The following is a 99,183-nucleotide window of genomic DNA, read 5'->3' as shown; positions in this document are numbered from 1 at the left end:
GGCATAACGCCAACTATAACCTATATCTAATGCTATTAATGCAATTAAACACTAGGTGACGCTGCCGTTAAGTGAAACCGAAAATAATTACATGGTTGGGTGCGAATTTATTCGCGCACCAAGTAAGTATAAAAACGCGAATAAATTCGCACCTACAATGGATTAAGTCCTTGGCTTAACCGCATGGAAAAATCGTTTCGAAAACGTGGGCCGAGAATAATATAGGTCTTATGGGCAAGTGTACTGATCGTTACGGTTTGTTAAAAACCAGCTCGATTCGGGTGCCGCCTGCCGTACCGGCGCGGCTTAATTTAAGCTGCGCCTTATGCAGGTCGGCAATTTCCTTGACGATTGCCAGCCCTAGACCGCAACCGTCGCCAGGGCTTCCGGGGATACGGTAAAAGCGCTCGAAAACCCGGTCTATTTCAACCTCGGGTATGCCTGAACCGTCATCTTCGACGCTCAGTCGAGGCGATGGATAACGCTCGACTTTAACCATGATATTGCCCTGATCATGGCCATAACAAATGGCGTTATCCAGTAAATTAGCCAGTAATTCCTGCAACAAAATTTCATCGCCGCGCACGTACAGCGGCTTTTCCAAGCCTTCAAAACCAAGTTCCATATGCCGCTGCAACGCTTTAGGCACCCAGTCCATGCAGGTTTCTTTGGACAGCTTGCATAAATCCACTTGCCGTAATTCATAATCGCCATTGATCGGTTCCGATCTGGCTAAAACCAATAATTGAGTAGTCAGATGCGACATGCGATCGGCGCAGCCCTGGATATGCGTCAAGGCGGGCTTCATGGCCGACAGGTCTTGTTCACGCTGTGCGCGTTCGACTTGCAGTTTAAGACCCGCCAGCGGGGTGCGTAATTGATGTGCGGCATTGGCAATAAATCGTTGCTGGGTTGCGATGGCTAAGCCCAAGCGTTCCAATAAATCATTGATGGTATCGGTCAGCGCCCGCACTTCCAGAAAAACATGCTGCTCCGGAATGGGCCGTAAATCGCGCGATGAACGCTGTGCAATTTCATCAGCCAATGTATGCAACGGTTGCAATCCGCGTTTTACGCCCACGACCAGATAAATGCCTGCGAGCAGGACCAATGCCATCTGCGGCACAAGGTCGGCCAGCAAAATATCCATCATCATATTCCGCCGTTTATTTAAAGTCTCCGCAACATGGACAAATACCTTTTCCGAGGTGTTCTCAGGCGCAATCAGCATCGACACCACCCTGACCGGTTCGCCATACATCTCGTCGTCAAAATAAACGGGACGCGTCCAATCGGTTTTCGAATCCAACGGCTCGGGAACGAATTTATCGCCCGCTATCACGCCTTTTTCTTCCGAGATGATTTTGAAATAGGTTTTGTCCGATTCATCCCATTTAAAAATCTCTAACGCGGCGGGGGGCAATTCCACGAATATCTTGCCTTTGCGTACTTTGATTTCCTGGGTTAACGAGCGCGCGGAATCGAGCAGCCAACGGTCATAAGCCACATCGACATGATGCAGGGTGACAAAATAAGACAGGACGGATTCGATGCTGATAAAAAAAATCAACGGAACGGCCAGGCGTAAAAGAATTTCCGTTTTTAGGCTGCGCTGCTTACTCATCCGCTGAACGCTCCAGTAAATAGCCGAGTCCGCGCACTGTCCTGATCACCGCACCATACGGCTCAATACGTTTGCGCAGCCGATGCACATAAATTTCAACGGCATTATCGGTCAGCGCATCGCCATCCACGGCCAGGCGCTGCGCAATGCGGTCTTTGCAAACGACTTTTCCGGCCTGCATCAGCATGATTTCCAAAAGGCCGTACTCCCGCACCGACAAGCTAATCGCCTGTCCGTCTACCAGGACTTGATGATTATGTGTGTCCAACGCCAGGCGGCCGATCACAATATCGTTACTAAAGCCGCCGTAACAACGCCGGATCAATGCATGAACCCTAGCTTCCAATTCCCTCAATTCGAAAGGTTTGGTCATATAGTCGTCAGCGCCCTGCTCAATACCGTTGATCCTGTCGTTAACACCGTCACGTGCGGTCAAAATCAAAATCGGCAACGGAATTTTACGGCTGCGAAGCTTGCGCAACAGTTCCAGGCCGTCCATATCCGGCAAGCCCAAATCCAGCACGATTAAATCGAAACTTTGCGCCTGGAGCAGCTGGTCTGCGTAAGCGCCGGTCGTGGCGGAAGTCACCGAATAACCGCTACCGCTCAAGGTGTGAGTCAAGCCGTCGGCCAGAACGGCATCGTCTTCTATTAATAAAATGTTCATAGACTCAGGAAGTTGTGAAAGGTTCTTGAAAGGTTAAAGGACTAGGATAACTGTCATCGAAATAACCGGCACACGCTGCTTAAATTTAAAACTATCGTAAAGATTGGGGAAACAAATGAAAACTTTAACTAAAGAAATACAAGCGTCTATAACGCCGACAATGGCATTGGACTTACTTAAAGAAGGCAATAAAAGATTCATAAACAACCTTAAAGTAAACCGTAACCTGTTGCAACAGGCAAATGAAACATCCGACGGCCAGCATCCGTTTGCGGTTATTTTGAGCTGCATCGATTCCCGTACCTCGGTTGAGCTGGTTTTTGACCAAGGCTTAGGGGATGTGTTCAGCATTCGCATTGCCGGCAATATTATTAATGAAGATATTCTAGGCAGCATGGAGTTCGGCTGCAAAATAGCCGGCGCTAAAATCATCGTAGTTTTGGGCCATACCAAATGCGGCGCGATAAAAGGCGCTTGCGACTATATGGAAATGGGCAACCTGACAGCGCTATTAAACAAAATACAGCCTGCGGTTTATGCTGAAAAATCCGTACTGGAGAATCGCAACTCAAGCAACGATGAGTTTGTTGAAAAAGTAACCGCCATTAATATAAAAAGAACAGTGGATGCCATTATGGAACGCAGCCCTATTTTAAAGGAGATGATTAAAACCGGTGCGATTGGAATTGTCGGCGCCAATCATGACATTACAACAGGCAGAGTCAGCTTTTATGATGAGACTTTAATATTGACGAGTGAAACCTTTGCAGACGAATATCAAAATCCGCCGTTACAACTTAAGGCAGTGGATCGACATAGCCCGATTGCGTTGCGGATATGAAAGCAAAACGCTGCGGCTGGACAATGTTCCTCATTCAAAATTAAAGGATTATTTATATGATTCACAAACATGCCCAATATTATTTCCGCCATCTAAAAGACGATTTTCCTGCCGGAATCGTAGTGTTCCTGGTCGCTCTGCCGTTATGCCTGGGCATTGCGCTGGCCTCCGGCGCACCGTTATTTTCCGGGTTGATTGCGGGTTTGGTCGGCGGACTGATAGTGTCCTGGCTAAGCGGCTCGCAACTTAGCGTTTCAGGACCTGCCGCTGGTCTTACCGTCATTGTGTTCAACGCGATTGAAACCCTCGGCAGTTTTCAGGGCTTACTGGTCGCCTGCGTTCTGGCGGGCATCATCCAACTCGCGCTGGGCTACCTGAGAGCGGGGATCATCGGCGCTTTTTTTCCCTCCGCCGTCATCAAAGGCATGTTGGCGGCGATCGGCTTGATTTTGATCATCAAGCAAATTCCTCACGCCACCGGCTACGACACCAGCTATGAAGGCGATGAAAGTTATATGAGGGAAACAGCCGAGTCGAGCTTTCTTGAGCTATTCGATGCATTTAGCGGCATTAGTCCGGGCGCTGTGATTATCAGCGCGGTTGCGTTGTTATTGTTGGTTATTTGGGAAATGCCCTGGTTTAAAAAACAGTCATTATTAAAACTGATTCCCGGCCCGTTGGTCGCGGTGGCCTGGGGAGTCGGCTACAACTTATTCACTACCCGGTTCGTACCCGCTTGGGCTGTCAGCGAAAAACATCTGGTCAAATTACCGATCTCGGAACAAGCCGCCGATTTTTTCAACAATTTTATATTCCCGGATTTTAGCTACCTGGCTAATCCGCAGATTTATATGATTGCCGTGACGCTGGCGATCATTGCCAGCCTGGAAACGCTGTTAAGCCTTGAAGCGACCGATAAACTCGACCCGTTGAAGCGACTCGCCCCAACCAACCGGGAACTAAAAGCGCAAGGCATAGGCAACATTATCAGCGGATTACTGGGCGGCTTGCCCATTACGGCCGTTATTGTCCGAAGCTCGGCCAACATCAACGCGGGCGGACAAACCAGCCTGTCGTGTTTTATTCACGGCTGGTGTTTACTGCTGAGCGTGATGTTTTTCGCCTATTACCTAAATTACATCCCGCTGGCCTGTTTATCGGCCATCCTGCTGCATACCGGTTATAAACTGGCCAAACCGGCGTTGTTTATAGAATTTTACCGAAAAGGCATGAGCCAACTGCTGCCTTTTGTGATCACTGTGCTTGCGATTCTGCTGACCGATTTATTAAAAGGCATGGCCATCGGCTTGGCTTTTGGTTTGTTTTTTGTGATCAAAGCCAATTATTCTGCGGCAATTACATTGATCCAGGACGGGGCGCATTATGTATTGTCATTGAATAAAGACGTTTCTTTCCTGAACAAGGCTCTGCTCAGAAAGTTCATCCTGCGTATTGATGCTGACAGCACGGTAACTATTGATGCGAGCAAAGCCAGATTTATCGATCATGACATCCTTGAAACCATCGAGGATTTTCTGGCTACGGCACCGGATGACAACATTAGCGTTGAGCTCATCGACTTATACGGCAAGGAAAAAATCAAAAAACACGAGGCTGTCGTGGTACTGAATGACCGGGCTAAAATTTAATGATCTACAGGCCTCAACGATCAGGCAGGCTTGAGTTCTCAACGCAGAGTATTACAGCTAACCGGCCTCCATAAATTACTTGGTACAAGAACTGCTTGTAATTTTTAGAAAATTAGAAGATCCACTAGCTTTCCGGTTTCTCAGCCCGACTGATTTTGACTCAATAACCCGGCATTACCCAATCCGTCGGGTAAATAAAATCGTTGCCCCGGTAAAGCCTGCGGATTTTTTTCTTTTTGATTCAATTGATAGAGGATCACTCTCAATAACTTAACTTGGACCACAAAACTATGCGAAGGCCCGGAAAATTATTTTATCTTCCTGTTCTACCAACTCCGCCGCACCTTGCTCTCATCCTTATACTAAGCGTTTTTTGGCACAATAGCCTGTCTGCACAAACGCTGACCTTGGCCCAAGTACTTAGCCTGCTTGAAACATATAACCCGTCATTAGCCAATGCCAAAGCGCGCCAGGACTCGGCACAGGCGGCATTGGTCACATCCCGCGCCTATCCCAATCCGGAGCTGGAAGTCGGCGGAGGTTCTTCAACCGGCATCGGCCAGGGCGCACTTAACGGCCCTAATGAACAGATTTTCATCTCTCAAGCGTTAGACCTGCCGTTCGTAAGAGAGGCGCGACGCAAGGTCGCCGAAGCCGGCATTACCTCGGCAGACGAAGCCAACCGCCATGTCTGGCTAACTGTGCGCAGCCAGGTCCGGCTGGCGTTTTATGAAATTTTACGCCGTCAGGCGGAACTGCAAATCAGCAAGGACAACGAACAATTACTTACCCAAATACGCGACCGAATCAAGCTCAAGGTTGAAGTCGGCGAAGCGCCCCGCTATGAACAGGTCAAATCGGAAGCGGAAGCACTCAATGCGCAGAAATTACGGGAAAGTGCGGAGACGAGGGTGGATGATGCAAAATCGGCTCTTCGCATGATGTTCGGCCCGGCTTTACCGCACCAGTATGAAACAGAAGGCGATTTACCCGCACCATTAACGTCATTGCCGCCGCTGGAAAATTTGCGCGACGAAGTGCTCAACAAGCAGCCGATCTTGCAGCAGTTTCGTGCGGAAATTGAAAAAGCCTCGGCCAGAGTCAAACTCGAGCAAAACCTGCGCTATCCGCAACCGACTTTGAAAGCGGGCGCGGAAAGAGATCCCGGACTTGAGCAATGGCGGATTAACATTATCGTGCCGTTGCCATTATGGAATCAGCGTCAAGGCCCGATCGGCGAGGCGGAAGCGGAACTGCGGCAAGCGGAGGCATTGGCCAGCCAGCAGGAGTTCTCGGTTATACGCGAGCTGGAAAATGCTTACAATCGCTACCGAATCGCCCAACGCCAGGTTGAAACTTTCGATGCCGGTTTACTGAAACAAGCCGAAACCGTGCTGAAAGTCGCCGAATCCGCCTATCGCCTGGGCGAGCGCGGCATTATCGATTATCTCGACGCCCAACGCACCTACCGCAGCGTTCGTAGCGATTACCTGAACGCCCGTTTCGACCGCCAGGCCGCACTGATTGATCTTGACCGTTTACGCGCCACCGACCTTGAGAACCTGTAACCATGACATTATTTTACCCTCTGCTGTTTCTCCTGTTGCTAAGCTGCCCGGCAAGCCATGCCGACAGTCCGTTACCGGTGGTAAAAGCCACCCCCGTCCTGATGAAACAGATCAAAGTCCTTGCCATCGGCGAAGGCCAAGTGCGCGATTCATTGCGCTTACCGGCACGGGTCGACCTGGATCAGCAGCATGTCGCCCAAATCGGCGCAACGGTAACAGGCCGGATTACCGAAACCGATGTCGTGCTCGGCCAGGAAGTCCGTAAAGGCGAACTACTCGCGATACTCAACAGCACCGAACTCGGCCTGGCGCAATCGGCTTATCTGAAAACCGGATCGCAGGTCAATTTGCGCCGGCTGGCGGTAAACAGGGCCAAACGCCTACTGGCCAGTGATGTGATCGCAGCCGCCGAGCTTCAGGAAAGAGAAAGCATGTTGAATGAGGCCGACGTGGATTTACGCACGGCAACCGACCAACTGCGTGTATTCGGCATGTCCGACAGCGATCTGGAGCGGCTTTCCAAGGAGAAAAAAATCCATTCGTTCTTACCGATTACAGCCAGCATCCAAGGCACGGTTGTTGAGCGCAACGTGATGGTCGGCCAAGTCGTGCAACCCGCCGATGCGCTGTTTACCGTCGCCGACCTGTCCCATGTCTGGGTGGTCGCCGAACTGCCCGAGCAACAGGCAAGCTGGGTGCGCAAAGGCGATGAAGCGATAGTCACCATTGCCGCCCTGCCGGAAGAAGAGCTGAGCGGCCGCCTGATTTATGTGGCCGACATGGTTGACCCGAATACGCGCACCGTGACTGTGCGTATGGCGCTGCCCAATCCGCAACGTATTTTCAAACCGCACATGCTGGCAACCTTACTGATTCGCAAACAGGACGTACAAGGGCTGGTTCTGCCGGATTCAGCCGTGATACGCGTCAATGACAGCGATCACGTTTTCGTCGAGACAGCACCGGAAGAGTTCCAGCTGAGGCCGGTGCAACTGGGCATTCGATACGGCAATGTACGGCGCATTCTCGGCGGCTTGAAACTGGGCGATAAGGTGGTCGTCGAAGGCGGGTTTCATCTCAACAGCGAACGCCAACGCAAGGAATTGGAGTAAGCGATGATTGAAGCCCTGATCCGCGGGAGTTTGAAAAACCGCATTTTGGTTATGGCACTGGCCGCAGGCATGATCCTGTTCGGCATCCGTGCGTTGCAATCGCTGTCCGTCGACGCGTTTCCCGATGTCACTAACGTGCAGGTGCAAATCGCTACCGAATCGTCGGGGCGCTCGCCGGAAGAAGTCGAGCGCTTTATTACCGTGCCGCTGGAAATCGCGATGACAGGCCTGCCCGGCCTTACCGAAATGCGCTCATTAAATAAAAACGGGCTATCCCTGATCACACTGGTGTTTACCGACAATACCGATGTCTATTTCGCCCGGCAACTGGTCATGGAGCGCTTGATAGAAGTCAGCCATAACATGCCTGAAGGGGTCAATCCGATCTTGGGCCCGGTTTCCACAGGGTTGGGCGAAGTCTATCAATACACGCTGGAGCGGGCCGATGACGGACAGCGCGCGCTGACGCCGGAAGAGCTGATGCGTCGCCGCGAAACCCAGGACTGGGTTGTGCGCCCTTTATTGCGCGGCATACCCGGCGTGGCGGAAATCAATTCGCAGGGCGGCTATAACAAGCAATACCAGGTATTGGTCAATCCCGACCGTATGCACCATTACCATATCACCCTTAATGAAGTGTTTAATTCGCTTGCGCGCAATAACGCCAACAGCGGCGGCGGTGTTTTGCCGCATTATGCCGAGCAATACCTGATCCGCGGTGTCGGCTTGATTCATGATGTCAACGACATCGGCAACATCGTGCTCAAAGAGGAAAACAGCGTCCCGATCCATATTCACGATGTCGCCGAGGTGAAAATCGGCCACGAAGTGCGGGTTGGCGCGGTGATAAAAAACGGTTACACCGAATCGGTCGGCGGCATTGTGATGATGCTGCGCGGCGGCAATGCCAAACAAGTGGTCAGCCGCATCAAGGAACAGGTGCAGGAAATCAACGACAAGAACATGCTGCCGGAGCATCTCAAAATCGTGCCTTACTACGACCGCAGCGAACTGGTCGATGCCGCGCTGCATACCGTCACCAAGGTACTGCTTGAAGGTATCGCGTTAGTCGTTGTCATCCTGCTGCTGTTTCTCGGCGATATCCGCTCCAGCCTGATCGTTGTCAGTACCATTATCGTCACGCCGCTGGTCACCTTTATCGTGATGAACCAGTTGGGTATTTCCGCCAACCTGATGTCGTTGGGCGGGCTGGCAATCGCGATCGGCTTGATTGTCGACGGCTCCGTCGTCGTGGTCGAAAACGCCTTCAGCCTGTTGACCCTGCGTAAAGGCGGCACCAGTAGCCGGGTTCAAGTGGTCATGGCGGCCGCTCAGGAAGTCGCCACGCCGGTTTTGTTCGGCGTCGGCATTATCATTCTGGTATTTTTGCCGCTGATGACCCTGCAAGGCATGGAAGGCAAGATGTTTGCGCCGCTGGCTTATACCATCGCGATTGCCTTGCTGATTTCACTGGTTCTGTCGCTGACCTTAACGCCGGTTTTATGTTCTTTTCTGCTGCAAGGGCAACATGAAAAAGAACACGACACGCGCATTATCGCGTTCCTGAAAAAGCCTTACCTCAAGCTGTTGGATTTATCTCTGCAACATAGCAAAGCCGTGGTTTTTCTGGCTGCGGCCCTGTTTGCAGGCACTTTGGCGCTGATGCCGTTTTTGGGCAGTTCTTTCATTCCAGAAATGAAGGAAGGCTCGATTGTTCCGGCAATCAACCGGGCACCGAATATATCGCTGCAAGAAGGCATCAAGATGGAAATGGAGGCGATGCGCATGGTCATGGAGATTCCCGGCGTGAGTCTTGCGGTGACCAATATCGGCCGCGGCGAAAGCCCGGCCGATCCGCAAAGTCAGAACGAATCAACCCCCATCGTCAGTTTAAAACCCCGCGACCAATGGCCTGAAGGTTGGGACCAGAATACCATTGCCGATGCGATACGCGACAAACTGAGCGCTAATCTGCCGGGCATACAGATTGTCATGGCGCAGCCGATTTCCGACCGAGTGGACGAAATGCTCACCGGCGTGCGTTCGGACCTGGCGGTGAAAGTCTTCGGCGACGACCTGGAACGCTTGAAAGCAACCGCGAATGACATTGCCCGCGTCGCAGGCACTATACAAGGCGCTCAGGACATCCGGGTGGAACGGCTGACCGGCCAGCAATATTTATCCATCATCGTCAACCGGGAAGCCACCGCACGGCATGGCATCAATGTTGCCGACATTCATGATGTGATTGAAACCGCTATCGGCGGCAAAACCGCAACCGAAATCTACGAAGGCGAACGGCGCTTCTCGGCCGCAGTGCGTTTGCCGGAAGGCTTCCGCAACAGCATCGAAGTTATCGACGCAATTCTGCTGACTTCGGCCAACGGTGCGCGCGTGCCGCTGGGCGATCTGGCTGACATCCGCCTGAATGACGGGCCGTCGCAAATCAGCAGGGAAATGGGCAAACGCCGGATCGTCGTAGCGATTAACGTCAGGGACAGGGACTTGGGCGGCTTCGTCGCGGAACTGCAAAAAGCCGTTTCCAGCCGGGTTAAACTGCCTGAAGCCTATTACCTGGAATGGGGCGGACAATTCCAGAATATGGAACGCGCACTGGGCCATCTTAAAATAATCATCCCGATTACTATCGGCGCGATTTTCTTTCTGTTGTTCATGCTGTTCAACTCGCTACGCTTCGCCGCATTAATCATCCTGGTACTGCCGTTTGCGTCGATCGGCGGCGTGGTGTCTTTATTCATCAGCGGCGAATACCTGTCGGTACCGGCCTCGGTAGGCTTTATCGCGTTGTGGGGAATCGCCGTTCTGAACGGCGTGGTGCTGGTTTCGTATATCCGCAATCTGCGCGACAACGGGCTCAGCCAAGTAGAAGCCATCCGCCAGGGCTGCGCGCAACGCTTTCGTCCGGTCATGATGACCGCCACCGTCGCGCTACTCGGGCTGGTGCCGTTTTTGTTCGCCACCGGCCCCGGTTCGGAAGTCCAGCGTCCGTTGGCTATCGTTGTGATCGGCGGACTGATTACCTCAACGTTATTAACGCTGATTATGCTGCCCACGCTTTATCGATGGTTCGATGGAAACCGGGAGTCTGTTTGATTTATGTTGACCGGCTGGCCGGTACCTTAAACAAGCCGGGAGCGGAACTGGCGATGGAACTATTATGGCTTTGTGTAGGTATTTTATTCTTAAAGGCCGGTAAACGTTCAAACACTCGTTAAGAAATGACTGGGCATAGGGAGATTACTTCAGATGTTCAAGGTTAGAAAATACTCAAAGCAGCTTAACCAGAGCGGCAACAACACTTATAGAAAGCGCCATCAGCCCACCCAGCTTGATAACCAGCCGCTGTTCGGTTTGAATAAAACGCGCGTCCATATCATGGCGCAAAATGTCAATGTCACGCCGTAAATCATCAATGTCATGTTTTGTTGCTAAATCAGCTTCGCCTTGCGCTTCTTTAAAGGCTTCCGAAAAAGCTTCGGCTTGGCTTTCCGGAACGCCTGCATCCTTGAGTGTCCGAACAAATTTATGGGTATCAAATGTAATGGCAGTCATAAAGTCGCCTCCTGTTTTTTGTTGATATACAGTTTATCACGCTTAATAATCAAGACAAGTCGGAGCGTGGGATCTAACGGAAAGCCTTAGGCAAGCACAGGAAGTGCAGTTATCGCTACCGTTAGACTTATTCCGGTCTACATGGCTATTCCGTTGATGCTGTGCTGTCGTCAATATCCGGCATCCCAGCCTCGGCCTGCTTCGCATTTTCCATCGCCATACCGGTCGAATGAGCCAGTGTTTGATAGGCAACGCCCAAGGCTTCCGCCGGCGACTCACCTAGGGTTTTAACGTTGGTTTGGGTGACCGCGTCGGTAATCTGTGGATTGACTTGGGTTTCCGCCATAACTTAGCCTCATTCGTTTAATTAAAATTTCGGGGTTTAAAAATACAAAAGAATTTTGATCTACATTCAATCACGCAGCCATTTTTGCATGACCGGAAAAGGTTCGACGCCTAGCTCCGCGGCTTTATTGTTGGTCTAAGCCAACCGGCATCGACAATATCTTTGATATCGATATAGACTCCCATCCGATAATTAAAAAGAAGCCCTTGAGCCCCTCCTCTATAGCCTTTATTGTGGAACAGTATTTCAGGACCGATTCCAAAGGCGACAACTGCGGCCCAAGACCAGGCAATTGCTTCGATGATGAAGTCCGCCATCTTTGCCGTTGTCGGATTATAAAATGCCATGGGTTCCTCTAAAAATGTTTAATAGCCGCATGTGACGGATCGTAGGATGAGGTGAACGCAGGTGAACCGCATCAATCGAGTAACGCGAATGTCGTCCCTCACTGCTCCCTATGATCCTATTGCGCTCTACAAATTGCACCTTACTTCGTTAGCACATTGATAGAGCAATTGGGTAAGCTGCGACATATCGTCAAACAGCACTCTGTCATCGCATGACGACATTTCACCATTTCGCACATACTGGAATGCTTTCATTCCTGCTGCTGCGGCTGCCTGAATTCCCACTTCACTATCTTCTACAACCACGCATTGGCTGGGCATATAGCCCATTGCATTGGCTGCGTATTGGAATAATCCTGGCTGCGGCTTCCAAGAGCCAACATCATATGAACTGAAAAGGCTATCGCCAAAGTAAGGTGCGAGGCCACTAACTTGCAGCGCTTGACGAATTTTCAAAGGCGGCCCGCTTGAAGCTATGCACTTGGGAAAGTGCGTTTCTTCGAGCATTTCAAGGACTCCGGGCATCGGCTTTAACTCACAAGAGAAGAGCTCCGTAACACGCTGGCGATAATGTTGTTCAAACGCATCTGGCAACTTTTGGCAAAGGCGGTTCTCAATATCGGCAAGAATTAGGGCCAACTTTTTGCCACGATACCGCTGGATCAATAAATCGACCGTCTCACTCAACTGAGGAAGCAAATCGAGAAACGCCTGATTGCAGAGCGCCTCGCTATCTACGAGCGTATCGTCCAGATCAAAGATTACACAGATACTGTTCATTTACCGAGATGCCCAACTGGAGCTAAGACTGGCGAGCCCGTAGGATGAGGTGAACGCAGTGAACCGCATCAATCGAGCAACACGAACGGTGTGGTTTGTTCCTCACCGCACCCTACGGCCCTTGACCATATTAAAAAAATAGTTTGTTAACCTCACTATTTGCTGATATTTCAGAGGCATATGCCTTGGCGTGTTCGCTCAAAGTACTTTTTATATTGAGAAAGTATATTTTTCTTCGATCCCAACCAAGCCAATCAAATAGGCTAGTTAATATTTTCTGAGCCGCTACATCTTCACCTTGAAGTGATAAATAGCAAGCAGTAGCAAAGGCGTTACGAAACAACATATCGGTTTTATAACGCTTTTCCTCTTCAAAAATTTTCACAAGCTTTTCAATCGACTGTTTTTCTTTGCTCATAAAATAATTTTACCTCTCATAAAAATACCTAACTAATATTAGACAACCTAATAGCCCGTACCTTGAAAATCAAATCTTTTGCCCGCATAAACTCCCCCGCGCACAATCAAAACTCAAACACTAACCACACCCTGTTGTTTTTGTAATTTCCTGTCAAAACTAAGCAATTTTAAATTTTGTTGTACGCTGTTTTGTAAAATCAGGGCATCGGCAAAATCAATATTTGAATTGCTGTACAACTGTAAAGCGGCTGCAAAAATCGTTTCGTTTTCCAATCTAAAAGCTGAGTTATTTAGCATGCTTTCCAGTACACGTCCTATGTCCGTTCTGGAAAAACCATAAGCCCGGCTTAATACCCAAACCGTTTCTACTTGCACGATTTGAGTCACATAAACCGTTTTATATTTGCTGACAATTTGCCGCGCTTTGCTATTTTGTTCGGGACACTGCGGGTCATCTACCAGGATGCGCACCATGACATTAGTGTCTAAACTAATCATCGCAAGCAGCTTCGGCTATCGCGTCCTCCATTTGCGCCAAAGAAACTGTTTTTGTCGCTTTCAGTAATCCAAATACCGCGCTGATATCATTTTCAACCGGTGTTATGGTAATAATATTGTTTTCGCAGCTCACTTTTACTTTTTGCCCCGGAGTAAGGTGTAAGGATCTGCGTATATTGGCAGGTATCGTGACCTGACCTTTTGAAGTAATACTTGATGTTTGCATAATTTACTCCTTGCAAATGCAGTTATTGAATAACAAGGTTAAGGCCAATCTAACGCTCAACATTTCTAGTGTCAACTGCGCCATTAATGCGTCGCATCCCAAACCGGTTGTAAGAAACTTTGGCATTGCCGCTCAAACGACTCGCCCAATACCAGCCCGATGTCCGCTACGTTACCGTAAAGCCGCCTGAGTTCCGGCTCGTACGGCTGCTGGACGGCTCTGGATAAATGTTCGATTGCGGCATCCAGCGCCGACTTTGACGCCCGGTTGCTGCCTGCCAGCTTATGGGCTTGTTTGATATAGGCCAATGCCGGATCGACAAAAAACGCATCGGGCTGTTTACGACCCAAGCGGTAGATTTCTATCAACGCAGCCAGATAATCCGATTGGCAATGTTCGGGCAACAGGCTTAAGTCTTCATCGGTGCTGAGCAGAAACGTCGGCTGCATGCCCGCGAATACGCCGGACATTGCCGCGGCATTGACTCTAGCCAGCGCAGCCTGATCGGGAGACAGTATCCCGGACGGCTGCCCGTGGTTAATAATCAGGTGATGCAACAGCGCGCAGATAAAATCCCTGCCTTTAAGATCGGCGTAGCGATAAAACAGGCTGCCGTTTTGATAACGGTTGCCAAGTTTACCCACCAGTCGGTAGCCTTTGACGATCAGGTCTATCGGCAGATCGTCCAAACGCTCACCCAGGTTTTTGGCTTTTATCCGCTCGACAAAGTCATTAATCACTCTTTGTTGCCGCTCAAACTCCAGCTCGCCCGGTGTACCGGCCAGCCAGCGGCCTTGCGCCTGGAGCTTTTTTACCGACATCGGTTTGCCGTTTAGCGCTTCCTGTATCCATTCGTGATAAATACTGTAAGCGTCCAGCGTTGCAATGCTAAACGGCTCACGCTCTTCGGCGGCAATCTCCATGCGACTAAAGCGCAAGTCCATTTGCCGCTGCATGAAATAACGTTGCGGATGCCGGAAAAAACTGAACAATTCACTGAGTTCAATCACTTCCATGTCTACAGTGTCTTCGGAGATTGTGCCTTGCCACCATATACTCGCAGGAGCTGCCGCCTCTCCGTTCCTGCCGGACAATGCCTTCGCGGTTTCGCAATCGCTTTCCGAAAAACTGAACAAACCCGCTGTCCCGTCAAAATAGCGCCGACTGAACGGTTGTAACGGATGCCGGGTAATTAGGTCGTTACCGCTCGGCAAGACTTCGAGCAATTCGCTGATAACCACCGACGGCGGAATCGGATCGTTGTGACTGATCGATTGACCGATATAAGTCACAATCAGCTGCTGTCTGGCCGATAACAGGATTTCCAAGAATTGGTAGCGGTCGTCGGCGCGATGCGAGCGGTCGCCTTTGCGGAAATTGTGTGCGAGCAAGTCAAAAGTCGGGTGACGGTCGACTTTGGGAAACTCGCCGTCATTCATGCCCAACAGCGCAATCACCTTGAATGGGATTGAGCGCATCGGCAACATCGAGCAAAAGGTCAGCTGGCCGCGTAAAAAACCGTTGGCCGATTTGCGCTCGGCCACCATGCCTTTCAGCCAGCTGACGATGACTTGCAGTTCCACATCGTCGTTATGCACGGTGGCGGGCTCGGCGGATAATTCGGCCAGCAGTTCGTTGAGCTGCTGGCGTTCGACCGGTTCCGCAGCAGCCAATAACTGGTCGGCGTAATAATAAAGCTGGGCGCTCCAGCTTTTTAATGGTTTCGCCTGCTTGAGTTCCTTATCCGCTTTAAACAGCAGTTGCATAAAATCGCACAATCCGCCCAATGCCAGCGCCGATGAACCTTCAATATCCTTGTAAGGCAGCACGTCGCCGGAAGCTAAGGTAACAAAATATTCGTCCTCGCCTACAGCATAGCCCATCAGCAACCTTTCCAGCGCCGCTTGCCAGGTATTTTCGCTCAGCTCGGGCAAGCCGAGTTCCTGCTTGTGTTGAGCCGACTTGCCCCAACAGACATGGGTATCCTGTAGCCAATGTTTGATCAGTTCCAGGTCTACTTCGGACAAACCGAAACCCGGATACACCACCGGCTGCTCCAGCAAATCGAGCACAGATTGCCGTCCGAAACGGCTTTGGCTTAAATCCAGAAAACGGATGAAGGCGTCCAGTGCGCTATTGCTCAGGCGTAAACTTCGGTCCGCAATCGCATGTTGAATATCGTCGAAAACTGCGGAAATAAACGGCTCATACAGCTGAATATCCGGCGCCATCACCACAATATCGCGCAGCTCCAGCGTCGGGTCGCTTTCCAGTGTTTGCAGCAGCTGGTTTTTTAACACCTCCACTTCGCGCATTTTGGAATGACAGGCATGAATGCTGATGGAATTATCTTGTTGCAAAGGCTCTGCCGCGCCATCCGGGCTGTTATTTAAAATAGCGTTTTGCAGGCGTTGCAGGTTGGTGTGCGCTTCGCTGAGTTCGAAGCTTTCCGGATCAAAATCGAACTGCGCCTGCTCCAGCAACATTTCCTGAAACTCACGGCCTTGCTGGCCTAATGTTGACAGCAACGGGTGGCCGGTAAAATTTTCTTCGTCGGTGGCTCGCTGGCGCTTGCTAGCCAGATCGGCCCAAAAATCCTGGGCTGGATTGAGCAGGAAAAGATGCAGCTGGCAATGTTTGGACAGGCCTTGTAGATAGCTTAAAAATAGCGGCGGCATGGTGTTAAGCCCGAACACCGAAATCCGCTCCGGTAACTGCTGACTGAATGCACCTTCCTCTGCGTTATTCAATTTGGCGATCGCATCCAGCCATAATGAGCCGCGGTGCTTGTTGCCGGTCTGGGCGGTTATTTGCAGCCACAGCGCCTGCTGCCAGCGTTCGGTTGTTGTTTGATATAACAGCTGGCCTTTTTGCCACATTTCCAGCATATCCGGACGCATCATCTGGTACTGGTCGAAAATCTGCGCCAGTTGCTGGGCCAGTTGGTAGCGTTTTAATGCGATATTTTCGCCGGACAGGTATTGCGTTAGCGGTAAAAACGCATCTCCCTCAAGTCTACGAAGCAGTGCCTCGATCCGCCAATGCATCAAATTACGCTCAAAAGCCGCGTCGCTTAAGCGGCTGTCGATGCTTTGCGCCAGGGAGCTGAAAAATTTGCCCGGAAATAAAAACTCGTAATTGCCCCAGACCTTAAATTGACTGGCTAACTGCTGTGATAACCAGCGCTCCATGCCCTGACTTTGAATCAAGAAAACTTCTTTTGCAAATGGCGAGCTCAGCGGCGAGTTTTCGATGACTGTGGTCAGGTGAACGACCAGGTTTTCTGTCTTATTGGAGCTGTGCAGGATGAACATGAGTAGCTTAATTTATTGTAGGCATTTTTAAAATCCAACTAGGAATCGTTGTGTAAATTTTGTCCTGAGAACGTAGGGCGTGCCGTGCGCGCCTTTGAAGCCAAGGCGCACACGGCACGCCCTACGAGATAGCCTTTATCGGGCACGGCTGATCAAGAACAAAACTTTTCCGTATAACGCTATCTGCTGTATTATCACACACCATTTACTTACTAATAACTAAAATCAGGATGGCCTTATGACGCAAGACGAATTAAAACAAAAAGTAGCTCAAGCCGCTTTGGAGTATGTTAAAGGTGTCGGCATAGTCGGCGTAGGCACCGGCTCCACGGTGAAACATTTCATCAATTATCTGGCCGATATTAAGGGCGATATTGAAGGCGCGGTCTCCAGTTCCGAGATGAGCACCGCCCAGTTAAAAGAGCTCGGCATTCCTGTGCTGGACCTGAACACAGTCGGCACGCTGGATGTTTATGTCGATGGCGCTGACGAAGTGACCCCGCATAAACATATGGTCAAGGGCGGCGGCGGCGCGTTGACCCGCGAAAAAATCATTGCCGCAGCTAGTAAGAAATTCATCTGCATCGTCGACGAAACCAAGTGCGTCGATGTATTGGGTAAATTTCCGTTGCCGGTCGAAGTTATCCCGATGGCCAGAAGTTATGTCGCACGGGAACTGGTTAAATTAGGCGGTCAGCCGGTGTGGCGGGAAAACTTTATTACCGACAACCACAATGTGATTCTCGATGTGCATAATCTGGACATTATCGATCCGATCAAACTGGAACAAATCATCAACAACATTACCGGCGTAGTAACAGTCGGCATTTTTGCGATGCGCCCTGCGGATGTGGTGCTGGTCGGCAAAGGCGACCAAGTCATCACGTTATAAAACATTTTGTAGGCCGGTTAAGCTACACAAAACCGGCCTACTGCTCCATTGCTTGATTTGCAGTACTCACCGTTTAACATATAAGTCCATTGTGCAGCGAGATTGAAATTCACAATGCAAGACTTGAGTGTTAATACCCTATGTTCGCTCGCAGCGCATATCCCGATAAAGTCGATACCTTTACAAATTTGTTTTTTATACTTAAACGGATATAATTTCGCATGAAACCCATCCGATTTCTCGGCGACTCGCTTAAACGCTTACGCGAATTTCCAAACAATGCCAAACAAGATGCCGGATACCAACTAGACAAAGTGCAAAATGGTCAGCAACCTGACGATTTTAAGCCGATGCCGGTCATTGGCAACGGAGTTGAAGAAATCAGGGTATGGGACGATACCGGGACTTTCAGGGTGGTCTATACCGCACGTTGGCTGGATGCGGTCTACGTCCTACACGCATTCCAGAAAAAAACACAAGTAACATCGAAACGTGATCTGGAAGTCGCAAAAGCCCGTTACGCACAATTATTGAGAGGTGAAATATGAGTTCAGCAACAATCGAAACTTACGCCAATGTCTGGGATGCCATTACCGACACACCTGAGGAAGCTGCGAACCTGCGTGTGCGCAGCGAACTGATGAACAAGATTGCCGCTATTGTGGCGGCAAAAGGCTGGACGCAAGTGGAAGCGGCGGCGCATTGCGGCGTGACTCAACCCCGTGTCAACGATTTGCTGCGGGGCCGAATCTCACGATTTTCCCTCGATGCCTTAGTGAACATAGCCGCGGCACTGGGCCTGCGCGTACATATCGAACTCGAAGCCGCCTGACTTTATCGCCGGGGGCAACTGGCTGTTTAGCGCTAACGATTAGCGAAAAACCTTACCGTACTTTTTCCTTGACGGCAGTATTTTTTGTATCCCTTCCGATACCTTCATATCCTTTCTTTTAGCATTAAGCCGCCACTGCTAGCGTGCATCAATCGCTGTGCAGACTTGTGCGGAACTGTCTATTAATTTGTGGTCGTCCGATTGATATAAACAGGGACTTCCTCATAAATTCCGGTTAATTTACGTTTGAATTCATCAGAAATCAGCCTGGAATCCTGCTTGCTTTTTACTACGCGCGGGGTAATCAAAACCACCAACTCAGTTTTATCCTTGTTGATGGTGGTATTGCCGAATAACGGCCCTATCCAGGGTATGTCATATAGCAACGGAATTCCGGATTTAGTGATACCGTTATTTTCTGTGATCAAACCGCCCAGTACTATCGTTTCCCCATCCAGTACCGCTACTGAACTTTCAATCTCTTTTTTGTTAATGGTAGCGGTCGATGTAACCCCGTTCGTTTGCGGTACGACACCACTGACAATTTGTTTGATTTCCATAATGACCATACCGTTCGCATTGACTCTGGGGGTAACGTCCAGCGTAACACCGGTATCTTTATATTGAATTGAACTGCCTACCGCTATGCTGGGAGTCGTCGTTCCTCCGGAGATAGGGACCGACGTGGTGCTGGTTTGTATAGGCACCTGATCGCCGACATTTATTTTCGCTTGCTGATTATTCAACACCATCAAGGACGGTGAAGAGATGACATTGATATTATTCTTGGCGGCCAATGCGCTTAATAACGCATTGACAACGCCCGAGTTATAGACTGCGCTCAGACCGCCTGTCGCAAAAGCGGCCCCGGTTGCTGTCGCTACTGCGCCAAGCGTCGTTGTACCCGTACCGCTGCCGATGCTGCTGCCGCCGTGATCTAAAAACCATTGTATGCCGTATTTTAAATCGTCTTTTAAATCGACCGAGACTATCGTCGCATCGATCAATACCTGCAACGGCAAGGTATCAAGTTGATTGATAATCGGCAGTATGATTTCGTATTCGCGAGGCGTAGCCACAACAACCAATGAATTATTGGCTTTATCGGCAATAATTTTGACATCTTCCACATTGGCTACTGACTCCGCACCTGTTCCGGCGCGGTTAGACGCACGGTTTTCGGTTTTAGATTTATTATCCGTCGGTTGCTTATTGGTCATTTCAGCGGCGTCTTTTCCGGGCGAAACCTTTGCTGTTTTATTTGCAGATTGCGCGCCCGTGAAAATCTCATTCAAGGTATTGGCCAGTTCTTCGGCATCGGAATGCTGGACTTTATAGACGTTGACCCCACCGCCAGACTCTGAATTTGCCTTATCCAGCCTGAATATCCAGCTTTCAATATCATGTAAATATCTGGCTTGATGAGTAATCGCCATCACCGCATTCAGGCGTTCGATTGGAATAAAACGAAAAAAGTCGGACTTTTCTGCGTTCTCTCCTTTGTTAAAAACTTCATCCAGCTCTTTAATAACGGTTTCCGGATCAACATGGGCTAACGGAAACAAGCCAAAAGACCGTCCTTTCAACACATCAATATCAAAAGTGCTGACCATATCCATGACGCGCGACAATTCCTCGGGCGTTCCGGACACCACCAAAATATTGCGCGTTCCATCGACCGTGAGTATGGTTTTTTCCTGCACCAAAGGTTTTATAACTTTAACAATATCCTCGACCGCCACATTTCTAACCGGAATAACTTTGGCCTGATAGCCGGCCCCTCCGGCACCGCCGGGAACCGAGAAGCTGGAGCTGAACAGTGCTTCCGTCGCAGGCTCTATGTGATAAATTTTACCGTCTTTAACCAAAACCGCATTATTCATCCTCAATACCATTTCCAGGGTAGGCAGCAACTCGTCTTTGGTTAAGGGCTCTGTTGTCTGCAAAGTGACCTTGCCCGCCACTTTCGGGCTGAGCACATAGTTTTGTCCGAGTATGTCGCTTAAAACAACTTTGGCCACTTCCCCAAGATCCGCGTCATCAAAATTCAAACTGTATGAACCCTCGCCGCTCTTGCTTTTTTTATGCGGTGTTGCCTCCGGTACAAACCGGTTTGTGCCGAAAAACAATTCAGGCTTGCTTTGCGTTGTTTCAGCAGCAGGCGCTTTGTTTTGCAGCTCTTTAAACGGCACACTGGTTTGCTCGTTTTTGACAGGCGACAACGGCAATTTGGTATTTAGCTTGGGACCGAGCAGCTCACAACTTGACAGCGCTAAACCAGCGGCCATTAAACAGGAAGTTGTTGTTATCTTTTTTATATTAATCATCGGTTACTCTCGGATGTATCTCCAGTAGTGTCTGCCGGAGGTTCAGGATTAGCTGCGGGAACAGGTGCTGGCGCTGGAGCAGGAGCTGGAACAGGTGGCTGTGAAAATGGAGAAGGAGCCGATGCAGGTGCCTGTGAAAATGGCGATGGTCTGTTTGCCCCCGGCGGTAATGCTTTTAATTTTGGTTTTCGAAGCAGTAATTCTTTTTCGTTAGTACCTTGTTTCAGCAGAGCCCTGTCCCTGCTTATTTCAATCAGTTTCCAACCATCAAGGTCATCGCCTACGGTTATTTTCCGATAATTATCTTTGGCAACCTTTGATCTAGACCGGCCGAATAACGCCAATGTGGTTTTCTTTGTACTGTAAACTCCGTTCAACTGCCAGTCAAAGCTCTCCAACTTGGTACCCCCTCCTTGCGCTGTTTCGGGACGCACCTCATCTACAGCTCTTCTGCCTTTAATAAATAACGGCCTGGTAACCAAATCAACATAACTGTCTTCCGGCTGTTTTGCCAACGCTATTGTGGGCAACTCATCCGCTTTATAGTTTTGCGGCTTTGCCGAGAGGATCGATGTCAGTAATCGATGCCTCATATAACTTGCATATAACCACTCTACGGCAATAATCAAACAAAGACTAATGCAGACAGATACCAGCAATTTGATAAGTTTACTATTCATTCCGGCTGCTTTCTCATAAAACTAACCGCTTGAAAATTAATATCCAATTCGTTACTCAGCTCGATCTGCTGTGTCATCCTGCTTCTTATACCGCGTATCGGCCTTATCTCTATCTGATTGATAATAATCAGCGGGGTTGATGTTTCTATCTTGTACAGCACAGCCCGTAGCACTTGGCTATTGCCGGTCATTCTTACACTGACGGTTATCCGGCTAAATTCATTTTTGATGGTGACAGGAAGCGCCTGAGTACTGCTCAACTGCCCGCCTGCCTCTACAATCGTTTTTTTAATAAACTCCTGAAGCTCTGCGGAGGCCAAAGCGCCGGTACTCTGCTTGTTCAAAAGCCCGCTTTTTTGATATTGCTCTTGTATCGCGCGCATGTTTTCAATGACTGCGTCTTTTCTTGCCAAAACCCGCTCATATTGCTCCAGCTTAAAAACAAGATTATTTTTGACCTCGTGCAGATCCAGGCCTTTGTTAACCACTGGTACGATAACGACCAGGCTGACAATCAGTATCGCCGCAACTAACAGCGCAATGGCCGACCATCGCTGTATTTGCTTATTGCCGACATCAATCACTTGCGTCTCCCCATCGCGCTGGTGACGGTGTGTTGTGTGCCGCTAGCCAGTCGGGAACCGCCGTGGCTAGCGCCAAATATGCCGGAAACCGGCGCAGCGTTCGGCTGCGCGGATGGAGACGGCGCAACTGCCGGGGTAACGTCAACCGTAATCTGGAAGCGCTCTTGCCCGCTGATTTTATCCTGGGTAACCGGCGAGACGAAACTGGCGTTGGCAAGCAATTTGGAGTCTTCCAAAGCGCCGAGCAACGCTGAAGCGGCGGGCGATTCGCCCTGTATTTGCAGGTGTCCGTCTGCGTACTGTAAATAGGACAGCCAGGTATTATCTTTTATTAATAAACTTAAGGTATTGAGCATATCAACTATCGTCGGCGCCGCATTTTTCTGCTCTATTAATAACTGTGTTTCATGTATCATCGCATCAATCTCCAGCTGCAAGGCTTTAACTTCCTTCGCATCCTTTTCTACGGCGTCGATTTTTTCCTGTAACACATTGACCGTATGAGATTCGAACCAGACCGGAAATATCAGCGCGGCACCCAGCAGTAGACATATCGCCGCAATCAAACCCGTATAAACCAGACGCGGTGTATTTGCAGGTTTGTCCCTTAGGTCTTCCGGTAATAAATTATAGCCTTCATAACGTTGCTCAAGATCATTTGGCGTCTCCTGATAATCGACGAATAGCGGCGACATGCCCATTGCTTTGACGTCTTCATACAATGCATCAAGTGTTTCTCTCGGCGTTAGCACCAGCATGACTCGCATTTGCCCGGGCTCATGCTCTCCTTTCAGAGGCTTAACCGCAAAATAAACCTGTTCCGCCTTAAACGGCGTATAGCGATCAAGTTCGTAGGCAATAACCTGGGACAGGTTTTCTTTTACCGCGGCCGGTAAGGCAAGCTCTTTTTGAATGGCTTCGTTTCCTGATAACCGGAGTATTAAATCCGCTTTAGCCAAGCGTTCATCTTTGGCTAACAAGGCTTTATATTGTGCGATGCCGGAAACGTTACGCTCCAGTATTGCCAAAGACTCGGCCTGGTCATTAAGCAGGTAGGTCAGCGCCAGCCGGTTACCTTCGGGACGGACGATAATAAACCCCTGCTTCTCATTAACCAGCTGCCTGATTTTTTCAGGCACCAAAAAGTCAAGCTCGCGCAACCACCAGCGGAAGAACTTTTTAATATCCAGATCAATTGTTGAATTCAGGTTCAGCATACTGTCTCACTAGCAACGCATCTTTTTCATCTATAAACAATGAACCACCCACCTCGACGTTGCGCTGCCATTTCAGAACCTGAAACGGCGACATTCCCGTCGGACTATTCGATTTTTTTATCAGCGCATCGATAGTAGCTGTGGAGCCATCATCCAACAACGCTTCGGTGATAACCGTCATCACAACTTCTTGTTTTGTTGCGTCATTGACTGCTGTTACCGGCATGCTCACTCCTGTTTGCCCAGACACTGTGCCCAAAGTAGAGAGCACTGGAACTGCCGGTGCGGGCAGGCCGTTTATCGCGCTTTCCTGTCTGGCAGCAATATATTCGTCTACCAATCCGGTATCCATTCCCGGCAATACATATAAAACCTCTTTGGCAGCCTGGGCCAAATCAACTTTGGGCTGTCCCGAATGGATCGTAACCAGGCTTTCAATCCACTTGAAGATCTGTTCATTCATACCCAATACCAGCTGCAATTCCTCAATAGATTGAAACGGCTTGTTGCGAGGCTGATAACTTAATCCAGCGTCTTTATATTCTTCTTTCTCCGCGCCATCTATCCGCACCAGGTCATCCCCATCACGCCAATCGAGAATAGCATTAACCAATTTGGTTTGCAGCTCGGCATCAACAGGCGCGTGAACCATCAGCCCTTGTAACAGGTCCTGATCCGCACTATTGAGATCCACCTTGCCTGTTTCAGATAGTAACCGGACACGGACTTTCGAATCCGCGTAATCTATTTGATAAATACTGCCATCGGTATGCCAGCGTTGCAGCTGATCGGGATTCATTACCATCAGCTCCGCGATCGCAAGCCCTGATTCTGCGACAGCCGCGGCCTGGGCAGTGCTACTGCTGCCAGCGGTAATGCCCGCTTCCCGCCGCATACTAAGAGCAAAACTGCCGGCCATAATAGTCAGCAGACTCAACACCCACAAAACCAGAACGAGCGCAAAACCCCCGGACCTGGTCAATTGCCGACCCCTATGCCTAACGGTGCCGCGTTTACTCCAGTCCCTGTCCCTGCATCTGCAACTTTAAGCTCTATAACCATTTCCGGCCAAAAAACGCCATCCGTCGTGTGGATGGTGATTTTGACCAGCTTGGGCTGAACATCCTTTTCCAACCAGTCGTCCTGCCAACTGTTTTTGCTCGCATCATCATCGGCAGCGCCAAAATAAGCCAGCTCAAAATCGCTGACATGCTTTAACAAAACCGCCTCTTCCCGGTGCCATTCTTTGCCTTCGGCCACCGGAAAAAACGGCGTTAGCGTCACGTTAATAACCTGCTCTTTACCTTGTCGCTGCGGCTGTATCGAAAAAAGCTGCATGCCTGCCCTGCCGACGCTTGCAGGAAATACCGAAACAAACTGCAAGGACTTTTTTTTGCCTTGAAAAGAAAAGGCGTTATTCTTGTCTTTCATCCCCGCGCCGGCTCCTGACTGGCCTGCGGTATTCCCATCATTGCCGGCGTTCCCGGTGTCGGTTCCCGACTGACCCGCGGCATCCCTATCATCCCCGGTCATAAAATCATTCGATACCGGTATCGCTGACGATAAATGCCGTTGAAAAAAGTTATAGACGACGGCGACCTCATTCACTTCGGTTATTTTGTTTTCCCCTTTTTCCCAGCTTTGGGCGCAAATTCTTAAGCTGCTGAACAATAACACGACCATGATGCTTAACAGGCTCATTGCTATCAGGACTTCAATCAATGTGAAGCCCGCGGCGTATCCTAAACCGGGAATGCGTGCCCCGCCGTCTTGAACCTGAGCTTTCCTCATACCATTTTATTCGCCAGTTTCAAGGTTATTAACTGAACCTGCCTGCCGCCAACACCGGCTTTATCACCCCAACTTACGATAACCTTAACCTTAAAAAGCACTGCCGCTATGGTCGTGAGATCTAAATCTTCAGCCGTGAATTGGAACAGGCTAACGGACACGTGCCAATGGTATTTTCCATTTTCAACGCCGGTAGATTCCGTCGGTTTCAAAGGTGTTTCCATACTTGTCTGAGCCATTATAGATTCAGCAATCTGGACGGCTGCGTTATATTCTTCGGCCACGCCCGCGGTATTAACACCGGCAGAAAATATCTTCAGCAAAATCCCTAAGGAAAGCGCCAGAATTGAAAACGCGATCAGTATTTCCAGTAACGAAAAGCCGTGCTGTTTATTCATTTTCAAGTTCAATCTGGCCGGTCAACCAATTTATATCGGTTTTCCAAACTGTCTGTCCCCGCTCCAGCGTGATCCTTCCTCCGGTGGACGAGCCATCGGCAAAAAAACGGATGCTCGCTGTGCCTTCTCCGCTTAATTCGGTTTGCGCAGTCACCACGGTGATGTCAATATCGCCGGGTATTTGATAACGCTTGTCCCTCCCGCTGACTGTATAACTGTTGTCGCCCAGATTAAGGGTAACCGTGGTTTCCTGATGGGTCATTAAAGCCTGCCCCCTGGCGAAACGTAACGCTGAAACTATATCTCTGGCTGCGGCCTTGATTTTTGTAGAGTCACTTCCAGAGGACAGGTTAAGACCGATCACCGAAAAACCCAAAACAACGACAAAAAGCACCACGACCAATTCCAGCAGGGTAAATCCTTTACAGCGTTGTGCCGTATCAGTTATTCCCAACTGACAATATCCTGGTCTTCTCCTGTACCGCCTTCCTTGGCATCCGCCCCAAAGGAAAACAAATCAAATTTCCCGTGCTCGCCGGGGAAAACATAATGATATTCCTGCTGCCACGGGTCTACCGGCATTTTGGCTTTACGTAAATAAGGGCCATTCCAGCGTTTGCCGCCGTCGGGTGATTCAATTAAAGACTTCAAGCCTTCTCCGGAACTCGGATAATTGCCCAAGTCGAGTTTGTACATATCCAGGGCGGCGGCCAGATCTTCAATCTGCACTTTTGCCGCTTTGGTTTTGGATTCGCCCATGTGTTTCATGACCTGAGGCCCGACTATTCCGGCCAGCATCGCAATAATACCCAGCACGACCAACAACTCAAGCAAGGTAAACCCGGCTTCGACAATCGGCCAACTGGCATACAAGCCATTGCCGGCAATAAGTTTTTTCATTTGTTTCATAATGTAGAATTTCTCCGTTTAAAAAGCTAAGTCGTTAACACTGAGGATAGCCAGCAAAATCGATACAATGATGCCTGCGATCATCAGTCCTAATGAAATTATCAAGGCCGGTTCCAGCAATGCCAGCAGCCGTTGTATCGATACTCTAAGCTGCTTATCGTAAATAGTCGCCACACGTAGCAGCATTTCTTCCAAGCGTCCTGTTTCTTCACCCATTTTGATCATTTGCATGGCCATTTTTGGGAATATTCCTTTCTCCAGCAACGCATCCGACATATTTCTACCCTGTTTCAACTGCTCTTCGGTATCTTGAATGGCCGCCGCCAAAACCAGGTTGTCGACTGTTTCCCGAACGATAACCAAAGCAGACAGGATCGAAACGCCGTTACCCAATAAGGTGCCCAGCGTGCGGCTGATGTTGGCGGTTTCCTTGTTCAGGATAATCGTCCCGGCCAACGGCAGCTTTAAAAAACGGCCGTCCCAAACTTTCTTTTTGACCGGATCGGCCATTTGCAGATTCATATAGCTGGTTATTAAAAGAACGCCCAAAATCAATACCCACCAATAGCTCTGCAACCATTCGGCCAGCCCCACCACGATCTGCGTCGATACCGGTAGCGCCTTGCCTGCGCTTTCGAACATTTCTGAAAATTGCGGTACCACAAAGGTCAACATCACAAACAAAGAAGCCAATGACATGATCAGCAAGATGGCCGGGTAAATCAATGCGGTACTGACCGTTTCTTTTAATTCACGGGAGCGCTCTAGGTATTCGGCCAAGCGCGTTAATACTTCGCCCAAACTGCCTCCAGCTTCACCGGCGCGTATCATGTTCAGATAGAACTTACTGAAAATGCCTGACTGTTTTTCCAACGCATCGGCCAGTGTAGAACCGCCTTTGACTTTTTCCAGAACCCTGCCGATCAGCTTGGTCACCCGTTCATTGTCTTCAGTCAAATCCATCAATACCAGCAAAGACTTGTCCAAAGGCAAGCCGGATTCCAGCAAAGTCGCCAACTCCCCGGTAAACAAGGCGATGTCTTTTGGCGATAATTTGGACTGTTTTATACCAAGTTTTAAGCCCAAAAACGATTTTGCACTGGCCGGTATAACACGAATAGGGATATAACCTTCTGTTTGCAATGTCGCAATCAAATGCTGTTCGTCAACCGCATCTCTGACGCCTTCTTCGGTCTCGCCAAGACTATTAACCGCTTTATAAGCAAATAACATTATGTTTCCGACGTTACCCGCAGCACTTCTTCCAAGGTTGTAATGCCTTGCAGGGCTTTGACCAGGCCGTTTTCATACATCGTGGTCATGCCTTCTTCAATAGCGAGCCGTTGAATAGCGCCGGCTTCTTCATGTGCCATAATTAATTTGCGCAAAGGATCGGTCATTTGCAGGAATTCAATAATCGCCAGCCGTCCGCGATAACCTAAGCCGCCGCAAGACGGGCAGCCGACCGGTTTGTATAAGACAATATCGCCCGCCGGAGCAAACCGCCGCAGCTTCATGCCTTCGACGATATCCGCCGGAGGCGTATAGCGCTGCTTGCATTCGGGGCACAATTTTCTGACCAGACGTTGCGCCAATATGCCGTTAACGGTGGAGGTGAGCAGGTATTCTTCAAGGCCCATATCGAGCAATCGGGTGACGCCGCCCGCCGCGTCGTTGGTATGCAGCGTCGAAAGCACTAAATGCCCGGTCAACGCCGATTGCACGGCGATTCTTGCAGTCTCCAGGTCGCGCATCTCGCCGATCATGATCACGTCGGGGTCTTGCCGCACTATAGAACGCAACGCCGACGCAAAGGTCAGGCCTATTTGCGGTTTTGCCTGAATCTGGTTGACCCCTTCCATCTGGTATTCCACGGGGTCTTCAACCGTGATGATTTTTCGCTCGGAAGTATTAAGCTGCTTTAACGCAGCGTACATGGTCGTCGATTTTCCGCTTCCGGTTGGGCCGGTAATCAGGATAATGCCGTGCGGCTGAGACAGTACATCGATAAACTGCTGTAAATGCTTGCCGGAAAAGCCCAGCATCGCGAAATCCAGCACGGTGGTTTCCTTGTCCAGCAAACGGATCACCACGCTTTCGCCGTACATCGTCGGTATCGTAGAAACCCGCAAGTCCAGTTCCTTACCCAGCATTTGCACCTTGATACGGCCATCCTGCGGTAGGCGGCGTTCGGCAATGTTTAGCTTGGCCATAATCTTGATACGCGAAATCACTGCGGCGGTAGATTTGACCGACGGCGCTTCAATATCCTTCAATACGCCATCGACACGCAACCTGACTTTCAAGGATTGTTCAAAAGGTTCAATGTGGATATCGGAGGCTCTGGTTTCAATAGCCCGTTGCATGATCAAATTGACCATCTTGATAACCGGCGCTTCACTGGCCAGGTCTTTTAAATGCTCAAGGTCTTCTTCGCGCAGATCATCGACGCTGAAATCGTCAGTAAGTTTATCCGTTTGCGAGAGGCTTTCGCCATACTGTACTTCCAGCGCTGCATCAATCTCCGAAAGCAGGCCGACTTTGGGGATTATATTTTTTCCGGTCGCCAGTTTTAACGCGTCAATGACAAACCGGTCTTCGGGGTCCATCAGGGCAACGGTAATATCTTTGCCCTGACTTAAACCGATAACATGATAGTTTTTTAAAAACCGCAACGGCACCGTTTCCGGCAGTTGCATTTCCAGCGGATATTGCTCCGGTGCAACCTTCTCAAACCGGCCTGACTCGACAAAAGCATCGGCGACATCCAGCTCCGAACACAAACCGAGCTTAACCAGCAACTGCGGTACAGTTTCCGAGACCGATGTTTTCTGCACCCGCTCAACTTTTTTCAATTCTGTGACGGAAAGTTTCTGTTTATCTTGCAAAACAGTTAGCAACGATTCATATGCCATTATCCTGGAAGTCGATAGGTATTTTATTAGTGATTTAAGAATAGAGGGTTAGACTTGCTCAAGCAATAAGTATTATCGCTTATTGCTTGAGCTTGCCATTTAGCGGATCATTTATAATAATAAAATCTCATGTATTTTAATTTGGCCTGTTTTATTATGGGTCAAACCCTGTTGTTTGTTCATAACGACAATAAATTTTTGCCTGTTTGTTGAATTTGCGCAGATTACAGAGTGACGATTAAGGCATACTTAAATACTGCCAGCCTCACTGACGCCTATTCCTTTTCAAATCAAGACCAGATTTTTCGGGCTTTATCCCCATTTCCCGGGGCGGCAGTTTAATATAACAAAAAGCGCCCATCGCCAAAAGTAGACGCTGTACAAAGCCAATGACAGCCTATCGTAGTTGTGGTGAGTGCCTAGCGCCGATACCTTATATCTTACAACTTTAAATCTGATCGGAGGTGTTTATGTTCTCGTTCTTTGCACATTTAATTTTGTCAGCAGGCTTGCTGCTGCTGATGGCCCACCTCGTCCGCGGCGTTCAAGTGGAAGGCTGGGGTTCCGCAATTATCGGCGCAATTGTTCTCGGTTTCGTGAATGCCGTCATCCGGCCGATCATGATTTTTCTTACCTTGCCTCTCACGGTTATCAGCTTTGGGCTCTTTCTGCTGGTGATCAACGCACTGATGCTTTTGTTGATGGCAGCACTGGTTCCCGGCATCCGCGTTCAAGGTTTTTGGCCCGCACTGGTCGGAAGCCTGGTGCTCACGCTGCTCAATGTTGTGGTTGAGTTCTTTATATAGCTTTATAGACCGGGCAACAGTAAATCGGCTCATGATTAAAATCTTCTTTCAACAACAAGCGGTTCGGCATATTCGACCTGTCCCGGTTTGCTAAATAAAGATACCAGTATGCATCTAACCGCTTAACGCACCAAAATATCAGCACCAAACCAATCAGCAAGCACATGCCTGTAATGTTCTGCTTTTTGGGTTTGCAGATGTTCAAGCGGATTAAGGTTATCGGTAAGAAGAACGCCCTGATTCTTGTTCACGGTATAAATCCTGTTTTGTAACCAAGCAACTTGGTCTGGCAGAAGCGATTTGGAAGTCAGATCGATGGGACGGTTAGCCATCAGAAAAATGAAATCGTTATAATCCTCGCCGGGCTCGGCAATAAATACGGATTGATGTGGAAACACCTGTTCAATGGTTCGCGAAACGGACGACAGGGCCGCATTTTTGTCACTAGAGAAAGCTACAAAATTGAGCGCGAGGATACCATCATTTGACAGTAATCCCCGTAGCTGAGCCAATGTCTCGACAGTTAACAAGTGCGCCGGCTCAGATCCACCAGTGAAACAATCATGGATAATTAAGTCGTAAGGCCCTTTTAAATGACCAATTTCATAACGTGCGTCACCGACTATAGCTTGGCCGGTGGGCTTAAAACCAAAATACTTAGACGCGGCATCTGCAACTGCCGGATCAATCTCCAAGGTATCCGTGACAATCCCGTAGCGATCATGCAGAGTCTTTGCCATATGACCCGCACCAAGGCCAATAATCAAGGCTCGAGACATTTTAGGCGCCAAAGCGGGCATCAAACTGACCATTTCTTGATAGCCGAGCCGATTTTTACCATTGGAGATATTGGCCGCACCAATCATAGACGCATCAGAAGTAAGGAACCGAAGGTCGCGCGACTGCTCTTCTATTACCCGAACCCATCCGTACAGGCTTTCACGTTCGGACAGGATTTGAAAGTTTTTTCCACCTGTATAAGCATGCCCTGCACTTACCACCTTAGGTAGCAAGCAAGCTGCCATTATCGCCAACAGAACACTTGGTAAAATGGCAATAGTTACACCTAATTGTTTTTGCTCATAGATAGCCACAACGATTGCCAGTATGAGAAGAGAAATGCCCAGGCCGATCAATATCTCTCGGGATCCTATTAAAGGGAATAGAAAAAAACCCAACAGCAAAGTACCAACCACACTCCCAACCGTACTGACCGCATAAATAGAACCCGCACTGGAGCCAACACCATCCAAGCGCAAGGTCGACATTTTAATAGCGAAGGGCCCTACCATACCAAGCATAGTTAGGCTGGGAGAGAACAACACGAGCGCGCTGACAAAAGCGCCTGCACGCAACCCCAGAGGATCGGTAGCCAATAATACCAATCGGGTTACCCATGGAATCAGCAGCGTAAATACGGCAGCTAGCGCAATAATAAGTGAAAGTCCGGTGCGTTTCGCCCTGTCAGCCCACAAACCGCCGATAAAATAGCCCATAGCAAGCGCAATCATTGTGACAGAAATTAATGACGACCAGACATAAAGGCTGGCGCCATAAAAAGGGGCAATCATTCGTGTACCCAGAAGCTCTATCACCATAACCGATGCACCGGTTAGAAAAACGGTCAGGTAAAGGCCTGCGCGTCCGAAGCTATTCAAAGAGTTGTTTGTCATATTTTTATCTATTTTGTTGTTGTAATCTTCAGAGTGCGATGGAAAAATCTCAATTACCTTTATTGATGAGTGCGACATTCACGCTCATTGAAACATTCAGTCGTCCATATTCTGCGCTCTATGTCGGACTTATTTTTGCGCGCCATTGGCACCAACGAGTGTTCCGCCAACTTCACCCTGCACATTCACCCATAAATGAGGTAGCCCCAAGCTTTCCAACCAAGCGGGGCCACTATCTTCCTTCAACATCGCGATAGTGGAAGCACTACCGGCGACTACACAAAAATCACCGACCACGCTAACCGCCGCCAGGTGTTTCACCGGCCAACCGGTTTTAGGATTGAGTACATGACCGTAACGCACACCATCCACCATAATGCAGCGTTCGTAATCGCCGCTGCTGGCCAAGGCTCCCTCCCGCAAAGAAATTGTCTGCATTACGGCTTCTTCCCGCCGGGGATGACGTATGCCGACTTGCCACGGACTGCCATCGGCACGAGGGCCGATGATTTTTATGTCACCGCCTAAATTAACTACGCCATGGCGAATGCCCGCCGCCTGACATAATGTTGCGGCGCGATCAACGGCGTATTCTTTAACCACGCCACCGAAATCAATTTCCATGCCCGGAGTTGAAAATTCAAGTACCGGCGGCGCCCAGTGCAATTTGTGCCAGCCGACTTTATCCAGCAGCTCCTGAATTTGCGCCTGCTCCGGCAACTTACTCAGATCAAAACGCCAGGCGCGACGCAAAATGCCCGAGGTAATGTCAAACAAACCATCGCTCTGGTCATAACAGATCGCCGCATAATTCAGCAACCCTGCCGTTTCATCATCTACCGTAATACAACCGCCGGCCGCCGCCGCGCGATTGATGCCGGAGAGCAAACTGTCGCTACGGTAGCGGGAATAAAGCGCTTCGAGCCGATAAACGTCGGCTATGGCGGAGTCCGCAACCCTTCTGGCCTCGGCATGATTTTCAGCAAATAGTTGTATCTCGCAAGGAGACCCCATGGCCTTGAAGGCATGGCGATAATAGTTCAAGCTCTTCGCTTTCATTCTAAAATTCCCGGCTCACCCACTGGGTGGGCGGTAAGCGAATTGCAACGATCCTGTTTTATAAGAACTTTGTCATGTTTAACCGCTTTTTTCAGCATTCAATAGACTCAAGGATACTAAATTGCATATTAAAATGCATAACTCCAAGTAGCCGAAAGCGCGCCACTACTGGGTAGCTGGTAACCATTGACATCGTTACTTACGGGCTGGAGCCATTCGAAACTCAGATTATTGCCCTGCAAATCGCCTGTCGGCACAAAAGCGTTGAGACCAAATCCGACATCCCAAAAACGCCCGCCGTAGTTGGATGCATAATCCAACGGTCCCAATCGATTGAATGTGCCGTTGTATGCGCCACTAACCGAACCTTGGACGGTGTAAACGCCTCGCACTGAAGCCGAGAGCCAATCCAGCAGACTGTAGCTACCCCACGCGGTAGACTGAAATATATTGCCAAAAGCAAAGCCCGATTCATTTTTATTTTCAAGACGCACAGTGGTGTTGAACTGTGCCCCCCAGGAATACTTATCCATCTTTCCCGTGTAAGTGATGCTCGGCTTGAAATCCCAGGTACCGCTGCCCAGTTGCATACCGTAATGCTGAAAGCCGACATCGATTCGATGAGTATCCCTGAACTTGACGCCTACATCGCCGGTCGGGGCGCTGAGCCCTAAGGTTGCATGCAAATGATGATCGGCTTCATCGAATAGCTTGACCATCGCATACATACCGGTATCGCCGATGCCGCCCGTCGTGTGCTCATGCAAGGTGTGATGATCGATCAATGCTTGCTGATCGAAAGTTGCCGTTGGCGCTCCGTTCAGTACTCTTGTGGTCATATTCATATCGACGAATTGAGGCATCAACATCAATGTTAACCAGTCGGTAGGAGCATACATCAGGTCGAGCATGATCATGTTCATGTTCATCCCGCTCGACGTATCAAAGCATGGATTGCCTTCACAGCCATTGTTTACGATGGCTTGATCGCTGACGTCATTCAAACCGTGAAGCATGCTGCCGCCCTGAGAAGCGCGCATGTAGCGGGCGCCGACCATGACATCGCCGGACTTATCCAGCATATGATCGAACATGACGCCGGCCGGCGCATGGCTGCCGTGGTGTCCATGATGGCTATGCTCGCCATGGCCACTACCGGCCATGGAAAGTGTCGATAAATCGACCTTCAAAACCCCATTGACCATATAAGAGTTGTAATCCGCATAAGAACCTTCGCCGCCGCCACCCAGTTTCAATGAGCCGGCATGAGTATAGTATTCGGCGCTAGCCTCCAAGGTAATACCTTTGGCGAATTGCTTGCTTAATGTGATGCCTCCGCTTAAAGCACCGAATCCTGAAAGACGTTGATCGCTGGAATAATTGGCTGGAAGCTTGCCGGCGTCAAACGGGGCAGTTTTATTAATCGGGTTGACTATCGTTTCATCGACAATATTACCTTTCGCATCAATTAAATTAAAATACTGATCGCGAAAATAAACTTGTCCATTATTGGGATGATCAGCTGAAACCAAAACAGGTCTCCCGCTCGCATCTACGACGTTGTGAATAAGGGCTTGAGTGGATACGATATACGGGGTATAAAAATCGGCAGCCGATTGGGAGTAATAGCGCACCTTCGGTGTAATAGTCCAGTTGTTGCCCAACGGCTGGACCCAATCCGCTTCGAAAGTATGGGCATTGATTCCCCAGTCATCGTGAAAAAACCGGTAATCAAAATGTAACGCCGCATCCAGACCGTCAATGTGTTGAACGTAACGCAAATTTTCAGTCCATTGATTACGCATATCAGGCCGTTTTTCAAGTAAGCCGATAGCAACCCCGCTTAATACGTCGCCGGTTTGCAAAGGATTAACGAATGCGGCCTCCACTGTTTTATAAGGATTTGCCATATAACCGGAGCTGCGGGTATATCCTACGCTCGCTTCAATTTGCGCGTGCTCATTCACTACTTGGGTTACGCCAAAAACTGTCCCCCAATCCTGTCGATTACCCTTCAGGATGGTATTTCCTCCCTGCTTTGTAATCTGGCTGCTGTTCGAGGTGATATTGTGAACGTTAAAACCTCCGCTTGTATCCCAAATATAAGGAGTGGCATCGTGATCAAGTATCGCGCGAGTATCGCTGTTGGTGTAACTCAAACCCAAATTCAAGCTGGTCAGCTTCCGGTTCAAGTCCCAGCGCCCGGCCAGGTTGCCAAATCGGGATTCATAATCGTTTTCTACGGAAATGCCGCCGCCAACATCCAGCACAGCTTCATTCCACTCGTAACTCAACTTGAAATCGCCTTGATTGCGTGTCTCCGGCGAGGCCGAGGAAATCGTATGCACTAATTGGGTGTCCTTAACGTATGTATTGGTTAAAGGATTCCGTATGAGCGGGTTAAGTTGTCTATCGAATACTACATTATTGTTTTGTAAAAAGGGCGTTGCTCCCGAAATCACCCCTCCCTCTTTATTACCGCCAAAAGATAACGGTGCAGTCGCAATCGGCGAAGCTCCGCTCCAGGTGTCTTTAGTGTAGTTGAATGCAAATTTCACTCGATCCGACAGCTTGATTTTCGAACTGCCCAGAAGGCTATTTACTTCAATGGGTTTAAATCGGCTCTTTACTCCGAAAAGATTACGGTTACTTTCCTGGTAATATCCATATGAAAACCCGGCCTCTTCTTCGGCAGCATGAACCGGTGAAGACATCAATCCAGGCAAAGATAAAGCGGCGGCGGTCAGCGCCTGCAATGACGCACTTGCTGATGTTGTCGGTTTCGGTTTGCTCCTGCCGATTAACAGACGGCCGATAAAGCGTCTATAAGCAGTCGTAAGTAACGAACTGCCCATGTTTTCTGCAAAAAATTTTCTTGATGTGGATTTAGTAACAGCCACAGCCACCCCCGCCAGCGGAGCTACTGCCTGAAGCAGCTTCGCGACTGTTGTATATATGGGCGTGAAATGTACTCTGTATTGGATAAGGATCGAGAGACATCTGTGGCTTGGCCAGCTTGCCCCGTTGCCACGGCGCTACTGGAGCACAACCCGAAGCACAGACGACCAAAGCGAATAGTAACGTCGCCAGCGCGTAAGTTGTCTTCATTTGTTGTTCCTCATCATCTGATGTTTACCACTTCTTTTTTGTCGCAAGGTCTTTAGCTTATAAGTCATATTGCATATGCCGGGTAGCTAAGAGGATAAAAGATGACCCGCAAAAATTGATCCTATTGCAATAAAGGCAAACGATCCGATTTTTAAAATTTTGTTAATTATCTTCATTATCAAGGTCGGTGTGCCTTTTTGCATATAGCTTCGCTTATTCCTGCCCGGACTTCTCCGCCAACAACTGTTCTGCAAGAACGCGAAGCGCCTTAGCCTCTCCGGGCCGGAAACCAAAATGTATATGACGAATAACGCCATGCCTATCGACCAAGTAGGCAGTTGGCATGGCCTTGACATCTAAGTCTCTGGCACACTTCTCGTTTATATCGCTCGCCACAGAAAAGTTTGCCGGATATTTGGCAAGAAATGCCTTGGCATCCTCGGGTTCCTGATCCAGGTTAATACCTATAACCTGCAGCCCGCTATCTTTGAGGTCGCGATTCAGATCGTTCAGGAATGGAAAGGATTTCGCGCAGGGAGGACACCAGGATGCCCAGAAATCCACATAAAGCACTTTATCGTGAAATTGTTTCAGGCTATACGATTGCTCGCCATTCATTGACGATAAAAGGCAATCAGGCGCATTGCCGCCAACCTCTGCCGCTATTATCGTACGAATTGGAGTAACCGTCAGTGCGGCGAAAAGTAAAACTAATATTCGCTGGTTCATATATGAATTTATTGATAAATGGTTAAATGGAACCGTGCAGATAAATTTTTTGCTGTTTGAACAGCCCTTGATTGATTGCAATCAAGGGCGACCATTATTGGACTTGAAAGACGGAAATATCCGTACCTGTATGATCACCGGCACTAGTCAGGCAATGGTAAATGATATCGAAGATTCGCACACCGGCATCGGTTTTTGAGACGGATATGTAGTAAGTTCCGGGACCACCATTTAAAGACACACCCGCACTATAGTTTGCGTCCCCTGAAACGGTATCGGTGGTAGTTGTCATTTGCGTCCCTTTATATATATGAAAGCTCGTCAATAATCCGGGTATCGGAGCGGACATATCTTTAATCTGGGCAAAAAGACGGGATGGCGTTCCGCTGCCATCGTCAAAACAACTCACTGCGGCAAGATCGGTTGCGCTTGCATTATTGCTGCCAGCGTCTATGGGTCCTCCCGCATTATGGGCCAGTGCAAAATTCGCGTATCCTACCGCTACCAAAAGCGATGCGCTTATAAAAGCGTTTTTAAAAAATGTATTTTTCATGAAAATATCCTCGTTTCGCTAGCGTACTAGCTAAAATTAACCTTAAATAATCTCTTGCCCTGTCCATATCGTCCGGAAAGGGAAATTTAGTTTTTATTATGCCGGTACGGACTCGTTTCTCATTGACAAGAGAAAGTGGAAACCGCTGTTGAAATTTGTCAGCTCAAAAACTGCCAAATCCGGCTCTTTTGATTCAAAAAACATTAACTCTCCAAATATAACTGCCCTGTTTCTTTATTGTTTGCTTTTGCATATTCCACTCATCAGCTCATCCAGCAAAAACAGGCAGATTATTGCTTAATTTACCGACAGTAATTACTCGGCGCTGCCTGTTTTTAATAAAGGCTCCAGCCTTATTCCTGCCAATTGTCGCACCGTCGCGTCGCTATCCTTGAGCGCCTGCTGAAGCAACGCTACATCTCCTCCCGCGTTATCAACCGCCGTTAGCCGTACCGAAACATCCTTGTCGCGCAACGCTTCTAGCAACACTGGTGCCATCACCATTGCGGCTTCGCGATGCGCTAAACTGGATATAGCCCGCACTCTTACTCTGGCATCAGGATCTGAAAGCGCCGTTTCCAATGTTTGTCTGACAGCAATATCACCTTCTCGTCCACCCACCATCAGGCGTCCGATAGCTTCAGCACGTTCGGCAGGAATTTTTGAGCTTGCCATTTTCACTAGCTCATCGGTTTCGTCCGGTTCCGCTTCGGGTTTTACGGCCATTGCCATAATCTGTAGTTGCTGCCCGGTTCCTTCCGACGGACAAACGATGGAATTCGCCTGCTCTGCTACAAACTTTGCTCCAAGCACCCAAACTTCTTCGGGCGTTCCATGAGGATCAGCCTTGGAAGGCTGCCTTGAGTATCGAAAAACAAGATCCGCTTTACGGTCCAGTAAGCACTCCACGATCCGTTTTACTGTTGACCCCACACAAATTGCGGTCACTAAACCATCAGGTAAAACTGAATAGTTTATCCTGACGCCGGTTTTTCTCACAATGCTGTCGAGTACTTGCGGCAATGATGCCTGCCTTACCTCCAGTTGCAATTCGGCTCCTGCATCTTTAGTCATAACCAACCGGATATACGAACTCTCGGAATTACTGCCGTTTACCGCTGACAACGCGGCTCCGGATATCACTAAAAATGTACTGATTATCCAGGGTCTGATTGCAATCACGCTCATTCCTCCCGAAACTCATAACCTATCCGCGATTGTGTAGTTTCGTGAATAAGAAAATGCCCCTTATCAAAATACCCAAAAGAGCATGAAGCACAAATGCGGTATTATCATTTTCCACATATGCTTCATGCTCTTTTGGGTATAAACAACCCGGATGTTGATTTGCAAAACAACCATCCATGCAAGGTTAAATTATCTTGAAAACTTATCTGTCCGGTCTCAAAACAGGACGTCATAACCTTACTTTCTATTTGTTTGAAAAATACAAAATAGCTAATTGTATTACATTGCTTAATAAAAAGTTTACGGCGATGTTCATCGCCGTAAACAAGTAATAATTACGGCACCTTAACTTACAACAGCGCCGTAATCATATAGCCCGCTACAAACCCAACCTGCATGGACAAGAGTAGCAAAAATTTATCAAGAATTATTTCCAGATATTAGTACCATCTTGTTTTGCGCCTGACCAAACAGGTAGCTCAGCATTAATTTGTGCGGCAGACGGATAAACATACACATCATCGCCTAAGCCTCCGTTACCCGTACAGCCTGCCGGCAGTGCACTCGTTCTAGTTACTTTCAGCGTAGCCGGAGAACCCCATCCGTCGCCTGCAATGGTGTGAGCAGCGTCGGCATAGCCATCATAATTGGAATAGCTTGGCCCGACAGGGATGCCTCCGGGGAGATTGGTGCTGGTAAGATTAGCGGTAGGCGCGCCAAAAGGTTGTCCGGGTACGCCGGTAAAATTAGGGATAGGAGACCAATAGAGGACTTCCTCATCCTTAGCTGTAGTGCTTGGTACCGCAACAGAGCAAAAATCGGCAATAGCCAGCTCGAACGTTACGGTACGTGCACATGATGTCGGTGCAATAGTGACGGCAGCAGAGTAGAAAGGAACGGTGATATTAGTTGAGATAGTTTGATCGTAAGCTTTACCGCCCGCCCAGAATCCATCTTTATTGCCTAAAGTATCAGCTTTAATATTGCTATTTTCCCAGGGATTGCCGCCATTGATTGCCCCACCGATGCCGGACAATGGTGAATAATAAGTGGAAGCTGGGTTGGTGGTATAGACTTTGGCTGTGCCTTTTCCGCCACTGGTCGAATCCACCCCTATCACAGGGGTATAACTGACCGCATTCGGAAACACCACGCTGGTACCGATCGTAGCTTTTCTGGCTGTGCTGGGAGGACAGCCGTGCCCAATGACTACATTGTTACGAACCTTCGTAGCCTCCAGGACACTTGACGTTTCCAGCCGAGTGTGGGCAAAAGCGCCCTGACTGACAGTGACTATCGCTGCAGTCGCCAATGAATACGTGAGCAATTTCTTAAAGGTAATTGATTTTGACATAAGCCCTCCTTAGGACATTTTATTATTGTAAACAGTGCACTTTTAATGATGAGCATTTCATCACGAATTACCCATAACCAAAGTTAAAAGCACATTCTATGCCAACAATAAAAGCCTTATTAACCTTGGCCTCCTAAAGAATTCGAGATGTTTTCCTAAAAAAATGCGGGATATGCCGCATTAAACTATGTTAAATAACATAGTTTAATTATTTAATTCTCCTTAACCCCATTTTTAAAATTTCCACTTTAAAGTTACGAGTATGCAAATCCTGCTCTTTAAATCACACACAGTGCTAATAAAAATTTCGCCTGCTCAATAATCTCCCGCTCATCAATATCTTTAATCGAATAATCCTGTTTGTTAAGCTTATACGGATTAACAATTGAAGCGGACTTAACCACTTTGTTGATGGCGGTCTGGTAAACGCGGCTGACCGGGGTTGGGCCGAAAATGGTGATTGACGGGCGGTTTAGCCCCCAGGCCATGTGGGTCGGGCCGGTGTCGTTACCGATCAGTAAATCGGCTTTGGCTATCAGTGCTTTCAGGCTGTTCAAATCCAGCTTAGGCGTGACTTTGATCAGGTCTGATTGCGTCGCCATCCATTCTGCTGTGACTTTCTCCTTATCGCTACCCCAGATAACCAGGCAGTTTTGCTGCAACGCCTCCGCTATTTTTACAAACTTGGCGGCCGGATAGTTGCGGCTGTCCCAGGTTGAACCGATCACAAGAACAATATTGTTCCGGTCTTTTGATAGGTAATCATATAGTCGCGGATCTTCGTTGTTGAAAAACAAGAACGGCTTTTTGCCCAGAATTTGCTCTGTGGTGATATCGATGCCTAACGGACTGGACAATATTAGCGCATTTCTGTCGATGGTGTTGGCATCGTAAGCACAGGCGACTTTGATGTCATAAAACCATGATGCGGCTTTTTCACGGATAGAATCGGCATCGAACCCGGCAATGCGCTTTCCGACTAATTTGGCTGTGGCAGCCGATTTGATCAGCCCTTGGGCGTCGATAACCAGATCATAGTTGTTGCTTGCATAGCTGTGGATTTCTTTAAGCTGCGCAAATATCCCGGACTTGTTGGTTTTTAAGGCTTTCAGGTTGACCGTCAGGATGTTATCGATGTCGGGATTGTGTTTTAAGACGTCAGCGAAGCGTTGTTCAACGATCCAGTCGATCCGGATTTCCGGGTAACGCGCCTTGATGAATTGAAGCGCGACCATCGCATGGACGATGTCTCCCAGCGCCGAGAGTTTTACGATCGCAACTTTCACTTACGCCCTGATTGGGTAAGCGTTATATGTTCAAGCACTTGATCCGGCGTGATGCCGGTCAGGCAATGAGTATGGCCTAGCGGGCATTCGCGCTTGAAGCAGGGTGCACAATCGAGATTCAACGAAATAATCCGGGCTTTGTCATTCAACGGCGGCGTAAAGCCGGGATTCGACGAGCCGTAAATTGCGATGACTTTTTTATCCAACGCGGCGGCGACATGCATCAGGCCGGAATCATTGCTCACTACGGTATTAGCCAGAGACATTAAATCCACCGCCTCGGCTAATGAGGTTCGACCGGTAAAATCGGTACAAAAGCCGGAAGCTTCGCGGTTGATTTGTGCGGCGTCGGCTTTATCCTTATCGGAACCGAACAGCCAGACCTGCCAGCCTTGATCGATTTTATGCCGGGCGACTTCGGCGTAATACTCGGTGGGCCAGCGCTTGGCCGGACCGTATTCAGCGCCGGGACATAGGGCCAGGATTTTTATCTCCATGGATGGAGTGTATGCCGCAAGCCGGTCGGGAACCGGCGCGGCAGGTGTTGGCATCAGTTGGAATTTATCGATGACAGCCTGTTGCCGATCTTTACTTATCGTTAGCGCGGGCTTTGGGCATGTCGGCGGCATAGGCGCATCAACAGACAAACCTAATGCAACGAAACGCTGCACGGTCATGGTCAGCAGGTTTTTATCCAATTTTCTGGCATCGTTCAGCAAACCCCAGCGGCATTCGCCTATGTAGCCGGTACGGACGGGAATATTGGCAAAGAAAGCCGGGATTGCGGACTTCCAGGAGTTCGGCAACAGGATGGCTTGGTTGTAGCCTTTCGAGCGCAGGCTTAGGCCCAGTTTGATTCGCTCGATTAAGCCGAACTTGCCGCGCGGCAGCGGCATGACAATAGCTTTGCTCACTTCGGGCATTCTTTCCAGCAAGGACAATGTCCATGCCGGAGCCAACACGTCAATTTGGCAATCCGGGTGGGTATTTTTCAGGGCGATAAACAGGCTTTGCGCCATCACCATATCGCCGACCCAGGAGGGGCCGACGACTAGAATTTTGTGATATTTTTTCAAGGCCTTACATACTATATTTTTTAAACCACGAAGGACACGAAGTTTTATAGCTCTTTCTTCGTGTCTTCGTGGTTAAATATTTTTCAAAAACACTCAAGCAACGTAAGTCAACCAATCGGCATGGTCGTCTCTGCGTCCATGTACATAGTCGAAATACAATGATTGCAATTGCTCGGTAATTGGGCCACGGCTGCCGGAACCGATTTCGCGGTTATCCAGTTCCCTGATCGGTGTCACTTCAGCCGCAGAACCGGTAAAGAACGCTTCATCGGCAACATAAATCTCATCGCGGGTAATGCGTTTTTCAATCACTTCATAACCTTGCTCTCTGGCAATGGTCATGACCGTATCGCGGGTAATGCCTTCCAATGCCGAAGTGGTTTCCGGCGTGTAAATTTTACCGTTGCGCACGATGAACAGGTTTTCGGCGCTGCCTTCCGCCGCGAAACCTTCATGATCCAGCATCAACGCTTCATCGTAACCATTGGCGCGCGCTTCTTGTAACGCCAGAATGGAATTGATGTAGTTGCCGTTGGCTTTGGCTTTGCACATGGTGCTGTTGTGATGGTTGCGGGTATAAGACGAGGTACGGATACGAATGCCTTGCTCGATACTTTCCGCACCTAGATAGGCGCCCCACGACCATGCGGCAACCATGACATGCACTTTCAGGTTGTCAGCTCTCAAGCCCATGCCTTCGGAGCCTAAAAAACACATGCTGCGAATATAGGCGCTGTCCAGATTGTTCTTGGCAACCGCATCGCGCTGAACTTGATTCAGCTCGTCTTTGCCGTAAGGCATTTTCATATTCATGATATGCGCAGAACGGAACAGGCGATCGGTATGATCTTGCATTTTAAAAATCGCGGTGCCTTTTTCCGCATGATAAGCTCTTATGCCTTCAAACACACCCAAACCGTAGTGCAAAGTATGCGTCAACACATGGACTTTAGCTTCGCGCCACTCAACCCATTGTCCGTCCAGCCAAATAACGCCGTCTCTATCGTCCATTGTCATCATTTATTCTCCAACATTAGTGTTTGTTTAATAGGTAATTCGGATTAGCGTAACTCGATAATCCTGGATGTAGAAACACAACGCCTCTACTCCATATAATCATGCCAAATCTGTTCGATTTGAGCGCTCATTTCGGCGACCTCAGCCTCATCGATAACAGCCTGATCCCCTTGTAAAACCTGTTTATGACCGAAATCCCGATAAGTACAGTAAGCGGCTTTAAGTGTTTCAGTGTCGGCTTTGGACATAAATCCCTGCTGTTGAAGGCCTTCAAGCAGCCTAATATTATCCGTGTAGGTTGTTAACGCTACATTCTTAGCCGCTTGGTCTAAAATGCCAAATTGTACTATAAACTCAATATCCGCAATACCGCCTTTGCTTTGTTTTAAGTCAAACTTGTCTTTATCTTTGGTTGCCAACGCCTCGCGCATTTTTTCGCGCATCTCGCGGACTTCTTTTTTTAAGTTTTCCGTATCCCTGGGCAAACTCAAAATCCGGCTGCGAATGGCTTCGTACTGTTCTTTCAGCTGTGGATCGCCGGCGATAAAACGGCCTCTGACCAGCGCTTGTAATTCCCAGGTCCAGGCCTGGTTTTTCAGGTAGTCTTCATAAGCGTTAATATGGCTGACCAATAATCCGGAATCGCCATTGGGGCGTAAACGCATATCCACTTCGTAAAGTACACCGGACAGTAGCTTGGTATCGAGAATATGCCTGACTTTCAGGCCCAATCGACCGTAAAACTGGGAGCAGGAAATCGGCTTGTTACCGTTCGTCATCACATTGCCATCCTTGCAATCGTACAAAAACACCAGATCCAGGTCGGAGCCGTAACCCAGCTCGATACCGCCCAGCTTACCAAAACCGATCACCGCAAAGCCTATCGCGGCATGATCGGTATCCGGCGGAAAACCATGCTTGTCGGTCAGCATCAGCCAGGTGCGCTCGACAACATGGCCGACTATGCTTTCGGCAATATAGGTCAGATAGTCGCTGACCACCATCAGCGGAATTGCACCCATAATATCGGCAGCGGCCACCCGTAACACATTCAATTGTTTAAACTGGCGCAACACAACCATCAATTGCTCTAGGTCCTGAATCTCGACTTGAGCCAGCAATACCTTAAGTTGTTCGTCAAGATCGGTTTTTTTTAACGGCTCATAAAGAGAGCGGGTATCCAGCAATTCATCGAATAACACCGGATACAGCGATAAATAATCGCAAATCCACGGACTGGCGGATGACAGCCTGATCAGCTGCAGCAAGGCGCCGGGATTTTCAGATAATAACGATAAATACACATTCCGGCCGGCTACCGCTTCAAACAAGCCGAGTATCCGCATCAGGGTTTCATCCGGGTTATCAACTTGCTGCATCGCATCTATCAGTTGCGGCATTAATCGGTCAAGCACGCCCGCGCCTTTGGCTGTTAATCTTTTAACCGCTATGGAATTCTTAAAATTTTTTATCGTGGTGAGTGTTGCGGCAGCATCCTGAATACCGCAGCCTTTCAAATAATTCATCAACTCCGAATCATCTGCCACGCAAGCCCAAACCTTTTGACTATCCTGGTTTGCGCTATCCTGTTTCGATAGTGAAAAAACCTGGTCGAAGACGCCATGCACCTGCGTTCTTACTTTATCCAGCTCCTGCTTAAAACTTACCCAGTCCGGATAATCCAGCGAATACGCCAGTATCCGTTGCACGGACGGATCTTTCGGTAAATCGTGGGTTTGCTGGTCTTGATATTGTTGGATATGGTTTTCCACCCGACGTAAAAATCGATAAGACTGTTTTAATTGATCGGCATCTTCTTGCGCTAATAACTTCCGCTCGCCCAGCAGCTGCAACACATCCAGAATGGGCCGGGTTTGCAAGGCTTTGTCGTTGCCTCCGCGGATCAATTGAAACGCCTGTCCGATAAACTCGATTTCGCGTATGCCGCCGGGCCCAAGCTTGATGTTTTCCATGCGGTCTTTACGGCGCAATTCCTGGGTGATCTGAGCTTTTAGCGAGCGCAATTCTTCAAACGCGCCGTAATCGAGATAACGCCGATACACAAAAGGCCTGAACATAGCCATCAGTTGCGCGCCTACTTTAAAATCGCCTGCGACTTGGCGTACCTTGATCATCGCATAACGTTCCCATTCCCTGGCTTGGGTCTGGTAATAATTTTCCATGCCGTCGAAAGTCATGATGATAGGACCGCTATCGCCATAAGGCCTTAAGCGTATATCGGTGCGAAATACGAAGCCATCCACGGTGATTTCATCCAGCACTTTGATCAGGTTGCGGCACAGCTTGGTAAAGAACTCGCCGTAAGTCGTTTCTTTCCTGTCCGGCAACACGCCGTCTTCTGCGTAGGCAAAAATCAGATCGATGTCGGACGAATAATTCAGCTCATACGCGCCCAACTTGCCCATGCCCAGCACTACGATTTGCTGCGGGCTGCCATCGAATAATAATGGCGTTCCGCGTAGCTCACAGGCTTCTTGGTAAAGAAAATCCAGCGCGTATTGAATGCAGGCATCGGCCAGATGCGATAAATCGGTCAGCGTTTCGGATAATTCGACCCATCCTGCCAAATCCCGCCAGGCTATCCTGACCATTTCCCTACGCCGGAAGTCGCGCAGTTTCGTCATTAACTCGGCTTGCGATTCAACCGGCGTATGCGCCAGTTTCTCAACATAGCTGTTTTTTTCATATATAGCTGATAAATCGCCGGAATTGACTAAGTCGACTAATAACTCAGGCTTACGGATACAGCTTTCGGCAATAAACAGACTGGAACACCAGACCTTGACAATAGCCTCGCTCAACTCCGGCGTTTGAGTAATATTGAGCTTCAGTTCCGTAACCCGCTCGTCCCATTTTGTCAGCGAACCGATTACTGTTGTTCTTAACTCATCAGGTAGCGCCGCAAATTCGGATTCGAGATTTTTTAAAAAAGACATGGGGGAAAGTCATCAATGAAAAGCCTCATGATAACGAAAACAGGCATGTAACGAGTAGCGCTATTTGTAAACATCTTGATTGAACGACGAAGATCAGTAGAACGAGTCTTAATAAAATGATAAAGTTTGATTAACCTTACTATTAAATTCTGAAACTATTTACGATTTAAACTTATGAAAACGCCTACCTTTACCAAGAATTTCTTTTTTGCTGCCTTGACCAGCATGGTTATCGCACTAGCCGTTACCGGCTGCTCGGATGATGAAGAGAAAGTTGCAGCCGCGAAACCGGCAGCGGCTAACGTTGTGCATAATCCATTCGATCACTCCCACGATGGTGAAGTAACCGATATACAAAAGCACAAGTTTGAACATGATTTTGCCGATCAGTGTGTACAACGGGAACTGAAAAACTCAACCAATAAAGAATTCGATAAAGTACGCTATGCGACGCCTTGCATGTGCATAGCCAAATTTTTGATGAAAGATTTGACTGCTGATGAAGCTGAAAAATTTATCGGTGAACACAAAAATGCCCAGTCTTTAGTCATCAAGTACGAGAATGCAGCTTATCACTGCCTGCAACAAAACGCCCATCCTAAAGGACCGGATTTTTCCAGAGCGCCGCAGTAAGATAACTGATTGGCTTGCGCTATAAGCACCAGCCTAAAACCTATGACCACGAAGGCACTAACAACCGAGGTGCCTTCAACTCAAACGGAAATTCAGACTCAAGCAACAGAAATAATAGTCTTTTCAGCCAGCTCTTTTAGAATCTGCAAGCCGCCTGCTCTAATCATTTCAGGATTGGGATGATTCAATTCCTCGGTAACCTGCTTTAGACAATCCGTTGTCACCACCTCTTCTTGCTCCTGAATTATTTGCAACAGCCGGTAGGTAATCGGAGTAATTTCTATAAAATTAACCTCGTCATCCTGATCGCGATAAACAATCAAAAACGTGGCTTGTTCCGGCGCTGTTTCAGGTAAAAAAGCGGGCGATATTTTCTGAACCGGATATTGATAGGCTAGCGGCCAAGCCAAAGGCGAGAGCCGAATGTGTTGGTTTAGCAGGGTATCCACGCTTTTCTGATTGGCGGGTACAGTTTCCTTGGCGATAGATAAAGCCATTTCCACCCATTCGTAATGCGCCAACTCCAGCATAAACGGAAAATCAGCCGAGCTATCCCGCTCGTTTTGCAGGTAATCCAGAAACTCTTCCGGGATTTCCGAAAAATGCGGCGATTGACTGGCATGCTTGGAGAAAAAATCCTGCCCCAACTCGAACCATTGCCGATCATCCAAAATGGTCCGCAACACCGGAAAATTGGCCGACAAAAAACTATCGATATTATTAAAAAACAGCTCGCGATACATCGCCATGCGTTGCGGCTGGACATCAGCAGGCGGCGGATTATTTTCTGGGTCCCGTATGTATGATGCAAACTCAAGCTGTTTGGCTTTAAAGTCGACTTTCATACCGGCCTCATGCAAATTGCTGGGCATGTTGTTTTTCCCAGGCGGTTTGTATCGCGCTGATGGTGTTCACTTCTTGAATTAATTCTTCCATTGCAGGGATGTTAAAGTCCCGTTCCAATAGCGTCGGAAACACGCCGTAAAGTTCATAAGCTTTACCCAACAATTTCCAGACCGGATCAATCACCTCAGCGCCGTGGGTGTCGACCAGAAAATCTTCAGCTTCGACATAATGCCCAGCGATATGCGCATAAGCGATACGGTGCGCGGGCATCGCTTTTAAAAAAGCTTCGGCATCGTAACCGTGGTTAACGCTGTTCACGTAAATATTATTGATATCGATCAGCACATCGCAGTCCGCTTCTTCGATAACCGCATTGAAAAAATCGATCTCCGCCATTTCCTGGCCGGGGGCGGCATAGTAGGACACATTTTCGATGGCTATCTTGTGCTCCAGAATATCCTGGACGCGCTTGATCCGCCCGGCAACATGAGCAACCGCTTCGGAGGTAAACGGAATCGGCATCAGGTCGTATAAATGCCCGTCTTTGCTACAATAGCTTAAATGTTCGCTGTAAAACTTGATTTGATGTTCGGCCATGAACTGTTTAACTTCACTTACGAATTTTTCATCCAGCGGATCGGTGCTGCCTATCGATAATGATAGGCCGTGGCAGACAAAATCAAAGCGCTCGGTCATTGCACGAAATTGTTTACCTAATTTCCCACCAATGGTGATCCAATTTTCCGGCGCGACTTCGTAAAAGCCGACATCTTTGGGGGGCGATTCAACAATCTGACTTAAAAATGACCGCCTAAGACCTAATCCGGCGCCGTGAACGAGATTTTGGGTTGTGTCCATAAGAACACCTTGCTGTAATTTGAGGAGAATTGGAGAGCATGATGATCATGCTCTCCTTATACTAAACCGGGAAATAACCGTCTTAGATTTATTTGGCTTTGCCGGCAGGCTCTTTAGACATATTGCCGCATGAGCCTTCTTTGCCTTTCATCATCGCACCGCAAGCCATTTCCATACCCGGCTTCATTTTACCGTCTTGCATCATAGCGCCGCATTTGCTTTCGCCACACTTTCCTTCGGTCGCTTTAGCGGCATCAGGTTTTTTATTGCCTGCACATGCGCCTTCCGCCGCTTTATGCTTGTCCATGCCGCCCATTGCCGCGCCGCAAGCCATTTCAGCCGCTTTATCCGCAGCAGCAACTTGCATGTAACCGGTCGATAGTTCAGTCATTCCAAAAGGGTTAACTTCGGCATTAACGGCAGTTGCAGCAAAAGTAGACAAAAAAGCAGCTCCCATTGCAGCAGCTAGAGGTGTTTTATTAGTTTTTTTCATGTTGACTCCAGAGTGTTGAGATAAAAACTTCGAGCTTCAATTCGTTCCCGGCTGTTAAGCCGGGAAAACGCATCGAATACCGCTTATCATATCAAAATCAACCGAATATAATATGAATATCCTTCTTCCTTATAAAACCCAATCAGATTACCGGTCTGGTCGCCGTTGTCGCATAGTCGTCTTGATGACCGGTTTTGTGCTCATACTCGCACAAATCTTCAATAACACAGCTCTGGCAACGTGGCTTTCTGGCGATACAAGTGTAACGGCCATGCAGAATCAGTAAATGATGCGCATCTTTCTTATGCTTTTTAGGCACCCATTTATCCAGTTTACGCTCTACTTCCAGTACATTTTTACCGGGCGCAATACCGGTACGATTTGCAACCCTGAAAATATGGGTATCCACCGCAATCGCATGTTGTCCAAAAGCGGTATTCAATATGACATTGGCGGTTTTTCTGCCGACTCCTGCCAGTGCCTCCAAGTCTTTCCGTGTTTCAGGCACCTGCCCCGCATGTTTATCAAGCAACTGTCTACACAGCGAGATGATATGGGTAGCCTTGCTGTTAAATAGTCCAATGGTCTTGATGTATTCTTTCAAACCTACTTCGCCCAATGCCAAAATATCGCTAGGCGTATTGGCGACGGGAAATAATTTGGCGGTAGCCTTGTTAACGCCTTTATCGGTCGCCTGCGCTGATAAAACGACTGCAATTAATAATTCAAAAGTGCTGGTGTAATGCAGTTCCGTAGTCGGTTCAGGTATGGCGACAGCCAGTCGATCAAAAATTTCCAGGCGTTTTTTTAGGTTCATAGCTATCTTTGGTTTCACTCTAAAATGTGCCGCTATTTTCAACATAATCAAAAAATGAAACAAGATATAACTGAAAACAACGAAATCGGCTGGGTCTTTTTTCGACCTTATACAATGGAATTTGATTGGAGGTACCGGTAACCACGCGATCTGGGCATAACTGGTTTTTACTTTACAATAGATGAAACTATTCCAAGTGGGCCAAATGGTACGCGAACACAAAGAGTAGGGAAAGCTGTCAACTTCACATTGGTTGCTTGTTGCCGCTGATGTTTCCTGTTTTTGTTCAGACGCTTTTGGACAGTGTGAAAAATTTCCACGATATTCGTAAAGGTTTGCTCATTGCGTTAATCCGAGGCTGTATCCGGCCTATGCCGACACCCAGCAGTATTGTGCTTACACCGGCTCTCCCGAATTTTCTTGCAGTTCAACTATTAATATATGGTATGCACGGCGCCATCTCTGGCTCTTAATTTATTGATTTTTGTTATTCTCGACTTAGAATAACAATATCTACATCTATCTCCTTTCCACTGCTTTGAGCGACCTAGCGTTTTGTTTTTCAAAAAACTGTGATCTGCTCCACATTTTTAACTTTAAATTATGCAAACCATTTTAATATCCAGTAGCGTTACGCGTTTTGTCTGAGGAGCAAATAGTGATCGAAGTGACACATGAAGATGCACTTACATTCAGACTGGACGGGGACAACAAACTACTTGCTGTACATGAACCAGGTGGAAGTAAGACTACTCTGGATGCAGCTGCGGTAAAGGAAATGCTGGCTCGCCAGAACCTATCTGAGCTGTTCCTGGATGAAAAAGCGTTATCGCGCTTAGTACAGACGTACAACAATAGCAATGCCGGTTTTATACTGGAAATCGGTGAACGCCGTGATGGCGAATTCATCATCAAAGTCTCCGATGATAAAATGACTGCTTGGCTCACTATGACTCCCGCGTATGGCGGCTCTCCGGTCACCTTTGAGCAAATTCGTCAATCCCTTAAAGAAAAAGGCATCATCAGCGGTCTCGTCACAACCGCTGAACTCGAAACCGTCCTCAAAAAAGGTCAAGTCACAGATTTCGTCATTGCCCAAGGCATTCCGGCCGTGCCGGGCCTTGATGCACAGTTCCACAGCCTGGTGCCTGAAATGCAAGAACGGCGCCCTCAAATAAATGAACACGGTATCGCTGATTTTCGTGATCTTGGGAATCTTATTCTGGTAAAACAAGGCGATCCACTGATGCGTCGCACCTTACCGACTGAAGGCAAAAAAGGGAAAAATATCCTTGGACAAATACTGATGCCCAAGCCCAGTCAAAACACGCCTTTTACCTCGGAGCTGAAAGGCTCCATGTTTGATCCTGATGACAAGGACTTGTTGGTGTCAACGATCATAGGCCAACCACTGCTGATTCCCAATGGCGTTATGGTGTCACCCACTATTACCGTGCCGCAGGTGAATATCTCGTCCGGAAACTTAAGCTTCGACGGTACGATTAATATCTTGGGTGATGTCATGGAAGGGATGAAGGTTTACGCATTAAACGACATCTTTATCGGCGGAACCGTCGAAGCTTCGGAAATTGAAGCCGGTGGAAATATCAGTATCAAAGGTGGCGTGATTGGTAACCGTGATGCGAGTGGCGCCTCGACGATGTCAATGGGAGGAAAAATTTCCTGTAAAGGTTCGGTGAGTGCCCGCTTCGCCAAATATGTCACTATTGAAGCCGGCACCAGCATCGTCATTGAAGAATATTCCATGAACAATCAATTGACGGCAATGAATCAAATTTTAGTTGGAAAACCCGGAGCCAAAAAAGGACTCATCATCGGTGGTAGTGCCCGTGCAATGATGCTGGTACAAGCGGTCTCAATCGGCTCTGATGCCGGCATCAAAACCTATATTCAGGCTGGCTTAAATCCACATACTCAGGAACAACTGAGCAGTATTAAACGTGAAATTGAGGCGAATGAAAAAAATCAGGACGATATAAAAAAGATTATCACCTTCCTAGAAAACAATCCTGAAAAAGACAAGAACGGATTGCTAGACAAGGCGCACCGTACTTTAGCTAATTTAACGACCCAAATTGCCCAGTGCCAAGCGGATAAGGAAAACCTTCTCGCTGAAATATCGTTTGCGGAATATGCCAAGATTGTTGTGGAGCGAAACATCTGTAATGGTGTTGAAATCCGGATCGGCAATCAGGTATGGAAGGCCCACGAAGAGCGAGGAAAAACTGTTTTTCGGCTTATTGATGGAAAAATCAGCTTCGGTACCTAAGTTTCACATTAATTTGTCCTTTCGTTAGAATCAAAGAAAACGCCGCTCCACCCTCTCAACGCAAGCTTTACAGCGCTATCCTTTATTAATTTTTATTAATCTCAAAAACGGGAAATTTAATCCCTGTTTAAAAACAGTGACTACGTATTATCTGGTCTGTTTATTCTTTTTCAGCAGCGTCCGCCAATAATTTCTTTCTGATTAAAAAGGCCGCACCGATTGCACATAGAGCAGGTATCTGCACAAGCAAAAAAGTGCCTGTAGGATTTTTAGCAAACATTCCCGATAAAGCGGAAACCACCGTCAGCTTCACCGCCCACCAAGCAATCCAATAACCGATCAATCCTGTGATAGCCCAGTTAATAGGCGGCTCGCCCTTTTCCTTTGCGGTCATATAAAACCATACAAGCACTGCAACTGCAGCAAATCTAGCCAAATGCAACATTTTCCCACCTCATTTTTAATTATAATGAACCGACAGTAATTTAAACTCTACCCAATTAGCGTTTAACTGGCAACAGCTGTTATAAGTAGATAATCATATTCCATAATTGATCGTCATTACATTTTTTACGCAAGGAGAATATTATGGGAAAACCGCTCAAAATCATCTTATCGACAATTGCTGCAATGATTTTGCTGCTGATAGCCGTGGCCTGCATCCTGCCATTCGTTATCGATCCCAATGATTTTAAGCCTGACATTGCCGCCGCCGTTAAGGAAAAAACCGGCCGGGAGCTGACACTGGACGGTGACTTAAAACTCTCGCTGTTGCCTTGGCTCGGCATTTCAACAGGAAAAATTGCACTGAGCAATGCGGCGGGATTTCAAGACCGTCCCTTTACAACCATTGAAGAAAGTAATGTACAAGTGCTGTTGCTACCGCTGTTATCGAAGAAAGTAGAAATTAGCCGCATTGTCTTAAAAAACCCGATTTTAAATCTTGCCAGGAACAAACAGGGCATCAGCAACTGGGATGATCTAACCACCCAAGCCCCAGCACCTGCCGCTGTCGTCGGCAAACCGGATGAACAGCCGGTAACATCCTCGACACCGATGACTCTTATCATCGGCGGTATTGTTATTGAAAATGCCCAGATTAACTGGGACGACCTGAAAACCGAAAAACATATCGAAATAAAAGACTTTAACCTAAGCACCGATAAATTCACTTTTGATAAGTCGGTTGGCATTGCTGTTTCCATGATAGCTTTGGATAACGCGTCTAAATTAACCCAAACCATCAAATTAAACACCGAATTAAGCGCTAATGAAAAACTCGATACTTTTGCACTACGCCATAGCGATCTGCAAATTACATCATCAGGGGAAACCGTTCCCGGCAAATCATTAACCACAGCATTAACTATCGCCGATATAGCGCTGGATATGAGCAATCAAACGGCTAAGATTTCCGGATTGCAGCTAAAATCGGGTGACGTGATGATCACCGCTGTTGAAATGAACGGCACCTCTATTAAAGATAAACCCTCTTTTCAAGGTCCTATTTCCATTGCGCCATTCAGTCCCGCCAAAGTTATGCAGCAACTGGCTATCGCCGTGCCCGTCATGCAGGATTCCACTACACTGAGCAAACTGTCCGCCAACTTTGACTTGACCGCAACTACCGATTCGGCTGATCTGCAAAATCTGGTTTTAACACTGGACGATACCCAAATTAAAGGGGCTATCAATATTAAAGATTTCGCCCAGTCGATTATCAGTTTCAACTTGAACATTGATGCGCTTGATGTCGATCGCTATTTATCCCCAGCCGATAAATCATCCAAACCTATCGCCAGCCCCGCCGTTTTATTGGCGACCGGCCTTTCCGCTTTGCCTGTTGAAACATTGAGAAAACTTAATGCCGACGGCACAGTATCGCTCGGCAAACTTAAAGTCAACGATCTGGCAATGCAGGACATTCGCATAAACCTGAACGGCAAAAACGGCGTCATTACCACACAACAATCGGTCAAACAATTTTACCAAGGCAGCTATTCCGGTAATCTGAATATGGATGCGCATGGCGACAAACCGAAACTGGCAGTAACCGAAAAAATTGACCGTGTACAAATCGAACCTTTACTGAAAGATTACCGGGGCGAGGCCAAAATCAGCGGCATTGTTAACGCATCTGCACAACTGCAAGGACAAGGGCACAAAGCAGATGAATTAAAAACATCGCTGAACGGCCAGTTAAGTTTCTTGTTTAAGGACGGCGTGGTAAAAGGTTTTAATCTGCAAAAAATCATTGATGAAGGCAAGGCGCTGATTAAAGGTTCCGCTTTGCTCTCAGATAGTAAAAATGATCAAACGCTATTTTCAGAAATGAGCGGTACGGCCACGATCACTAACGGCCTGATCCAGAATAACGACCTTGTTGCCAAGTCCTCCAAATTACGTGTCGACGGCAAGGGCAATGTAAACCTGAACTCTGAAGCACTGGACTATAAGATAGACGCCAAGCTGCTTGATTCAGACCTGGCAGCCCCTGAGCCTGAACAAGTTAAAGGCGCTATAGCCATTAATATTGCCGGGACCCTCAGCGAACCGTCTTATACGATAGACATAGCTTCATTATTAACCGATAAGAACAAAGCCAAGGTTGAAAAACTAATCGATAAACTCGACAAAAAAATAGGTCCCGGCCTTGGCGATTTGCTAAAAAAGTTTTTAAAATAGCAGCGACCTTCCGGTCCCCACACATAAACCTTATCCGCCCCAATGAGCCCATCCGCTTTTCAACACAACATCCTCGCCTGGTTTGATCAACACGGCCGTAAAGACCTGCCTTGGCAAAAAGACCTTACGCCCTACCGTGTTTGGCTCTCCGAGACCATGTTGCAACAAACCCAGGTTGCAACCGTTATTCCTTATTTCAACACTTTTATTGAAAAATTCCCGGATATTACAAGTTTGGCCAACGCACCTGTTGATGAAGTTCTGCATCTATGGTCAGGGCTTGGCTACTACGCTCGTGCCCGTAACCTGCATAAAACCGCACAACTTATTGCCGCACAGGATCGTTTTCCCGATACGCAGGATGAACTCATTGCATTACCCGGCATAGGCCTGTCCACGGCGGGAGCCATATTGAGCATCGCCTTTAATAAAAGCCACCCGATTCTTGATGGCAATGTTAAAAGGGTATTAACCCGGTTCAGAGCTGTTTCCGGCTGGCCGGGCAACAGCGCCGTCAACAAGGAATTGTGGGCCATCAGCGCCAAACTGACACCTGTAATCCGCGTCGCGGATTACACTCAGGCCATGATGGACTTGGGCGCAACTGTTTGCACCCGCAGCAAACCTGCTTGTACCGCCTGCCCGCTTAATGCCGATTGTTTAGCCAGACTTGCCGGTAATAGTTCGGCATTTCCCACACCCAAACCTGCCAAGGTCTTGCCGATCAAGCAACTGACCTTTTTAATGCTGAGCAATTCCGATAACCGAATATTATTGGAAAAAAGACCGCCAACCGGAATCTGGGGCGGCTTATGGAGCCTGCCGGAATTCGACAGTATTGAAGCGGCACATGACTGGTGCTTAAGCAAAAATATTCATATTGTCGACCAGCAAACACTGGCAACCAAGCGCCACACCTTTTCCCATTATCATCTGGATTACACCCCGTTGCTTGTTCAATCCGATAACCCTATAAATTTTGTGATGGAAGCTAATCAAACTGTCTGGTATAAAACCGAGCAGCTTAATAAACTAGGCTTAGCCGCACCGGTTAAGCTGTTGTTGCAACAATCACATACGGGAATAAAATGACTAGAATGGTTAAATGCGTAAAATTGGGGATAGAAGCCGAAGGCCTGGATACGCCGCCTTTTCCAGGCCCTAAAGGTCAGGAAATATTTGAAAAAGTATCCAAACAAGCCTGGAAGGAATGGCTGGCCAAGCAAACCATGCTGATTAATGAAGGAAAACTGGCCAGCTTTGACCCGAAAGCCAGAGCATTTTTAGCCGAAGAAAGAACCAAGTTTTTGTTCGAAGGTAACAACGAAATGCCCGAAGGCTATGTGCCGCCAAAGGCTTGATCGTTAGCCCTCAAGCTTATGCGCAGCACTGAATATGTTGCGCTACACATGCTTAATATCCCAACAAGCAACGGATTTAACCCGTTACCGACTGTTCAACTTTATGCGGCCGCAACGCCAAAAAGTGCGGCATATGCCGCACTTCTTTACGGCATAACCCTCAAAAAGGCGAATTCTTCCGTTAAATAGCTTGCTAATTCAATTGGCTACATTTTAAGTCAGCTTTATTGAAAAAATATAGCGCATTGATTTGTCAGGCCTTTTCATTATGGAGCGATTACCCGGCCGTCGGAATTAACCGGCTGATATTTAAGCAGGCATGGATATTGCGTTAGTACCGGCAGTACTTCCATTTAATCTTGTCGCGTACAGCCGATGCCCAAACACAGCTTATTGCATGACCTGTTCCTGAAACACGCTCACGAGGTCAACGCCTTTATTCGAGGACGCTGGCCCAGAGAGCAGGATATTGACGATATTTTGCAGGAATCGTTTTTGCGCCTGTCGCAAGTCTCCAATCCCGAAACCATCGTTAACCCACGGGCTTTCCTGTTTACAACCGCATCCAATATCGCCGTGGATCACCACCGCCGACGCAAAACCCGCGAGCGCTATACCGAGCCGCAGGCCGATTTTGAAAAGCTGGCTGAAGATCCCTTATCCCCGGACCGCCACTCGGAAGCTCACCAAGCACTTGAACGCTTTACCGAATGGTTGGACGAATTGCCGGAACTGCACCGTCACGCCTTTGTCTTGTATCGTATCGAAGGTTGTGCGCATGCCGAAATCGCCTCTCGTCTCGGTATTTCCATGAGCAGTTCAGAGCGTTATGTAAAACATGCGCTGCAGCATATCAGCCTGCGTCTTGGCGCCATGCACGCTTAAAATTGTGACGAAATTTGAGCTGTCGAACGTCTATATTATTACGATAAAATACATCGACTTAAACAAAACCGACAAGGCTCTCAACCCGTGTGAAAACCACTCCCGATTCAGCGCAAACACAAGCTATCGATTGGCTGCTGTGCCTCCGTTCGGAAAATTGCACGGAGGCGGAGCGCCGCGCCTTCACAATCTGGCTGGAAGAAAGTCCGATCCACAGGCAAGCCTATGAGACGGTACAGGCGCATTGGCAATGGATGGAGCCGTTTAAAGCCATGGATTTTCCAGCACGAAATGCGGCATTGCAATACCGCAAAAAATCGCCTCGCCATTTATTGATCAATAGCGCCGCCGCTTCGCTGTTGCTGGCGCTGGGCTTAACCGCCTTTTCGCCGAACGGCTGGCTAGGCATCCCGCAAACTTATATTGCCGAAAAAGGCGGCCGCCAAACCGTCGCGCTAACAGACGGCTCCAGCATTGAATTGAATACCGACAGCGAAGTGCGCGTGCGTTTTAACCGTTGGCGGCGCAGCGTCGAGATGATTAAAGGCGAAGCTTTTTTTACCGTGGCTCACAATGCCGAACTGCCGTTTGAAGTACGCGTCGGCAACGGCCGCATCCGCGACATCGGCACTGCGTTTGAGGTCTATATCAAACCCGAACAAGTCATCGTTGCGGTACAGGAAGGCATCGTCGAAGTGCAAACCCTCGAAACGCGCAAACTGACGGAAGGCCAGCAGCTTGCCTTTAACAACAGTGGCGCATTCCAAGCGCTGCAAGGCCTGGACATTGCAGCGTTGACCGCTTGGCGGCAAGGCAATCTGGTGTTCCGCAACCGCCGCCTCGACGATGTGATTGCCGAAGTCGGGCGTTACCATGACACCCGCATCCGCTTGCAGAATCAAAACCTGGGCAAACTGCGGGTGAGCGGCACATTCCATACCGCCGAACTGAACGACACGCTTAACGCTATCGCCACGCTGCTGCCGGTTCACATAGACCACATCAACACCCATGAAATAGTGCTGAAATCCGCAACAAATAGCAGGCTTTAGCTTGAGCCGGAAAAAATAAACTCAAATTCCTGACGAATTTTCCACAGTCATGCGTCTACTCTAATGAAACCATTCAACAAAGGAGAAACGGATAATGACAGTAAAGATGAAGCTGCTGAACGCTACTATTCTGGCGGCAATAACAAGCACGGCCTATGCGGAACAACAAAAGCACCACTTTGACATTCCTGCGCAAGCGTTGGGCTCGGCGTTGCAGACACTCGCCGCGCAATCCGGCGTACCGATGCTTTATGCCGAACAGACTGCGGCCGGCAAACAAAGTCCGCGCTTGAGCGGCGATTACACGATCGCTGAAGCCGCAGGCAAATTGCTTGCCGGCAGCGGCCTGGTCCACAGCGTCGCCGAAAACGGCACGGTGACGGTTAAGCCGGCTGCAAGCACAAGTCCTGTCACGTTAAAACCCATGACGGTGACCGGTAAAACAGAAGACGATCCCAAGTCTTACATCGCTACCCGGACAGCCTCCGCCACCAAGACCGATACACCGATTATGGAAACGCCGCAATCCATCCAGGTCATCAAGCGGACGTTGATAGACGATCAACAAAATATCACCATCAGCGAAAGCTTGCTCAACGTCAGCGGCGTGGTACCTAATATTCCAGCCTTTACGCCCGCCAATGAAGATACACTGATTCGCGGGTTTAAAGCCGAACAACTGCTTGATGGTTTTACCCAATATTACAGTCCGGGCGATCGGGAAAGCAACGTTAATGTCGAGCGGCTCGAAGTCCTGAAAGGCTCCAACGGCGTACTTTACAGCGGCGGCTCCGGCTCGCCTGTCGGTGGTTTGGTCAATATCGTATCCAAACTACCCCAAGCCGTCGCCTCGCGCGAGTTGGGTTTTAGAATCGGCACCAACAATTATTATCAACCCTATCTCGATATTAACCAGCCGTTGACCAAAAACATCCTGGCGCGCTTTACCGGCGGGTACACCAATGCCGGCAGTTATCTGGACAATATAAATACACAGCGCTATAACCTCAACCCGACCTTAACGTTTACCAACAACGATACGACCTCTTTCACCGTGCATGGCAAAATATCGAGATGGGAACAGCCGGAATACCAAGGCTTGCCGGCCACCGGCACGATAGCCGGTAATTTTTCGATTCCCCGCAACAGTTATTTAGGGCCGTCCAACACACCTGACAGCCGTAGCGAATCCGATGCCGTTTGGGGTACATTCGATCATAAATTCAACAGTATTTGGTCGATGATCGCCGCGCTACGACAATTGGAAATGCTGGTGGGCAAGCAGCCCGGCGCGCTGGCGGCCGACCTGAAGGAGTCGGGCGCGGTGCCGACAGCGCCGGGTCGCGAATTACTGGCGTCCCCGGCAGCGACGATTCGCCATCGTCCCGACCTGCTGATCGCCGAGCGCCGGCTTGCCGCTGCAACAGCCATGCATGGCGCGGCCGTTGCGGAGTTATTCCCGAAAATATCTCTGTCGGCCTTTTTGGGACTGCGGAATACCGACATCGAAAGCCTGTTCAAGTCGGCGGCTTTTTCTTACAGCACGACGTCCAACCTGATGCAGCCGCTGCTGAATTTCGGCCGCATCCGCGCCGGCATCGATTTGGCCAAAGCCAAGCAAAGCGAAGCCTATCTGGCTTATGAAAAAGCGGTGCTCGAAGCTCTTCGCGACACCGAAACCACGTTGACGCGCTATCTTAAGGAAGAGGTGAGACGGCAGATATTGGGCAAGTCGGTCGAGGATCAGCGGGAGTCGGTGCGGTTATCCGAACTGCGCTATCGGGAAGGCGTGATCTCCTTCCTTGATGTGCTGGATGCCCAACGCGCCCTGTATGCCGCCGAAATAGAACTGGCCCGGTCCGAAGCGGAGGCTTCGACAAATCTGATCGCGTTTTACAAGACATTGGGAGGCGGTGCGGATGCTACTTTGCCGGAAGTTGCGCAGAAGGCGCTATAAAATTCCAGCACAGCTGATGGACATTGTTATTCCAGCCGTTCCTCATTTAGCGATTATGCAGACCTTCCAGGTTTTTAAAACCTGGAAGGTCTAACTCGAAGATCGGAACGCCGGTGTCGCTCTTGACCAGGCTTAAACATTGACCAAGAAATCTATATTCTTTCCCGGTCTGTTTCTGTATTGGCTGCTGCTTGCTAAGCAAGCGGAGCTTACACTCCAAAATACTTGAAAAACTTTAGCTGGATAACTTATCGCTTCATCGATTCAAAAAACTCGGCGTTCGTCTTAAAATCTTTAAGTTTACCGATCAAGAATTCTGAAGCGGCGGTTTCATCCATAGGCTGAAGAATCTTGCGCAAGATCCAGGTTTTTTGCAGGGTATCGGGATCGACAAGGTACTCTTCCCGGCGGGTGCCGGAACGGTTGATGTTGATAGCCGGATAAATTCTTTTCTCGGCAATTTTGCGATCCAGGTGCAACTCCATGTTGCCGGTGCCTTTGAATTCCTCGTAGATGACCTCGTCCATTCTTGAACCGGTATCGACCAGCGCGGTCGCGATAATAGTTAAGCTTCCGCCTTCTTCTATATTCCGCGCCGCTCCGAAGAACCGTTTCGGTTTTTCCAGTGCATTCGCATCGACACCACCAGTTAATATCTTGCCCGACGAAGGTACCACAGTGTTATAAGCTCGGGCCAGACGCGTAATCGAGTCTAACAAAATGACTACATCGTGTTTATGTTCGACCAATCGACGTGCTTTTTCAATCACCATTTCCGCAACCTGTACGTGCCGGGTTGCCGGTTCATCAAAAGTACTGGAAATGACTTCGCCGCGAACGCATCGTTCCATTTCCGTTACTTCTTCGGGACGTTCATCTATTAATAAAACAATGAGATAGCACTCGGGATTCTGTTCTGCAATCGCCTGCGCCAGACTTTGCAGGATCATGGTTTTACCGGCTTTAGGCGGCGATACAATCAAGCCACGTTGACCTTTTCCGATAGGGGCTATTAAATCTATCATTCGGCCGGTTAAATCTTCGCTGGTGCCATTGCCCTGTTCAAGGACAAATCGTTGTTTAGCGAATAGCGGGGTGAGATTTGAAAAAGTGATTTTGTTTTTGGTATTTTCGGGAGGCTCGAAATTGATCTGGTCAACCTTGAGCATGGCGAAATAACGTTCGTTATCTTTGGGGGGTCTAATCTTTCCGCTAATCGTGTCACCAGTCTTTAAAGAAAATCGTCTGATTTGACTGGGTGAAACATAAATATCGTCAGGACCTGCTAAATAGGAACAACCCGGTGTACGTAAAAAACCAAAACCATCCTGCAAAATTTCCAGCACGCCGTCGCCTGATATATCGTCACCGGCTTTTGCCTGCTTTTTCAAGATGGCAAAAATCAAATCCTGCTTTCGCGATCTGGCTACATTTTCAAGCCCGAGGGATTCGGCGATTTCAATAACTTCACTTATTTGTTTTAGTTTTAACTCAGTTAGATTCATATAAAAGATAACTCAAGGAAAAGTATATACGGTGTTAAACCGCAACTACTAGGACAGGAATAATTCAGGGGTGTAGTTTATCGGACGATATGATTGGGTGCGCATGATTATCGCACCGCATAAGTGTAACTCAAGTACTCAGCCCCGTCCAACCTTTTGTGACAGGGCTCAGCCGGATCTAAACAATGATGCTCTCGCGAACCACGTGCATTTCCTCAATAACCCACAGGGATGTGAAAAAAGCTTCACGTCCCTACCTACATCCATGTCCGCAATGCAGAAAGTAGAGCAACGCAGGAGCAGTTGCCGAGGAGTAAGATCTGCACAAGGAGATCATGAGTTTATTAAAGATTGCTATCAAGAAAGGCCGCAAGTTGCGATTTTGACAATGCGCCTACTTTAGTGGCTTCCACTTCGCCATCCTTGAACAACATTAAGGTTGGAATGCCGCGTACACCATAGTGCTGAGGAGTTTCCGGATTTTCGTCTATGTTTAATTTTACAACGGTCAACTTGCCCGCATATTCTTTGGCAATATCTTCCAAAATCGGTGCAATCATTTTGCAAGGTCCGCACCATTCAGCCCAATAGTCAACCAGGACGGGACCCGCAGCTTTAATAACAGCTTCGTTAAACTCACTATCGCTTACATGAAGGACTGAATCGCTCACACTATTTCTCCAAAAATTTAAAACCAAAACTATAGGAGGGATAAAGCTGGTAGTCAATCAATTTCAGCTGTTTCGATTTTTACGTTATGCTATAGCTTATGAACAATACACATTTAACAGAAACTCGCTTCAGCAATCTTGAATTATCTGATTCTATCTTGCGCAGCTTAAAAGATGCCTGCTTCGATCACTGCACCCCGATACAAAGAAAGGCCTTACCTTTATCGTTAAGGGGCAAGGATATTGCCGGACAGGCTCAAACCGGAACCGGCAAAACCGCGACTTTTTTACTGGCCACTTTTCAACATCTGATTAATGATGCCGACGATTGCATGGATGCTGAAGATCAAGCAGAAAATGCAGCGGCCAAAAACAAAAAAATCAAGAACCCCAGAGCCATTATTCTTGCTCCAACCCGTGAGTTAGCCATTCAGATCCATAAGGATGCCTTGCAACTGGGCAAGCATCTTAATCTTAAACTGGCGCTCATTTACGGCGGCACCGACTATCAAAAACAGCTGGACAGCTTAAAATCCAATGTCGATATTATCATCGGCACACCCGGCCGCATCATCGACTTTTATCGGCAAAATGCATTCACTCTGGATAACGTGAAAGTCACGGTGATGGACGAAGCCGACCGCATGTTCGATTTGGGTTTTATTAAAGATATCCGTTTTTTATTAAGGCGCATGCCGCCGCCGGAGCAGCGCTTGAATATGCTGTTTTCTGCGACTTTATCCTATAAAGTGACCGAACTGGCTTATGAACACATGAATAACCCGGTTTTGATCCGCATCGAAACCGAAGAAGTCACCTCCAAGGCCATTCAGCAAAGTGCATTTTGTCCGTCGAATGAGCAAAAGATTCCTTTGTTGATCGGTATATTGAATCAGCATCAACCTCAGCGCAGCATTATTTTTGTCAACACCAAACGCTGCGCCGAACGTCTTGATGATACGCTGAACGCTAACGGGTATAAAACCGCCGCACTCAGCGGTGATGTGCCGCAGGATAAACGCCAGCGCTTGTTAAGCGATTTTCAGGAAAACAAAATCACCTTATTGATTGCGACCGATGTCGCCGCCCGCGGCCTGCATATTGCCGATGTTTCGCATGTATTCAATTACGACTTACCGCAGGATGTGGAAGATTATGTGCACCGGATAGGCCGAACTGCACGCTTTGGCGCCAGCGGTGTAGCGATCAGTTTTATTTGTGAACAATATGCCTATTCGATGCCCGATATCGAAGAGTTCATTGAACAGAAAATTCCTGTTCTGCCTATAACAACTGACCTTTTAGCTGAAATTGTAATACCGGAAAAAAGACCTGAAAAAATTAAAACCGAATATCAGGGAAAACGCCCGAATCACGATAAAAGCTGGAAGCCTAAAGCCCAGCCATCAACTCCCGAAAATCCTCAATAGCCGGATAACCGGCTATTTCTTTTATAGGCAGCTGCGAGTCTGGTTTGCTCACTGAAATTAAATGAGCAATACCGAATTGCTTGGCTGAACTCAATACAGCCAAGCTATCATCGATCAACAGTGTCGTTTGTTTTTCAAACGGTATGCGCTGCTGCAGCAACCGCCAAAAGTCAGCATGTTCTTTCGGAAACCCTAAATCATGGGAACTGATAATGGCATCGAAAAACTCCTGCAAACAGGTTTTTTCCATCTTAAGGCCCAAGCTACGCCGATGCGCATTGGTTACTAAATACACTTTTTTGGGTGAACGATGAGCTTTTTCCAGAAACTCAGTAACGTGCGGCAACACCGAGATTAACCCCGAAATTTCCGCTTTCAGTCCCGCAATATCCAGCTCTAAAACATCACTCCAATAATCCAGGCAATACCATTCCAGTTTACCTTCCATGCTTTTAAAGCGCGGTTGCAACTGCAACTTTGCAGCCTCTATCGACAAGCCCTGTTTTTCGGCAAATTTAAGCGGGACAAACTCTTTCCAAAAATGATTATCAAAATTCAAATCCAGCAGAGTTCCATCCATATCCAGCAAAACGGTATCAATTTTTTTCCAATCAATCATCAGAGTGCGTTATATTTGCAAAAAACATAATTAATAAAATAACACAATGGCTGAAAAACCAACCATCCTTAACACAACAACTATCGCTACCAGTCGATTATTCCGCATTGAATCGCTGGACATTGAATTCAGCAATGGCGAACTGCGCAACTACGAACGCCTGGCCCGGAGTAAATCGGGCGGCGCCGTTCTGATTGTACCCATGCTGGATGATGAAACGGTATTGTTAGTCAGGGAATATTCCGCCGGTGTGCATCGCTATGAACTGGGCTTGCCCAAGGGCAAGACCGACGCCGGAGAATCCTTCCTGGAAGCCGCAAACCGCGAGCTTAAAGAAGAAGTCGGCTTTGGCGCCAGAAGCATACACCACTTAAGCTCTTTTTCCATTGCACCGTCTTATCTGGAACACATGACAGAGATTGTGATCGCCCGGGATTTGTATGCCGAAAAACTGGAAGGCGACGAACCTGAAGAATTGGAAGTTATTCCATGGAAATTAAGCCGAATCAATGAATTATTGGCTACCGGGGAATGTACCGAAGCCCGTTCGATTGCAGCGTTGTTTATGGCGCTGGAATATTTTAAGGCGTTACCGGCTAAATAAACGTGTCTTCGCGGAGCCATCCTTTATAAACGATAAAGCGGTTCCAATTTATCATCATCCGTAACCGCTATTTTTTCTCTGGCTTTATTTTCAATAAACGCCTGAAACAGCTTTTTACCCTGCCACTGCTCGGGTTCCTTACCATACAAAACCTGGTTCAAATGCAGAATTTCATCTCTTAACCTTGCATCGCTTAATTCGGCAATAGCGCCCAAGCTCGACACATTCTTCGTGCCGGTTCCCGACTGGCCTGCGTGATAAACGCCACCATCCCCGGCGATATATTTCTGCTGCCCCCATGCCAGCAACGCATCTTTGGCAGCCGCGGCGTTATTCTCGGCGCAGGCTTTTTTCAGGTTTTTTACGCTATCTTCCAAACGGGTTTCCCGCTGACTTTTTTCCGCAACCGGTTTTTTAGCAGGACGCTTAACCAGGAAATACGCCAGTGTCATTAGCCAACCTAAGGCCAAAAATATCGAAACCCATAACCAGATATTTTGTTGTTGCGGCTGGGTGGCCGATGTTGTTTCAATTTTTTGCGGCGGCACCGCTGGTGGAGCTTCAGGAACTGCAACCGGCTCCGGCAGTGTTGTTGCTCCTACCGCCTCAACCACCGTGATGCTGGTTTCCGGAATTTTGGCTACTTCCATTTTTTTGCTTTGGCTGTTAAACCAAGGAATCTCTATCGCCGGTAATTTATAAAAGCCCGCTTTTGATGGGATTATCGCAACTTTTTCTTCCCTGAAAGCAATCAGGCCTTCCGGTTTTTTCTGTTCTCGCAATACCGGCTGGTCAGGATAGGTTTTCAGCCGGTCATCAATTTTGCCGGTATTTAATTCGGGCAGCTGGCCGACTGTCGTACCATTTGCCAATAGCGTCAAGGTTCGGGTCAACGGTTCACCGACTTTCATTTGTTGATTATCGCCCGACCATTCTTCCTTTAAAACGAGTTGTTCCGCTGAAAGCCAGTGCTTCCCGGTAAAAGTTGCCGGAACCGGTTTTACATCCAGCGTCACCGATTTGGAGGAAATCTTTTTGGTTCTGGTCATCTGCGAATTAAAAAAACCATTAAAATTCGGGCGGGTATTAGCCACGACCTCTGCTGTTAACATTAAAGGTTTGATCGTTAAAGAACCGCTTTTTTGCGGAAAAATTGAATACTTCCGCTCGGTAACCAAATAATTTACCCCGTCGATCTGGGTATTGTAATTATTATCATCACCCAGCTTTTCAATCACTGCATCACTGAGTTCAGGTTCATTCAAGCTGGCTTGAGCGATTTCGACTCGTCTATATAAGCGCACGGTATAGAGCACCTGAGACTGCACATAAGGGCTTTGGGGATTGGCCTCAACCTCCAGAAACAGGTCATCATCGGTATTAACCGCTTTAGCCGTTCCCTGAGTCACCAGAATGCTTGCAGGATGACTAACATCATCGCCAAACCTCACCGCCGGAACAACCAAGCTGCCGGCATGTTTGGCCATGACATTAACCGTCCACTGTATGGTTTTGCTGGACTGTCCGTTAATCCATGACGAATTGCTGCTTTGGCTTTGGCCAAGTATCTCGAAATCCTGTTCCAGCGGGCTGAAATCCGGGTCGTTATCCGGTGTTTCATTAGCGGTAAAAATGATCTGGAAGGACTCATCCAAACTAACCGGGTTGCGATCGAACGACACGCCAATTTGTGCGGCAAAGACATTGCCGGGCACAAAATTCAGCAGCAACAGAAGAAAAAACAGCTTTTTTATAATATTCATAACTTCATCATTTAGATTAATCAAGATTCCAGGCGTCTATAAACGGCCGGTAAAAATTCAAATCATGAACGGTAGCACCCCTTTTAGTCACTAAAGCGGATGCAAACGATTGCGCCCGTTGCATAGTCAGTTGCAATGACCAATCATGCTGTATGCCCAGCAGCAGAACCGCCGCAAATGCATCGCCGGCGCCCACGGTATCGACTATCGCTAAATCAGCCGTCGGCGCAACTTCAATCAATTCCCCGGCGCGATTGATCGCCGTCGCCCCCCGGCTGCCGCAAGTGACCACTAAAGCCTCCAGCTCATATTGCGCCAGAAACAAGCGCATCGTATCGTGCATTGTGTTTTGTGGTTGCGCCAAATACATCAACTCATCATGATTCAACTTGGCCCAGTACGCCTTGCCGACCCAGTGGTTGACTGTCTCTTTCCGCCACCAGGGCTCTCTCAAATTGACATCGATAAAAATCTTGCCCTGCTGATGCGTGGTTAAATCCAGCAGCGCTAATTCCGAGATGCTGTTACGCAAGGCCAAAGTACCGTGATAAATAACGCTATACTGCCGGTCTTTATCCAGTTGCTGCGCGTCAATAAAATCATAAGCCTGATCGGCTAGAATTTCATAGCAGGGCTCGCCATGATTAATAGTGACCTGCACCGTTCCGGTAGAATGATCGGGATCGATTTGCAGATTTTCAACAGCCATGCCCCAAGCCAGCATCGCCTGCCTGATTTTATCGCCTAAGGCATCAAGGCCTACCCGGCTGATAAAGCACGGGTGCTGATTAAAAGCCTGAAGATGCCAAGCCACGTTAAAAGGCGCGCCGCCTAATACTTGCTGGCCATCCGGGAATTGATCGAACAGCGCTTCACCGAAAATGGCGATTGGGTTATTAGTCATGTTTATTATTCCCATACGCCACAAGCCCATTATTTAGGGCTGGCCGGAATTCAGAATATACGGATATGAAACTATCGGCTGACTTACCAACCATCAGCTTTATCCATTGATTGACGGCCGCGCTGCCCGTATTGATATTTAAATTTACGTTTTAACAAACCAGCCGGATCGTCGGGGATTCTTTTGAGCCATTGTTCGTTAGCTTGCTGTTGTTCATCCGACGGTTGTGCGCTAGCAGGCGTTTGTTCTTTGGCTTGCTCCTTGTTTTCTTCGTCTTTGCTCTGCTCGGCTTGTTGAGGTTTTTCGGATTCCGGCTTTTTTTCCTCGGCTTTATTTTGCTGTTGCTGATTTTCTTCGGACTGTTGTTTGTCCGACTGCTTCTGTTCCGGTTTTTGTTCGGGCTTTTCCTCGGATTTATTTTGATCCGACTTTTGTTCGCCGGATTTTTCCGATTGTTCGTTATCCTTGTTTTGTTGGGAATCTTTTTCGGACTGTTCTTTGGATTGTTGTTTATCGTCCTTTTGCTGATTCTGCTGTTTTTGCTTTTCCAGTTCTTTTTCTACGACGTCCTTGTTATGTTTGGCATCGGCATCGTTAGGATTAATAGCCAATGCTTTTTCATAGGCTTTGACAGCCTGTTCCAACTGGCCGGCTTTCGCCAACGCATTGCCCTGGTTGTAAGTACTGCTAACGGACTTGCTGTTTTTCAAATTTTCCAGCGCTTTGTCATACTCGCCCGCCTTGTAATCAGCCGCCGCTTTCCAATCCGGATTTTCAAATTGCTCCGCCGCTTTGGCAAAATCCTGTTTTTTATAAGCCTGTAGCGCCTGTTGGTCTTTGGTCTGCCACAAGTCCTGCCAACCCAACGCATAACTGTTTTTAGGTAACGGCAGAATCAGCAAGAAGAAGAAACATAGCAAGCCTTTCCTGAACGTCAGCGCGGCCAAGGGCAAAACCAGCAGCAATAACCAGGGACCTTTGTCCGCCCACTGGTCCAATAATAAGTTTTCGTTTTGCTTGCTCTGCTGCTGAACCGATTTATTTATGGTTGCCAGCAAGGTCTGAATATCGGCATCATTTGCCGTTATGATTTGATAAAGGCCGTTGCCCGCCTGCGCCAGCTTCATCAGCTCGCTGGAGTTTAATTTGGGCACCACAATATTGCCTCTCTCATCTTTAAGAAACCCGCCTTCAGGCAGCGCGATCGGCGCACCGTCATCTGTTCCGACGCCCAATATTGACAGTTGATACTTATCCAGCAATTTGACTGCGGCCAAGGTTTTGTCCACATCAACGCCATCGGTGACCAACAATATCTGGCCTTTTTGCAGGCCCGCCTGTTTAAATAATTCAACGGCTTTTTCCAGCGCTATCTCGGTATTGCTGCCCTGGCTGGGCATAATGTCGGTATTCAATGCCGACAACTGGCTGTCTATGGTTTCGGTATCATCGGTCAACGGCGTGACGGTAAAGGCGTCGCCGGCATAAACCAGTAATGCGGTTTGGCCGTCTTTTCGCTGTTTTAAAATGTCGGCAATTTTGTAGCGCGCCATGATCAGACGGCTGGGTTTAATATCGGCGGCATCCATCGACCGGGATAAATCCAGCGCAATAACCAGCGCCGAATCATTTCTAAATACCGGTGACGGCAATCGTTCCCAGGTTGGCCCCGACAATGCGATGATTACCAGCATCGCGGCAAGGGCTCCCGCTGTTAATTGCCAACGACTTTGATTGACTGGCTTTTCCTGTAACAGATACGGCAATAATGCAGCATCACATACCGCCGACCAGTTACCCTGGCTTAACTTATTTCTGAGCATTAACATTAATATGACCAGATAAGGTATAAGCGCCAGCAACCAGTACGGCCTGATAAAATGAAATTCGGCTATGTTCATGACAAACGTACCTTGGACAACGCAATGACCGCCGCCAGGCCCAATCCCAGCGACAACGGCCAAAAATACAATTCGCTACGGGGCCTGAAATATTGTTTATCTTTTTCAACCGGCTCAAGCTCGTCCAGTCTCATATAGATATTATTCAATTCGTCGGTATTTCTGGCCCGGTAATATTGACCGCCGGTACTTTCGGCAATCTTTATCAAGGTTTTTTCATCCAGATCGGCGGAGGGATTAACCTTGCGATTGCCAAAAAAACTGCGAACGATCATTTCATCCGCGCCTATGCCGATGGTGTAAATTTTCAAATGGTTGGCTGCGGCCAACTCGGCGGCCTTTAACGGTGAAATTTCACCGGCGGTATTGGCACCATCCGTCATCAGCACTAAAACCCGGCTGTTGGTCTGCTCGTTTTTAAGACGCTTGACCGCCAGACCAATCGCGTCGCCTATCGCGGTGTTGTCGCCGGCAAGACCAATGACCGACTCATTCAATAAGGTCATCACCGTTTTCCGGTCGAACGTGAGCGGCGTCTGCAAGTAAGCTTGGGTACCGAACAGGATCAAGCCCACCCTATCGCCAACACGCCGGTTGATAAAGTCGGCCGCGACCCTTTTAGCTGCGGTCAGCCTGTCGACAGCCCGCTTGTTAACAACAAAATCCTGCTCTTCCATACTGCCGGACAAATCGACTGCCAGCATTAAATCCCGGCCACTGACCGCTTGCTCGATCGGGTCACCCAACCATTGCGGCCGAGTGCAGGCGATGATCAATAACAACCAAGCAATCGCCGCCAGCAGTACCGGCCATTGTTGAGTTTGGGAAACTGCCCTGGTTTCGCCCTCGGAAAAATCATCCAGAAACGGGACTTTTAATGCAGCCTGTTCGATAGGCATCTTGGCAGGAACCAGCCAGCGTATTATTAAAGGCAAGGGTAAGGCGGCCAACAGCCAGGGCCATTCGAAGTGAATCATGATTTTGCCTGGGCTTTAAGCCAGTCTTCGCATAAGTCGATTAATTGGGAAAGTTCCTGCTCTGTTGGCGGCGTTTTTCGATAGGGCGCATCAGCCAGAAGCTGCCCGACGCCTTGACTGAACGGCAACCCTTTTATTGAACGGTCGAGAAATTCCAGCCATTGCCGTCCGGTTAAACCGGCGGTCTTTGCCCTTGGCGATACGCTGATCGCTACACGCCTGACCAATATCGAAAGATCGGATAATTTCTGAAGATTATCTCGCGTTTGATCTTGTTTGATTTGAGTCAATAGTTTGTTGGCGGTTTTAATTGCCGTCTTACGGGTAAGTCTTTTATAAAGCCAGACCAGGAAAATAATCAGTAACGGGATGAATACCGCCAATATCCACCAACCGATAGCCGGAGGCCACCAGCCTATTGCTTCAGGTTCGTGAATGTCTTTCAAATCAAGAAGAGTTGGATTCATTTATCTTAAACGTTGTATCGGGTCATCTATCGTACTGCATTGAATAAACGCCAAGCCCATTTTTTTGGCTATCTGCTCGAGCTGATGCAGCCGCTCGGTAAAATGCTGGTGATATTTCGATAATCGCTTCCGGTCCCCGGTATCGATAACTACGTCGCGTTTATCGTCGGTCGCCGCGCCTGTTCCCGACAGGCTTGCGGCATACCCACCATCCATGGCGGTAAAACGGTAGCGGCCTTTTTCCGGCAAATGGCTTTCCAGCGGGTCATAGACAAAAATCAACACCACCTCGCAATGCCGCGATAATTTTGCCAGATGCGTTTCAACCTGATCGGTAATGCCGCGAAAATCGCTGATAATGTAAACCAGACTGCCGGGCCGGGCATGGTGCATAAGCCTCGCCAATACATGTTCCAGCGTAATCGCCGCTTGCTCTGAGCGATTAAAATCATCTTGGCTACTGATTGCATTTAAAAACCGCAATACCGCATGTTTGCCGTTTTGCGGTTTTAACTCACGGCAGCCAGTGTCTGTAAATAATTGCCCGCCAATTCTGTCGCCATGATGTTGGGCTGCCCATGCCAACAATCCGGCAAGTTTGGCCGCGAGTACCGCTTTAAAAACACCGCGTGTTGCAAAATGCATCGCGGGACGGTCATCCACGGATATAAATACCGGTCTTTCTCGTTCCTCGCGAAACACTTTGGTATGCGTTTCACCGGTACGCGCGGTAACCCGCCAATCGATACTGCGTATGTCATCGCCCGGCTGATAGCCTCTGGCTTCTTCAAACTCCATTCCTCGGCCTTTAAACCGGGACACATAACCGCCGCTTTGCCCGGAGCGAATAGCTGCGTGTTTCAGGTTTAATCCGGCCGCCGGTCTCGCCAAATCGACCAGCGTCTTTAACGACACCGAAACCAGTTCGCTGGCTGGGACCTTAGCCTGATCAGCTTGCTTAGCAAAAAACATCAAGGTACGGCAACTCTGGCAATCAGTTCTTTAATGAAATGATCGGTGGTAATGCCTTCCGCCTCGGCTTCGTAAGACAATATCAAGCGATGCCGCAATACGTCAAAAGCCATGTCCTGGATGTCTTCCGGGCTGACAAAGTCGCGTTGCGCCAACCAGGCTTTAGCCCTTGAACAGCGATCCAGCGCTATGCTGGCTCGGGGACTTGCGCCATATTGCAGCCAGCCGGCCAGATCCTCTCCGTAAACTGCCGGGTTACGGGTCGCCAGAACAATTTGCAGCAAATAGTTTTCAAGGCTTTCCGCCATATGCAAATCCAGCACTTCATTACGCGCAGCAAACAAAGTCTTTTGCTCAATCGGTTCGTACTGGTCAGTATTTTTGACGGAACCGGAACGCGCTTCCGTCCTGGCCAAATGCAAAATGCTTTTTTCATGTTCCGCTTTCGGATAATCGATTTTTACATGCAACAAAAAACGGTCCAACTGAGCTTCCGGTAACGGATAAGTGCCTTCCTGCTCAATCGGGTTTTGCGTTGCCATGACCATGAATAATTTCGGCAAAGGATAAGTCGCCTGACCTACGGTTATTTGCCGCTCAGCCATCGCTTCCAATAACGCCGCTTGCACTTTCGCCGGTGACCGGTTGATTTCATCGGCCAGTATCAGGTTATGAAACAAAGGCCCTTTTTGAAATTCAAACGTGCCCTGCTGGGGACGATAAATTTCAGTACCGGTCAAATCGGCGGGCAATAAATCAGGCGTGAACTGTACCCGGTGAAAATCACCTTGTATGCCTTTGCTCAGCACATTGATCGCTCGGGTCTTGGCAAGACCCGGAGCGCCTTCAACCAGAATATGACCATCGGCCAACAGGCCGATCAGCATCCGCTCGACCAGAACATCCTGTCCGATAATTTCCTGATTAATATAGTTTTTCAACCGCATTAACGCTGGTTGAGCGGTATTTTTAGTGTCGTTTTTTTCTAACATAGCTGTTCTGACATGATGATGTTTAATCCTAAACACAGTACGAGAGCCTTACACATTAAGCATCAGGCAGGTTTCTTATCTGCCAAATATATTGTGCCTGCCTTTCATCTTTTCAATGAGTAGCTACCTATTTTATACAGTTATGGTTCGAGGCAACATAGAGTAAAGCTGTTAAATAATTATGTATAAGTTGTGGAGCAAAGTGTGGATAACTAAAGTCTCAATGTTATCCACAACCCATACACAAGATCAGGATAGCTTTAACTGCATTTTACCATGTCATTCAAGAAACTGATTTTATATACAAAAACAGACTTATCAACAGGTTTTAACTTACGTAATAATAATAATTAGGTCTTTAATATTTTTAATTTATTACTATTATTCCGAACAAAAAATCCGTCATATAGGGCTAATCACCTATACTCTTTCGAACTGTTTATGTTTACGATGGAACAACTGAGGAAAAAATGAGAACTATGCTGTTTATTTTAGGAAGTCTTTTTTCTATCTGTACTTTTGCAGGCATTTACAAATGTACGGACATTAACGGTAAGACGGATTACCAATCGAAGCCTTGTGACCCCGAACGTAAAACGGTGCAAATTAATATTAAAACAGGCAGCTCTACCGAACTGGACCAAGAAAAACAAAAACAGGATTTAGCCAAAAAAGAACAGGATGAAAGTCTTGAGCAAGAGCAGACACTAAAAAAACACGCACAGTTGAAACAAGATGCACTGAGTGAAAGCGCAAAAAACCAGTTCCTTATTAAAAATAACCCAGAAAAGTTTTCAGCATTTTCTATTCCGCCTTATGATCTTGATCAATTACCGGATTTAATCAAAAATTACCAAACCAGACTTCCCGATATTGAACGTTTAAGAAGACAAGCCGCAGAAAAAGCATTAGCCTCAAATCAATGTATTCGTGTTGAAGCATCAGAATTAGATGGCAAAAGTACCAAAAGATCATTTGTTTTTTCAGTGAGTTGCAGTAGTGGGAAAAGCTTCTATTTTACCGAGCAGGAATTAACCCGATAATTGCCAAATGAATGCGTCAAAAACAATATTAATTACAGGTTGCTCTACCGGTATTGGTTACACTACAGCCGTTGAATTAAAAAAACGCGGTCATAGGGTTATTGCCACCGCAAGAAAACAGCAAGATGTGCTTCGTTTGCAACAGGAAGGATTTACCGCAATTCAACTGGATTTGGCTGACAGTAACAGCATTCATCAAGCGGTCAATTCGGCAATTGAACTAACCGGAGGGAAAATTGATGCGTTATTTAATAATGGCGCTTTTGGTCAACCCGGCGCTGTTGAGGATTTAACTCGCGATGTACTCAGGTTTCAGTTTGAAACCAATCTGTTCGGCACTCATGAGCTAACTAACCTGATCATACCTTTGATGCGAAAACAGGGACACGGCCGGATTATTTATAACAGTTCAGTCTTGGGATTCGTTGCGATGACTTATCGGGGGGCCTATAACGCCAGTAAGTTTGCGCTGGAAGGTTTGGCCGATACCTTACGCCTTGAGCTTTATGATACGAATATACATATTTCGTTGATTGAACCCGGACCGATTCGAAGTGACTTTAGAAAAAATGCTTTTGCGTTATACAAAAAAAATATAGATCCGACACACAGCTACCATAAAGAAACTTATAAAACCATGGAAGATCGCTTGCAAAAAGAAGGAGCGGCCGTTCCGTTTACTCTTCCTGCTGAAGCCGTTACCAAAAAAGTTATCCATGCGCTGGAAGCAGGACAACCCAAAATGCGTTATTACGTCACTTTCCCCACTTATTTGTTTGCCGTTCTTAAGCGCATATTGCCCATGTCCTGGTTGGACGTTTTACTTAGAAAGGTTTAGTCATGCACGATCTCGATGAAATCATTATTGTTTGTCCCTATTGCGGCGAATCCCTCGATGTATTGGTAGATACCAGTGCCGGACCTCAACAATATTACGAAGACTGTTCTGTTTGCTGTGCTCCGATCTTATTTATTGTGTCCGAAGATCATGCAGGGGAAATGGTTCTTGACGTTAAAAGGGACGATGAATAATTCTGAACTCATTAAATTCCACTTCCAGCGAAGTAACAAAACAGGTGTTTTTATAAGCCCCTATAACCTTTTATTTTTAAAGGGTTATATTATTTTAAAAACAGGTAAAGAATTTTTTCTGTGCTAGAATGCGCTACGGTATTAGCCATTTATTATGTTGGATTTTTGCTTTTTGCATAAACTCTCATTTTAATAGTTATGCTGAACACAAAAATATTAACAATATAGGTTTAATCAATGAAAGTATTAAAAAAAATCGTAGTTTCTGTTGCTATAGCAATGTCTCTGACTGCAATGTCATCAACAGCTTTTGCTGCTGAAAAGAAAGATCCTAATGCTGTCGTTAGAGAAGCAGCTGAAGGTACGATTGCTAAAATTGAAGAAGCAATTAGCTTGATAGAAAAAGGTGGCAGCAAAGAAGAGACTTCAAACACGATTGCTGAAGCTCGCCAACTGCAAAAAGAGTTTCGTTATGAGCTGACTGAACGTCTTCGTCAAAGAGCCAATGATAAATTGAGAGTGGCTCGTGAAGCTGTTGAAAACGGCGATCTTAAAGCGGCAGAAGAAACATTAAAAGCTAGCTTAGCTCAATTTAAAGAAATGAAAGTAACTTACGACGCAGGACATAAGTAACAAGCAGGCCGTTCATTAAGTCAGATTCAATTATTTTATTAACGTATTTGAATCTGATTCTAAATTCAAAAATAAACCTCACTAAAAATACCCTTTTTAACTCTTCCACAGCTGGTTGAATAGTTTCAAAATGTGTTAAAATTATTCTTGGTATATGGCTATTATTATAAATAGTTACACAGCCAATTTAATTAAAAAATAACAATGACTTGAGGTCGAGTGCAATATGAAAATCTTAAAAAAAATCTTACTATCTTTATTAATTGCCACTTCTATGGGCGCTGTTTCAACTTCGGTTTTGGCTGAAACTGATAAAGGAAGAGTTACATATGCTCCTGCTGACGCAATCGATATAGTATCCGCTAAAATTAAAATAGCACTGGATGCTGTGACTAGTGGTACAGAAGGGGGAAAAGTTGCTGATCTAGTCAAAGATGCGCTGGATGCCAGCAAAGAAATCAATGCTAACGATAAAGTTGACATGGCACGTTCAAGAGCTAATAACAAACTGAAAGCTGCCAAAACACATGCTAAAGAAGCAGCTTTGCAAGAAGCTGAACAAGAATTAAGAGATGCGCTGAAAATGTTTGAAGCGCTGAAAGGTCTACTCTAATATAGACTGAACCCTATCAAGATATCATTCTGTTTCTTGATAGGGTTTTAACTGTTTTTGATTTATTTGGTATACCGTTCAAAACTCCCGCATTACCTACCCCCACGCCTCTTTATAAATAACCGGTTGCAGTTGTAACGTATACCTGGATTCAACAAATTTAAGCTTTTCAATTTACAACTCCGATCTGTTTTCATAACTTATACCGCTATTTGACCTGACTGTTAAAACGGTATTCCTTTGATGCCAATCAAAATCGGCCAGTCCTTTGTATATTATCGATTAGCCAGCTGTTGACAATATAGACTGCGGTGTTTACGGATGTGAGTATCCTCAATATTGCCCGTATTTTTGCATCAAGCTCTCTACGGTAATCAGTCACACCGTAGGTAAGAATCTTTCGCTCAGCACTTGTTTATCCGGCACACCTTTGGCCCGAGCGGCCGCCTCGGCAGCATTGATCAAAGCCGGTGGCCCGCATAGATAGATGTCAGGCAACACCGCCGCATCCGCCAGGTCTTGAGTCAACGCATCCACCGGCGTACCGCAAAAACCCTGCCAATTATTGTCCGGTTTCCATACGCAAAAAATGACCTGAAGCTGGGGTAGTTCCGCTTGTAATGCTTTCAACTCAGTCTGACAAAACAATTCTTCGGGCCGGTTTGCACCGAAATAAAGCCGTGCCGGATGCGGTTCCTGAAATTCGGCCATTCGTCTTAACATCGATAGCATCGGCGCCAAGCCGGTTCCGCCTGCCACAAACCAGCGTGGCCTTAGGCCGCTTTCATACAAGCCGAAAGCGCCTTTTGGCCCATGTACGATCAGGGTCTGTCCAACCGCTGCCTGTTCCCGCAGCCAAGTGGAAAAAAGTCCGCCGGGTTGCAGCCGGATCAGAAATTCCAGCCGACCATCCCAGTTGCTTATATTGGCAAGCGAATAGGCGCGCTTGATGTCGCGTCCCGGCACTTCCAGTTCCATGAACTGGCCGGGCTCAAATTCAGCCATGCTCCCGTCATCTTCATTCGATGCGAGGCGTAGTTCCAAGCGCAGCGTATTTTCGCCGACGGAATCGATGGCAGTGATTTCGGCATTTCTGACCTTGATTTCGCCGATCAGGATACGATCATGATCAAAAGGCAGCGATATACGTAAATCGCTCTTAGGAAAGGTGCAGCAGAGCAGCGTACCGCTGGCTCCGGCTCCATCAGGCAATGCCGCAGGATTATGTTTACCCAAGGTAAAGTCGCCATGGGTGACATCGGCATAGCAAGTACCGCAATTACCTTGTCCGCATTGGGCTGGCAATACGATATGGGCGTCGGCTGCGGCTTCCAGCAAATTCTGATCAGTGGCGCATTCAAAACGGAGCTGTTCCCCGTCTCGGGTAGTCAGTTCAATAGCGTGAGTGTTCATATTTCGGTTGGGCTCCAAATAAAAAATGCTGCCGGAAAAACTTACGTTTCCGGCAACAAAGGGAGGATTAAGCCGCTTGGCGCGTTAGCGAGGCTTCGATGTCGGTCTGAGCGGTGGTAATAGGCAGCAGCCCGAATTTATCGACCATCACCTGTACCAGATTAGGCGTCAGGAAAGCGGGCAGGGTGGGTCCAAGACGAATATTGCGAATACCCAGTGCCAGCAAAGTCAGTAGCACCGCAGCGGCTTTTTGCTCGAACCACGACACGACCAGGGACAAGGGCAGCTCATTCACGCTGCACTCAAAAGCGCCGGCCAGCGCAGTGGCAATTTTGATCGCCGAGTAACTGTCGTTGCATTGACCTAAATCCAGCAGCCGCGGAATGCCGCCAATGTCGCCGAATTCATTCTGGTTAAAGCGGTATTTGGCGCAGCCCAAGGTCATTATCACGGTATCTTGGGGGGCCTGTTCGGCGAACTCGGTGTAGTAATTGCGGCCGGGCGCAGCGCCGTCACAGCCGCCGACCAGGAAGAAGTGCTTGATAGCGCCGGACTTGACCGCGTCGATCACTTTATCGGCTACGCCCAGTACCGCATCGCGGCCGAAACCGACGGTGACGACTTTTTCGCCGATATCATCCTTAAAGCCGGGCAATGCATTGGCAGCCTGGATTAACGGCGCGAAATTCTTGTCGCTGATATGGCGTACACCGGGCCAGCCTACCGGACCTGCGGTAAAAATGCGCTGACGGTATTGTGGCTGTGGTTCGATGATGCAGTTCGAGGTCATTAAGATTGCGCCCGGAAATTCGGCAAATTCTTTTTGTTGGTCCTGCCAGGCACCGCCGTAATTGCCGACCAGATGCGGATAAGCCTTCAGTTTAGGGTAAGCATGTGCAGGCAGCATCTCGCCGTGCGTATAAATATTGATGCCTGCATCTTTGGTTTGTTCAAGCAACGCGGCCAGATCGCCCAAATCGTGACCGGATACCAGAATGGCCTTGCCTTTGATAGGAGTGATGCGCACTTGAGTCGGCTGCTGTGCGCCGAAAGTGCCGGTGTTGGCCTCATCCAATAATGCCATTACCTCAAGATTTAACGTACCCAGAGCCATGGACTGACTCAACAATGCTTCGACATCAGTGGGATCCGAGCTCAGAAAATCCAGCGCATCTTCTATTCCGGCGTAAATTGTCTCGCTCTCTTTGCCCAATACATAGGCATGATGAGCGTAGGCGCAAACGCCTTTAAGTCCGTAAAGTACCAGTGAACGCAAGCCGATAATATCCGGTCCGACTTGATCGAGTCCGGCATTGATACCGATACCAGCAGCCTGCTTGAGCATCCCGTTCATGTCGGCAGCGGGTTGCCAGGCAGCAGGACCGGTCAGGTCTTCCGGCGTAAGGCTTGATGTAAGCGCAGCTGTGATGTAGCTCGATTTGACTCGATCCCGTATCTGGGCGGCTTCCTGTATCAAAAGAACAAAGCGGGTCGCATTGAAGTTCACATTGGTCAAAGTGGTAAACATCGCGTAGAGGATGAAGTCATCGGCGGCATTATCAGGCACGCCCAAAGCACGAGCGCGCTTGGCATATTGGGCAATGCCCTTGACGCCGTGAATCAGTAGATCCTGTAAATCGGAAGTTACGGCATCTTTGCCGCACATGCCTTTGGCAGTAGAGCAACCGCTGTCGGCATTGGAGCGGTCGGTTTGTTCGCATTGGTAACAAAACATCAGGTGGTCTCCTCGAATTATTAAATCAACTAAAGTCGCAGCACAATGCTGCGTCATACCTATAGGCAAGTGCACTTACTATGCCAAGCGAGAAGCCTTATATTTACTGGCTTGGCCAAGTATCGTTGTATAATTGACATCGACTTTAAGTTGTTCAATTGACATCAGTGTTATCACTATGACGACAAACCTGTTTTTCACCTCGCTAATTTCCATTGTTGCCGATCTGTCCACCAACATGTCGGCAGAACAACGTTATCAACGGTTACTTGAACATTTGTGCCGGATTTTTCCTTGCGATGCCTCGGCGTTGCTAAAATTCGAAAACGATTACCTGATACCGCTGGCGGTTAACGGCTTATCGGAAGATACCTTGGGACGGCGTTTTGCGGTCAGTGAGCATCCGCGTCTGGCACAGATTTTGGCCTCCGGTCACTCGGTACGCTTTGCCGCCGACTCCGACCTGCCTGATCCTTACGACGGATTGATTGAAACGGATAACGATCAACTGCTGGTGCATGATTGCATGGGCGTTACGCTATTTATCGACGGCGAGCCCTGGGGCGTTTTAACGATGGATGCGCTGGCTCCCGGTACTTTCGACAATATCGATCCGATCCAGCTCAGCACCTTTATCAGCCTGACTGCCGCCACAGTCAAAGCCGCCGGGCTGATCGCCTCTTTGGAGCAACGGGTGCGTTATGCGACCCAAACCTTATTCAAGGAAAATACCGACCATGACATGATCGGCGACAGCGAATGCATGCGGAAATTGCGTAATGAACTTTCTATCGTCGCACCTTCGGAGCTGGCGGTTTTGATTTTGGGAGAAACGGGAGTCGGCAAAGAACTGGTTGCCAGGCGCATTCACCTGGAATCGACTCGCGCCGATCAAGTCATGGTCTACGTCAATTGCGCGGCATTGCCCGAGAGTATTGCCGAAAGCGAATTATTCGGCCACATCAAAGGCGCGTTTTCCGGCGCCGTCAGCGACCGCACCGGCAAGTTCGAGCTGGCCAACGGTGGCACGATTTTCCTGGATGAAATCGGTGAGTTACCGCTTTCGATACAGGCCAAATTATTGCGCACCTTGCAAAATGGCGAGATACAGCGCGTCGGCAGTGATAAACAAATCAAAGTGGATGTACGAGTCATTGCTGCGACCAACCGCAATCTGCAACAGGAAGTCGCAGCAGGGCAGTTTCGCCCGGATCTTTACCATCGTCTGGCAGTTTATCCGATGCATGTTCCGGCATTACGTGAACGGGGAAAGGATGTTCTATTACTGGCAGGCGCTTTTTTGGAAAAAAACCAGCAGCGTCTGGGCGTTAAAAAGTTGCGTCTGGGTCAGGACGCGAAGAAAGCCTTATTGGATTACCACTGGCCGGGCAATATCCGCGAACTGGAGCATTTACTCAGCCGGGCAGCGCTAAAATCGGCGACTCTGGAAAATCGCCAAGAGGATTTTATAACAATATCGCTGAGCTATTTGGATATCGTACCGGAGCCTTTGAATGCCTATTCTATCGACTCAGTAGAGGATTCGCCGGCAGCTTTATCCACGCCGATAGATTTTAAAAACGCAATTGACGAGTTCCAGCGCCAGCTTATCCGGCAACAACTGGCAGCGCAACAGGGCAATATGGCTGCTACGGCACGCATGCTGGGGATGGATCGGGGTAATTTTCATCGCTTGTTGAAACGGCTTGAGATAAAAACGGAAAGTTGATATTCCAAACCGCTGTTAAAAAGCCATACATTAGGAAAACAGTAGTGACAATAATTACTTGCCGATGCAAAAACTGGAAAATATTTTCCCCAGTAAATCATCTGAGGTGAATTTTCCGGTAATTTCAGCAAGACTGTTTTGCGCCTGTCTTAAATCTTCCGCGACCAGTTCTCCGGCCTGGCTGCCTCTTAACTGGTTTAAAGCGCTTTCAGTAAACTCATGGCCTTTGTTTAAGGCTTCGATATGCCGTCTTCTGGCAATGAATACGTTATCTGTAGCTTCGTTAAAACCGACGCTCTGTTTGAGGTGTTGCTTTAACAGTTCCATGCCGTTGCCGGTTTTTATCGACAGGTAAATTTGGGTGCCGAGTTCGGTTTGCTTTATTTCCGGCTCCATTCCTAGCAGGTCTATTTTGTTGTAGATCTGGATGATGTTTCCGCCGGACGGTAGGGTTTTTAATACCGACTCTATGTCCGGTTCTCTGGCATCGATCAGCAATAAGATTTTATCGGCATTTTTGATTTCCTGGTGCGCCCTGCGGATGCCTTCCTGCTCTATCGCATTGTCGCTTTCGCGCAGGCCCGCGGTATCGATGATATGCAAGGGCATGCCGTCCAGCTGAATGCGTTCTTTTAATACGTCGCGCGTGGTTCCGGCTATGTCGGTGACTATCGCTGCTTCGTGTCCGGCCAGCGCATTGAGCAGGCTGGATTTTCCTGCGTTCGGTTTTCCTGCCAGGACAACGGTCATGCCGTCGCGCAGCAAGCGGCCTTGTTGTGCTGTTTTTTGGATTTGTTCAATGCGGTGCAGTATTTTAACCATCCGGTTCTCAACTACGCCGTCGGTCAGGAAATCGATTTCTTCATCGACAAAATCGATAGCGGCTTCGACATAAGTTCTGAGTTCCGTCAGTTCTTCAACCAGCTCGTTGACCTGTACTGAAAAAACGCCCTGCATCGATTTTTGCGCAGACCGGACGGATTGTTCGGTGCTGCTTTCAATCAAGTCGGCGACCGCTTCAGCCTGGGCTAGGTCGAGTTTGTTGTTAAGGAATGCACGTTCGGTAAATTCGCCGGGATTGGCTAAGCGTGCGCCCAGCGATAAAACCCGCCGCAACAGCATGTCCAGTACCACAGAACCGCCATGACCTTGAAGTTCAAGGATGTCTTCGCCGGTGTACGAGGCCGGGCCAGGAAAATAAAGTAGGATGCCGGAATCGATCACTGAGCCGTCCTCATCGGTGAAAGATGAATATTGGGCCAGTCTGGGAGCTAATTTTTTATTGGTGAGATGTTTGGCGATTTCAGGAACTAAAGCCCCCGAAATACGAATAATACCGACACCGCCATTCCCTGGCGGTGTTGCAATGGCTGCAATGGTATCTAGATTTTCTATATCCACGTAGGCCTATGGCATTTTAGCGATCTGCTTGGTGATATACGACTGTTGAATGATAGACAGAGTGTTGTTGACTACCCAGTATAAAACCAGACCGGCCGGGAAAAACAGGAAGAAAATAGTAAAGACGATTGGGAACATCTTCATTACCTTAGCCTGTATCGGATCGATCGGCGCAGGATTTAAGCTTTGCTGGATCTTCATGGTGATACCCATGATGACCGGCAATACATAAAAAGGGTCCTGTATCGATAAGTCCTGTATCCATAACATGAAAGGCGCTTGACGGAACTCAACGGTTTCGCTCAATACCCAGTATAAACACATAAACACCGGAATCTGCACCAGAATGGGTAGACAGCCTCCCAATGGATTGACCTTTTCTTTTTTATACAGTCCCATCATTTCGGTATTGAAACGCTGTCTGTCATCGGCAAAACGTTCTTGCAGTTCTTTAAGACGCGGCTGAATTTTGCGCATCTTGGCCATTGATTTGTAGCTGGATTGGGACAATGGGAAAAACAATAATTTAATACACAGCGTTACGCCGATAATGGCTACGCCCCAGTTGCCGGCTGCATCATGGATCTGGTTCAACAACCAATAGATGGGTTTGCCGATAAAGGTTAAAAAGCTGTAATCAACGGTAAGTTCCAGACCAGGCGCGATTTTTTCCATCATAGGCTGGATTTTAGGACCGGCAAATAATTGAGCAACAAACTGAGCATCTGAATTTGCGTTAACAGTGACCGATGGGGAATAGGTCCCGATAACATAATGTCCGTCAGTCAATGCCTTGGTATAGAAGTGGTTTTCCTGGTCGGCAGGTGGAATCCATGCGGAGGCAAAATAATGTTGAATCAGCGCTGTCCATCCGCCTTTAGTGGCAACATCAAGGTTTTCATCAGCCATGTCGTCATAGCTTATTTTTTGATATTTTTCTTTTTCGGTGTAAATAACGCCACCGGCATAAGCTCTCATGCCGCCAGTCAGCATACCGCCTTTGCTGGACGTATCAGGAACTCTAAGTAACTGGCTGTATTGCCGGCCGGACCAAGGCTTATCGGAATCATTTTTGACTTTTTGTTCCAATGTTATGTCGTAACTACCGCGTTTAAAGGTAAACAGTTTGATAATAGTCAGACCATTATTATCAGTCCATGTTAAAGGAACTGTTAAGCTGTCTTGTTCGGGTTTTAAATCGTAACTGGTTGCTTCGTTTTTAAATACTGTGTGATGACTCGGCGCAGTCGCAAAACCGCTGTCGGCAATTAAGCCGCTTTGCGCAACAAATAATTTTTCCTGGCTGCTGTCGAACAAACGTACCGGAGCGGTATTTTTTTCCGAAACAGATAAACCGACCATTGCACGTAATTTATCTACAACAGTGTTGGATTTTTCTACCGGATAGTTCAATAAATCCAGATTCTGGATTGTGCCGCCTTGCAGGTCAATTTGGAGCGCAAGCACATCGGTTTTAACGGTAATGACATTGGCGGATGAAACGGTTGCCAATGGAACGGCTGTAGTATTTTGCTCTGCCGGCGCTGTTTGGGCTGCTGCGCCGGTGGCAGAAGGTAAATCTTCTTTGGTATTGGCAGCTATAGTATCTGTAATAGCGGCAACTTCAGGCTTCGGGCCATAATCCAGTTGCCAGGCTTGTTGCAGCATAAATACAAGCATTGCAAAAGTAACGATCAGTATAAATCTTATATTATCCATTCTTATTACCAAATTTTTCCGGAACGGGATCGATGCCACCTTCATGGAACGGATGGCATTTTAATAATCTTTTGAGGGAGAGATAAGAGCCGATAATGGCTCCATGGAGCTGAAGCGCTTCCAGAGAATAACTTGAACAACTTGGATAGAAACGACATCTATCGCCTAGCAGCGGGCTAATAAAGTATTTATAAAACTTTATAATTGCTATGAGTATGAATCGCATCGGGATACCAGCTTAAGCCAATGCCTTTCCAGTGATTTTCTTAACAAATCCAGCGGAGCATCTACGGCTTCTCTACGAGCCAAAACAACAATATCAATATTCCCCAAATCGTGTTGTTTTATTCTAAAGTTTTCCCGGACAGTTCGTTTAATCACATTCCTTTGGACTGCCTTTCTTATATTTTTTTTAGCAATTGCCAAGCCCAGCCGCGGATGATCGAAATCATTCTTTATGGCTAATAAGGTAAAATATTGGTCACTTGATTTTACAGGCTTAGCAAAAACCTTTTTATATTCAGCCGGTTTTTTTAACCGTAACTGCGGGGGGAAACTAAAAACTTCTTCAGCCACCAACCGTCAACTAAACGGTTAACTGAGCGCGGCCTTTTGCTCTGCGAGCATTGAGAACTCTACGGCCACCTACTGTTGCCATTCTTGCACGAAAACCGTGGGTTCTTACGCGTTTGATTTTACTGGGTTGGTATGTTCTTTTCATTTTACTTAAGGCCTGATCGGATGAATGTTAACAAAAACAGATAAAAAAGACAGCGGATGATAAAATAAACTATTCAGCCTGTCAATTCTGTAGCGCAATGTTTTATTACTGTATAGTGATAAAGAGCAAAATTACACTATTAATTATAATCAACTTTTTACTATTTCAATGAGCTCAATTTGGAACAACTGTCTTTCTAAACTTGAAAATGAAATTTCAGGTTCTGACTTCAGTACATGGATAAGGCCTCTTCAGGCCATAGAAAGCGACGGACAAATAAAATTATTGGCTCCTAACCGCTTTGTACTGGACTGGGTTAAAGAGCATCATTTTGCAAAGATTGAAGAGACTATTTATGAGTTCTCTAACGGTTCATTAAATTTAAGCTTGGAAATCGGTTCCAAAAATTCGTCTGTTGCTACGGCAGCTAAAGTAGCCAAGCCTGCCGGAACTCAAAAAGCCAGCCCCAACTTCCTCAATAAAGCATTTACCTTCGACAATTTTGTTGAAGGTAAGTCCAATCAGTTGGCAAGAGCGGCTTCAATGCAGGTTTCTGAAAATATCGGCAAAGCTTATAATCCATTACTTATTTACGGCAGTTCAGGTTTGGGTAAAACCCATATGATGCACGCGATAGGTAATGCTGTTTTACAGAAAAATCCGTCAGCAACCGTTGTTTATTTGCACTCTGAAAAATTCGTTCAGGATATGGTGAAGGCGTTACAACAAAACTCTATTAATGCTTTTAAAGAGTTTTATCGCGGCGTTGATGTGCTGTTAATTGACGATATTCAATTCTTTGCCGGCAAGGAACGCTCTCAGGAAGAGTTCTTTCATACGTTCAACACACTGTTGGAAAAAAAGCATCAGGTAATTTTAACCTGCGACAAATATCCCAAGGAAATCATAGGACTTGAAGACCGGTTAAAATCACGGTTTGGCTGGGGGCTTCCTGTTTTAATTGAGCCGCCTGATATGGAAACCAGGGCCGCTATCTTAATGAAGAAAGCAGCTTTAGTTAATATTGAATTGGCCCAGGACGTGGCTTTCTTTATTGCCAAAAGAATCCCTTCCAACGTTCGGGATTTGGAAGGTGCTTTAAGACGAGTCATTGCTAACGCACAGTTTACCGGTCGTGAAATTACCATCGACTTCACCAAGGAAGCGTTGCATGATTTAATTTCCTTGCAGGATAAACTCGTTAATATCGACAATATTCAGAAAACGGTCGCTGAATATTTTAAAATTCGAGTTGCCGATTTATCTTCCAAAAATAGAAAACAATCTATTACAAGGCCAAGGCAAATGGCAATGTGCTTGGCTCGAGAACTGACATCACACAGCTTTCCTGAGATTGGTGATGCATTCGGCGGTCGGGATCACACAACGGTAATGAATGCATGCAAACGAATTGCCGAATTAAAAGAAGCTGACAACAAGATTGCCGAGGATTACTCCAACCTGTTGAGAACCTTGTCACATTGACCTAGAACAACCTGTGGATAAAATGTATTTTTGCTAACATCGTTTATTTAACTACAATCCGTACACGTTAGAATATCACCCTTAACCACATTATTTATAACAACACAGCTAATTGATTATTAAGGATAAAATACTGTTATCAACAGTTTCCTTTTAAGCTAATAGTAATAATAGAAAAATATTCTTTTATGAAATTTATTATTAATAGAGAAGAAATCCTGGTTCCTTTGCAACAAATAGTCAGCGTAATAGAAAAAAGGCAAACGATGCCTATTCTTTCCAACGTTTTGATGGTTATTGAGGAAGATCTGCTTATTTTGACGGGTACTGATCTGGAAATTCAGATCATCGCTAAAATTAATATCGCTACAGCTACGCCGGGTTCGATTACGGTACCGGCCAGAAAATTCCTGGATATTTGCAGGCTTCTCCCTAGTGGAGCTGAAATTAAATTTGAGTTGCAAGATGATAAAGTAAAAATTGCTTCCAATCGCAGCCGTTTTTCTTTGAGCTGTTTGCCGGCAGATAATTATCCTGAATTTGCTGAATCCGAATTAGAAAACCACCTATTGATTAATGCCGGTAAATTTAAAAAAGCACTGGATAAAACGGTATTCTGTATGGCTAACCAGGATGTTCGTTATTACCTGAATGGCTTGTTGCTCAATGTCTCTAACAGTAAGTTGAAATTGGTTGCATCGGATGGACATCGCTTGTCCATTTATGAGGACAACCTGGATCAAGCTACCGGCTTTGAATCTAGAATTATTCTTCCCAGAAAAGGTGTTCTTGAACTTAACCGATTGCTTGACGATCCGGATGCTGAACTGAAGATTGAATTTTCCAGTAACAATATTAGAATTTTTATCAAGAACCTGGTTTTCTCGGCGAAACTGGTGGACTCAAAATATCCTGATTTCGGTAAAGTTTTTCAACAAGATTTTTTTAACCAAATCCATATTCAAAAGCAACTACTAAAAGAAGCATTGACCCGCGTCGCTATTTTGTCGAATGAAAAATTCAAGGGCGTGACCTTTGATATTAAATCTGACAGTCTAAAAATCAGTACGCATAATCCGGAGCATGATGAAGCCGAGGAAGAACTGTTTATTGAATACACTGGTGAACCGCTGACTATTGCTTTTAATGCCCAATATTTATTGGATGCGGTTTCTAATTTGGATTCCGAGCTTGCCGTTTTGACGATTGCCAGCAACGCCAGCAGTTGTTTTATAGATGAACCCAATGATTGCGGATATAAGTTTATCGTTATGCCGATGAGACTGTAATATTGCAGTTATGAGTTTGTTGAAACTGGATATTTATGCAGTGAGAAATATCCAAAAAGAATCCATCAATCCTTCTCCGACAATTAATTTTATTGTTGGAGAAAATGCCAGTGGCAAAAGCGCTCTTATTGAAGCCATTTTTATCCTGGGGCGAGCCAAATCTTTTCGTTCTTCAACCATCAAACCTGTTATTAATTTTGCTCAAGACCATCTGGTTGTTTCTGCAAATACTTTGCAGACAGATGGGAGTCATCTTCATTTGGGGATACAGCTGGATGGAAAAAATATTGAAATTCATATTAATCAGCAATCAACACAAAAACGTTCGGATTTAGCCTACGCGTTGCCGTTACAACTTATTCATCCAAAAAGTTATGAATTACTTGATGCCGGTTCGCAAATACGAAGAGAGTTTTTGGACTGGGGTGTTTTTAATAATGAGCAAAATTTCCTATCTGCATGGCGCAAATTTAAAAAAGCCTTATCCCAACGTAATGCATTATTAAAAACAAGGCGACTTGAACAAATCAAGGTTTGGGATAAAGAACTCGTTTATTACGGTACAATAGTCAATAGTTACCGGCAGCAATATCTAAAAAAATTCAAGCCTGTTTTTATCGAGATTATCGGTAGATTTCTTGCTCTTGAGGGAATCGATCTGAGGCTTGTATCAGGTTGGGATTCGTCAAAGGAATATAGCCGGATTTTAATTGAAGATCAGGATAAAGACTTACGTTATGGTTTTACCCATAGTGGACCGCATCGTGGGGATTTTCAATTATTGGTTAATAATCGGCTGGCAAAGGATTTTGTTTCGCGAGGTCAATTAAAGTTGTTGGTCATGAGCTTGAAATTGGCACAGGTGCAGTTGCTTGCCAATGAACAGAGCCAAACCGGCTGCATATTAATTGATGATTTTGCGGCAGAGCTTGATGTAGTTAATCGTGCCAAGTTATTGCGCTATTTGTCATTGATGGCATGTCAGGTGTTTATAACCGCTACAGAAAAAATTGATTTTGGCGATCTAAGCCAGATAAAAAATTATAAAATGTTCCACGTGGAACATGGCACCATAAAACCCGTGTAGTGTTCCACGTGGAACATTCGCAACCAATTAGGAAAGAAAACAACCATGAGTAACTCCATCGATCAAGTTGTCGAAACATCAAGCCCAACGGCCGCTGTTGTACATGCAGTGCCTGAATACGACAGCACCAATATTCAAGTTTTAAAGGGATTAGATGCCGTAAGAAAAAGACCGGGCATGTATATCGGTGATACGGATGACGGTTCTGGCTTGCATCACATGGTTTTTGAAGTCGTCGATAATTCGATTGATGAAGCTTTAGCCGGTTATTGCAAAGAGGTTAGGGTGATTATTCACACTAATGGCTCAGTTTCTGTTTCTGACGATGGCCGAGGTATACCTGTCGATATTCATAAAGAAGAGGGTAGGTCAGCGGCAGAAGTCATTATGACGGTACTTCATGCCGGTGGTAAATTTGATGATAATGCTTATAAAGTTTCCGGTGGTTTGCACGGTGTTGGTGTATCAGTTGTCAATGCATTATCCGAAGAATTGAATCTTGAAGTTCGCAAAAATGGTCAACTTTACAAGCAGCAGTATCGCATGGGCAATCCGGTTGCTCCGCTGGCGGCAGCAGGGCCGGCTGAAGGCTCGGGTACGTTGATAAATTTCAAGCCCAGTTCAGAGACGTTTACCGATGTCGAGTTTCATTACGACATTCTGGCAAAAAGGCTCAGAGAACTATCCTTCCTGAATTCCGGCGTACGCATCAGCCTGGAAGACGAGCGCACCGACAGACAAGATGTATTCGAGTTTGAAGGCGGCATAGGCGCATTTGTTGAACATCTTAATAAAAACAAAACGCCGCTGTTTCCGGAAGTATTCCATTTCATTGCAGAAAAAGAAGGCGTCACAGTCGAAGTGGCAATGCAGTGGAACGATTCCTATCAAGAAAACGTGTTCTGCTATACCAACAACATTCCGCAACGCGACGGCGGCAGCCATTTGGCCGGTTTCAGAGGGGCTTTAACCCGAACCATCAATCAATACATCGAATCCAGCGGTTTAGCCAAGAAAGAAAAAGTACAAACCACTGGAGATGATGCCCGTGAAGGCTTGACTGCTGTACTGTCGGTTAAAGTACCTGATCCGAAGTTTTCCTCACAGACTAAAGACAAACTGGTCTCATCGGAAGTAAAGCCGTTGGTTGAATCGACGATGAACGAAAAGCTACAGGAGTTTTTGCTCGAAAAACCGCAAATAGCCAAAGCAATCGTCGGCAAGATTGTCGATGCGGCCCGTGCCAGGGAAGCGGCCCGTAAAGCACGTGAAATGACGCGTCGTAAAACTACGCTGGATATTGCCGGATTGCCGGGCAAATTGGCGGATTGCCAGGAAAAAGATCCGGCTTTATCCGAATTGTTCCTGGTGGAAGGGGATTCTGCGGGCGGATCGGCAAAGCAGGGCAGGGATCGTCGTACCCAAGCCATCCTGCCGTTAAAAGGGAAAATCCTTAACGTAGAAAAAGCCCGTTTCGACAAAATGATTTCATCGGAAGAAGTCGGTACATTAATTACCGCGTTAGGTTGCGGCATAGGCAAGGACGAGTACAACCTAGCCAAGCTGCGTTACCATCGCATTATCATCATGACCGATGCCGATGTCGATGGGTCACACATCAGAACCTTGTTGCTGACGTTCTTCTACCGTCAATTGCCCGAGATCGTCGAGAAAGGTTATATCTATATTGCCCAGCCGCCTTTGTATAAAGTGAAAAAAGGCAAGCAAGAGCATTACGTTAAAGACGATGCTCAGCTGAATGAATACCTGATCCAGCTCGCATTAGATAAAGCACAGCTTTTTACCGACGTATCCGCACCGCCAATTCAAGGGCAGGGTCTGGAAAAACTGGCTAAATTGTTTACGGAGGTAGACGGTATCAATAACCGTCTGTCCAGACGTTACGATGAAGTTTTTCTGGAGCAGTTTGCCTATATGGATGTGATCAGCGACGAACTCAAGCAAGATCAGCAAAAACTCGCCGCCTGGTTTGCTGTAATGGAGCAAAAACTGACTGACTGCGACAGTAAGGCGATATACACCATTGAGCTGGACTATAAAACGGCTAGTGACTTTTCTGTAGTGGTTAATAAGCGCCTGCATGCAATAACTAAAACCTTTGTATTGCCATCAACCTTTTTCAACGGCAAGGATTACCAAAAAATCGCGCAATATGCCCAAGACACAGCGGACATGTTTAACGAAGGCTCATTTATGCAAATGGGCGAAAGACAGCAGCCAGTCAGTAACTTTAAACAGGCGTTTGAATGGATGATGAAGGAAATTAAAAAAGGCCAGCATATCCAGCGTTACAAAGGTCTGGGCGAAATGAACCCGGAACAGCTATGGGAAACCACTTTGGACGCCAACAACCGGCGTTTGCTGCAAGTCAGAATCGAAGACGTGATTGCCGCCGATGAGATTTTTACCACTTTGATGGGCGATGTAGTTGAGCCGCGTAGGGATTTTATTGTTAAGAATGCGTTGGATGTTACTAATTTGGATGTCTGATTGCTTAGTTTTTGTCGGATCTCATAATTTATGAAATAAATCTCACAATTGTGAAATGAAATCTCATAATTAATGAAATAAGTTCTAATGGCCACGAGTGACCAGTTGGTCACATCCAAAATAAGCGTAGACTGGGTAGAGCGATAGTGAAACCCAGTTTACAGAATTTGCTACTGTTGTTCAGCGGTTTGCGATACCTCATGAAATATCCGTAAAAGTATCTGTTGACTGAGCGGTTGAAGGTGATTCAGCAATTCGGCCAGCGCTCGCCCTTGATTCATCTGTCAGCCAACTGATAGCGGTTTGCCAGTTTCGTTTTGGACGGTCAGTTGACCATTTTCCTTTGTCAATAGGTGCAGTTAGCTAGAGCAATTATCTGCTACCTAAAGACAGGCATTTTGTTAGAATCAAGGCGTTTAGCAATCACCGTGGTACCCGAGACAATGCCTACTCCTTATTCTGAAGATTTACGGCTGCGTGTGGTGAATGCCGTTGAAAACGGCAAAACAACACGCGAAGTCGCTACGCTGTTTCAAGTCAGCTCTTCTTTTGTGTCAAATATTCATCAGTGTTGGAAACAGAAAGGTCATGTTCATGCTAAGCAGATCGGAGGTTATCGACGTGCTTTTTTGGAACCGTATGAAGACGCCATCAAGGCCCAGTTATCGGATCATCCGTCGATGACCTTGAAAGAATTACAGTCGTGGTTAGCCAACGAACAGGGCTTGAGCCTTTCCATCTCAGCGATCGATAAGTTTGTCCGCCAAAAATTGGGCTATCGCTATAAAAAAAACCGTGTTCGCCAGTGAACAGCAACGTGACGATGTCGCGCTAGCCCGAGAGCAATGGCAAGCGTGGCAGAAAAGCTGCGATGTGTCGAAACTGGTATTTCTGGATGAAACCAGTGCTTCAACCGATATGATCCGCCGCTATGGCCGTGCACTCGGCGGCGCTCGCTGTGTAGATGATGCCCCGGCCGGACATTGGCAGACGCTAACGTTTATTGCCGGTTTACGGATGGACCAGCTCACAGCACCCTGGTGCTTGAATCAGGCCATGAATGGCGACGCTTTCAAAGAGTATTTAAGCTCGCAGTTGGGGCCCACGTTAAAGCCCGGCGATATCGTGATCTGCGACAATTTGCCGGCTCATAAAGTCGCCGATGTTCAGGAACTGATTGAAGCCCGAGGTGCGACGCTGAAATACCTGCCGCCGTATAGTCCTGACCTGAATCCGATTGAACAGGTCTTTGCCAAACTGAAAGCCTTGCTACGCAAGGCCGCTGAACGAACGCTTGACCCGCTTTGGCAAGCTATCGGCCAGATCATGGATCAGTTTCACTCTGACGAATGCCTCAATTATTTTAAAAACTCAGGCTATGCTTTTGACTAACGGAGAAATGCTCTAGTGCTTCATTATTTTTCAGAGATAGTTGGATGTGGATATGGTCTTGCTTCTTCTATTGAGTCCCAATGTGGGACAAAGGGAACAGGTCCTCGCTCTTTACAAGCAGTCTCACACAACGAACAAATGAGGCTGGCAAGAGTTGACTGGTGACTGCTTTCGACTAAAACAGCACACTCCGAATGTGAGTCCACGCAATATTTTCTAGCGAGTTGACGCCATAAAGGGACATGCGGCTGGTGTTCGCACGTTCACCAAAAATTAAAAACACGATAATTAATTTCTTTCTCTTTCCATCAGGTAAATTCGCGCTTTTAGATAAAAGCACCGCGTCTCCACAAATCCTTAATGTAAAAAACAGAATACCGAAAAAGAACATGGGTTAAAGCGATTTACGCCAGGCAAGGAGTTTGTTTGTAGATTAGTGTACTTCGTGAAATTTTAGCGGCTAAAATATTACGACAAATTACTTCAATCTGGCCACCATAACAATCAATACAAACATATTTGGCACCCCCGTTGTTTTTATAAAGTTAATTGCTTAATTAGAGTGCTTATTTATTTCGATATATCGAATAAGTAATTGATTATAAAAACAAATTTAATATTTTTCATGATTCTATTATTCTTATAGAAAATTACTGAAATAAGGCTCCTCTCCATGACACCGTTCGGGTTGTTTTTAGAAAATATTAGGCGTAGTCGTCAACTACAACAAAAACAATTGGCAGCAGACCTTGGTGTTCAAGCCTGTTATATCAGTTCGTTGGAAAAAGGTCGGAAAGCACCGCCATCCAAAAAAGTACTTGAAAGGCTGATTGCTGCATTGGATCTAAATGAGGAAGAGCAAACCTTGTTGTGGGAAAGTGTGGAACAATCCGAATTGTCATTTAAGTTGCCTGGCAACATGATACTCGCTGAATATCAATTGATAAGCCGATTAAAACAACAATTGGGAAGATTAAGCCAAGAACAAATCACGATTATGCTAAATGTTCTTGCGTTAAACACCACGTCGAACAAGCAAACAAAAACGAGGAGAATGAATATGTAAAGTGCAACACGGAACAAACCAGTCGGCTTGCCCCGCGCTGCAAGCGAAGTAGATACTCCGCCGTGAGAAAGTATAGTATCTCCCCGCTCACAACTCTCGTCAAGCCAACTCTGGCCAAATTACCACTAACAGAAAACTTTATTACCGTATTCGGTAAGGAATAGTTATGTCTATACACTCTAATGGCGAGCGTAAAAGCGCTGGTCAGAGCGCTGCTTTGCGCCTGAATATTACGCCACAGCCCAAAGCCGAGCGGGCAAGAGAGCCGGTTACACCCTCACGTGGACTTGTCCGGGGACAATTCCCGTCAACGAAGATGAAGCGCATGATTGCTTGGGAATCGCAGCTGGAACAAAAAGCCTGCTATCACTTTGAATTTTCCCCTGCCGTCATAGCATTCCGCGAGCAGCCGGAAACTCTTTATTTTCCATACCAGGAACGTATGTGTCGTTATACACCGGATTTTGAGCTAACCCTATATAACGGCGAAATCATCTATGTCGAAATAAAGCCATTGTCCAAGCTGCGCTCACCGCAAATGCTGGAACGGCTACAACTTGCAAATCAGTTCCTGGCTGAAAAGGGCTACAACTTCATCGTCATAACTGATGAAGAACTGAATTTTCCGAATCGAATCAGGAATTTTTCGATACTGCGTCCTTATCTGCGATTCGAGATCGCCTTTCACATCTCGCAGCAAGCCAAGGCATGGCTGGCCAACGATCCAACGTTTGGGGCGTTGAGCCAATTTTTTGGCTTGCAATCCATAGCCTTTGCACTGCTTGCGCAGTTGCATATCCGAATTGATCTCGATCAACCGCTCAATTTAGCAAGCGCTCTTTTTACCCCAGCTAATGGAGACCATCATCATGAAACTTGCCTCTTTACATACCGGACAGGACCTGATTTTAGACAATGTGCCATACCGACTGATTCGCATTCTTGAAGACGGTCAATGTCAATTGGAGCGAAAAAGCGATTTGGCATTAAGCAGTTATTCCAAGCAAGAACTTTTGGGCTTTATGAGCACGGGAGAACTCATTTTATGTGGGCAGCAGACCGTAACAACGACTTCGGAAAATAATAAGCGGTTAGAGAGCGATTTATCCGCCTATCCTGAGGCGATACAACAGCAAGTCTATTACCGGCTTAAATATCTGAAAAAGGCTGATGAGCTATTGGGCGAGGAGATTACTTGCCACAGGTTATCGAGAGTCATTAAGTTGGTGGCAGAAGAGTCCAACAATTTCGATCCGCCCTCAGCTCTCACTGTTTACCGCTGGTGGAAGCGGTGGATAAAAGCAGATAGGTCTATCACCGCCCTGATTAAATATAAAAAGGGGCCGAAAAATAAGCGAAAAATTATTAAAGAGTTGGAGCATTTAGCGCAACAACTCATAGATGAGATTTATCTTAAGTCAGAAGGTGGGAGTATCCAAGATATTTATGATGCGCTTAAACACAAAATTAAGGCTCTAAACATCAATCGAAATACACCTCTCCCCATCCCCGGCAAAGCAACATTTTATCGGTACGTCGAAACCTATGATGAATACTTGGTTATGGCGGCCAGAAAAGGCAAACAAGCAGCTGACAGACATTTCCGAGCCGCCGGTAAAGGGCCAGAACCAAAATACATCCTCGAGCGGGCCGAAGTTGATCATACGCCACTGGATTTGCTGATTGTTGATGACGTGACCGGTTTAACTATCGGCAGACCCACAGTTACATTCATTATTGACCGCTACTCACGCCTTCCGTTGGGGTTCGAGATTGGATTTGAGCCACCATCAGAACTTGCCGTGATGCGTGCTCTCCGGCACGCAATTATGCCGAAAACCTATGTGTCGAAGGAATATCCGGAGGTCGAAAACGAATGGCTTGCTTACGGGATTCTGGTCAATCTGGTTTGTGACAATGGCCTGGAGTTCCATGCTCACCAATTGCGACGCATGTGCGCAGAATTAAATATCGAACTGACTTTCTGCCCGAAAAAACAACCGCATTACAAGGGGGCTATTGAGCGATTTTTAGGTACATATAATCGGCAAGTCAGCCACAAAGTGGCGGGAACGACATTTTCCAATATAAAGCAGAGGGGTGATTATGATGCAGAAAATTCAGCCAGCCTGCTTAACATTGGCTGAGTTTAAAAAACTGATGCATGTCTGGTTGATTGACGTGTATATCCAGGCACCGCATAAAAGTCTTGGCATCACACCCGCGCTGGCCTGGAAAGACGGACTGAAAATCATTGAGCCGGTTTTGCCAGAAAGTAAGGAAAAGCTGGATTTGATTTTGGCTATCCAGAAAAGCCGCCAATTAAACCACGAAGGCGTGCAATTCCAAGGATTGATGTTTAACTCGGCGGAACTGGCCACTTTGCGCAAACGCGGTGTTGCTAAGGTCAACATACGAATTAATCCAGAGGATTTGGGCGAGATATGGGTGTTTGATGAACATCAGGGAGATTACTTCAGAGTTCCTTGCACCTACCCCGAGTACGCCAACAAGCTCACGCTAGCACAGCATTTACTCATACGCCAACACACCAACCAAACGAATGCGGCACGTGTCGATATTGATTTATATCTACGCGGAAAGGAAAAATTGCGACAGTTAATTGCCGATGTCAGCAACAGCAAAAAAGTTAGTCAGCGCAAAAAGGCCGCTCGCTACAACACCGAAGAGCTTCAACAAGCGGCCTTTTCGTCTAACACGCTACCGGAAAAAGTCAGTCACCAGTCTGACAAAGATTATCGTACTGGCGATATTCCTGATTTTGATGTGGACAGCAAGGAGGTTGATCATGCTTGACCAAAGCACGCTCAATCAAACATGGTCCGTCGTGTCCAGACTCATTATTAAGCATCCTGCGTTTAATGAAGCCTATCAATTGCTCAAGGAGGCTTATCTTTTTAATCAGCAAACCGGGTTAACCAAAAATTATTGGGTAGTCGGTCCAACTGGTACCGGCAAAACCACTCTAATGGATATGCTGGTTAAAGAGTTTCCACCAGTCGAACGCGTAGATCGTAAGAGTATTCCCGTATTGGCAATCAATATTCCAGCCTTGCCCACCATTAAAAATCTGGCTGAAGAAATGCTTGTTCAATTGGGCGATCCGATTTTTTATCGGGGATCAGCCATTGATAAAACAATACGTATCTTGCATTTGATCAAAACCTGCGAAATAAAACTAATTTTGTTCGATGAAATGCAACACTTCGTCGACCGAGGCCATAAACGAGCACCTGCAGAAGTGGCCGACTGGCTCAAAACCCTGATTGATAAAGCCCAGGTATCAACGGTGATTATGGGGCTGGAGCGTACGCAAATTATTCTGGATGCCAATGAGCAACTACGTCGCCGCTTTTGTCGGCGCATCGATTTAAAACCCTTCGACCTGGAGTGTCCGACTAGCCGAAGTCACTTTCTCGGCGTCATAAAAAAAATTGATGAGGCATTGGCCATGTCGTCTCCACTGGACTTACAGCAAGACGGTATTGTTAGGCAATTGCACTTTGCAACTAACGGGACTATGGACTACATGGTCAAACTGATGCTGGGCGCTTATCAAATCGGTATAAATCGCCATTTGCCGGGGATTGACCGGCAATGTCTGGAACTGGCGTTCAGTGATTCAATCTGGGTTGAAGGAGTTGGGAAGATGAATCCATTTAACCCACAGTTCATTGGTCAAAGGTTGGATAAGCGCGGCATGGTTTTTTATAAGGCCTCCGTTTTAGAGGTAATCCGGAGCAAGGAGAAAAAGTTATGATGGACGAACAATTAACACTCATCTGTCCTCCTATCCGTACCAGCTGCTTTCCTGATGAAAATCCAATTAGTTTTCTGGTTCGGCTTGCCAACCTGAATAGATATCCCTCCTATCGATGGTTACTTTCTGGCAAAGGTACAGAAACAATCAATTACGAGCTGTTATACAAAACTCTTTTGGCGACAGACTGGACTGGCTATGAACAAACCGTTCCTGAGCTTCAGGAAATATGTTCTTTACCCAATATCCATATCAACTCCTCGCGGTTACGCTATTGTCCACTATGTCTTCAGGAAGAGTCCTACTGGCATATAGGTTGGCAACTAAAACTGTCTGTAGCCTGTGCCAGACACCAAGTATGGCTACATGACTTATGTCCACACTGCCAAAAGGATCAAAGCGTTCTGAAAGTTGATGAAAATCAATCAGAATGCCTTGAGCAACTGGCAAACGCAGAAGTCGTTTCCGCCCCACCATCCGTTCTTTGGATGCAGCAATTTTTGGAGGAAGGCTTGCTGAACCAAGACAATCCATTATTCGACACTAATCATCAGCCATCTATTGTCGAACGATGTGAGTTCATTACATTTATGTTGAAATGGCTAGACATTGGAAAGGACCTAGCCAAGCCTGCCAGGCAAAAATTCGAGTATGTCAGTGATTTTCAGGATAAGGCAATTCAATGCGCTGACGCTCTTTTTTCCGATCAGAGTAGTGGTTTCTGGCGATTTTTACAAACAATACACTTGTCTAATGCAAGCTACATTGGCATCCAACAGAAACGGCTGGTTTATTTTTATCGTCAATTCTTCAAACAATTTTCATGGTCGTCAGTTCAACCATTAAGAGACGTGGTCGAAAACTATGCCTCGATGAACTTAATCAGGGATATAACCGAAAAGCACACGCTTTTCAGTCCAAACGCCAAAAAAGATCAGCTATGGTACTCATTCCAAAAAGCCTGTAAAGAATATGGTATTGCCAACTCCGTGTTGAGCAGAGCAATTACAGATAAACAGGTCAAAGTCCATCACGAATATGCCGAGAAATACACCAAAAGCGCAGTGTATCGTCCTGACTTGGAAAAAATTTTGCCACATCTAAAAAGGTTAATCCCTGCAAGTTTTGCCGCCCAAGTTTTGGGAGTAACCAAAGCCCAGTTTTCTCAGTTGCAAAACAGTGGTTGCTTTAAGTTTGAAATACCGCCGCGTAGAGGCTATTGCTCAACATGGCAATACTCACAACCTGAACTTAGCGCCATCATCGAAAATATCAACAGGGGAGCAGCACCAATTACTACAGCTTGCCTAACCATATCTCAAATCATGCAATATCAGATCCAAGGCAGGATTGAAATGCCCTTCTTGCAACTGATCAAAGCAATACTATCAGGCCAGCTCGTTGTCAGAAAATCCGATCCTCACATACTAAAAATACGTGCATTATCCATTGATGGGGAAGAATTCATGCGCTGGTTAAATAATTAATCAAAGGTAAACCCCCAGCTCTGCTGGGGGACTCACAAAGTTTGACAA

At 47.3% G+C, this 99,183-nt stretch carries 92 protein-coding genes; 37 read left to right on the top strand and 55 right to left on the bottom strand.

What is annotated here, in order from left to right; all coding sequences use genetic code 11:
- Positions 1 to 250 precede the first annotated feature (250 nt).
- The gene (locus tag V7051_RS07530) at positions 251 to 1,624 is read right to left on the bottom strand and encodes a sensor histidine kinase (RefSeq protein ID WP_333874327.1); all 1,374 of its coding nucleotides are present in this window, start codon (positions 1,622 to 1,624) and stop codon (positions 251 to 253) included.
- Positions 1,617 to 2,291 (bottom strand): response regulator transcription factor, encoded by a 675-nt coding sequence (locus tag V7051_RS07525; protein WP_333874326.1) that lies wholly within the window; start codon positions 2,289 to 2,291, stop codon positions 1,617 to 1,619. Before V7051_RS07525 ends, V7051_RS07530 begins: the two co-directional genes overlap by 8 nt.
- A gap of 115 nt (positions 2,292 to 2,406) precedes the next feature.
- Between V7051_RS07525 and V7051_RS07520 the strand changes: the two genes are divergently transcribed.
- From V7051_RS07520 to V7051_RS07500, 5 genes are all read left to right on the top strand, one after another.
- Entirely contained in the window at positions 2,407 to 3,132 is a 726-nt protein-coding gene (locus tag V7051_RS07520; protein WP_333874325.1) for a carbonic anhydrase family protein, read from the top strand.
- 56 nt (positions 3,133 to 3,188) lie between these two features.
- Positions 3,189 to 4,781 (top strand): SulP family inorganic anion transporter, encoded by a 1,593-nt coding sequence (locus V7051_RS07515; RefSeq protein ID WP_333874324.1) that lies wholly within the window; start codon positions 3,189 to 3,191, stop codon positions 4,779 to 4,781.
- 407 nt (positions 4,782 to 5,188) lie between these two features.
- The gene (locus V7051_RS07510) at positions 5,189 to 6,349 is read left to right on the top strand and encodes a TolC family protein (protein WP_333874323.1); all 1,161 of its coding nucleotides are present in this window, start codon (positions 5,189 to 5,191) and stop codon (positions 6,347 to 6,349) included.
- A 2-nt stretch (positions 6,350 to 6,351) separates the two neighbouring features.
- The gene (locus V7051_RS07505) at positions 6,352 to 7,461 is read left to right on the top strand and encodes an efflux RND transporter periplasmic adaptor subunit (protein WP_333874322.1); all 1,110 of its coding nucleotides are present in this window, start codon (positions 6,352 to 6,354) and stop codon (positions 7,459 to 7,461) included.
- A 3-nt stretch (positions 7,462 to 7,464) separates the two neighbouring features.
- Entirely contained in the window at positions 7,465 to 10,575 is a 3,111-nt protein-coding gene (locus tag V7051_RS07500) for an efflux RND transporter permease subunit (protein WP_333874321.1), read from the top strand.
- Positions 10,576 to 10,749: 174 nt separating this feature from the next.
- Here the strand turns inward: V7051_RS07500 and V7051_RS07495 are convergent, their stop codons facing one another.
- From V7051_RS07495 to recC, 8 genes are all read right to left on the bottom strand, one after another.
- Positions 10,750 to 11,034, bottom strand: a complete 285-nt coding sequence (locus tag V7051_RS07495) for a DUF1640 domain-containing protein (RefSeq protein WP_333874320.1) — start codon at positions 11,032 to 11,034, stop codon at positions 10,750 to 10,752.
- 145 nt (positions 11,035 to 11,179) lie between these two features.
- Positions 11,180 to 11,380: a RebB family R body protein gene (locus V7051_RS07490; RefSeq protein ID WP_333874319.1), complete on the bottom strand. Its 201-nt coding sequence runs from the start codon at positions 11,378 to 11,380 to the stop codon at positions 11,180 to 11,182.
- A gap of 110 nt (positions 11,381 to 11,490) precedes the next feature.
- Positions 11,491 to 11,727, bottom strand: a complete 237-nt coding sequence (locus V7051_RS07485) for a hypothetical protein (protein ID WP_333874318.1) — start codon at positions 11,725 to 11,727, stop codon at positions 11,491 to 11,493.
- Positions 11,728 to 11,853: 126 nt separating this feature from the next.
- Positions 11,854 to 12,507, bottom strand: a complete 654-nt coding sequence (locus V7051_RS07480; protein ID WP_333874317.1) for an HAD-IA family hydrolase — start codon at positions 12,505 to 12,507, stop codon at positions 11,854 to 11,856.
- 130 nt (positions 12,508 to 12,637) lie between these two features.
- The gene (locus tag V7051_RS07475) at positions 12,638 to 12,925 is read right to left on the bottom strand and encodes a hypothetical protein (RefSeq protein WP_333874316.1); all 288 of its coding nucleotides are present in this window, start codon (positions 12,923 to 12,925) and stop codon (positions 12,638 to 12,640) included.
- A 113-nt stretch (positions 12,926 to 13,038) separates the two neighbouring features.
- Entirely contained in the window at positions 13,039 to 13,425 is a 387-nt protein-coding gene (locus V7051_RS07470) for a PIN domain-containing protein (protein WP_333874315.1), read from the bottom strand.
- Positions 13,418 to 13,651 carry an AbrB/MazE/SpoVT family DNA-binding domain-containing protein gene (locus tag V7051_RS07465; protein ID WP_333874314.1) on the bottom strand — a complete coding sequence of 78 codons (234 nt, stop codon included), beginning with the start codon at positions 13,649 to 13,651 and terminating at the stop codon, positions 13,418 to 13,420. Before V7051_RS07465 ends, V7051_RS07470 begins: the two co-directional genes overlap by 8 nt.
- Positions 13,652 to 13,734: 83 nt before the next feature.
- Complete coding sequence (gene recC / locus V7051_RS07460) at positions 13,735 to 16,965, bottom strand: exodeoxyribonuclease V subunit gamma (protein ID WP_333874313.1); 3,231 nt, start codon at positions 16,963 to 16,965, stop codon at positions 13,735 to 13,737.
- 238 nt (positions 16,966 to 17,203) lie between these two features.
- Between recC and rpiA the strand changes: the two genes are divergently transcribed.
- The 3 genes from rpiA to V7051_RS07445 all read left to right on the top strand — a co-directional run bounded on the left by rpiA (position 17,204) and on the right by V7051_RS07445 (position 18,689).
- Positions 17,204 to 17,857 (top strand): ribose-5-phosphate isomerase RpiA, encoded by a 654-nt coding sequence (gene rpiA / locus V7051_RS07455; RefSeq protein WP_333874312.1) that lies wholly within the window; start codon positions 17,204 to 17,206, stop codon positions 17,855 to 17,857.
- Between the two features lie 221 nt (positions 17,858 to 18,078).
- Entirely contained in the window at positions 18,079 to 18,405 is a 327-nt protein-coding gene (locus V7051_RS07450) for a type II toxin-antitoxin system RelE/ParE family toxin (RefSeq protein ID WP_333874311.1), read from the top strand.
- Positions 18,402 to 18,689 carry a helix-turn-helix domain-containing protein gene (locus V7051_RS07445; protein ID WP_333874310.1) on the top strand — a complete coding sequence of 96 codons (288 nt, stop codon included), beginning with the start codon at positions 18,402 to 18,404 and terminating at the stop codon, positions 18,687 to 18,689. Before V7051_RS07450 ends, V7051_RS07445 begins: the two co-directional genes overlap by 4 nt.
- 182 nt (positions 18,690 to 18,871) lie before the next feature.
- Here V7051_RS07445 and gspD read toward each other — a convergent pair whose 3' ends face one another.
- Genes gspD through gspE form a run of 11 tightly spaced genes read right to left on the bottom strand, consistent with a single transcriptional unit; the run spans position 18,872 to position 29,510 of the window.
- Positions 18,872 to 21,016 (bottom strand): type II secretion system secretin GspD, encoded by a 2,145-nt coding sequence (gene gspD / locus V7051_RS07440; protein WP_333874309.1) that lies wholly within the window; start codon positions 21,014 to 21,016, stop codon positions 18,872 to 18,874.
- Positions 21,013 to 21,696 carry a hypothetical protein gene (locus V7051_RS07435; protein ID WP_333874308.1) on the bottom strand — a complete coding sequence of 228 codons (684 nt, stop codon included), beginning with the start codon at positions 21,694 to 21,696 and terminating at the stop codon, positions 21,013 to 21,015. The genes gspD and V7051_RS07435 overlap by 4 nt, the downstream gene beginning before the upstream one ends.
- Entirely contained in the window at positions 21,693 to 22,280 is a 588-nt protein-coding gene (gspM, locus tag V7051_RS07430; RefSeq protein ID WP_333874307.1) for a type II secretion system protein GspM, read from the bottom strand. Before gspM ends, V7051_RS07435 begins: the two co-directional genes overlap by 4 nt.
- Positions 22,277 to 23,497, bottom strand: coding sequence for a PilN domain-containing protein (locus V7051_RS07425; RefSeq protein WP_333874306.1), 1,221 nt, complete (start codon positions 23,495 to 23,497; stop codon positions 22,277 to 22,279). The genes gspM and V7051_RS07425 overlap by 4 nt, the downstream gene beginning before the upstream one ends.
- Positions 23,472 to 24,479, bottom strand: a complete 1,008-nt coding sequence (locus tag V7051_RS07420) for a general secretion pathway protein GspK (protein WP_333874305.1) — start codon at positions 24,477 to 24,479, stop codon at positions 23,472 to 23,474. Before V7051_RS07420 ends, V7051_RS07425 begins: the two co-directional genes overlap by 26 nt.
- On the bottom strand, positions 24,476 to 25,288 hold the full coding sequence (locus V7051_RS07415) for a prepilin-type N-terminal cleavage/methylation domain-containing protein (protein ID WP_333874304.1): 813 nt from the start codon (positions 25,286 to 25,288) through the stop codon (positions 24,476 to 24,478). Before V7051_RS07415 ends, V7051_RS07420 begins: the two co-directional genes overlap by 4 nt.
- Positions 25,285 to 25,686 carry a type IV pilus modification PilV family protein gene (locus V7051_RS07410; protein WP_333874303.1) on the bottom strand — a complete coding sequence of 134 codons (402 nt, stop codon included), beginning with the start codon at positions 25,684 to 25,686 and terminating at the stop codon, positions 25,285 to 25,287. Before V7051_RS07410 ends, V7051_RS07415 begins: the two co-directional genes overlap by 4 nt.
- Positions 25,679 to 26,140, bottom strand: coding sequence for a GspH/FimT family protein (locus V7051_RS07405; RefSeq protein WP_333874302.1), 462 nt, complete (start codon positions 26,138 to 26,140; stop codon positions 25,679 to 25,681). Before V7051_RS07405 ends, V7051_RS07410 begins: the two co-directional genes overlap by 8 nt.
- Positions 26,131 to 26,586, bottom strand: coding sequence for a type II secretion system major pseudopilin GspG (gene gspG, locus V7051_RS07400; RefSeq protein ID WP_333874330.1), 456 nt, complete (start codon positions 26,584 to 26,586; stop codon positions 26,131 to 26,133). Before gspG ends, V7051_RS07405 begins: the two co-directional genes overlap by 10 nt.
- A 27-nt stretch (positions 26,587 to 26,613) precedes the next feature.
- Complete coding sequence (locus tag V7051_RS07395) at positions 26,614 to 27,828, bottom strand: type II secretion system F family protein (RefSeq protein ID WP_333874301.1); 1,215 nt, start codon at positions 27,826 to 27,828, stop codon at positions 26,614 to 26,616.
- Positions 27,828 to 29,510, bottom strand: coding sequence for a type II secretion system ATPase GspE (gene gspE / locus V7051_RS07390; protein ID WP_333874300.1), 1,683 nt, complete (start codon positions 29,508 to 29,510; stop codon positions 27,828 to 27,830). The genes V7051_RS07395 and gspE overlap by 1 nt, the downstream gene beginning before the upstream one ends.
- Positions 29,511 to 29,980: 470 nt before the next feature.
- Between gspE and V7051_RS07385 the strand changes: the two genes are divergently transcribed.
- Positions 29,981 to 30,316 (top strand): phage holin family protein, encoded by a 336-nt coding sequence (locus V7051_RS07385; protein WP_333874299.1) that lies wholly within the window; start codon positions 29,981 to 29,983, stop codon positions 30,314 to 30,316.
- 122 nt (positions 30,317 to 30,438) lie between these two features.
- Here V7051_RS07385 and V7051_RS07380 read toward each other — a convergent pair whose 3' ends face one another.
- The 12 genes from V7051_RS07380 to glnE form a co-directional block, all read right to left on the bottom strand.
- Positions 30,439 to 32,067: a fused MFS/spermidine synthase gene (locus V7051_RS07380; RefSeq protein WP_333874298.1), complete on the bottom strand. Its 1,629-nt coding sequence runs from the start codon at positions 32,065 to 32,067 to the stop codon at positions 30,439 to 30,441.
- Between the two features lie 51 nt (positions 32,068 to 32,118).
- A complete protein-coding gene (locus V7051_RS07375; protein ID WP_333874297.1) occupies positions 32,119 to 33,048 on the bottom strand; it encodes an FAD:protein FMN transferase in 930 nt (309 codons plus the stop codon).
- A 128-nt stretch (positions 33,049 to 33,176) separates the two neighbouring features.
- A complete protein-coding gene (locus V7051_RS07370) occupies positions 33,177 to 35,948 on the bottom strand; it encodes a DUF3570 domain-containing protein (protein WP_333874296.1) in 2,772 nt (923 codons plus the stop codon).
- Positions 35,935 to 36,156, bottom strand: a complete 222-nt coding sequence (locus tag V7051_RS07365) for a DUF4266 domain-containing protein (RefSeq protein ID WP_334181130.1) — start codon at positions 36,154 to 36,156, stop codon at positions 35,935 to 35,937. The genes V7051_RS07370 and V7051_RS07365 overlap by 14 nt, the downstream gene beginning before the upstream one ends.
- Positions 36,157 to 36,369: 213 nt before the next feature.
- Positions 36,370 to 36,885: a TlpA family protein disulfide reductase gene (locus V7051_RS07360; protein WP_333874295.1), complete on the bottom strand. Its 516-nt coding sequence runs from the start codon at positions 36,883 to 36,885 to the stop codon at positions 36,370 to 36,372.
- Positions 36,886 to 36,979: 94 nt separating this feature from the next.
- Complete coding sequence (locus V7051_RS07355; protein WP_333874294.1) at positions 36,980 to 37,438, bottom strand: hypothetical protein; 459 nt, start codon at positions 37,436 to 37,438, stop codon at positions 36,980 to 36,982.
- Positions 37,439 to 37,753: 315 nt separating this feature from the next.
- Positions 37,754 to 38,620 (bottom strand): HEAT repeat domain-containing protein, encoded by an 867-nt coding sequence (locus V7051_RS07350; protein ID WP_333874293.1) that lies wholly within the window; start codon positions 38,618 to 38,620, stop codon positions 37,754 to 37,756.
- A gap of 433 nt (positions 38,621 to 39,053) precedes the next feature.
- Positions 39,054 to 39,980 (bottom strand): hypothetical protein, encoded by a 927-nt coding sequence (locus V7051_RS07345; RefSeq protein ID WP_333874292.1) that lies wholly within the window; start codon positions 39,978 to 39,980, stop codon positions 39,054 to 39,056.
- Between the two features lie 278 nt (positions 39,981 to 40,258).
- A complete protein-coding gene (gene waaC, locus V7051_RS07340) occupies positions 40,259 to 41,266 on the bottom strand; it encodes a lipopolysaccharide heptosyltransferase I (RefSeq protein ID WP_333874291.1) in 1,008 nt (335 codons plus the stop codon).
- A complete protein-coding gene (waaF, locus tag V7051_RS07335) occupies positions 41,263 to 42,291 on the bottom strand; it encodes a lipopolysaccharide heptosyltransferase II (RefSeq protein WP_442919636.1) in 1,029 nt (342 codons plus the stop codon). The genes waaC and waaF overlap by 4 nt, the downstream gene beginning before the upstream one ends.
- 144 nt (positions 42,292 to 42,435) lie before the next feature.
- Complete coding sequence (locus V7051_RS07330; RefSeq protein WP_333874328.1) at positions 42,436 to 43,359, bottom strand: branched-chain amino acid transaminase; 924 nt, start codon at positions 43,357 to 43,359, stop codon at positions 42,436 to 42,438.
- Between the two features lie 86 nt (positions 43,360 to 43,445).
- Entirely contained in the window at positions 43,446 to 46,316 is a 2,871-nt protein-coding gene (gene glnE, locus V7051_RS07325) for a bifunctional [glutamate--ammonia ligase]-adenylyl-L-tyrosine phosphorylase/[glutamate--ammonia-ligase] adenylyltransferase (protein ID WP_333874289.1), read from the bottom strand.
- Between the two features lie 174 nt (positions 46,317 to 46,490).
- Between glnE and V7051_RS07320 the strand changes: the two genes are divergently transcribed.
- Positions 46,491 to 46,949: a hypothetical protein gene (locus tag V7051_RS07320; RefSeq protein WP_333874288.1), complete on the top strand. Its 459-nt coding sequence runs from the start codon at positions 46,491 to 46,493 to the stop codon at positions 46,947 to 46,949.
- Positions 46,950 to 47,047: 98 nt separating this feature from the next.
- Here the strand turns inward: V7051_RS07320 and V7051_RS07315 are convergent, their stop codons facing one another.
- From V7051_RS07315 to nth, 4 genes are all read right to left on the bottom strand, one after another.
- Positions 47,048 to 47,821 carry an HvfC family RiPP maturation protein gene (locus V7051_RS07315; protein ID WP_333874287.1) on the bottom strand — a complete coding sequence of 258 codons (774 nt, stop codon included), beginning with the start codon at positions 47,819 to 47,821 and terminating at the stop codon, positions 47,048 to 47,050.
- On the bottom strand, positions 47,802 to 48,653 hold the full coding sequence (locus V7051_RS07310; RefSeq protein WP_333874286.1) for an HvfB family MNIO-type RiPP peptide maturase: 852 nt from the start codon (positions 48,651 to 48,653) through the stop codon (positions 47,802 to 47,804). The genes V7051_RS07315 and V7051_RS07310 overlap by 20 nt, the downstream gene beginning before the upstream one ends.
- Positions 48,654 to 48,741: 88 nt before the next feature.
- Positions 48,742 to 49,146, bottom strand: a complete 405-nt coding sequence (locus tag V7051_RS07305) for an HvfA family oxazolone/thioamide-modified RiPP metallophore (RefSeq protein ID WP_333874285.1) — start codon at positions 49,144 to 49,146, stop codon at positions 48,742 to 48,744.
- 142 nt (positions 49,147 to 49,288) lie between these two features.
- Positions 49,289 to 49,963 carry an endonuclease III gene (gene nth / locus V7051_RS07300; RefSeq protein WP_333874284.1) on the bottom strand — a complete coding sequence of 225 codons (675 nt, stop codon included), beginning with the start codon at positions 49,961 to 49,963 and terminating at the stop codon, positions 49,289 to 49,291.
- Between the two features lie 658 nt (positions 49,964 to 50,621).
- On the opposite strand from nth, the gene V7051_RS07295 reads away from it, so the two are divergent.
- On the top strand, positions 50,622 to 52,253 hold the full coding sequence (locus V7051_RS07295) for a DUF342 domain-containing protein (protein WP_333874283.1): 1,632 nt from the start codon (positions 50,622 to 50,624) through the stop codon (positions 52,251 to 52,253).
- Between the two features lie 160 nt (positions 52,254 to 52,413).
- Here V7051_RS07295 and V7051_RS07290 read toward each other — a convergent pair whose 3' ends face one another.
- Entirely contained in the window at positions 52,414 to 52,698 is a 285-nt protein-coding gene (locus V7051_RS07290) for a hypothetical protein (protein ID WP_333874282.1), read from the bottom strand.
- Positions 52,699 to 52,841: 143 nt separating this feature from the next.
- On the opposite strand from V7051_RS07290, the gene V7051_RS07285 reads away from it, so the two are divergent.
- The 6 genes from V7051_RS07285 to V7051_RS07260 all read left to right on the top strand — a co-directional run bounded on the left by V7051_RS07285 (position 52,842) and on the right by V7051_RS07260 (position 60,193).
- Complete coding sequence (locus V7051_RS07285; protein ID WP_333874281.1) at positions 52,842 to 54,938, top strand: AsmA family protein; 2,097 nt, start codon at positions 52,842 to 52,844, stop codon at positions 54,936 to 54,938.
- 42 nt (positions 54,939 to 54,980) lie between these two features.
- Positions 54,981 to 56,030: an A/G-specific adenine glycosylase gene (mutY, locus tag V7051_RS07280; protein ID WP_333874280.1), complete on the top strand. Its 1,050-nt coding sequence runs from the start codon at positions 54,981 to 54,983 to the stop codon at positions 56,028 to 56,030.
- On the top strand, positions 56,027 to 56,299 hold the full coding sequence (locus V7051_RS07275; RefSeq protein ID WP_333874279.1) for an oxidative damage protection protein: 273 nt from the start codon (positions 56,027 to 56,029) through the stop codon (positions 56,297 to 56,299). Before mutY ends, V7051_RS07275 begins: the two co-directional genes overlap by 4 nt.
- A gap of 375 nt (positions 56,300 to 56,674) precedes the next feature.
- Positions 56,675 to 57,184 carry an RNA polymerase sigma factor gene (locus V7051_RS07270; RefSeq protein WP_333874278.1) on the top strand — a complete coding sequence of 170 codons (510 nt, stop codon included), beginning with the start codon at positions 56,675 to 56,677 and terminating at the stop codon, positions 57,182 to 57,184.
- Between the two features lie 89 nt (positions 57,185 to 57,273).
- Positions 57,274 to 58,236 carry a FecR family protein gene (locus tag V7051_RS07265; protein WP_333874277.1) on the top strand — a complete coding sequence of 321 codons (963 nt, stop codon included), beginning with the start codon at positions 57,274 to 57,276 and terminating at the stop codon, positions 58,234 to 58,236.
- A gap of 94 nt (positions 58,237 to 58,330) precedes the next feature.
- Positions 58,331 to 60,193, top strand: a complete 1,863-nt coding sequence (locus tag V7051_RS07260; protein WP_333874276.1) for a TolC family protein — start codon at positions 58,331 to 58,333, stop codon at positions 60,191 to 60,193.
- 248 nt (positions 60,194 to 60,441) lie between these two features.
- Here V7051_RS07260 and rho read toward each other — a convergent pair whose 3' ends face one another.
- Together rho and trxA are read right to left on the bottom strand one after the other, a co-directional pair.
- Entirely contained in the window at positions 60,442 to 61,698 is a 1,257-nt protein-coding gene (gene rho, locus V7051_RS07255) for a transcription termination factor Rho (RefSeq protein WP_333874275.1), read from the bottom strand.
- 344 nt (positions 61,699 to 62,042) lie between these two features.
- Positions 62,043 to 62,369, bottom strand: coding sequence for a thioredoxin TrxA (trxA, locus tag V7051_RS07250; RefSeq protein WP_333874274.1), 327 nt, complete (start codon positions 62,367 to 62,369; stop codon positions 62,043 to 62,045).
- Positions 62,370 to 62,467: 98 nt separating this feature from the next.
- Between trxA and V7051_RS07245 the strand changes: the two genes are divergently transcribed.
- A complete protein-coding gene (locus V7051_RS07245) occupies positions 62,468 to 63,799 on the top strand; it encodes a DEAD/DEAH box helicase (RefSeq protein WP_333874273.1) in 1,332 nt (443 codons plus the stop codon).
- Here V7051_RS07245 and yrfG read toward each other — a convergent pair.
- Positions 63,762 to 64,418 carry a GMP/IMP nucleotidase gene (gene yrfG, locus V7051_RS07240; protein WP_333874272.1) on the bottom strand — a complete coding sequence of 219 codons (657 nt, stop codon included), beginning with the start codon at positions 64,416 to 64,418 and terminating at the stop codon, positions 63,762 to 63,764. The genes V7051_RS07245 and yrfG overlap by 38 nt on opposite strands.
- A gap of 46 nt (positions 64,419 to 64,464) precedes the next feature.
- Between yrfG and nudE the strand changes: the two genes are divergently transcribed.
- Positions 64,465 to 65,022 (top strand): ADP compounds hydrolase NudE, encoded by a 558-nt coding sequence (nudE, locus tag V7051_RS07235; protein WP_333874271.1) that lies wholly within the window; start codon positions 64,465 to 64,467, stop codon positions 65,020 to 65,022.
- Between the two features lie 23 nt (positions 65,023 to 65,045).
- On the opposite strand, the gene V7051_RS07230 is transcribed toward nudE, so the two are convergent.
- The 7 genes from V7051_RS07230 to V7051_RS07200 form a co-directional block, all read right to left on the bottom strand.
- On the bottom strand, positions 65,046 to 66,785 hold the full coding sequence (locus V7051_RS07230) for a BatD family protein (RefSeq protein ID WP_333874270.1): 1,740 nt from the start codon (positions 66,783 to 66,785) through the stop codon (positions 65,046 to 65,048).
- Positions 66,786 to 66,801: 16 nt separating this feature from the next.
- The gene (locus V7051_RS07225) at positions 66,802 to 67,689 is read right to left on the bottom strand and encodes a carbohydrate kinase family protein (RefSeq protein WP_333874269.1); all 888 of its coding nucleotides are present in this window, start codon (positions 67,687 to 67,689) and stop codon (positions 66,802 to 66,804) included.
- Positions 67,690 to 67,772: 83 nt separating this feature from the next.
- Positions 67,773 to 69,590 (bottom strand): VWA domain-containing protein, encoded by a 1,818-nt coding sequence (locus V7051_RS07220; RefSeq protein ID WP_333874268.1) that lies wholly within the window; start codon positions 69,588 to 69,590, stop codon positions 67,773 to 67,775.
- Entirely contained in the window at positions 69,587 to 70,567 is a 981-nt protein-coding gene (locus V7051_RS07215; RefSeq protein ID WP_333874267.1) for a vWA domain-containing protein, read from the bottom strand. Before V7051_RS07215 ends, V7051_RS07220 begins: the two co-directional genes overlap by 4 nt.
- Complete coding sequence (locus tag V7051_RS07210) at positions 70,564 to 71,034, bottom strand: DUF4381 domain-containing protein (protein WP_333874266.1); 471 nt, start codon at positions 71,032 to 71,034, stop codon at positions 70,564 to 70,566. The genes V7051_RS07215 and V7051_RS07210 overlap by 4 nt, the downstream gene beginning before the upstream one ends.
- Complete coding sequence (locus tag V7051_RS07205; RefSeq protein WP_333874265.1) at positions 71,035 to 72,006, bottom strand: DUF58 domain-containing protein; 972 nt, start codon at positions 72,004 to 72,006, stop codon at positions 71,035 to 71,037.
- On the bottom strand, positions 72,006 to 72,998 hold the full coding sequence (locus tag V7051_RS07200) for an AAA family ATPase (RefSeq protein ID WP_333874264.1): 993 nt from the start codon (positions 72,996 to 72,998) through the stop codon (positions 72,006 to 72,008). Before V7051_RS07200 ends, V7051_RS07205 begins: the two co-directional genes overlap by 1 nt.
- Positions 72,999 to 73,468: 470 nt before the next feature.
- On the opposite strand from V7051_RS07200, the gene V7051_RS07195 reads away from it, so the two are divergent.
- From V7051_RS07195 to V7051_RS07175, 5 genes are all read left to right on the top strand, one after another.
- Complete coding sequence (locus V7051_RS07195; protein ID WP_333874263.1) at positions 73,469 to 74,041, top strand: DUF4124 domain-containing protein; 573 nt, start codon at positions 73,469 to 73,471, stop codon at positions 74,039 to 74,041.
- A gap of 7 nt (positions 74,042 to 74,048) precedes the next feature.
- Positions 74,049 to 74,879 (top strand): SDR family oxidoreductase, encoded by an 831-nt coding sequence (locus V7051_RS07190; RefSeq protein WP_333874262.1) that lies wholly within the window; start codon positions 74,049 to 74,051, stop codon positions 74,877 to 74,879.
- Positions 74,880 to 74,881: 2 nt separating this feature from the next.
- Positions 74,882 to 75,073, top strand: coding sequence for a CPXCG motif-containing cysteine-rich protein (locus tag V7051_RS07185; protein ID WP_333874261.1), 192 nt, complete (start codon positions 74,882 to 74,884; stop codon positions 75,071 to 75,073).
- A 237-nt stretch (positions 75,074 to 75,310) separates the two neighbouring features.
- A complete protein-coding gene (locus V7051_RS07180; RefSeq protein WP_333874260.1) occupies positions 75,311 to 75,706 on the top strand; it encodes a hypothetical protein in 396 nt (131 codons plus the stop codon).
- Positions 75,707 to 75,932: 226 nt separating this feature from the next.
- Positions 75,933 to 76,319: a hypothetical protein gene (locus tag V7051_RS07175; protein WP_333874259.1), complete on the top strand. Its 387-nt coding sequence runs from the start codon at positions 75,933 to 75,935 to the stop codon at positions 76,317 to 76,319.
- 378 nt (positions 76,320 to 76,697) lie between these two features.
- Here V7051_RS07175 and mmoC read toward each other — a convergent pair whose 3' ends face one another.
- Both mmoC and hcp read right to left on the bottom strand, forming a co-directional pair.
- Positions 76,698 to 77,732: an aromatic/alkene monooxygenase hydroxylase FAD-binding subunit MmoC gene (gene mmoC / locus V7051_RS07170; protein WP_333874258.1), complete on the bottom strand. Its 1,035-nt coding sequence runs from the start codon at positions 77,730 to 77,732 to the stop codon at positions 76,698 to 76,700.
- Positions 77,733 to 77,799: 67 nt separating this feature from the next.
- Positions 77,800 to 79,467, bottom strand: a complete 1,668-nt coding sequence (hcp, locus tag V7051_RS07165; RefSeq protein WP_333874257.1) for a hydroxylamine reductase — start codon at positions 79,465 to 79,467, stop codon at positions 77,800 to 77,802.
- Between the two features lie 178 nt (positions 79,468 to 79,645).
- On the opposite strand from hcp, the gene norR reads away from it, so the two are divergent.
- Entirely contained in the window at positions 79,646 to 81,196 is a 1,551-nt protein-coding gene (gene norR, locus V7051_RS07160; protein WP_333874256.1) for a nitric oxide reductase transcriptional regulator NorR, read from the top strand.
- A 54-nt stretch (positions 81,197 to 81,250) separates the two neighbouring features.
- On the opposite strand, the gene mnmE is transcribed toward norR, so the two are convergent.
- The 5 genes from mnmE to rpmH are packed head-to-tail and all read right to left on the bottom strand — an operon-like array spanning position 81,251 to position 85,037.
- Positions 81,251 to 82,597 (bottom strand): tRNA uridine-5-carboxymethylaminomethyl(34) synthesis GTPase MnmE, encoded by a 1,347-nt coding sequence (gene mnmE, locus V7051_RS07155; RefSeq protein WP_333874255.1) that lies wholly within the window; start codon positions 82,595 to 82,597, stop codon positions 81,251 to 81,253.
- A 6-nt stretch (positions 82,598 to 82,603) separates the two neighbouring features.
- Entirely contained in the window at positions 82,604 to 84,316 is a 1,713-nt protein-coding gene (gene yidC / locus V7051_RS07150; RefSeq protein ID WP_333874254.1) for a membrane protein insertase YidC, read from the bottom strand.
- A complete protein-coding gene (yidD, locus tag V7051_RS07145) occupies positions 84,309 to 84,542 on the bottom strand; it encodes a membrane protein insertion efficiency factor YidD (RefSeq protein ID WP_081466894.1) in 234 nt (77 codons plus the stop codon). The genes yidC and yidD overlap by 8 nt, the downstream gene beginning before the upstream one ends.
- The gene (rnpA, locus tag V7051_RS07140) at positions 84,524 to 84,892 is read right to left on the bottom strand and encodes a ribonuclease P protein component (protein ID WP_333874253.1); all 369 of its coding nucleotides are present in this window, start codon (positions 84,890 to 84,892) and stop codon (positions 84,524 to 84,526) included. Before rnpA ends, yidD begins: the two co-directional genes overlap by 19 nt.
- 10 nt (positions 84,893 to 84,902) lie before the next feature.
- Positions 84,903 to 85,037 (bottom strand): 50S ribosomal protein L34, encoded by a 135-nt coding sequence (gene rpmH, locus V7051_RS07135; RefSeq protein ID WP_333874252.1) that lies wholly within the window; start codon positions 85,035 to 85,037, stop codon positions 84,903 to 84,905.
- Positions 85,038 to 85,205: 168 nt separating this feature from the next.
- Here rpmH and dnaA point away from each other — a divergent pair, with 168 nt between their 5' ends.
- From dnaA to V7051_RS07075, 12 genes are all read left to right on the top strand, one after another.
- Positions 85,206 to 86,522 (top strand): chromosomal replication initiator protein DnaA, encoded by a 1,317-nt coding sequence (dnaA, locus tag V7051_RS07130; RefSeq protein WP_333874251.1) that lies wholly within the window; start codon positions 85,206 to 85,208, stop codon positions 86,520 to 86,522.
- Between the two features lie 188 nt (positions 86,523 to 86,710).
- The gene (gene dnaN, locus V7051_RS07125; RefSeq protein ID WP_333874250.1) at positions 86,711 to 87,811 is read left to right on the top strand and encodes a DNA polymerase III subunit beta; all 1,101 of its coding nucleotides are present in this window, start codon (positions 86,711 to 86,713) and stop codon (positions 87,809 to 87,811) included.
- Between the two features lie 10 nt (positions 87,812 to 87,821).
- Positions 87,822 to 88,898 (top strand): DNA replication/repair protein RecF, encoded by a 1,077-nt coding sequence (recF, locus tag V7051_RS07120; protein WP_333874249.1) that lies wholly within the window; start codon positions 87,822 to 87,824, stop codon positions 88,896 to 88,898.
- Between the two features lie 45 nt (positions 88,899 to 88,943).
- Positions 88,944 to 91,409: a DNA topoisomerase (ATP-hydrolyzing) subunit B gene (gene gyrB / locus V7051_RS07115; RefSeq protein ID WP_333874248.1), complete on the top strand. Its 2,466-nt coding sequence runs from the start codon at positions 88,944 to 88,946 to the stop codon at positions 91,407 to 91,409.
- Between the two features lie 443 nt (positions 91,410 to 91,852).
- On the top strand, positions 91,853 to 92,218 hold the full coding sequence (locus V7051_RS07110) for a helix-turn-helix domain-containing protein (protein WP_333874247.1): 366 nt from the start codon (positions 91,853 to 91,855) through the stop codon (positions 92,216 to 92,218).
- The gene (locus tag V7051_RS07105; RefSeq protein ID WP_333874246.1) at positions 92,166 to 92,801 is read left to right on the top strand and encodes an IS630 family transposase; all 636 of its coding nucleotides are present in this window, start codon (positions 92,166 to 92,168) and stop codon (positions 92,799 to 92,801) included. The genes V7051_RS07110 and V7051_RS07105 overlap by 53 nt, the downstream gene beginning before the upstream one ends.
- A gap of 673 nt (positions 92,802 to 93,474) precedes the next feature.
- Positions 93,475 to 93,867 (top strand): helix-turn-helix domain-containing protein, encoded by a 393-nt coding sequence (locus tag V7051_RS07100; RefSeq protein WP_333874245.1) that lies wholly within the window; start codon positions 93,475 to 93,477, stop codon positions 93,865 to 93,867.
- A gap of 217 nt (positions 93,868 to 94,084) precedes the next feature.
- Positions 94,085 to 94,813, top strand: a complete 729-nt coding sequence (locus V7051_RS07095; RefSeq protein ID WP_333874244.1) for a TnsA endonuclease N-terminal domain-containing protein — start codon at positions 94,085 to 94,087, stop codon at positions 94,811 to 94,813.
- Entirely contained in the window at positions 94,737 to 96,014 is a 1,278-nt protein-coding gene (locus V7051_RS07090; protein WP_333874243.1) for a hypothetical protein, read from the top strand. Before V7051_RS07095 ends, V7051_RS07090 begins: the two co-directional genes overlap by 77 nt.
- The gene (locus V7051_RS07085; RefSeq protein WP_333874242.1) at positions 95,974 to 96,684 is read left to right on the top strand and encodes a Mu transposase C-terminal domain-containing protein; all 711 of its coding nucleotides are present in this window, start codon (positions 95,974 to 95,976) and stop codon (positions 96,682 to 96,684) included. The genes V7051_RS07090 and V7051_RS07085 overlap by 41 nt, the downstream gene beginning before the upstream one ends.
- Entirely contained in the window at positions 96,677 to 97,648 is a 972-nt protein-coding gene (locus tag V7051_RS07080; protein WP_333874241.1) for a TniB family NTP-binding protein, read from the top strand. The genes V7051_RS07085 and V7051_RS07080 overlap by 8 nt, the downstream gene beginning before the upstream one ends.
- Positions 97,645 to 99,135 (top strand): TniQ family protein, encoded by a 1,491-nt coding sequence (locus tag V7051_RS07075; RefSeq protein WP_333874240.1) that lies wholly within the window; start codon positions 97,645 to 97,647, stop codon positions 99,133 to 99,135. The genes V7051_RS07080 and V7051_RS07075 overlap by 4 nt, the downstream gene beginning before the upstream one ends.
- Positions 99,136 to 99,183 lie beyond the last annotated feature (48 nt).

Source organism: Methylobacter sp., from assembly GCF_036845245.1.
Lineage (GTDB): Bacteria > Pseudomonadota > Gammaproteobacteria > Methylococcales > Methylomonadaceae > Methylobacter_A.
The sequence above is the reverse complement of the archived record's forward strand: the minus strand, read 5'-3'. Positions and strand labels throughout refer to the sequence as shown.

Coding starts and splice junctions, on each gene's coding strand:
- V7051_RS07530 (WP_333874327.1), bottom strand. CDS start 1,624: ATGAGTAAGCAGCGCAGCCTAAAAACGGAAATTCTTTTACGCCTGGCC.
- V7051_RS07525 (WP_333874326.1), bottom strand. CDS start 2,291: ATGAACATTTTATTAATAGAAGACGATGCCGTTCTGGCCGACGGCTTG.
- V7051_RS07520 (WP_333874325.1), top strand. CDS start 2,407: ATGAAAACTTTAACTAAAGAAATACAAGCGTCTATAACGCCGACAATG.
- V7051_RS07515 (WP_333874324.1), top strand. CDS start 3,189: ATGATTCACAAACATGCCCAATATTATTTCCGCCATCTAAAAGACGAT.
- V7051_RS07505 (WP_333874322.1), top strand. CDS start 6,352: ATGACATTATTTTACCCTCTGCTGTTTCTCCTGTTGCTAAGCTGCCCG.
- V7051_RS07500 (WP_333874321.1), top strand. CDS start 7,465: ATGATTGAAGCCCTGATCCGCGGGAGTTTGAAAAACCGCATTTTGGTT.
- V7051_RS07495 (WP_333874320.1), bottom strand. CDS start 11,034: ATGACTGCCATTACATTTGATACCCATAAATTTGTTCGGACACTCAAG.
- V7051_RS07490 (WP_333874319.1), bottom strand. CDS start 11,380: ATGGCGGAAACCCAAGTCAATCCACAGATTACCGACGCGGTCACCCAA.
- V7051_RS07485 (WP_333874318.1), bottom strand. CDS start 11,727: ATGGCATTTTATAATCCGACAACGGCAAAGATGGCGGACTTCATCATC.
- V7051_RS07480 (WP_333874317.1), bottom strand. CDS start 12,507: ATGAACAGTATCTGTGTAATCTTTGATCTGGACGATACGCTCGTAGAT.
- V7051_RS07475 (WP_333874316.1), bottom strand. CDS start 12,925: ATGAGCAAAGAAAAACAGTCGATTGAAAAGCTTGTGAAAATTTTTGAA.
- V7051_RS07470 (WP_333874315.1), bottom strand. CDS start 13,425: ATGATTAGTTTAGACACTAATGTCATGGTGCGCATCCTGGTAGATGAC.
- V7051_RS07465 (WP_333874314.1), bottom strand. CDS start 13,651: ATGCAAACATCAAGTATTACTTCAAAAGGTCAGGTCACGATACCTGCC.
- recC (WP_333874313.1), bottom strand. CDS start 16,965: ATGTTCATCCTGCACAGCTCCAATAAGACAGAAAACCTGGTCGTTCAC.
- rpiA (WP_333874312.1), top strand. CDS start 17,204: ATGACGCAAGACGAATTAAAACAAAAAGTAGCTCAAGCCGCTTTGGAG.
- V7051_RS07450 (WP_333874311.1), top strand. CDS start 18,079: ATGAAACCCATCCGATTTCTCGGCGACTCGCTTAAACGCTTACGCGAA.
- V7051_RS07445 (WP_333874310.1), top strand. CDS start 18,402: ATGAGTTCAGCAACAATCGAAACTTACGCCAATGTCTGGGATGCCATT.
- gspD (WP_333874309.1), bottom strand. CDS start 21,016: ATGATTAATATAAAAAAGATAACAACAACTTCCTGTTTAATGGCCGCT.
- V7051_RS07435 (WP_333874308.1), bottom strand. CDS start 21,696: ATGAATAGTAAACTTATCAAATTGCTGGTATCTGTCTGCATTAGTCTT.
- V7051_RS07425 (WP_333874306.1), bottom strand. CDS start 23,497: ATGCTGAACCTGAATTCAACAATTGATCTGGATATTAAAAAGTTCTTC.
- V7051_RS07415 (WP_333874304.1), bottom strand. CDS start 25,288: ATGAGGAAAGCTCAGGTTCAAGACGGCGGGGCACGCATTCCCGGTTTA.
- V7051_RS07410 (WP_333874303.1), bottom strand. CDS start 25,686: ATGAATAAACAGCACGGCTTTTCGTTACTGGAAATACTGATCGCGTTT.
- gspG (WP_333874330.1), bottom strand. CDS start 26,586: ATGAAAAAACTTATTGCCGGCAATGGCTTGTATGCCAGTTGGCCGATT.
- V7051_RS07395 (WP_333874301.1), bottom strand. CDS start 27,828: ATGTTATTTGCTTATAAAGCGGTTAATAGTCTTGGCGAGACCGAAGAA.
- gspE (WP_333874300.1), bottom strand. CDS start 29,510: ATGGCATATGAATCGTTGCTAACTGTTTTGCAAGATAAACAGAAACTT.
- V7051_RS07385 (WP_333874299.1), top strand. CDS start 29,981: ATGTTCTCGTTCTTTGCACATTTAATTTTGTCAGCAGGCTTGCTGCTG.
- V7051_RS07380 (WP_333874298.1), bottom strand. CDS start 32,067: ATGTCGCACTCATCAATAAAGGTAATTGAGATTTTTCCATCGCACTCT.
- V7051_RS07375 (WP_333874297.1), bottom strand. CDS start 33,048: ATGAAAGCGAAGAGCTTGAACTATTATCGCCATGCCTTCAAGGCCATG.
- V7051_RS07365 (WP_334181130.1), bottom strand. CDS start 36,156: ATGAAGACAACTTACGCGCTGGCGACGTTACTATTCGCTTTGGTCGTC.
- V7051_RS07360 (WP_333874295.1), bottom strand. CDS start 36,885: ATGAACCAGCGAATATTAGTTTTACTTTTCGCCGCACTGACGGTTACT.
- V7051_RS07355 (WP_333874294.1), bottom strand. CDS start 37,438: ATGAAAAATACATTTTTTAAAAACGCTTTTATAAGCGCATCGCTTTTG.
- V7051_RS07345 (WP_333874292.1), bottom strand. CDS start 39,980: ATGTCAAAATCAATTACCTTTAAGAAATTGCTCACGTATTCATTGGCG.
- waaF (WP_442919636.1), bottom strand. CDS start 42,291: ATGGTGATGGCGCAAAGCCTGTTTATCGCCCTGAAAAATACCCACCCG.
- V7051_RS07330 (WP_333874328.1), bottom strand. CDS start 43,359: ATGACAATGGACGATAGAGACGGCGTTATTTGGCTGGACGGACAATGG.
- glnE (WP_333874289.1), bottom strand. CDS start 46,316: ATGTCTTTTTTAAAAAATCTCGAATCCGAATTTGCGGCGCTACCTGAT.
- V7051_RS07320 (WP_333874288.1), top strand. CDS start 46,491: ATGAAAACGCCTACCTTTACCAAGAATTTCTTTTTTGCTGCCTTGACC.
- V7051_RS07315 (WP_333874287.1), bottom strand. CDS start 47,821: ATGCCCAGCAATTTGCATGAGGCCGGTATGAAAGTCGACTTTAAAGCC.
- V7051_RS07310 (WP_333874286.1), bottom strand. CDS start 48,653: ATGGACACAACCCAAAATCTCGTTCACGGCGCCGGATTAGGTCTTAGG.
- V7051_RS07305 (WP_333874285.1), bottom strand. CDS start 49,146: ATGAAAAAAACTAATAAAACACCTCTAGCTGCTGCAATGGGAGCTGCT.
- nth (WP_333874284.1), bottom strand. CDS start 49,963: ATGAACCTAAAAAAACGCCTGGAAATTTTTGATCGACTGGCTGTCGCC.
- V7051_RS07290 (WP_333874282.1), bottom strand. CDS start 52,698: ATGTTGCATTTGGCTAGATTTGCTGCAGTTGCAGTGCTTGTATGGTTT.
- V7051_RS07285 (WP_333874281.1), top strand. CDS start 52,842: ATGGGAAAACCGCTCAAAATCATCTTATCGACAATTGCTGCAATGATT.
- mutY (WP_333874280.1), top strand. CDS start 54,981: ATGAGCCCATCCGCTTTTCAACACAACATCCTCGCCTGGTTTGATCAA.
- V7051_RS07275 (WP_333874279.1), top strand. CDS start 56,027: ATGACTAGAATGGTTAAATGCGTAAAATTGGGGATAGAAGCCGAAGGC.
- V7051_RS07270 (WP_333874278.1), top strand. CDS start 56,675: ATGCCCAAACACAGCTTATTGCATGACCTGTTCCTGAAACACGCTCAC.
- V7051_RS07260 (WP_333874276.1), top strand. CDS start 58,331: ATGACAGTAAAGATGAAGCTGCTGAACGCTACTATTCTGGCGGCAATA.
- rho (WP_333874275.1), bottom strand. CDS start 61,698: ATGAATCTAACTGAGTTAAAACTAAAACAAATAAGTGAAGTTATTGAA.
- V7051_RS07245 (WP_333874273.1), top strand. CDS start 62,468: ATGAACAATACACATTTAACAGAAACTCGCTTCAGCAATCTTGAATTA.
- yrfG (WP_333874272.1), bottom strand. CDS start 64,418: ATGATTGATTGGAAAAAAATTGATACCGTTTTGCTGGATATGGATGGA.
- nudE (WP_333874271.1), top strand. CDS start 64,465: ATGGCTGAAAAACCAACCATCCTTAACACAACAACTATCGCTACCAGT.
- V7051_RS07230 (WP_333874270.1), bottom strand. CDS start 66,785: ATGAATATTATAAAAAAGCTGTTTTTTCTTCTGTTGCTGCTGAATTTT.
- V7051_RS07225 (WP_333874269.1), bottom strand. CDS start 67,689: ATGACTAATAACCCAATCGCCATTTTCGGTGAAGCGCTGTTCGATCAA.
- V7051_RS07220 (WP_333874268.1), bottom strand. CDS start 69,590: ATGAACATAGCCGAATTTCATTTTATCAGGCCGTACTGGTTGCTGGCG.
- V7051_RS07215 (WP_333874267.1), bottom strand. CDS start 70,567: ATGATTCACTTCGAATGGCCCTGGCTGTTGGCCGCCTTACCCTTGCCT.
- V7051_RS07210 (WP_333874266.1), bottom strand. CDS start 71,034: ATGAATCCAACTCTTCTTGATTTGAAAGACATTCACGAACCTGAAGCA.
- V7051_RS07205 (WP_333874265.1), bottom strand. CDS start 72,006: ATGTTTTTTGCTAAGCAAGCTGATCAGGCTAAGGTCCCAGCCAGCGAA.
- V7051_RS07200 (WP_333874264.1), bottom strand. CDS start 72,998: ATGTTAGAAAAAAACGACACTAAAAATACCGCTCAACCAGCGTTAATG.
- V7051_RS07195 (WP_333874263.1), top strand. CDS start 73,469: ATGAGAACTATGCTGTTTATTTTAGGAAGTCTTTTTTCTATCTGTACT.
- V7051_RS07190 (WP_333874262.1), top strand. CDS start 74,049: ATGAATGCGTCAAAAACAATATTAATTACAGGTTGCTCTACCGGTATT.
- V7051_RS07185 (WP_333874261.1), top strand. CDS start 74,882: ATGCACGATCTCGATGAAATCATTATTGTTTGTCCCTATTGCGGCGAA.
- V7051_RS07180 (WP_333874260.1), top strand. CDS start 75,311: ATGAAAGTATTAAAAAAAATCGTAGTTTCTGTTGCTATAGCAATGTCT.
- V7051_RS07175 (WP_333874259.1), top strand. CDS start 75,933: ATGAAAATCTTAAAAAAAATCTTACTATCTTTATTAATTGCCACTTCT.
- mmoC (WP_333874258.1), bottom strand. CDS start 77,732: ATGAACACTCACGCTATTGAACTGACTACCCGAGACGGGGAACAGCTC.
- hcp (WP_333874257.1), bottom strand. CDS start 79,467: ATGTTTTGTTACCAATGCGAACAAACCGACCGCTCCAATGCCGACAGC.
- norR (WP_333874256.1), top strand. CDS start 79,646: ATGACGACAAACCTGTTTTTCACCTCGCTAATTTCCATTGTTGCCGAT.
- yidC (WP_333874254.1), bottom strand. CDS start 84,316: ATGGATAATATAAGATTTATACTGATCGTTACTTTTGCAATGCTTGTA.
- yidD (WP_081466894.1), bottom strand. CDS start 84,542: ATGCGATTCATACTCATAGCAATTATAAAGTTTTATAAATACTTTATT.
- rpmH (WP_333874252.1), bottom strand. CDS start 85,037: ATGAAAAGAACATACCAACCCAGTAAAATCAAACGCGTAAGAACCCAC.
- dnaA (WP_333874251.1), top strand. CDS start 85,206: ATGAGCTCAATTTGGAACAACTGTCTTTCTAAACTTGAAAATGAAATT.
- dnaN (WP_333874250.1), top strand. CDS start 86,711: ATGAAATTTATTATTAATAGAGAAGAAATCCTGGTTCCTTTGCAACAA.
- recF (WP_333874249.1), top strand. CDS start 87,822: ATGAGTTTGTTGAAACTGGATATTTATGCAGTGAGAAATATCCAAAAA.
- gyrB (WP_333874248.1), top strand. CDS start 88,944: ATGAGTAACTCCATCGATCAAGTTGTCGAAACATCAAGCCCAACGGCC.
- V7051_RS07110 (WP_333874247.1), top strand. CDS start 91,853: ATGCCTACTCCTTATTCTGAAGATTTACGGCTGCGTGTGGTGAATGCC.
- V7051_RS07100 (WP_333874245.1), top strand. CDS start 93,475: ATGACACCGTTCGGGTTGTTTTTAGAAAATATTAGGCGTAGTCGTCAA.
- V7051_RS07090 (WP_333874243.1), top strand. CDS start 94,737: ATGAAACTTGCCTCTTTACATACCGGACAGGACCTGATTTTAGACAAT.
- V7051_RS07085 (WP_333874242.1), top strand. CDS start 95,974: ATGATGCAGAAAATTCAGCCAGCCTGCTTAACATTGGCTGAGTTTAAA.
- V7051_RS07080 (WP_333874241.1), top strand. CDS start 96,677: ATGCTTGACCAAAGCACGCTCAATCAAACATGGTCCGTCGTGTCCAGA.
- V7051_RS07075 (WP_333874240.1), top strand. CDS start 97,645: ATGATGGACGAACAATTAACACTCATCTGTCCTCCTATCCGTACCAGC.